Below are 115,343 nucleotides of genomic sequence, written 5' to 3' on the forward strand. Positions count from 1 at the left end.
TGTTACTGTCTCTTAAAAACTCACTATTAGTTGTAATATCTTGCCCGAAAACAGGTGATTCGGTAATAGCACCACTTATTAAGTTATCAGAATTAAAGCTATAATCGATATCCACAATGATTTCACCAAAAAAAGGTACACTTGTACTAGTGTCAAAAGTATAAGCTGATAGTGCAAGTGGGGCATCACTTGTATTGTTTCCCCCTCCATTACCACCTCCAGGATTCTGACCCGTTAAATCTGGATCTAAAGGTTCATTATCACAAGCTGTTACTAATGAAAGTGTTAATAGTATTAAAAGTAATTTTTTCATTTAATATAGTTTTTAATTAATTATTTTTTGAATATCCTACAGCCTCACCAATAAGGGTTGCACTGGTACAATCTGTTATTTTTACATTAACAAAATCACCAGGTTTATAATGCTCTTTAGGAAAAACAGCAACAACGTTTTGACTGTTTCTGCCTGCCCAGTGTGCATCAGATTTTTTTGAAGATTTTTCAATTAAAATTTCTTCAATTTTACCGATATGCTGTTGTGTTCTGTATAGACTATGCCGGCGTTGTAATGCTTGTATTTCGTTAAGGCGGCGTTGTTTAACATCTGCAGGAATATCATCTTCCATTTTACGACCAGCTAATGTTCCTGGTCTTTCGGAATAAGCAAACATAAAACCGTAATCGTATTTTACATATTCCATAAGGCTTAAAGTGTCTTGGTGATCTTCTTCGGTTTCTGTTGGGAAACCAGCAATCATATCTTGACTAATGCCAACATCTGGAATGATTCTTTTAATATTGTCAATGAGTTCAAAATATTCTTCTCTGGTGTGCAAGCGATTCATTTCCTTTAAAATGCGATTACTTCCACTTTGAACCGGTAAATGAATATAGTTGCAGATGTTTTCGTAAGTTACCATTGTTTCTATAACATCTAAAGTCATATCCTGCGGGTTAGAAGTAGAGAAACGAAAACGCATTTTTGGCTGTGCTTTTGCACAAAGCTCTAAGAGCTTTGCAAAGTTAACAGCAGTTGCTTTTTGTAATTCAGAAGCTTTTTCAAAATCTTTTTTTAAACCGCCGCCATACCACAAATAGCTATCTACATTCTGTCCTAAAAGGGTGATTTCTTTAAAGCCTTTAGACCACAAATCATTAACTTCTTCTATGATACTTTGCGGATCTCTACTGCGTTCTCTACCACGAGTAAAAGGCACAACGCAAAACGTACACATATTATCACATCCACGAGTTATAGATACAAAAGCACTAATGCCATTGCTATTTAATCGTACAGGAGAAATATCTCCATAAGTTTCTTCTTTAGAAAGAATCACATTGATGGCATCTCTACCTTCTTCAACTTCTGCTAAAAGGTTTGGCAAGTCTTTGTAAGCATCTGGCCCTACAACCAAATCTACAATCTTTTCTTCTTCCAAAAATTTGGTTTTCAAACGCTCAGCCATACAGCCTAGTACTCCTACTTTCATGTCTGGGTTACGCTTCTTAACTTTATTGTAGTAGGTTAAACGTTTTCTAACAGTTTGCTCTGCTTTATCTCTAATAGAGCAGGTATTGACCAAAACCAAATCTGCGTCTTCAATACTCTTAGTGGTGTTAAAACCTTGTTCAGACAAGATTGAAGCTACAATCTCACTGTCGCTAAAGTTCATTTGGCAACCATAACTCTCAATAAAGAGTTTTTTTTCATTACCTTTTTTCTGATCTAAAACTAAAGATTTACCTTGTTTATTTTCGTCTATTATTTTTTCCATAATATGTTCCATAAAGATGGAAGCTTCGTCTTTGTATAACTTTTTGTCAATAAGCATGCAAAGATAAGATTATTTTAGGTTTTATGACAAAGTGTCAGCATAATAATGATTTAAAGAGGTTTTAATAAAAAAGATTTATTTTTGATATACTAACCATTTATTGAAGTAAAAATGAATATTATAGAAATACAACGTCGTATACAAAATGCCAAAATTTTAGATTTTGGAGAATTATTTAACCAATCTATTGAACTGTTTAAGAAAACATGGGTTCAAGGTTTAGTAACTATTCTTTTAAATATGGTATTAGCAATACCACTAATAATGATTATTTATATACCACTTTTATTTATGGGGCTAGCAGATGCATATTCAGGTTCGTATGATTCCTATGGGTATTATGACCAACCAGAGATTAACCCTGTAACATTACTAATTATGTTTATTCTTTACTTGTTTGCAATTTTTGCTATGATGACTATAAGTGTTGGACTTAAATCTGCATTTTATAGGATTTGCAAGTTAAAAGACCTTGAACAAATGGGTAAAGAGGATTACTTCTATTTTTTTAAGAAACAGTATTTAGGTAAGACTATAAAACTTAGTGTAGCATACATGGGTATAACAATTATAGGTGCCTTATTATGTGTAATACCTTTAATTTATGCTATTGTACCACTGTCCTATATGTTTGTGGTTTATGCTTTTAATCCTGATAAATCAATTTCAGAAATCATTAAGTTAAGCTTTGAATTAGGAAACAAAAAATGGTTGATTACTTTTGGGTTAATGATTACTACAGGTTTTCTTGCTACTATAGTTGGAGCGCTAATGTGTGGGGTAGGTGTTTATCTTACTGCGTCATTTGCATTTTTGCCAATGTATCTTATTTACAAAGAAGTAGTTGGTTTTGATGATAAAAATGAAAACCTTGAATTAAAAGAAAGTTCAATGCTTTAATGCAACCTTTTGGTTTTTTCACGTCTTATAAGAAATAAAAGATGTGAAATCAAAAAACCAAGTTATGAAATTTAAAAAATTAATTGCACTATTATTATTTGCAGTCTTATTGCTAAATATGCAATGTGAAGATGATGATCAACCATTAACAGTATGTGATGCTACTACAATTATAGATAATGAACTATATGAAAATGCGCAAACTGCTTTTTATAATTTAGTTAATGTAGAAATCAATGAAAATTGTTTAAATATTGAAATTTCTTCAAGTGGCTGTAGTGGTGAAACATGGGTTTTAGAACTAGTAGATTCAGCGGATATATTTGAATCGAATCCTCCACAACGAAATTTAAAACTTGTTTTAACAAACAATGAAACATGTCTGGCTGTTTTTGAACAAAAGCAATCTTTTGATATAACATCTTTACAAGTTGAAGATGTGAATGAGGTCGTTTTAAATATTGAAGACTTTCTTGAGCCCATACTATATTCGTATTAATTTTTAAGAGCAGACAAAATATCTTTAAAGCCTTGCATAATGCGAGGCTTTTCTTGTTTTAGAAGTTGTTAAAACTACGATAAAATGTATGGTATTTAAGACCAAATTAGGATTGTAACTTAATTTTCATATACATTTGTAACCTCAAAAAAATAAATAATGCCGAAGAACCTAGTCATAGTTGAGTCACCTGCGAAGGCAAAAACCATAGAAAAATTTTTAGGTAAAGATTACAAAGTAGAATCTAGCTTTGGTCATATTGCAGACTTACCTTCTAAGGAGCTCGGAGTTGATGTCGAAGGGGATTTTAAACCCAAATACCAAGTTTCTAAAGACAAGAAAGAAGTTGTTAAAAAGTTAAAGGAACTAGCTAAAAAAGCTGAGTTAGTATGGTTGGCAAGTGATGAGGATCGAGAAGGAGAGGCGATTGCTTGGCATCTTGCAGAAACTTTGAAATTAGACAAGGAAAAGACTAAGCGTATTGTATTTCATGAGATTACAAAAAGCGCCATTAATAAAGCAATTGACAACCCCAGAAGTATAGATTATAATTTGGTTGATGCACAGCAGGCAAGACGTGTGTTAGATAGAATTGTAGGTTACGAATTATCGCCGGTTTTATGGAGAAAAGTTAAAGGAGGTTTGTCTGCAGGAAGAGTACAATCTGTTTCGGTAAGATTGATTGTTGAGCGCGAGCGCGAAATACAAGAATTTAATCCAATCGCATCCTATAGGGTGGATGCTGAATTTACGACTGCCGATGGCTCAGTTTTTAAAGCAAAGTTACCTAAAAACTTTAGCTCTAAGGAAGATGCAGAGGCGTTTTTAAATAAGAATATTCAGGCGACTTATCAAGTAGCAGATTTAGAGAAAAAACCTGTAAAAAAATCGCCGGCACCACCGTTTACAACATCCACTTTACAACAGGAAGCATCAAGAAAATTGGGTTTTTCAGTTAGTAGAACCATGAGTAATGCACAGCGCTTATATGAAGCAGGTCTAATTACTTACATGAGAACAGATAGTGTCAATTTATCTGATGAAGCAAAAAAAGGAGCTGAGAACGAAATTGTTTCAGCTTACGGGTCTGAATATAGTACTCCAAGAAATTACAAAGGTAAATCTAAAGGAGCACAAGAAGCTCATGAGGCCATTAGACCTACAAATTTTGCAAACCATTCTGTTGGTGCGGAGCGTGATCAGGCCAGATTATATGATCTAATATGGAAACGTGCCATCGCATCACAAATGAGTGAGGCAAAGTTAGAGCGTACCAACGTTAAGATTAGTATAAATGCCAATGCTAAAGGTATTGTAAAAGAACAATTTACTGCTAATGGAGAAATCATCACTTTTGATGGCTTTTTAAAAGTGTATTTAGAAGGCACTGATGATGAAGATGCAGAACAATCGGGCTTATTACCAGACTTAAAAGTATTTGATGATTTAGAAAACAATTTTATTACGGCGACCCAAAGATTTTCAAGACCACCAGCAAGATACACAGAAGCATCTTTGGTTAAGAAGTTAGAAGAACTTGGTATTGGTCGTCCGTCAACTTATGCACCAACTATTTCTACGATTCAAAACAGAAATTATGTAGAAAAAGGGAGTGTTGATGGTACAGAACGAAACTATACCCAGTTTGTTTTAGAAGCGAATAAAGTTGCAGAAAGAAGTCTAACTGAACGCGTTGGTTCAGATAAAGGTAAATTAGTACCTACAGATATTGGTATGATTGTTACCGATTTTTTGGTTAGTCATTTTGAGAACATTCTCGATTACAACTTTACAGCTAAAGTTGAGGAAAGCTTTGATGATATAGCTGAAGGTAAAGAAGATTGGCGTGAAATGATGAAAGATTTTTATAAAGGCTTTCACCCACAAGTAGAAGATGTGCAAGAAAATGCCGAGCGTGAATCTGGCGAACGTGTCTTAGGCACAGACCCAAAATCTGGTCGACAAGTAAGTGTGCGTTTGGGAAAATTTGGACCTATGGTACAGGTGGGGACTGCGGACGATGAAGAAAAACCTAAGTTTGCAAGTTTATCACCAGATCAACAATTAAGCTCTATTACTTTTGAAGAAGCGATGGACTTATTTAAACTACCTAAAGCCTTAGGACATTATAAAGATGATGAGGTTGAGGTTAATAACGGACGTTTTGGACCTTACGTGCGTTTTGGGAAAAAGTTTGTGTCTCTTCCTAAAGGAGTGGATCCTTTGAGCGTAGAGTTAGATGAAGCTATAATATATATTAAGGAGAAAGAGAAAGCAGATGCTCCTATATATAATTATCAAGGGTTGGAAGTTACAAAAGGAAAAGGACGTTTTGGGCCGTTTATTAAATGGAACAATATGTTTATAAATGTGAATAAAAAATATGATTGGGACAATTTATCTGAAGAAGACATCGTAACTTTGATCGAAGATAAAATTCAAAAAGAAAAAGATAAACTTATTCATGTTTGGGAAGATGAAGGTATACGTGTGGAAAAAGCAAGATGGGGAAGGCATAACGTTATAAAAGGTAAGCAAAAAGTTGAGCTGGCTAAGACTGTTGATGTCTCGGATATGACTTTAGAAGAAGCTAAAACGATACTGGAAAAAAGCGCTCCAAAAAAGAAAACCAAAAAGAAAGCAGCGACTAAAAAGAAATAATACTCTATGAATTTTAATTTTTTAACGCCTGTTTCAGATGCGGTTTTAGCTCATACAGAACTAATAGCGCAACAAGCGCTGGGCAAAAAGATTAAAATCCACTCACGCCAAAATGGTATTCCAGATTTAGAAAATGTACAATTGGCAATCATTGGTGTTCAAGAAACCCGAAATGATGTTAATTATATTGGGGCCAATGTTAACTTCGAATCCGTTAGAAAAACATTTTATACACTATTTCCAGGCAATTGGCATACAACAATTGCAGATTTAGGAGATATAGAACCAGGTGAAACGGTTGAAGATACTTACTTTGCTATTAGAACTGCAATTACTGTACTGGTAGAAAAAAAGATTACACCTATTATACTAGGAGGAAGTCAAGACTTAACTTATGCCAATTATCGCGCTTACGATTCTGTAATGCCGATGGTAAACATAGTTAATATTGATACCAATTTTGATTTGGGCGATGCAAATCTTCCGATAAAAAATAATAGTTATGTTGGTAAAATTATTGTTGAAGAGCCATACAATTTGTTTAACTATTCAACAATAGGATATCAAACCTATTTTAATTCGCAAGAAGAAATTGACCTTATGGAAAAGCTATATTTTGAAGCTTATCGCCTTGGTGAGATTTCTGGCGATATAAACAAGGTAGAACCTTTGCTTAGAGATGCTCATATTGTGTCAGTCGATTTAAAATCGGTAAGAGCTGCAGAAGTAAGTGATAATCAAAAATATTCGCCTAATGGGTTTTCTGGTAAAGAAATTTGTGCCATTACACGTTATGCAGGTATAAGCAATAAAGTATCCTCATTTGGTATATACGAATACCATAGATCCAAAAACGATAATGCCACATCTATGTTAATGGCACAAATGATCTGGTATTTTGTTGAGGGCGTCAATTGCCGCGTAGATGATGATGATTTCGCTAATGAAAACCATTATCAAAAGTATAATGTTTTGGTAGAAAGTGATGAGCTTATTTTTTATAAAAGTTTAAAAACGGGACGATGGTGGATAGAGATTCCTTTTTTGCCAGATGTTAATAATAAATTAAAAAAGCATACGTTATTACCTTGCATGCATTCCGATTATGTGTTAGCTACGCAAGGTGAAATACCAGAACGATGGTATAAAGCTTATAGGAAGAATAGCTTTTAAAATATACACTTAATCGATATTTAACATATTTTTTGTCGATGAAATGCATGTTTTTGGGACGAAGTGCAAAAAAAATAATAAAAAAGTTGTATTTTAAAAAATATATAAATATGTTTACGACCTTAAAATTAAGGACGACTAATTTAACCTCGAGTTACTATGAATATTAAGAAGTTTATTTTACTAACCACTGTATTGGTTTTGGTTGCCAGTTGTAATTCTGGAGACCGTGGACAATTAGTAGGTGTTAAAGGTAAAAAATGGCACCCAGAGAAGCCTTATGGTATGACTTTAGTACCTGGAGGAGCCTTTATTATGGGTAAATCCGATGATGATATTGCAGGTGTACAGGATGCTCCTACTAAAACGGCAACAGTTCGTGCTTTTTATATGGATGAAACTGAAATTACTAACAGCGAATACCGCCAGTTTGTATTTTGGGTACGCGATTCTATATTAAGAAAAAATCTAGCTGAGATGGCAGATTTAGAAGGTAAAACTCCTGGTAATGGTGACATAGGTGAATTTGCTTATTTAGATGCCAATCCCGATGAAATGAATGCTTACGAAAGTTATATGCTTAATACCTATGGTAATGAGCAAAGAAAAATTAACCGTGAGGCAGAGTTGTATTTTGATACAGACGATTACCCAGATGAATTATATGCTGAGGTAATGGATGGGATGTATTTGCCATTAGAGGAATCTTACAATGGGCAACGTACATGGGATGTAAAGCAATTTAAATTTCAATATACATACATGGACATTGCTAAAGCGGCAAGAGATAGAAGTTTAAAACGTTCTGAAGTCATTCAACAAGAAGAGGTTGAAGTTTATCCAGATACTACTGCATGGATTAGAGATTTTGCATATTCTTATAATGAGCCTATGCATAACGATTACTTTTGGCACGATGCTTATGGTGAATATCCAGTAGTTGGTGTATCATGGAAGCAAGCAAGAGCGTTCTGTCAATGGAGAACATTATATCATAACGGTTACCAAAGAAGCAAAGGAAGACAACCTGTAAACTCTTACAGGTTGCCATCTGAAGCTGAATGGGAATATGCAGCTCGTGGCGGACTTCAAGGAGCTTCTTATCCTTGGGGTGGTCCTTATACAAAAAATGATAGAGGATGTTTTATGGCTAACTTTAAGCCATTACGAGGAGATTATGCAGCAGATCAGGCATTATATACTGTAGAAGCAGATGCTTACGATCCAAATGATTTTAACTTGTACAATATGGCAGGTAATGTTTCAGAATGGGTTGCTGGCTCTTATGATCCTGCATCTTATGAATTTTCTTCAACTATCAATCCTAATGTAAATGATCCAGAGAATACACGTAAAGTTGTAAGAGGAGGATCTTGGAAAGACGTTGCCTACTTCTTACAAGTAAGTTCTAGGGATTACGAATATGCAGATTCTGCTAGAAGTTACATTGGCTTTAGAACAGTTCAGGACTATATGGGTACTGAAGTGACTAAAAATGCGGCTACGAACTAAAAATATTTAAACAACAAACCCAATTAAAATTAACCTACTTAAGTTATTTATCCATTAACTTAAACAACTAAAAAACTAAACAAATTATGGCACAGAAAGGTAAAATGACATTAACAAACATGATCTACGGATTAGGAGCAGCAATCGTAATCGTTGGAGCATTATTTAAAATACAACACTGGCCTTACGGTTCAGAGATCTTAACTATAGGTATGATTGTTGAAGCCTTAGTATTTACTTACTCTGCATTCGAAAAGCAGCAAAGTGAATTAGATTGGTCTTTAGTATATCCTGAATTAGCTGGCGGAAATTCTCTAGGAGGAAAAAAGAAAAAAGAAGAACCAAAAGATGCTGAGGGTCTTTTATCTAAAAAATTAGATAACCTATTAAAAGAAGCTAAAATTGATGGTGAGCTTATGGCTAGCCTTGGTGATAGCATTAAAAACTTCGAAGGTGCTGCTAAGAATATTAGTCCTACAGTAGATTCTATGACAGCTCAAAAGAAATACAGTGAAGAATTATCTTTAGCTGCTGCACAAATGGAGTCTTTAAATAGTCTTTACAAAGTACAGATGGAAAGCGCTAACCGTCAAGCTGCAATCAATGAAGAAGCAGTAGAAAATGCTACTAAGTTAAAAGAACAAATGCAATCTTTAGCATCTAACCTTTCATCATTAAATGGTGTATATGGTGGTATGTTATCTGCTATGAACAAAAACTAATTAGTTTTTATAGAGTAATCAATTTAATTAATTAACATTTAAAAACTAATTACAATGGCAGGAGGAAAATTATCTGCAAGGCAGAAAATGATTAACTTAATGTACTTGGTATTTATTGCTATGATGGCGATGAATATGTCTAAGGAAGTACTATCCGCTTTCGGATTGATGGAAGCTAAATTTGCTGATGCAAATGTTTCTACAGCTGATAGAAATGAGCTACTATTAGCTGATTTAAAAGAGAAAAGTAGTGAGAAACCGAAAGAATTTTCGGTTCCAGCAGCTAGAGCCCAACAAACAGAGATTGCGTCTGATAAGTTTTACAAATATTTAGAAAGCTTAAAACAAGATTTGCTTAGAGAAGGAAATTATAAAATAGATTCTGAAACAGGAAAATTGCCCTTTGAATCAATGGATAAGACCGATATTTTAGATGAAGCTTGGTTTACTGGTGATCGACTTACTAAAAAGGGTGATGAAGTGATGGCTAATATAGCTGAATACAAATCTTCTATATTAGAAGTATTATCTAAGGATGAATCTTACAGAGGTACTGCTGATGATTTCAAAAAGACATTTAATACTGATAAAGTTGAAAATAAGGATAAAAAGAAAATAGATTGGTTAAATTATCATTTCCAAGGCTTCCCAGCAATTGCATCATATACTAAGCTTACGGCTATGCAAAATGATGTAAGAGTAGCACAAGCAAATATGCTTAATTTATTCTTAGGTAAAGTTGTTACTGAAGCGACAACTTTGAATAATTATAAAGCTATAGTTTTACCTGAGAAGTCTGCATTTTTTGCAGGGGAAAAATTTCAAGGTAGAGTGGTTATAGGTAAATATGCCAATGTTCCACCAGTAAAACTAGTTGTTCAAGGTAAAGAAGTAGATTTAGCTACAGCAATAGACTCAAGTGGAGCAGCTACCTTAGATTTCAACGTCGGTAATGTTGGAGAACATGAAATAAAAGGTGAGTTTACCTTCATTGAAAACGGTAAAGAATTGCCTATTCCAATTGAAGCAAACTATGTAGTAGTACCAAGACCAAACTCTGCTACGATTTCAGCAGATAAGATGAATGTAGTTTATCGTGGTGTAGATAATCCAATGACTATTTCTTTTGCTGGTGTATCTGATAACAAAGTTGTAGCTAATGCACCAGGTTTAAACAAAGTTGGAAACGGTAAATATGTAATGAAAGCCGGAACAGGTAGAGATGTTACAATTAATGTAACTGCGACTTTAGATGATGGTACTAGAGTTACCGATTCAAAACAATTTAGAATTAAAGATATTCCTGCACCAACAGGTACTATATCTGGTCAATCTGGTGTTGTCAAATTACCTAAACGTAATGTTGAAGTAGGTACTGTAGGTGCTAAATTAGATGATTTTGTATTTGATTTACCAATACAAACTACATCATTTAAGATTAAAGTTCCTGGACAACCTACTGTAAATGTAGCTGGTACTAAAATGAATTCTCAAGCTAAAGCTGCTATTAAAAGAGCACGCAAAGGTGATAATATTACAATCTTTGACATTAAAGCTAAGATTCAAGGTAACAACACTTATAGGTTGAAAAATGTATCACCTGTAGTAGTTGAGGTAACCAACTAATAGAATAAGTTTATAGATTTAAACCCAAATTATTAATTAAGATGAAATTGAAGCGTATTATATATGTAGGATTAGCACTTTTTGCAACGCATACTATGTTTGCACAGTCTAATATCCTTAATGCCAAAATCCCAGAGGAAATTGGTATGAAAACTGAAGCAGAGCTCCTTCTAGACAATGATCAGCCTTTAGAGTATGGTTATGTAGGTGACAGAGACATCTTATTTTCTAAAATGATTTGGGAAAAAGTTGTTCTAGACGAACGTGTTAATTTTCCACTTTATTTTCCTGTAGAAGAGAACATTGGTGATGATAGAAAATCATTATATAAAGTTCTAAGAGAAAACATGGACAGTGGTATGATTTCTAAAGTATATGCAGATTCATATTTTACAGAAGAACGTACTTTAAAAGATCTTGAAGCGTCATTAACTATGACAAGAATTACAGATGCTGGTATTGATTATATGAACGAGAATGGTGTAGGAGAGGATGAATTACCTGAGGAATATGTCATTCGTAGAGAGATAGGACCTGCAGATATTAACTCGTACTTAATTAAAGGACTTTGGTATTTTGACAAACGTCAAGGTGAATTAAAGTATCGTGTTTTAGGGATTGCTCCCGCGGCACCAGATGTAAACTTTATTGATGATGAAAACTCTGAAAACAGTGAGCCTATCGCTATGTTTTGGATATTTTTCCCTGAAGTAAGAGATATTTTACACGAGGCTAAAGCGTTTAACAATAATAATAGTTCTTCACCAATATCGTTTGACCACTTATTAAATAGTCGCCGTTTTCACGGCTTAATATATAAGGAAGAGAATGTATACGGTGATAGAGAAGTTAAAGAATATATTGCTGAAAATGCATTAATGCAACTTTTAGAATCTGAACGTATCAAAGATAAAATTAGAAACTTTGAACAAGATATGTGGAGTTACTAATTAGCTCTTAAATTTATATAAACGCTCACTTTATTAAGTGGGCGTTTTTTATTTCCAGATATACACTGAGTAAAGTAGACACGTATTAAAAAACTAATACTATTTATAATTTAAAATTGTTTGGTTGCTTACTTTTGCGACAATGAAAGAAGTAGATTATATTATAGTTGGATGCGGGTTAGCAAGTATCGCTTTATGTGAACAATTAAGAAGCAATGAAAAGACTTTTGTGGTATTTGATGACAACTCCCAAAGGTCTTCTATAGTAGCTGCAGGCTTATATAACCCTGTAATTCTTAAGCGTTTTTCTGAAGTATGGAAAGCAAAAGAACAATTAAAAATAGCTTTACCACTTTACAACAAAATTGAATCGGATTTAAATATTAAGATAGACTATAAGCTTCAACTTTTAAGGCGATTTGCTTCTGTTGAAGAACAAAACCTTTGGTTTAATGCAGCGGAGAAGCCTAAGCTAGAAAACTATCTCTCAACGAATCTAGTTAAAAATACCAGTATATGTATTGATGCTCCCTATGGATATGGAGAAGTATTACATGCAGGTCGATTAGATACAACAACGTTAATAACAGCGTATAAGGACTTTTTAAAACTTAATAATAGTTTAGAGGAAAAACAATTCAACTACACAAAGCTTCAAATTGAAAAAACTTCAATTCAATATGAGAATATAAAGGCAAGGCATATTGTATTTGCCGAAGGTTTTGGCGTTAAAAGTAACCCTTACTTTTATCATATTCCACTTAATGGTACTAAAGGTGAAGTATTAACTATAAAAGCATCAGATTTACAAATAGACTTTGGTATTAAATCTTCTGTCTTTATTATTCCAATTGGTAACGCTATGTATTATGTAGGTGCTACCTATAATTGGAAAGATAAGACACACTTACCTACAGAAGAAGGGAGAATTGAACTAATAACCAAATTAAAAACCTTTATTAAGTGCGATTTTGAAGTTGTTAATCACAGAGCAAGTATAAGACCTACGGTTAAAGATAGAAGACCTTTAGTTGGTAGACACCATGAGCATCAAAATTTATATGTGCTAAATGGCTTAGGCACAAGAGGTGTAATGATTGCACCTTATGTTGCTGATAAACTCTTCAAATTAATAGAGAGAGAACAACCGTTAGATCCTGAAATAGATATTAAGCGATTTAAATACTAAGACTAAACTTTTGTTTAATCATATATGTGCCTCTAAAGAAACTTATGTCTTAGAGCTAATGTGATTAGGATACGTTTTTGACTTTGCGAGCCATTTCTTTGTCATAACTCATAAAAAGATTAATCCAGATATTACGAGACAAGCGCATTATAACTGGCATAAACCCAATTAAGGTTAGTATTATAGCAATAAAGGCTACAGTAAGCGAAGACTTAAGTATTACATAACTAATTATAAAAGCAGCAACAGCAAAGGCAATGCCTACAGCATAGCTCACATACATAGAACCGTAGAAAAAAGAAGGTTCCATACGGTATTTTGTATTACAATGCGAGCAATTATCATTAATCTTTAACGTATCAGAAAGCACATATGGATTTTTAACAGTGTACATCGATTCTTGGTGGCATTTTGGACATGCTCCAAAAAGAATACTATAAAGTTTCATTCCTTTTCTTATCATATTGAAAACCTTTACTTTTGCGTTTTAATAATAATACAAAGATAAATTTTTACAATTCTTATAGTGTAACAATTGTAACTTTATGACAATTGTATGATTCATAATAACTATGCTAAACATTCATAATCTATCCATTTCTTTTCAAGGAGAATATCTATTTGAAGACATTACTTTTAAGCTAGGTTTAGGTGATCGCATAGGGCTTATCGGAAAGAATGGTGCAGGTAAATCTACGATGCTCAGAATTTTATCTAAAGAACAAGAAGCTGACACTGGCCAAATCGCTGCAGATAAAGATTTAAAGATTGGTTTTTTAAAACAAGATATTGATTTTGACTTTGGAAAAACAGTTTTAGAAGAATCTTACGAAGCATTCAAAGACATTAAGACATGTGAAGCAAAGCTCGAAGAGATTAATACTCAACTCGCAGAGCGAACAGATTATGAAAGTGAGTCTTATAATCAATTGATGATAGACTTAAATGAGATTCAGCATCAATACGAAATCTTAGGTGGTTATAATTATCAAGGTGAAACCGAAAAAATCCTTCAAGGTTTAGGTTTTAAACGCGACGATTTTAATAAGTTAACTGATACCTTTTCTGGAGGTTGGAGAATGCGAATAGAATTAGCCAAACTTTTACTTCAAAATAACGATTTATTACTTTTAGATGAGCCTACCAACCACTTAGATATTGAATCAATTATTTGGTTAGAAAATTTTTTAAAAAATTATAGTGGAGCTGTTGTTATTGTATCTCATGATAAGATGTTTTTAGATAATGTAACTAATCGTACCATTGAGATTTCTTTAGGCCGTATCTACGATTATAACAAACCTTATACTAAGTTTTTAGAACTTAGAAAGGAGATGAAAATACAGCAGTTAGCAGCTCAAAAAAACCAGGAAAAACAAATACAACAGACAGAAAAATTAATTGAAAAGTTTAGAGCTAAAGCTTCTAAAGCCACAATGGCACAATCCTTAATTAAAAAGTTGGATCGTATTGATAGAATTGAAGTAGATGAAGATGATAATAGCGTTATGACCTTGAATTTTCCAGTTTCTATTACACCAGGAAAAATTGTTGTAGAAATGGAAAATGTCTCTAAAAATTATGGCGATTTGCAGGTTTTACAGCATGTAAATCTATCGATTCCCAGAGATACAAAAACAGCTTTTGTTGGCCAGAACGGGCAAGGTAAATCAACACTGGCCAAGATTATAGTAGGTGAGATAGAACACCTAGGGCAACTTACCATAGGCCATAATGTGCAAATAGGATATTTTGCACAGAACCAAGCAGAGTATTTAGACGGAAACAAAACAGTTTTAGATACCATGATTGATGCTGCAAATGAGACCAATAGAAGTAAGGTTAGAGATATTTTAGGCTCATTTTTGTTTAGAGGAGAAGAAGTGGAGAAGTATGTTAGGGTACTTTCTGGTGGTGAGCGTAATCGCTTAGCATTAGCAAAACTATTATTGCAACCGCTCAATGTTTTAATAATGGATGAACCTACAAATCATCTGGATATTAAGTCTAAAAATGTATTAAAAGAAGCTTTAAAAAAGTTTGAGGGCACCTTAATTCTGGTTTCGCATGATAGAGATTTTCTACAAGGATTGGCAAATATAATTTACGAGTTTAAAGACCAGAATATTAAAGAATATTTAGGTGATATAGATTACTATTTAGAACAACGTAACCTTGAAAATTTAAGAGAAGCAGAAAAGCGAACAATAGTTGCAAAGCAACCTAAAACCAATGGTAATAAAAAGAGCTATGAAGACCAGAAAAAGCTTAAATCTTTAAACAACAAATTGAGTAATGTGGAGTCTAAAATTAACCAGCTTGAAAAAGACATAAAAAATGATGATGTTGCGTTAGCAACTAATTATGACGAAACCGTTTCAAATCCTGTTTTTTTTGATTCCTATCAAGCTAAAAAGACAGATTTAGAAAAGCTTATGGAAGACTGGGAAACAATTCAAGAGCAAATAGAGCGTTTAAATTAATGGAGGAATATTTTTTTCAATGTCCTTATTGTTGGGAGCAAATTTCAATGCTTATCGATACGTCCCAAAATCATCAAAAATACATTGAAGATTGTGAGATTTGCTGTAATCCTATTCAAATTTCAGTAGTTATAGAGTATCATAAAATCGTAAGTTTTCAAGTAGAAAACATAGAACAGTGAAAAATTGTAAAGTATTGATTTTTAAATGTTTATATTTAGAGGCTATGTATTTCGTCGAAAAAATTTGCAGTTTATAGAAATAGATTCTATATTCGATACATTATTGTGCCCCTCCACAGAATCTAGCTATTATGAAAACTTTAAAATTAACCCTACTATGCTGCTTGCTTTCTGCATTTACATTTGCCGACGTATCCCAAAGCGAAAAAGACGCACTACTTGCACTTTACAATGCAACTAATGGAAAATCCTGGAATACATCTTGGGATATTGATCAACCAATTTCTAATTGGTATGGTGTAACCCTAGAAGACGATAAAGTTGTTGCAATAAATTTAAGCTTTAATAACTTAGATGGTAAGTTACCAAGTGAAATATCAGATTTTAAATCTTTGAGAGTTTTAAACCTTTCGTTTAATAAACTTAAGGGTGAATTGCCAATATCGTTGACTTCGCTATCTAATCTTGAAGAGTTAAAGTTATTTTCTAACAGCTTTAGTGGAGCGATTCCTTCTAATATTGGTAACCTAACTAATCTTAAAACATTAGAACTATATAATAACGATTTTTTTGGCGAAATACCTTCGTCAATTGGTAAGCTTTCTAAGTTAGAAAGTCTTATATTAAGCAGTAATCAGTTAATAGGAAAGTTACCTTCTAGTATCTCTGATCTTAAATCTTTAAAAGTTTTAAGTCTTTTTGATAATAGCCTTCTTGGTACCATTCCTTCATCGATTGTTGAGTTAAGCCAGTTAGAAGAGCTGGTATTATCTAACAATGCTTTTTACGGAAACTTACCAGGTGAGTTAGCACAATTATCTAATCTAAAAACATTGCTTCTAAGCAATAATGGTTTTAAAGGAAATTATGCAGCTCTTAAAGATAAGTTACCAAACATTGTAGATTTTGATTTAGATGAAGCTAACACTAAAGGTTCTTTGGCAACATTAGATGCAGAAGACGATGATGATGACAACTAAAAAATATTTCAGTTTTAATTAAATTGATATAATAGCGTTTAATAAATTTTATTAGACGCTATTTTTTTGCTTTAATACTTGTTAAAATTAAAAAGGGTTGTATATTTGCTGTCCAATATCGCGGGATAGAGCAGTAGGTAGCTCGTCGGGCTCATAACCCGAAGGTCACTGGTTCGAGTCCAGTTCCCGCTACTAGCAAAGATAAGCCTTTCAATTTCTTGAAAGGCTTTTTAATTTTACCTGTACAACATATGTACAACATATTTAAAAAAATTAAGCATAATTATGACAAGCCTAAAAAGTTAAAATTATGTATCTTAAGCTTCATATAAATAAATGACTCTTGGATAAAGTAATAAAGGCACTTTTCTTAATTATTATTACCTCTGTTTAATTTGACTGACTGTGAACTTTAACCTTTCTAATAAATCATCATAGGTAATAATATCAATTACATTCGTATATTTTCTCTTTACAATTTCAAAATCAGATTTTTGTTCATTAGTCAAATTATCTTCCCTACCCATTATAATAAATCCTTTAGGATTTGTAATTCTTATGTTTAACCCTTCAGGTAATTGATCTTTATATTTTTTAGATAATTCTCTTTCGCCTCTCTTTCCCCACCGATTCAAATGATATATATATTTCTCTAATTGCATAACAGTTCCTATTAGGTCTTTATGTGGAATATGGTTGTTACGATATAAGGAGCTTGTCATTATTGAATTCTTAAAGGGTTTTTTAATTTCAATAACATCAATATTACCGTTATAATCAACTAGCATAAAATCTAAAAATCTTCTTTTTTTTTCATCAATTTGTACGAATACACTTTTGAAAGAAGCAATATATTTCGGATATAGCAAGAGAATTATTTCTAGAATTTCATTTTGCCATTGATTCTCATTATATGAATTTTCAGAAACTAACATTCCTTCTAGTTTCTCAAGTATTGTTGAATACTTTTTCAGCTCATAGTTTTGAAATAGCTTGTTTAAGCTTTTGCCTGTTTTAGAAATTTTTTTGTTTAAATAATTATGATATAGACCTTCAGCGTCTTTAGTGGTCTCAAAATAATTCTTTATAATTGAAGCTATCCTAGCTTCAGCATATGTCTTTTTCTCATAGGTAGTTGGAAAATTATGTATGAGTTTATCAAAATCTTCAATAGGTATTGCCTTATCTGAATCTCCGCCTATAAAGATATCTTCTTCTACAAGATTGTCAATTTGACCAAAAATTGAGATTTTTGTCTCAGCAATAAAGTAATTTATGTTGAATTCTAAATCCTTATATAAATATACTTGATTTCTAGTATTAGTGATTCTTTTTCTTATCCTATAATAACCATCTTCTTTCAACTCAGCTAACACAAAGCTTATTGGGTCGAATTCAGCTATATTGTATATACTGATTTCATCAAATTCATCTTTTTCATTATTTTTTTTATTTATTTTGAATTCATCTTTTTCTTTAAAGGTCAAAGTCCTTTTAAAGGTAACTTCCTTATCTTCTCTAAGTTTTTCTCTTACCCAATCATTCTGTTGATACTCAGAATAATAATATGTAAATATTAATTTGCCTTCGATTAGTGTTAATTCCATCATCTAAATATTTACTACTTCCCATCTATCAGTATCAACATCTGAAAGGTGACTATCAAATCTGTCTTTGCTAACGGCAATGCATAATAAATCAGTTGGTCTTGAAAAGCCTACATATGCCATCTTGGTTGATTGTTTATGGTACTTCCTTGCATCGGAAAAATCATTATATTTTAATTGTGATGATAGTCTCTGGGTTTCGTAAGTGTCATTGCCATTCTGATAGGAAGTTTCTAAGTACAAGGTAGCTGTATGAGTTTGCCCTTTAACTGAATGAACGGTAGAAACTTCAATATCAAAGCCATTATAATTTACAATATTATCTTTTGCTAATTGTTCTGTAATATCTTCTTCAATTGTTTGAATAATCCCATTGTCTATAAAATCTTTTGACTGAATTACTTCTTTTTCAAATACACTTAACAAATTAGGTGTATATTCTTTTATTGAATTGTAAACCTCATCAGTTTTCCCTCTAATTGTGTCAATACTCCAATCAAATAGATTTCTTTTGAGATTGATGTATTCATCTTCATAAGATTCAGATAAATAGTATAATAGTTGTTTCTTTGAAAAATATCTGTTTTCAAAATTCTTTATATTCTCTATTCTAAGGATTTTGATTAAAGCATTTAAAATATTCTTCCTTATTGGCTCTAAGGTTCTTTTTTCCTTATTGAAATTATGCAGGTAGGTGTATAAATTATCGTAATCGACTTTTACGGATGTTGATTGAGGTTTAAATTCTTCTGAGTAATCTGTAATTCCTATTCTATCTCCTTCTTTTTCTTTGACCCAACCAATAACTTTAAATTTACCTTTATCGGAGATAGTTATATCTTCTGAATCAATATAACCTCTTATTACTTGTGAAAATTTTGGAATTACCTCTTTAATTTTCCCTACATCGTAAACTATAAGATGAGGTTTTAGATTGCTATTTTCATTTTTGCCTTCAACCTGAAACCCACCTTCGCTATTTAATGTAAAACAATTTACGAGTTCAGCAATATTTGCAGATAAGCGATGACTACCATTAATGGTTAATGGTGTTCCTCTAAATTCCCAAACTTCATCAGTATGAACTTCTCCGCTGTATATAGCTTGGTTAATGTCCCCGATTCTTTGATACACAGATTTACTGCTTCCATCATCATAAAATATAGTTTCAAGTAAATTGTATTGATGTGTGTCCATATCTTGCATTTCATCCACAAAAACAAATTTGAACCTTTCTTGTAGAATTAACTTCATTTTCGGATAAACAGAAATACAGTTCAATCCCATTTTATAGGCATACTCATAAGATATAAAGCCATTATTCAAAACATTTAAAACGCATTCTTTTATACCTATATATTTTTTGTTAGTTTTTGTTGCTAAAACAACAGAATCGTCTCTAAAGACTTTGATTTTCTCATCATTAAAATCAAAGTATAAATCTTTTATGTTTTTTTCAATCTTCAAATTGCATATTACACCTTCGGAAACTCCTGTTCTTGTTGATTCCTTTTTTGCTTCTGCAATATGTTTTCCCCAAAAAAAAGTAGTTGGTTTATCATATTCTTTCTTCCAACTAATTATTTGAAACTCTCGCCAAAGCTGTTCTTTAAATAAATCGGAATCTACTCTTTTAATATCAAAACCTAAATAATTATTGATGTATGGGATAGCTAAAAACTGGTCTACAAAACTCTGAATTGTACCAATGAAATTCGGGTAAGAAAATAATTTGGGACAATGTTTGCCAATTCGTTCTTTAATTTCATCAATTGCTTTATTGGTATGAGATAGTATTAAAATCCCTCTATTGTTTACCAAAGGTAATTTTGTTTCAAGGATTAAAAGCTTAGCAAGTAAAGCTGTGGTTTTACCACTTCCAGGAACGGCTTGTAAATCAATCGTGTCAAAATTATAAATAAAGTCCAATCTTTCGGAATCAAAATTTGCTCCTTCAGGCAGTAATATTTTTTCAGCATATTGAATATCCTCTATTGATATGTTAATTTCTTGTAGCATATCTTATGGCTTTGATGAGGTAGTTTATGCTATCTGTTTCCAATGCTCCATTTGATTTATTTATACAAAATGAATTTTCAGCCTTATCAGCTAATTTATAGGCAATATCAGATTTTTTAAGACCTTTATTTAAAAGTTTTTTTGCGAGTTCTTTTTCTGAATCTTCATCCCAATTTGTTCCAGAATGAACATTTTTTAAAACTTCGATGAGTGATGAATTTAAAAATTTAGATTTTAATAATGAATATTCTAATGTCCAATTAGGTGCAGGGAAATACTGAATATTATTTTCTGATTTACCATTTAAATCTGTTAGTTTTTGTTCATTCTCTAAACTTATAGTATCACTATTTCTTTTTTGAATTTCATCATTAATTATCTCATATTCCTTTACATCAGAATCGGTAATAACGGCAACAGGGATACTCATATCTGGAGTATTGTTTCTAAGGAATATTTTGGAATAATGGTCAAACCCTGTGTGTCCAATGTTGACTACAGAAACTCCTTTTACTGTTAAATCTATTCCTATTGATTTTGCTAAGCTTGGCAAAAGAATTTCTTCTGCCCACCCTTCAACCATAATAATTCCTTTTGCGAAAAATAAATTAGCTTTAGTTGTATCTAAGAACTTTTCAAGAAAAATATAATCGTTATTATCTAACTTCGTATATTCCCTACCTAAAGGAAATGCATTATTGCTTTCACAAAGGATAATATTTTCAAGTTCAACTTTAGAAGCTAAATTTGGACTATGAGTAGTTAGGATTAATTGAATATCTTTCTGTTTTTGGAGAGATTCTATAACTTGCATTTGAGCCTGTGGATGCAAATGTGCTTCTAATTCTTCTATCAAACCCAATCGTAATCCGTCATAATCTTTCTTATTAAGATGTAAAAGTTCTGATGCCATAAAAAGACGGTTTAATGTTCCTAAGCCAACATTAATCTCGTCTTTGACAAGCAATTCAAGTTTTTCTAGTATACTTTTTAATTTTCCTTCGGAAACTTTAATCTCGGTTTCCTTTGTTGCATCATAAAAAGACTGTAAATATCCATCTATTTCTTTTTTTAACTCTTTTCCTTTCTGGTCTTCAAATTCTCTTCCCTCAAAATAGTAGCCAATTCTTTCTTCAAATTCCTCAAAAATGGTTTTTAAAGGATGGCCTTTATCCCTTCCTTTAAATGCTTCGTGTTCTTGAAAAATTTGAGATAATCTCGAATTTTTCTTTGGAATTAACTCTGTTTTCGCATCTCTAAGAGGTTTTAGATAAGTTACTTTAAGATACTCTTTTGCTTCTGATGTTAATAAATATCCTTCTTCAGATAATCCTGCTTTCACATCTGACGGTATAATTCTTTCAGACCTAATATTTGCTTCATACACTAATTTTAATGTAGGAACAGCATCTTCTCCTTCACCTTCCCAGCTTAGCCATTCTGTGAAGTTTTTGGCTTCCTCAATAGACAAATCTTTAAATAATAACTCTATTCTAAATTTATCAGAATTTCCATAAAAATCGTCTTTGTCAATTCTCATCCATTCATAGGAATGCGTTTTAAGAACTAATTTAATGGCATCTATGATAGCTGTTTTTCCAGAATCGTTTTCTCCGATTAATACATTTACTCCTTTTGTGAAGTTTAGGTTTAAGTTAGAGCTAGTAAGGTCAAATGCTTCATTTGAGCCATACTTTCTAAAATTCCATAATTTTATGTTTTGTAAATACATCAATATATTTTTAAATAGCTATATCTCGAAAAGATTCTGTCTTGAATTTCTTAAATTAAAAATCATTAAATTATAATTTTAATCTATTTAGTCCAAATCAATATGACATCATAAATATATAGAAATCAACTGAAACAGGAATTTGAATACTAACAAGTACATTTGAATTATTATCTATCTACCTATGACAAGAATTAAACAAAAAGTCTCAGAATATAATGCTCTTATAAGATTTCTTAATATGATCAGTGAAACACCAAAAATTCAAGGCATTAATGAAGGTGAAGACCCTCCTGATTATGTAGTTACCTTTAAACATAAAGTTGTTTCTATTGAGCATACAAGATTTATGAATAAATCACAGAAGCAAATTGAAGAATTTAGGAAGTCTATCATTATAGACGCTCAAAATGAATTTGAAAAAATTTATGGGAAAACACTAAGTGTACAATTTAACTTTTCAAATGAACCGATGAGAACAACAAAAGATAAACCCAAAAGCTATTACACAAAAATACTGTTGGATTTGGTTTTAGAAATCTATGAAATCAATAAAGAAAGGAACTTTTCTATTTCTACAAAATTGAATAGTATAGAAAACAAGTTTATAAATTCTATAACAATTTCTAACCAGAGAGAAATTTTTCCTTGGGAAACTTGTGGCGCTTTTTTGGTTCAAAAGGCAGATTTTAAAGTTCTGCAAAATATCATTTATAAAAAGTCAGAGGACGTAAAGAAATATAAAACTCGATGTGATGAGAATTGGCTTTTGATTGAAGCAGGTATAGGTAATAAATCTACAGGATATTATTTTGATGATATATCTGACGAACTTCAAAAAGAAAATTTTGATAAAATCTTTCTCATGGATTACAGGGCAGAACAATTTTTAGAAGTATGAGTTAAAGAAAAGAGAATGTAACAATAGTCGAATTAAACTATTAAATCACAATCTCTTTTCCTTTTTGATAGTTTTATTGATTACTATTCTTGATCAGAACAATGATGAACATTAAATAAAATGTTATCATTGACTGCCTTTTCCATTTCATCAGAAACGGTAGGTGGGCTGTTGTCATTGGCAGTAATAGCAATCTTGCTTTCTAAAGCATCAGCCCAGCAATATAAATGAAATGATGTTGGGGTTCTTGTCCCGCATTCCCATTTACTTACCAATCTGTCTGCTACCCCTAGTGAATGATTCAGCGCATCTTGGGTAATTCCAAGTTCAAGCCTCCTCGCTATCAATAAGAGTACGACATCCTTTAGAAAGTCAGTCCTAGTTTTTTTGGGGTAATTAAACTTCATAGCCATAATAGACCTCCTTGTTGTAATTCCTTTTAAAAACTAATTGGGATGGAGATTACGCACTTAATAGTTAATTTTACATAAACAAAATGCTCTAAATGCGTTACAGTTGTAGTTTTTAGTGCGTATTCAAGACTTTCATTAAGTTTTAGACCTTCCTTTCATAGAAAAAACAGAAAGGAATTCCTATGGTAAAAACAATTACAAACAATGATGTAATTCTCATCGACCCTGACGAAGAGACTAAAGTTGTCACCCAACTTTTAATCGACATGAATGCCTTTATTTCCATTAAGACTACCGAGATAGCCACAACATTGGATAAAACGACACAATATAGAGAGCGTAAAGCAGGTAGATTTCCTAAGTTGCACTCGATAACGGCTTTAGGTCAAAGGAAAGCCTATAGGATACAGGACGTGAAGCAATGGCTTGAAAATCCTTGTTCATACTCTGCTCGTTAGACTCATAACCGTTGAACATTGTGTTTTTTGGCAATACCTTTTGTCTGAGAACATCAAATGTAGGAACGCTCTCAATATTTGGGCTGTCAATAATTAAACTAATAGCTTTATTGAGAGCGTTCATTGCATTCTTCTTTTCAACATCATAAGTGTATTGGTCATAGACATCCGTGATATCATTTCTGACGTGATTTAGGCACATCTTTACTAAATCTTGGCGACCAAATAAGCCCGCCACTATTGTAGCCCCTGTTCGTCTTAAATCGTGAGGTGTGAAAGGCTTATTAATTTTAAAGACATTAAAATGACGTTTTATGGGCTGGCAAAGAGTCCGATTATGCAACGGCTTAAGATTATTCTTTATGATGCCACATTTGGAAAATTGACCCGTTGAACCAAAGACCAAACCTTTTCCATCCGAATATTTCCTAACCTCTTGCAAAATATTTATGGCTTTATCATTAAGATATATTCGATGTAGATGCCCATTTTTTGTTTTTGGCAGTGTCCAAATACGTTCATTAAAATCAATATCGGACCATTTCATTTGCCTAACCTCGCCACCTCTGGCAAGGGTTAACAACATAAATTTTAAGGCATATCTAACAACCGAAGTCATTTTGATTTTATCGACGCCATACCAAAACAAATAAATTTCTTGTGGAGTGAGATGTCTGTTTCTTTTCTTTTTCTTAATATTAAGCTTGATATCCAAACAAGGGTTATCCCTGCGCCTCATCAATCCCATATCCGATGCAAAATTAAATATCCGTCTTATATAACTGTAAAGGTGGGTTGCACTACTAGGGGCTTCTCTTTTTGTAATAATTTCATTGAAGATTTTAGCCAAGTCCTTTGGCTCAATTGTGGTGATTTTTCTTTTACCCAAATGAGGAAGTAAATCTTTTTTCAAGCATTTTTCTTCTACCTTGTAGCTCTTTTTTCCTGACTTTTTTGAATGTTCTAAATATAGCTCTACAAGTTGGGTAACAGTCAGCTCTTCATCAAACTGCTTTTCTGCATTTTTTTGTTCTAAAAAAGGGTCTATATCTTGTTCTACTTTACTTCTTGCATCATTGTAAAGAACTAGGGCATCACTGAGAGATAATTGAGGGTACTTGCCTAAATTAAGTCTTCGTTGAGTTTTTCCTATTCTGTAATAATAAAACCAAGTTTTTGTCCCTTTTTTTGAAACCCTAATTCCAAAGCCAGATAGTCCTTTATACCAATAATCTATTCTTCTAGTTTTAGGTTTTAAATGACGTATCGATACATCGGTAAATTTTATTGAATTGTCTTTTTGGTTAGCAAATTGTACAGCAGATTTACTGTTTTTGTGTGAATTTTCATGTAGCATTATGCAATCTGTCCTTTCTTGAAAACAAATAGTTAATGCTTGAATACTTAAAATCGGGGAGTACTTATACGCACAGTAAAACCCTCTACGCCTTTATCATCAACACTTACAAATAATACTGGACAAAGCGAGGAAATATACTTATACACTCATAGTCCGTATTACACGGTGTGCCCTGATAGCTCAGTTGGTAGAGCAAACGACTGAAAAGCTTCCTTTTACATTCGATAATATTGCAATAACCTTTTGAACTTAAAGTATTTTACTTCACAAAAACTGTTTGTCATCCTTGTTTGGTTAGCAATTTGTAAAGCATTTAATCATTGATGCCTTATAAAGTCAAATGTTATTCAATTTATCCTTGTAAAAACTCTTATAACTACTGGAAAGTAGAACAATTAGTTTACTTGTTTTAATAATGTAATTAGAATCTTTTATTGGACTTAAAAATTATACTTCTTCAGGGGTAGATTCATCATTTTTTGAATTAATCTTAAAACCCTTAAGCTTTGTCTTTTGAATAATCAAATCTATATGAGGAGATTCCTTTTCTTTAGATTCATTGCTTAATAGTTCAAATAGTTCTTGAGAATAAGCATCTGATGATGAATTTATGATGTTAATGATTTCATGGGTAAAGGTTGCTGTTAAATCATTGATATCTTTAATGGGTAGAATCAATTTTCTTATAATCTCATCTGCTTTATGAGTCTCTTTGATATTAGATGCTTGGTTAAAAATACCGTTACTGAAAAACTTAATTTCCTCGATTTTAATTTCAGAATGACCTAGGAGTAAATCTAAGATATCATTGAAAATTCTATTTAACCTTCCGTTATCTAAATATTCATCTTCAATTAGCTTATCCCAAAAAGATTGGTTTTGAGGAATTGCAATTTCTCTTTTAGCAATTTTCTTTAGAAATGCCTCATAAGCTCCCATAAATGGAGCGGATTTTGTGACACTTTTATCCAGTAGGTCATTGATAACATAACTATCTAAGCAATAAAATTTAATAGTAGGTGTCTCAAAGTCATTTACCCAATCTTCTTCATTTATATCTTTAAGCATTTCATTCGAAACTTTATGGTAATGCTCTAACGACTTATAATCTTTATTCCCTAGTTCACAAGTTAAATCGACAATTGGTTTGCCAAATTCAAGTGCATTGTTTTTTGTAATTTTTTTAGAGAAATGTTTACTTGATTGATCAAAGGATTTTAAAAATATATCAATATTTTCATTAAAAATTTTACTTTTTAGCTTGTCGATGCTTAGAAACACCCACTCAGGGCTGAGTATTTGAGTAAATGAATATGAGTTTTCCGTAAGTTTTAAAGCTAGTTCTTTTAATAATGGATGATTTCTTTTATAATCAACTATTATAGCCAATAAATCCCCATAGGTCATATGATATTGAATAACTTTTGCAATTTCTTCTGAGTTTTCAGTTTTATTGAGCTCATCAAGTAGATAACTGTTTGAGTTTGGGTTAACCTTGTCTAAGATGCTTATATAGTTCGATATTATATCATAATAAGGCTCATCTGTTTTGTTTCCATTGGTATTTAGATATTGATCAAGAAATGAGTTATTGAAATATTCATATTTGTTTTTCCCTTTTAGAGATTTGACAATCTCTAAATACATCTTGATATCTTCTTTCTTATTGTAACCGATTTTGGATTTGTAGCCTTCTATTGCATTTTCAAGCTTTTCAAAATTATACTTTTTCGTTTCATTATCTTTTAAGTAATCTATACAATGAAGCCATTTGTGAGTCTCAAGTAATATACCTGATTCTGCATTAATAAAATAATCATTTAATTTTTCATTTTCGGTTACGATATTCATCTCTTTTAGAGAAATTGAATCAGAGAGATGAGAAAAATCATCAATGAAATCGACAAAATTTTCAGGCGAAAATTCAATTTCGGAAAGACTAGGTTTTATACCAAGAGAATTACTTTTTATAAATTCCAACAAGTCATGAATTATATAATAATATTTTCTATGGTTATCTTTAAAGACATCACGAGAAGAATAGGAAATTTTATTTGCGAATTTATTTGCCGATGATTTTGTAACATTTAAAAGAGTTTCTTTGTGCCAGTTATTTAGCACTGTGAATTCTTTTTCATCTCTCCTGTCTAAATTGTTGACAAACTTTTCCCAATAACCATTCATTGTAGAGGAGGATACTATGTCTTTAACTTCATGAAAGATTTGCACTGTATTTTCGGGATAAAAACTTGAAAATTCACATTTTCTGATAAAATTATCCAAGTATGTTTTAAAGTCACTATTAGCTTTAATACCATCAATAACTTCTTTATTTGGATTCCTGAATAGGTCCTCTATACTATTTCTAAGTAAAACTTCATTGGCTTTTTCCTTATCAACGTTATAGACTATTGAAGCCATACTTTCTTCAATTTCCTTATCGTCAGTAAAGAGATACTTTTCACCTTTCATAAAATCTTTACTTGATATGGCAATAAGAGAATTATCTAAAATCTCTTTTTTTCTCAAAAGAAATAATGCTAAATATTTCAGTTCAATAGCAGAATTGTGTTGCATATAAAGAGAAACAAGATGATTAACGAAAGTTATTATATCTCTTGGTCTGCGATTTTTTGAGTCTAGAATTATTTCATATAATGACGATATAAAATCTATTTCATCATCTTTAAATAAATTTCCAAAAGCTTCTTTAAACTTGATATTAAAGAACTTTTTCCAATCAGATAGAACAGGTGGTGAAATTCTGAAAATTGTAGAAAATGTTTTACCTATGAAATTTTCAGTTCTATTTTCATTTTCATCTTTCTCTTGACCAAAATGACTCGAAAGATGTTCTTTATCATAAGGTATTATTACCCAAACATTTGATTTTTTCTCTTCAGAGAAAAAAGTATAAATAGAAGACCAAAGAGAAAGCACTTTAGTACTGTCAGATAATCTGTCCATATTATCAAAAACGATAATAAGCCCTTCAGACTTAAGGTCATTAAGAATTTTTTCAAAATAGACTTTAAACTGTCTAACGGAAGGCTCTTCTTCAAGTACATTTTCTAATTCTGTGGATTCTATATCTGACCCACTAAAAACATAGAATAATCTCTTTAAACGTTCCTTCCATTTAATTTTCTTTGTTTCTTCATTTTTATCAAATTCCCTGTATTCCATGATCATTTCATAAATTCCATAAATGAACAATGATAATGGAGCCAAATACTTTGACAGAAAAAAGGTCATTCTGTTTTCATCAACTTTAGGAAAAAAATCTTCAAGTAATACTCCTAAAAAACTAAAAAGTAAAATTGATGCTGTAATTAATATCCAATAGAACTTAATTTTTGGAAACCTATAAGTGTTTTTTGTAGAAGTCTTTGAGAGTAGTTTTTTAAGCTCTTGTTCCCAATCAGTTTTACCTTTAAACTTTTTCCCATCCTTTAGTTGAAAAATTAATTCTTCTAAAAATGTTTTTCTTGTAAGATCCTCTTGATGTCCCCAGGCATCGTAAGTAAAGAAGTCATAATTCAGATCACATGTATCAAATTTGCTTCTAATATTTTCGATTACATTTGATTTACCTGAACCCCATTTGCCCTCAAGACCTATCACATTATTTGGAAGCGACTTATCTTTTATAAGATTAAAAATGGTATTTGATATTTTGTCTTGGGACTTACCTTCAAAAATATCATCACCTGTAGGTGAACTAGATAAGAACTTTGGGAATTGTTGGTTGGCTGAATCTGACATATTATTATTTTTAAACTCTTTCAATTATCTCAAAGACTATTCCTTTAATTAGAAAATGTAATAATAAGCCTATAACTTTATAAAAATCAAATATTTAAAAGCAATCGACTGTCATTGTGGCATTTTTATTCTTCTTTTTTCCACTTGATAATTACTTCTGTCACTAAAGTTTTATCATCTGATGGATTTTGATACCTGTTACTATTAGCTTTTATGTTTTTAAGCTTTTGGGATAATAGAGACTCATATAATTCATCCAAACAAAACCCTTTAACCGTAACCATATGAGTTGCATAAAAGATTTTAATAACTCTTTCCTCATTTTCAACACCCAGCCAAGAAGTAAGATAATGACTGTATGGGAAGTTCTGACGTGTTCCATCAAGCAACACAAAATCTATAGTCTTTGATTCACCGATTTCATATATCTTAAAATCGTCATTTTTAGTTTCATCTATTTCTTTCTTTTGACTAGCCTTGGCAATTTCTAAGCTTTTAAATTTATAGTTCTGGCTCATAATCGATGTCTTTAATTTGTGTTTTTAATACCTCTATTGTCTTTTCTGGGTTGATATCTATGGTTTTGGTCTTGAAATAATCGTGCTTTATCAGTTCGGTAGCCCCTTGCCGATCACCTGATTTTTGAATTTGTTCCAACAAATCATCCTTATCATCAGTGTAGATGGTTACATTTTCTCTTGCCCTTGATACAGATACATAGAATTGCTTTTGATTGGAAGCTGGAAAGGTTACGGCGGGTTGTGAAACGAACACTTTATCAACCGTTTTTCCTTGGGCGCTGTGAGAAGTAGAGGCATAGGCATAATCAAAATTACCGTGATTGGCTTCAAGTTTATAAATGGTCTTTTTTGACCTTGATTCCTTAACAGCTTCAATTTCACCTTTTCTGTTAACCTTTGTAATTCTTAACTGAGTACCATTATTCAATCGTTTACCATTGGCATCAAAACCGTTTTTGGTAATCTTTATCTCATCCTTTAAGCTCAATTGGATTTCTCTTGTTAAATACACATCATAATCCTTTGCCCTTTGGGTGGGCAGGATATGATGTTTTCCCTGCTCATCTTTAACATAGACTTTTTTGTTCTCAATCTTATCAACTCTTAAAGCAGACCCACGTTTCAATCCCTTAATATTCTGATTTAATTGAACCACTTGTCCTTTAGTGTAGTTTCGTAAATCCTTCTTTTCGGATTCGGTTAAATGTAAATTTTCATAAATACTGACGCTCTTTTCTGTCTTTCCTAAAAAGCCATTTTGCCTTAAACCGTTTCTAATTGCTTGATTAGTTTCCCGAACCTTACCTTTTGTAGGAGCAATGACCAAAGCGTTTTTTTTCTGTTTTTTTGACTCCAGAAAATCATTTACCAAAATGGTGTCTATATCAGATGGAGAGTATTCTTTTATACATCCTTGTCGTTCTAGTTTATCAAAACCTGTTTTGATATTTCCCTCGCTGATATCCTTGACTGCTGATTTATAATGCTCTTCTTTTTGCCTGTAGATGGTTTCCATTGAATCATAGGGGATATGGGCAACTGTTTGTAAAATGCGCATAGCATCACCACGGTTGACCGCTGAATGTTGTTTTGGGTCACCCGATAGAACAAGTCTGGCTTTTTGCTTTTCAACAACATCCATTAAAGCTACCATATCTTGCGAACCGAGCATCCCTGCCTCATCAACCCAAATTACTTGCCCTTTTGTTTGTTCTTGGAGTTTCTTGTCAATTAAGAGCCTTGCGACGGTATCAGCTTTCTTGAAGCCCTCTTTTTTGAGAACATCTCTTGAAGCCTCAGCCGTAGGTGCAAATAAAAACACGGCTTTACCTGTTCTTTCAATCTCAGGAACAACTGTTTTAAGTAAGGTCGTTTTTCCTGTCCCTGCACCACCTCTAATCATTGTCAACTTGTTTTGGGATTTCATGACGTGCTTTACAACATTCTGTTGCTCTGAATTTAAATCTCTAAACTTTGACGCATCAAATTCATAGGCTAAAGGATGGACTTTACCTATACCATTTCGAGCCATATTGACCATTTTTCGCTCTTCTTTATGGACTAAATCCGTTGTGCATAGGCGTTGACTTCCAACTTGAACTTTAAAAACTTTGTCATTCTTTTCCAAAGCCCTATCAATATCGTCCAATGACAAATGTTTGTTATCTATGGCATATTTATAACCTTCAGCTAAAATTTGCCTATCTCGTTTAACAGAGTTTCTTGTGAAAACGTGGTCTATAGAGTGTTCAATTGATTTCTCAGCCGTGAGACTCAAATCCATTGTAGATTTTTCCTCTTTTACTTTCTCATCTATACCTTCTTTTATGAGTTGTTTTTTCCAGTCTTCCCTAAGTTCTTCCATTGTTAAGCCTTTTTTCTTTCCCGAACGTGTTCTAGCCCCTAATTGGTCCAGTTCTTTTTGGGATTGAATGCCCTTTTCTTTGGCTACTTGGCCAATAAGATTGGTGCGTTTTGAAAAATGGTCGATTGCCTTTTGTGGAATCATAGCTAGTTCAAAACCGTTCTTCGTTTTTCTTATGTCATAACCAAGATTGGAAAGCTTATCAGCTAACCTTTTTTGAAATCGGGCTTGGTGATAGGGCATATCCCTTTTGATATTATGAAATTGCCCTGCCTTGAACTTGTCCTCAACTTGGTCATAGGTAGCATTGAAACAGAAAATATGGGCATGTAAGTGGCAATCTGGCGCATTGTTTCCAACAGGACGTGCGGTTTGATGGATAAAATCAGCCCAAAGTAATTCGCCTGTGTGCCTATCATCTTGCTGGTTTTGTACCCGAATACGAGCTTGGGCATCCTCTTGTATATCAAGCATTGTTTCTTGAACACTTTGCTCAAAAGCTTTCAACACCCTTTTGTCATTGCCTAAACCGTGAAGAATTGAAACAGATTTTGGGCAATGGAATGAAATATCATAACCGACACGTCTATCCTTAACCGTTCTTTGGGTAAGAGAGTCGCTATTTGAAGGATTGATATTATCGCATAACTTATCAAAGGTGTCTTTATCAACGGTTTTGCCCTCAATACCTAAACGCATGGCAATCTTGCCATTAAAGCATCCGTTCATTTCTTGATCTTCGATGTAGTAATCTGCCTTGGATAAGGCATCCTTAAAGTAATTCTTAGCTTGAGCCGAAGTCTGGCTTTGGAACATGCGTATCATACGTTATCAATCTTAAAAGTTAAATCTGTCTTTTATTACTGAATTTCGCGTGACAATACGCACAAGGTAAGAGAGTCACTAAAATACAAAAACTAATTTTAGTCAATTCTGCATTTTTTCATTTTGTGCGTACTCAATAAAACAACCTTTGCTCTATAAACCCTTCAGATGAAACAAAGCGATAACACCAACGCATTTATTTGCCTTTCACGTGCCCGCACCAAACCGTGTGGTTACAGGCAAATAAATTCTGCCTTGATGTTAATTCCGCCCCATCATCTGAATGTTAAACAAAGGAGTTATAAGATGAGTACTAAAACACAAAAAACAGATAAAGCTGGAGATAGACCAACACATGGTCTGTATGTAAAAAGTGAGCAATTTGGTGACCCTATTAATATGCGATTCTCAGCTATTTGGAATAATCCAGAAAAAGGCTATATGAGTTTAAGCCCTGAAAAGCTTCAGCTTAAAGAAAATCCAAATGCTAAAGAAAATGAACCTCGATTCCAGCTTTATCTAAAAACCAAAATTTACGGACAGGATGCTTGTGTACAAATTGGACAAGTAACCAAAGAAGAACAAGAAAACTGTTTTGAAGTTAACCTTGGCGACCTTGTGATTTTTGAAAATAAACCAAAAGAAGTCAAAACTTCTAAAAAAGTTGTCGCTCAGGCAACACCATAACCTTAAACATTCAAGGGAACTTTTTAGTTCCCTTGATTTCTTTAAAGGAGAAATCGAATGACTGATAAATCTGAAATTATTGCACAACAAAATGACTTTTTCCGAAAACATATAGGAATGATTGAATCTGAATTCCTAAAGGTTAAAGGCAAATACAATATGACTCAAGGTGTTGCAAGTCTTACAAATTTTCAAAAACTCGATACGCTCATTAAACTTTGGGAGTATAACGATTTTAACGAAGATAACGACCCCTATGGTGAACACGATTGTGGTCGCTTTACACTAGATGAGAATAAACAGGATATCCTTTGGAAAATAGACTATTATGACACCAAATATCTTTATGGAAGCGAAGACCCATCAAATCTAGAAAAGACAAGACGAGTTTTAACGGTAATGCTACCTTGTGAATACTAGAGGTTGAAATGATTGAATGACAATTCAAATTATTAATATCCCATAGACATTGCATAGTATTAGTTTTGGTAGTTTTGGGGCTTGCAGCGCTTTGCTCGCTTTTTATTACTTATCCAATGAATAGTATTCTGATTTAGACTTTGACCTAATCTTAAGGCTATGGCTTTTGTAAATTCACTTAATTTCTTAGGCTCTATTTGGAGATTAATGCACATACATTATAGGAATAAACTGAATTCGTGCAGTGCGTAATCTCTATCGAAAAACACAGCTTTTTAACATCAGACATCTCCCCTAAGCACAGCTTTAGGTAGTTTTAAATCCTTACCCTAAGAAATTTAGTTATTCTGGTTTTGGTTTTTTTGATGTTTCTTCTTTACCTTGAGATTTAATTTTATCCCATCTTTCAAAGGTGTTTTTAATAGACGTTTTAGTCCACTTTTTCCCCCTCATGGTTTTGATACCATAATTGTTAAGTTGTGTGGCTTTTGCTTGTAAAGTTTTATGACCTTGCTCATCTAGTTCATCTAGTTTAGGTCCAATTTTTTTTGCGAATACATCTGCGGTGTTTTTCATTCTTTTACCTACTTTTTTATCACCAGCTTTGCTATCAAGCTTATTAGAGATATAGCTCAAAGTTTCAGAATAAGCTTCTGCTAATTCTTTATCAACTATTGAGGTAAAAGGAATTTTATTATCAACAATTAAATCAACGAAATTTTTATTAGATAGAAGTGGCTCAGCATGATCAAAAACAATTACATCAGCTAAATTTTTATAGAATTCATTAAAAATTTCATCACAAAGTTTGGAAGAATCTGATTTGATAAGTCTAATCTCACCATATTTATTCCCTGTTAATATTTTGCCTTTGTAATCGAGACTAGTCTTATTGGAAATAAGCTTTTCGACACTCACTTTGGTATCTCCTTCAAAATATTCGTTTATTTTATCTTCACGAACTTTTTTTTCTAAACTAAGAAATAATTTTTCATTTTCTCCTGCTGATCTAACTGTATAGGCACCTAAATAATTTCTCTCACGTTGTTGATTGCTAGTCTTATCCTTTTTTTTAGGTAGTTTTTCAAACCGCAGCGGTGTCTTTTTATTATCGCTATTTAACTCTTCTCTTTTTGTCATAACATATAAATTATAAATATACAAGAAATAAGTTAAATACAATTAAGTATAAAATAATTATGTTTATACCAAAAAGTTTTATACTTTTGATAAAAATATTAATTCAAATCATATATTGATACTATGGAACCAAACAAAACTTACAAGAATATAAAAATCGCTAAGATTTAAGGTTGTGCTTCCTGCAAATCAATAAGTATGAATAAGTCAGAAACATATTATAAGGATGGAAATTCAAAAAATCCATTTGTAAAAAAGAGAGAACAGAATTGTCCTAATAACTTTATATGGATGGGCAAAGGAAATAACGATGATCGTCATCGGGGTAATTGTTTAACTAAAATATGAGAAATCATGGCTACAAAAAAGTACGTTGTAACTCATACATCAGGCAGTAGTATTGCTACTGTTCGTCAGTATGGGAACTCAACCACAAAAACAGTTCCAGTTTCTTCCTTACCAAGTTCGGTGAGAAGTAAACTGTAACAACTAAAAAACTGAATTTTGAAGGTAAGAGAGCAATTTCAGTAAGCATACCTTAAACTGCGCACATAAGGTATGATTAGAAAACCATCTCCAAGGCGCAGGAGATGGTTTTAAAACACATAAAGTACAACCTGAGACATAAGAAGTTATTGGGCAGTTCAAACTTAGTTTGACTACTGTATAGAATATCTATGTCTTATTTAATCAGAAAAATGGAACAATCATTAGCAAGGAAAGAGACCACTAAACAATCCGAGACTTTAAGTCGTGTGATTTTCGAGTGGGAATATGCGGATTTTTTTACTATAGGAAATTCTTTACAATCAGTTCTAATTTTGGGTGAGACAGGTTCTGCCAAAACAACATCATCTGGTGCTATGCTTGCAGGTCATTATCTACGTAACGGTTATGGAATGTTATTTACTACATGTAAAGAAGATGAAGTCGAACGAATAAAAAAATATTGCAAAGCATACGGAAGAGAAAAAGACCTTGTCATTTTCAGCCCAAATAGTGGTGAGTATTTTAATTGGTTAGAAGAGGAGATATCAAGACAAGATAAAGGAAAAGGAATTGCCCACAATATTGCGGATGTCTTAAAAACAATAATTAAAGCTGGAAATTCTGATGGTCAAGAGTCAGACAAAGCCTTTTGGGACTCATCTCTTTCACAGCTACTAGATAATGCAGTTGACCTCATGCTCTTAACTGGTAACAAAAAATTTGAGCATATCTATCAGATCATTCAGTCTGCACCTCGAAATAATGAGCAACTAAACAATGCTAAATGGCTTGAATCCTCTAAATGTTGTGTTCTCATGAAACATGTGGCTTCAAATTTAAAATCTCAAGATAAGACTCCAGAAACAGATAAATTGGCAAGACGACTAAGTCGTATCGAGGATTTCTTTTATGATAGTTGGGTAAATCTATCACCACGAACTCGAAGTATTGTTGAGCAGATGTTTTTCAGTTTTGGCTCTCGTTTCATGAGTGACCCTTTGTATAGTCTTTTCAGTGGCAAAACCACAGTAAAACCAGAGGACACTATAAAAGGAAAGATAATCGTCTTAGACCTACCTATAATGATTTATGATAAAATTGGTAGAGACTGTCAGTTACTTTGGAAATTTCTATGGATGCGAGCCATGCAACGCAGAGTTATTGATAATCTGAGCAGACCCTGTGTGATTTTCATAGATGAATTTCAATACTTCGTGGATATTGAAAAAGATGTGCAGTTTCAATCGACATGTAGAAGTTATCGAGCATGTTCAGTTTATATCACACAGAATCTGCCAAATTTTTACATCCAAGCTGGAGGCTCAGAAAAAGGCAAAATCAGGTTCAAAGCACTTGCAGGGAATATAAGTACGAAGTTTTTTCATACCAATTCAGACCCAGAAACTAATGAATTTGCCTCCGAACTTATAGGAAAGGACTGGCAATGGTCAGCCAATGAAGGAAAGACCCTCGGCGAAAATATATCCTTCAGTTCAGGGCAATCAGAAACCCTACAATATATAGTAGACCCTTCAGCATTTACAAAACTCAAAACTGGTGGTTCAGAGAATGATTTTTGTGCTGAAGCTATTGTACACAGGCAAGGTAAAATATTCAACACAACAGGAAGTAATTACAAAAAAGTAACATTAAAACAGATATTATTATGAGACGAGAAAGACAACAATTTCAGATGCGTACTGGAAAACAAACAATTTTTAGAACAATGACAGCAGGGCGTAAAAGTGCTGTTACAGAAATGGCAGGAGATTTAATCTTTATGCTAAGCTCTTATCCGAGCTATATAGTGGAAGCTTTTATGCGAAGAAATTTTGGTGAGCGTTACTTTACGTTTTCAATAGCAGTTGGTATTTCATTTGCGATGTTATATCCCTATTTATTTTTGGGCGATAAAGTGCGCGAGGTGCTAGGGTTTCCATGGATTGTTTTTACTCTCATATTTTTATATAAATCAATCCGTCATCGCTTGGAGTTTAGAAGATTTAGCATGACCTACAATTTTGACAGATACAGTTATACAGATGGCGAAATATTTGACTTTTGGTATGACCTTATAGGAACTAAAATAATGGGAATTAAGGTTACTAGATATCTCATATTAGTTTTATTTGAACCAGCTATTCCAATTCTAATAGGATTATTTTTGATGATAACCCCATTTACTAGAGCCACAGGTATCTTAATCTTCTTTAGCGGACTTTTCTTTTGCTACAGGAGTATCATGAAAGCATTTTTTGCAAGAGGTCATGTACTTGATACAATAGATGAGCAAATTGTGGCAAGATACAAGCATGATGTCATTATGGAAGGAAAGCCTAAATCACAAACTGGTGGTATTTCTTTTCCGATTGAGCTTCCAAAAAGTAAAGATTTGAGGCAAGATTTAGTCGATTCAATTGAAGACACTAACTCATTGGATATATGGGCAACTGAGTAACCCTAGCAATTGTACGAAGCAACTTCATCAAGCATCAACCGTTTAATGAAGTTCACATGAAAAAGAATATTACTATTAAGCTCTTTCTTGGTCTTTTGACCAAGCGCATGATTGCGAAAGGCAGTTCTTAAACTAATTTCAGACAAAATGGAAACTTGAAGTGGTGGTTCATATCCAAGCTGTTCAGTTAAAGTATTGCGGACTTGGTCTTTATAGTCCAAGTCCTTTTCTAAATAGTCTTTGAGCTTCTGTGGATTTAGCTGTTTGTCTAAATAATCAGTCATCATTTACCTCTAAAACAATGAGGAAATGATAGCACAATTATCAAAATATGTCAAAAAAACTGGATGATTTAGACTTAGAAGTCATAAGAGAACTAGCAAAGCAAAGTAAAACGGTTCAAGACTTAATTCAAGAAAAAAACAATACGCTGATCAATGTAGAACAGAGTCAAAATATTAAGTTTAAAACCCTCGATCCTACACCCAAACCTAAAGGCGATATTCGTATTAATAAAATGCAAACAAAGCAAACAATGTCGAATGAAGCCCTTGAACAGAAACTCGATACAATAAAGGAAGAATATAATGGTAAAATCAAAGAAGCACTTGAGGAAAAAGCGATTGAAGTAGACCAAGAAAATATTTACCCAATGGTTGAATCTTTGGATAAGCATGATACTTCCGTCCTTATAGAAAATGGCAGAGAAGCCTTTAAAGAAAGGCTACAAGAAAAAGAACAAAAACTCAAAGAAGAACTAGCGATTGATATGGATAGTCTTGACCAGAGAAATATGGATTATCCTATCTACTCTGATTTTGAAAAGAATTTAGAGGATTTGAATAAAATACCATCACCAGCTGATGATTTTGAATAACTAATATGCAAGTAGTCTGTTTACAAGAAGAAGCCTTTTACGCCCTTTTTGACAAGGTCGTCGAACACCTTAAGCAAAAATATGAAGATGAACCACACCAATGGATAGATGGTGAGGAAGCAATGTCCTTGCTTAATATATCTTCAAAAACCACACTTCAGAAATTAAGGGATGAGGGTAAAATTCGCTATTCCCAACCTCAAAAACGCATCATTCTCTATGACCGTTATTCCATCAATGACTACATAGAAAGCCATGTTCGCGAAATATTTTAGTTATGAAAGAAACCTCTCAAATAGACAAGGATTATATCGAAGCCTTTAACCAAGGGTATCTACTCTCAAAAGAGCTAAATCTTAAACCTGAAATCCTAGATGGTATCAATGCAGGTAATAATCGTATGCAGGCAATGAAAGATGGAATGCAACAATTTCAAAAGGACAATGCCCTTGAGAAAATAAAGACTCAAAGTAAAGAAATTATTCCTTCCCTTGATATAGATAATATTGCGGAAAGCTATATTGACTTAGACAAGAATCACAAGGACAGAGATAAAGGTTTAGATATAGAATATTAGTTCTAAATAAAACAGCCCTTTGTGGGCTGTTTTATTTTAGTTTAAATACTATCACTTTTTAATAAGTTTCTTTATTACGGTTTGATTGTTTTTATGCAATTTTAAAAGATATATTCCATCATCAAATAATCTAAAGTCAACATTATTGTTAACAGTCTTAATAGCTTTAATAAGTTTACCCTCCAAAGAATAGACCTCAATCAAATCAATTTCACCAAATGGATAATCAATATTTAATTGCTCTTCAACTGGATTTGGATAGATTCTCAAATCAGCTTGGTTAAAATCAGAGACACTCAATCCTGAACAGTCCAATCCGCCATCAGTTATTGTCCATCCAAAAGTATTGATAAGTGTATTACGTGCAGTTTCTGAATTACAATAATTACTATTACCACCGTGAAATTCTACATTGGATTGCAATGCTTGATTAGCCCAACTATTTAGAATTATATCATAGTTTTCTGTAGAAAGCACCAAACCTGTAAACATTCTTTCCATTGTTGTAACGTTCTCTACATTCCAATTATCTAAAGGCTGGTCAAAGACATCTGCAAAATCAAACATAAAGTCCATAAACGCTACACTACTCACATCCCATGAATTAAGAGGTTGGTTAAAACTTTCTGTGAGGGCAAACATTCCACCCATATCCGTAACATTGCTAACATCCCAATTATCTAGTGGCTGATTGAAGTTATCACTTGATAAAAACATTGAGGACATAAAAATTACACTTGAAACATCCCAATCATTAAGTGGCTGATCGAAGCTTTGCGAGTGCTGAAACATACCTCTCATATTGGTGACATTAGAAACATTCCATTGATTAATAGGGTGATTAAACGTATCAAAGCTCGAACCACCAAAAGGTGGAGGAGGAGTAAAGGCAAACATTTTTTCCATGTTCGTGACACTACTTACATCCCAACTATTTAAGGGCTGGTCAAAAGATTCTGCATCAAAAAATAACTCTTTCATGTTTCCAACATTACTCACATTCCAACTATCTATGTTTTGATTAAATGCTATTGCACCAGAGAACATTTCTTGCATATTATCAACATTGCCCACATTCCAATTATCTAACGGTTGGTTAAAAGAAGAAGCATTGTGAAATAGAAACTGCATTTTCTCTATATTACTAACATCCCAATTATTTATATTTTGATTAAAGGAAGTGGCATCTTCGAACATTGCAAACATAGTTGTGACATTGCTTAAATCGGGTGCATCAGTAGCGTTTATAACTAAATTAGTTGCGCCACGAAAGGCAGCAAGCATTGAGCCCCATTGAATATTACCCCATTGCTCAACTGAAATGATCTTCTCTTCTACATCAGTATCATTATTGATTGCTATACTAGGGAATTGACCTCTTATTCTGACTGTATAGGTTCCTGGTGTATCATATGAATGGGTGATTTCCCCAGTCACACCTAAATCATCAAAATTTCCATCATTATCCCAATCAACATCATATTCATAGGCAAAACTATTTGAAAGAACAGGGATTTTTATTGTTAAATTATCCAAAGTACTTGGATTATCAGTTTTCCAAGTTGTCACAAAGTCATTTTCAGAAATCTGGGCAAATAAATAGCTTTGACTAATCAATAAAATTATCACCAAAAATGCCTTACACTTAATCGTTCGCATAGTTTTAAAGTTGAAAAGATTAATAAAAATGTATACCTCGAAAAAGGGTTAAGTGTTTTTATCCTTTCTTTCATGATTTTCTCATCAAAGAAGCCTTTGGGCATACATATATAATTTGTCCGAAAATTAAATATATTGTGCCATCTTGTTTTTTTATTCCGAATAGTGTTTATCTCGTGGAATTGAGGTTTTTCACGCTCGGAAATTTTAGTGTTTTCGATAAGAATTAGGGTTCAGTACTAAAAGTGGACTGAAACTATAAGCAAATCTTTAGTCAATACGAATAAAATTAGTGAATCTAATAATTGAAAGTTAACAACATATCTAAAATGTACTTCTTAATATGTTATCTTTAAAAATAAGTAATCTATCGGCCTTTCTTAACAAAATAAAATACTTAAAAACAAACTTCATTAGAATATAAATTGCTGTCATTTATCAAAACATGAATAAATATTCATATTTTTACAAAATGATTGAAAAAACAGAATACAGACTAAATCAAATTTTCACAGCCACACTAAATCTTACAGGTAAAGTGGGTATTGCAGGTTTAAAAATGTCTGACATTGCTAAAGAAGCTAAAATAGCTAGCGGCACACTTTATATTTATTTCAAAAGTAAAGAAGAATTGCTAAATGCACTCTATTATAAGCTACAAAGAGAGAGCGCACCTGCAATCGTAGACACGATTAGCCATCTTCCTATCAATATTCAACTTTATAAAATGTGGCATATTGCTCTTAAACGCTTAGTAGAAGATAACATGAGAATTATTTTTTTAGAACAATTTTTAATTTCCCCATTAATTTCAGACACTAATAAAAATTTAGATATAAAATTCAAGAATTATTTAAAAGAATTACTTGATAAAGGTAAAAAAGAAAATTTAATAAAAGACATTGATAGCCAAATGCTCATTTCATTAATCATTGGTTTTATAAGGACTTATTCTACTTATTTAGTCAACGAAAAAGAAAGCATACTAACTGATGATTTAGTAGACAAATCTTTTGCCTTGTGCTGGCAAGCCATAGAAAAATAAAAAAATTTAAATCAAAAATGAATAAATATTCATTATAAATCTTTAGAAACTAATATTATTAATCTTTGAAATATGGAAACTAAAAAAATTAACATTAATGGAGAGCAACTTTCATATTACGACAATCAAAAAGGAAATATAGCACTCTTATTTATGCATGGAGCGTTTATTAATAAAACGTATTGGGAAAGACAATTGTCACATTTCTCTGAAAATTACAGAACATTGGCTATCGATTTACCTGGGCATGGAAAGTCTTCTTTCAATCAAAAAATATTAAATGGCCAAAGATTTGGTAAGGATATTAGTGAATTCATACAGAGATTATCTTTAAAGAATGTAATAATTATCGGACATTCTTTTGGTTCTGACGTTATGCTTGAGACTGTAGCTCAAAACAAAAATGAAATCATAGGTATAATTGAAATAGACCATATGAAAAACATTGGAATAGAACTTCCGAAAGAGGTAGTTAATCAGCTAATTAATGGTTTAAATACAAATTTTGAATATACCTGTGAACAGTTTGCAAAACAAGCCTTATTAACTAAGAAAACTAACCCAGAAATTGTATCTCAATTACTAAAAGATTACAGAAATATGAACCCTGAAATTGGAATTCCATTACTTGAATATGGTTTCAGTTATCCCAATCGTCAACTAAAACTGCTAAAAGAATTAAAAATGAAATTAAATTCAATTCATGTAAATTACTCGCCTACTAACGTAGAAAATCTAAATAAATATCTCGGTGATAATTACGAATTGTATAAAATAAATGGAACTTGTCATTACCCAATGCTTGAGAATCCAGATGAGCTGAATGCAACTATTGAGAAGGTTTTATCATTAATAATTGGCGTTTAAGGTTACTTTGCAAGTTAGTATTGTGCATCAGGAACAATTATTACAATAGCCAGAAATAAGACCATTAATGGATTTAGCCATATATCCTTTTGGCAACGGAATATCAATTTCATTTTCGAGACATTCTACAGTTCCACATTGCAGACATCTGAAATGAAAATGATTATGGTTATGCTCTCCTTTTTTCTCACCACAATTTAAGCACAAAGCAAAGTACTGTTTTCCATCATCGCCAACAATTCTGTGAACCCAACCATCATCACAAAAACGATTGAGAACACGATAAATAGTTGCCCTATCAATATTAGAATTCAATTTTTCCTGTAGCATTTCGTGACTTAAAGCAGAATTAGAGGACGATTTCAAAATTTCCAAAATTTCTGTTTTAGATTTTGTATTTCTTCTTTTCATTTGTTAATGCGACTTTGTTGCAATAAAGCAAATTTTTATTACTTTTACAAAAAAAATACTCTCATGTCTGAATGTCAAATTGATATAACCCAATTAAGCAACCTAAAGATAGAGCATCTAGATAGGGAATATATAATCACGTTAGTTGATGGTTCAAATACAGAGATATTGAAGGGTTACGGCATTTCTGTAGTATCAGCACTAAATGATTTGCACAACAATTTATTATAAATATAGATGGTATCAAGAAGAAAATTCATCAAAAAAAGTGCTTTGGCTGCAACTGCTATAATTACAACACCTTCATTGATGTCATTTGCTAAATACGATATTATGAAAGACAAAAAAGAATTTGAAGTTATCATTATTGGCGGAAGTTATGCAGGACTTTCGGCAGCAATGGCTTTAGGAAGATCATTGAGAAAAACATTAGTTATAGATAGTGGAAAACCTTGTAATAGACAAACACCACAGGCACATAATTTCATAACGCACGATGGAAAAGAGCCAAGTGTAATCTCTCAAATTGCTAGAAAACAAGTAGAAGAATATCCAACTGTGCGATTTTATTCGGGTTTAGCTACCAACGGAAGACAAATTGAAGATGGATTTGAAATCATAACACAAAACAGCGACAGCTTTAAAGCCAAAAAAATAATCTTGGCGACTGGAATTAAAGATATAATGCCAAGAATTAAAGGCTTTTCAGAAAGTTGGGGAATATCTATAATTCATTGTCCTTATTGCCACGGCTACGAATATCGAAATGAGAAAACAGGAATTTTTGGAAATGGCGATTATGGATTTGAGTTCTCTAAAATGATTAGTAATTGGACAGATGATTTAACGTTATTTACTAACGGAAAATCAGAATTAGATGACGAACAAACCAAAAAATTAGAACTAAATAACATCAAAATAATAGAAAAAGAAATCGCTAGCTTTGAAAACGTAGATGGCCATCTTAAAAACATCGTTTTTAATGATGGTAAAAAACATCCAATAAAAGCAGTCTATTCACAAGTGCCTTTTGTTCAACATAGTGACATATCAAATCAATTGGGTTGTGAATTAGATGAAAATGGTTACATCAAAGTAGATATGTTCCAAAAAACAAATGTTGAAGGACTATTTGCCTGTGGCGATAACACTACATTTATGCGTTCTATTGCCAATGCAGTCGCAACAGGAACTGTAGCAGGCTCAATGTCTAATAAAGAACTTATTGATGAATATTTTTGATAAAAAGCCAGTGGTTAACAATGCATATAAGTAAAAGCGGTTTGATTTTATAATCGAACTGTTTTATTTTTCATTAAATACATTTTATATAAAAGTATTAGGTTATAAATCCGCCATTACTCATCCACGTGGCCATGAGCATGATAAATTTTCAGGAATTGTAAGTCTATTATAAAGTAACTATTTTTAAAACTTAAAACTATATCACCTTAGTTAGAACTCTAAAGCAATAAAAGTCAGTAATGTATTAAAAAAGATATTTTGTTTTGATTTTTGTCCGAAAATATTTAATAATCGGACAGTTATGATTCGAAAGGTTTGACATGTACAAAACTGCCATGACGTTGCATACTAGAATAGGTCAACGTAAATACCTCAATCAAGAAGAGAGACTAAGGTTTTTTGAGATTACAAAAAAGAGAAACATTGATATTCAGCTCTTCAGTCAATTATTACTCTTTACTGGAGCAAGAATAGCAGAAGTGCATAATCTTAGTATTCACAATATAGACTTCTCAAATAAAACAGTAATATTAGAAACTTTAAAAAGAAGAAAAAAAGGCATATTTCGAGAAATACCACTACCCTTATTTCTCTTAAACATACTTGAAATATATATTCAAGATTTATATGGCAAATTTACCAAGAATGAACCTTTATTCTTGTTTTCGTTGCGAACGGCTTCCAGGCATATAAAGCGTATTATGATGGAAGCTAAAATCTTTGGTGTTAAAGGCTCGTCTAGAGGTCTTAGACATGGTTTTGCCGTTCACGCTGTTTCACATGTACCTTTGACTATGGTTAGAAAGTGGTTAGGACATTCTTCTTTAGAAACAACAGCCATTTATCTTGATGTAACCGGTAAGGAAGAGCGAGAAATCGCTAAAAAACTCTGGTAAAATTAGGGAAAAGTATGAATATTTTTCTATAATATTTCTATGGAGTAAAAGATGTTATATTATTATCTGCAAATGAATTATAATCACAATCAGACAAGATAAGATGATCAAGAATTTTTAAATCCAGATAACTTGCGCCCTGCACTAGCCTTTTAGTTAATGAAATGTCGGACTCACTTGGATTAAGATTGCCTGATGGGTGATTGTGGCCAAGAATAAGGCCACAAGCCCTCGTCTTTAATGCTGATGCAAAAACCAATTTTGCATCTACAAGTGTTCCTGAAACTCCACCTGAAGAAATGGGAACTATACCCATACAGCTATTATTCCTGTCAAGAAGTAGTATTTTGAACTCTTCAAATAAATTGATGGTTAAGTCGTTCCAATTTTCCCTAAAAAGCTTCTCGGCATCTTTGGAACAAGATACTTTTGGGCGGTCAGAAGCTTTGACCTTGCGCTTATAAGTTAGGGCAATTTCACTAATATTGGTTTTGAATTTTTCTGTCATATATAGATTTTGACAAATAATTCAAAACAAGATTACGCACAAAAGAGTAATTTCTCTTTATTAGAAAAATTAAGCTAGGTTAAAAATACGTAGTACTACGTATATTCTCGTGTTAAATAAATCACTTTATTTGTAAAACCTATTATAGGTTTTCATAGAGTTTAAAAAAAACAAGTTTTTGAGATTAACATAGTTTTACATGTTTTTTTTCTGACTTGGCATAGTTTTGGGTTCTGTTTACGCAAAGTGCCTAATGGTTATTTGGTGATGGTGAAAACATGGCTTTTTAGTAATGTTATGACTCTGTTACTGTCAAAAAGACAGATGTAAATATTTGATGTTCAACGATTAAAATATTGTGATTAAACAAAATATATTATATTCGTAAAGTTTTCCATTGAATTATTAGTAGCATTTTGGTAAAAAATAAATGGAATTTACGCTTGAGTTACGTGAAAATTTCATAATTTTAAAAGTAAGAGTATTTTTATGGCGAATTTGATTTATCCAGTATTAAGGAGAGCAGAATTTTCTCAACCAGAGGAGAATTTGAATAAAAAAGTTGCAAGACAAATTGCAACCGAAATTAAAAACTCATGGAAATCCTTATCTCAAAAACATATCGATGTTGTAAAAAAAATTCTTGATAGTGATTTAGTTGAAATAGATTATAAACAAAATAAGGAAAAAGATGCTAGATTGACAGAAGAAGGTTTAAGTGCATTTGTTGTTGATAATCCTGTCATAAATGCTCAATGGAAAAATTACTCTTTTCAAATAAGAACTACTATTGCTGTATGTCATCAGGAATCATCTACAAAAAATTGGACAAGGGTTTCTTTAAATAACCCTATTTCAAAAGAAAATAAAGACTTTAAAAAGTTAAAAGAATTCTATAAAAAAATAGCTTCAGATTGTTGTACCATTAGTCACAAAGAGTTTAGTGAAATAGTTTCCAAAAAACAACAATCACGACCTGACGCCATTGGTGATTTCACTATACTAACATTTGGAGTAGAGGACGAGAAGTTAGGGCAGTACTTAGAATTATTTGATGATACAGATTTGATGCTCAAGGATTTATTTCAAAACAAAGAAGCAAAGAATCTAATTGGTGACTATTATAAGAGATTATTTGGAAAAAACAAAAGTGATCTTTTAAAAAATCTGAGTCGAGAAAACTTCTGGATGACTGCAAATTCTAATTTAGTTAATAATGAAGGCTATTTTGAGAATAGTAATGTTCTTTACAAAATAATGCTTCAAAATAACGATAGTATTTTTGCTTATGGTTTGGGACATGAAAATTCAGAAGAAAAAGAATTAGCTAAGTTGTCATCTTTAAAAATAGGTAAACACTACGCAAAAAATATATAACCAACCACATTCCATTGAGTAAAAGCAATAAAGTAAAAAATGGGTTTTTTAAAACTCAAGTAGATCGTTTTGGACAAAACCCTTACATAAAAGCTTCAGAAGAAGTCGTTAAATTAGTGCCATTTAAAACAGACTTGTCAAAAGTAACTGTTGAGAATCTTAATTTAGTTAGTATTTCGCTACCCTATATTGAAAGTGAAGATTTTGATTTAAAATCTAATGATTTGGATTATCCTTTAAATCATGTAATCGTAAAATACAGTAATAGTTATAGAAAGAATCTTCTTAAACAATTCAAAAAAGCTTTGTTGTATGCGGTTGAAAAGTATAAGGCTAACGTTATATGTATTAATGAACTCGGCATGCCGACGAACATAAACGGAATAGAAAATAAAAATGCAATAAACTTTGCAAAGAAAATTGCAAATGAGCATAATTGCCTTATTATTGCAGGCTCAAATCATACTACTGAAGGTTATTTTAATGTTGGTTATGTGTTTTACCCAGGATTGGACAATGACGGTAATACACACAGGGCATTTTTAAAAAATATTGGAGCTTTCCAGATAGGTGAAAAACTTTTTACTCCTTCTGAGAGATTGATATTTCATACCAAGGCATTCGGTCTCGGTTTCTCATTTATGATTTGTCTAGAGATTGCAGATTTTTCAAGTTCTTCAACAATTGTTCATAACAAAGAAAATACAGATATATTAATTGTGCCTACATATTTAACGAGTTATGGTCCCATTGCGAAAGTTGCTAAAACCTTAAGTGAAGCTTGCGGAGGTGTGTTACTAAATAATTGCTACAAGTCAAATGATGTGCCTTATAGTATATTGTATGAAAATGGAAAGCTTCCGTCTTCTAGAAACTCTAAGATGAGAAAGGAAGTCGTTCTGGATGATAATACGAAAATAGTTTTAAGAAGGATTAATGTAGAGGATTTTGTAAATAGAAAAGAATATAAAATAGAAAACCTATCTAAAGAAACTCGTTTCCTTTTTGGGGTTGACTATAGTAGGCGTGATGATGTTTCTTGAAATTAAAAATTAACAACTGAATCCAAAGCCTCGTCAGTTTCCTTATGCATAAAATTTTGCTGATAGTTCACTGTGGTCGTAATAGAGGAGTGGCGATATAATTTCTGTAACATTTGTATTGGAATTTTATCACCTGATAGATTGCCAAAAGTGTGTCTGGCAATATGCATTGATAACTTTTTATCAATACCTAATTTGTTTGCAACCCTCTCCAACCGTCTATTGATGCTTCTTGTGATTGTATTTTTTCTCGTAGCTAATTTCATTGGATTTTTAATATCGGATTCCTGTAAAAATGGAAAAATTAAATCACTCTTTTCTTTTGTGCTTGTATAGATGTCTAATATAGCTTTTGCTTTTTCTGGTATGGATAAAGATACAAGCTTTTCATTTTTATCCATTCGATAATGAAGACGACCATCCCTAAAGTCAGATTTTCTGAGTTTTATAACATCCCCGACACGAATGCCAGCAAAGTAAAAACTCAAAAGCCAAATATGAACTGCGACTTGTTGGGAAGGAGTAAGGTTTTGGGCTTCCTCTAAAAGTTTAACTTCTTTTTTGTTCAATCCTATTTTTTCGCTCTCAGGAAGCTTAATTTGTACTTTATCCTTGCCAAAAGGATAGAATTTAGAATCAATATCAAATTCCTTAATCGCTAGGTTGTAAATCGTCCTAATCAATATGAGGTAGTTAATAGCAGTTCTGGCTGAAACATTTCTTTCGTATAAAAGATGATTTTGAAACTTTTTTAATAGGGTAACGTCCACATCGAAAAAGGGTAGATGGCTAGTTCCTAGAAAATCTTGAAAAATACCGAGTCTTCCTTCTTCGGTTCTCAGTTGCCCAATCTTTTTTCTTTTCCTTATGGCTGATAAATGAATTTTTGAAACCTCAAAAAAGTCCATTTTGTCCTTGCCGACAATCTTTTTCTTGATGCTGTTGGAAGAAGTGGAATTTTGATTTGTTTGGACATCAAGAGCTACGCTATGCGCTTCACTTAACTTCTTCAAAAGATAGTTGTTTAATCTCTTTGAGTTTGGATGTGATTTTTTAGCCAATCCCTCTTTGGAATTCCAATCACTTTCTTTGATATATTCACCTGTAAAGATAAATCTTGATTTACGATTTTGGGTAATACGAAGAGCTATGGGAAAAGTTCCCTCTTTTTTCTTGTAATTCTTTCTGAGTACTATCTTTACAGTCGCCATATTTGCTTTGATTTTGCTAACATAAAGATACGAATTTTATGTACAACATATGTACAACAAATGATGTTTTTAGATGTTAAATTTTGAATTTAAGAAATTAAATAATTTTGTAAAATACTGAAATACAGTAGTTTTAAATCCATTTGAATTCATTTAAAACCATATGTCATAGAACTCATAACCCGAAGGTCACTGGTTCGAGTCCAGTTCCCGCTACTAAATGAGACTCAAGTGCTTTTTGCGTTTGAGTCTTTTCTTTTTTGTTGTCGTATTGTTTTAAGAATGAATTAGTTAAGTCGAATAAAAGATTCAATTTACTGGTTCGACATTCCTTGTTTTTCATTGAAAACCGAAAACCTTCTGGAAATATGATATTTTGAAATACTCTCTTATTGTGATAGTCAAGAGATTTATAGAATTGACTAGGGTTATCAGCTATCTTTAAAAAGAATTTCATCACTTTTTTGTGGTTCGACATTTTTGATGGTAGATTCAGCAATAATTGTGTTTTCTTTTCAATGAGTTCTTTTAGTCTTAAACCATGCTTTTCAAAAATATCTTTTGATATTTCATCAGTTGCATATCTAAACTCCATTTTGTCATATTGTTCTTGAAGTTTGTGGATTTCAGAATTAAGTTGTCTTTTACGATCTCCACTTGATGATATTTCAGTTTGAATTATTTTTTCTAATTGCTTAGAAAAAAGATTTTGAAATGCTTTTGAGAATTTTAAGGATTCTAACTTTTTAGAAAATTGTTGATGCATTCCATCAGTAAGTGATTTAGCTCTTGTATTAGCATTAACCGTTTTATTGCACGAAGAACATTTGTAGTATAAGATTTGTTTTCTTTTGTTCTTATATGACGTCATATTAGTATCACAGTCGTCACAAATTAGAAACTTCGGTACTAAGGGTGTTTCTATTTTACCATTTATCTTGGGGATTCCAATTTGAGCAGAGTTATTTAACTTATGTTGGAGTAAATCAAATTCCTTTCTACTAATTATTGGTGTCCAATGACCTTTTATTTCTGTATCAGGAATCAAACTGTTGGTAAAGTAACCTGCATAAAATAAATTAGACCACATCTTGTTTAAACTCTGCTTAGGAATATATAGGCCTTCTAACTGTAAATAGTCTTGAATTTCTTTATCTCCATAATTTTTATAGAGCTTTAATTTAAAGGCTTCTTTAATCAATAATCCATCATCATTAAGCTTTATTTCCTGTTTTGCCTGTAATTTTATTGGGTCAGATACTCTGGGTAGTGTTCCAAACGGGAGCTTTTGCAAAATAGTAATCATTAACTGCTGATAGTTAATAACTTATAAAGTTAACAGGCTCTTTTTTAAGAGCCTGTTCTTGTTCATTGCTATGATAAACGTTTCTTAAACCTTATAAAATAAAGGTTTTAGATGCTGTGGTGTTTCAAACGGGCTCCTAAGATATACTTGTAGGATATTTCATATATTTACGATGCCACAGGTGTTAAACTAAAAAAGATTGTGAGTACAGGGACAACAACCGAATATGTAGGTAATTATATCTATGAGAACAATAGCTTAAAGATGTTTTCACACCCGGAAGGGTATTCTGAGCCTATCCCAAGTGGTAAAATACCAACGTACCGTTATATCTACCAGTTTAAGGATCATTTGGGGAATGTTAGACTCACCTATGCCGATAGTGATGGGAATGGTAGTATTAACTCAAGTACAGAAATCATTGAGGAAAACAACTACTATCCCTTTGGCTTAAAACATAAAGGGTATAATGACATCGTTTCTGCTAATGTGAATAGCGTAGCGAGCAAGTTTAAGTACAATGGTAAGGAATTAGATGAAGATTTAGGTTTAAATTTATATCATTATGGATTTAGGTTATATGATCCTGCCATTGGTAGATTTCCTAGTATTGATCCAATATCAGATAAATTTCCTCACGTATCAACTTATAACTATGCTGAAAATGAACCTGTAGGTAGCATTGATTTGTGGGGTCTTCAAAGATGGAAAGTAAATGGTAGAGAGAGAACAAAGGAATATACAACAGATCAAAAGCATAGTGCGCAAAGGTCTTTAGCTCTTCAAAACCCTACTTATGCTTATCGACTGGCTTTTGTAGTTGGAAATAAATCAAAAGTTGATAAAAATACTATAACAGCAACAAGTCATAGACTTAGTTATACAGCACGAGGAATAACAGAAACCAATGGAATAAGACATTCTTTGTGGTCAGCATTAATTACTAGCAAATATGATTCAGGTTTTGCTGAATCTGTAGGAAATGCACATGAAGGCTTATATATGATGGACTCATCAGAAATTGATTTTTCAAAGGACTTTGAAGGAGATTCTAATTTAGCAGATTCTGTTATTGATCTTTTAAATAATGAAATTGGAAGAAGGATCGGTGAAGAAAATGAAGGAGAAAGTAATAAAGATATTATGATGAAAGTTTTAGACAAAGCACTTGAAGATGGTTTATGGAGCTCTAAAAAAGACAAAAAAGGTAACATTACTATTTTTAGAAAAAAATTGAAAAAAAGTCAATATAATAGGATTGTGGAACGGTTAAATAACTTAGATGACAATGGAAGACCAAAGGACGAAGAGGATGAATAAACTGGCTTTGATAATAATAATTTTATTTTCAAATTGTCAAAATTATGAATCACCTAGCAGATTATTAATTGCTATAGAACAAATAAGTTTTTCAAAACATATTGAGAAAAATGAGATCAATTTGAAAGATGTTTATAATTTTGAATGGGAATTATTATATATTTTTAAAGAGCATGTTGAACCAAAAGATATAAGTGAAATTATAGGATTTGATTGTGAGTGCGAAATTGTTCCAGATGGTCTAGAAATGTATATATTTATATATAATGGTAGTATAGTAGAAAAAAATATAGTAGAGACAACAGGTTATGATTTTAATATCCAAAATTATTTGGATTTAGATAAGTCTATAGTTATTAATTCAAAAAACTCTAAATTCATAATTTTAGATAAAAAGAGTTATTATTTGCTAGAACCAATTAATAACATAGATAACAGTAAAGAGTAGTTAATCCTATAAGGTAGTGTCCCAAATTAGGATATGGTATGTAATTAGAGTTTAAGTAATTGAAAAACAGCAATTAACAGAAATGTTGATTGTTATTTTTCTTCATTCATTGGTATATTGGTAAAAGACTAAATCTCTTAGAAACCTTAAAATAAAGGTTGCTGTAGTGTTTCAAACGGGCTCTTGGAATAACTTATACGAATTAAGCTTGAAACAAGTGGTACAACGGTTTTGTTTACTAAATTAGTTGCGTGTTTGAGCAACTAATTTAGTAAACAAAAACGAACGCGAGAAAATTCCGAAGGAATTTTCCAAATAAGCAACGATCAAAGCAATTAATTATACACGTTGTTGCCAGTAGTTTTTATTCGGTTATATATTTTTCAAATTCAGTCTTTTCTACTTTCTCGATTTTGGTTGGTTTTTCTATTTTTAATTTTCCGGATTCTGTAAATGATGTGCTTTTATCATTCGGTTTTTCAATGAAATATTCGAAAGTTTCACTTCCAAAATCATATTTTGACCAAGCAAAGGTTCCTTTTAGATTTGGGTTGTGGTAATAATTTGTTTCGGTTTTTGCGTTTAAAATTCCGTATTCTATTACTTTTTTAAAATGTCCATTATGTGGTTCAGGTTTCCACCAGTAAGTAGTATATTTTCCAGATTGAGCTTTGTCCTTTTTCCAGTCAACTTTTAATTCAGGAATTCCGAGTATTTCTCGTTCAGAGTTAAATTCAATTCCGTGATTTTTATTTAGAGGAATGAAGAATTCTGTTATTATAAACGCTATAAAAATTCCAATATAGACTTTTCTCTTGTTCCAAAAATTTTTGAGCAATTCTTTGATCGATAACTCTCTATTTTTATTCCAATCCCAAATTATTAAAATCGGCATTGAAATCAGAAATATCATTAAAATTCCAAAAAAGAAGTAATGTCCGTTCATTTGGTCAAATTACTGGCAACGGTCTCGGCTATGAGTAGTTGCGTGGGTTAGCACTTAATTTTGCAAGTACACACCAAGTTAGAAATTCCGCAGGAATTTCTAAAGTAGGCGAGAACAAGCAATTACTTATAGCCAATGTTGGGTGTAGTTTTTATTCGGTTATCCTATTTTTCAAATCCATTCGCTCGTGTAAAATTCTTATGATTTCAATTCTATCACTAGATATTTGCTGATAAAATATTATATGCTTTCCAGATTTTAGTCCGAGTAAGTTTTTGCTTATTCCGTCATATTCTTTTCCAATATCAGGACTTTCTCCAATTCCATTACAAGCCATTTTAACTGTTGCATAATATTTGTCGGCTTGTTTTTCAGACCATTTTTCGAAAGTGTAGTCCCAAATTCTATTTAAGTCATTAATGGCTTCTTGTCTCAGTATAACTTTAGCCATTCTTTCTTTTTTCTGCTTTTAGTCTTTTCAGATTTTCATCAAAGTCAAAGTCTTCAACTAAAGGACTGTTCAATCCTTCTTGTATAGCATTTCTCAATGCGATTACTTTACTTTCTTCATTTTCCAGCATTCTAAGTCCAGCTCTTATAACTTCGCTAACGTTTTTGTATCGACCTGCAGAAACTTGAGTTTGTACAAACTGGTCAAAATAATTTCCGAGTGATATAGATGTATTTTTCATTATTTTACTTTTAATCAAATTTACCAAAAATTGGTAAAAACTCCAAATTTATCTCGATTTTCAAATTACACCCAACGTATTTGTGTATGGAAAGTAGCAGGTTAAATAGCCTTTACATTTCCGATATGTGAAAGATAATAAAAAAGCGCAAACCAAAAGGTTTACGCTAATCTTGCTATTTTTTATATACGTTGTTAGGCACTGCCTTTTATGAATCTTTAGCCATTTTATCTGTCATTTCCTCAATTGAACTTAGCATAAAGGCTTGAAATTGTTCTTCAGTCATTTGTGGGTTTTTCATAAACTCATCATAGTTCGACCACCAAACAAGTATGCACTTTCCATAGCCAAGGTCAACTACTTGCATGAAGTTAGTCATACCTTTTACAGGTGCTCCCTCAAGTACGGAATATGAAAAGCTACGTGATGATTCATCATAAGCAACAATTTTTTCTTTGAAGAATCCTTTCCCATCTGGTGTATGGCAAATTCTTTCTCCTCCAACTCCCATATTGCCACTCCAATCTACCTTGGCAATCGCAGAGGAATATTTATGTACTTGGTCTAGTTTCCTAACTGTCTTCCACATTTCATCTGCGGACTTATTTACTACCTTACTAAATTGAACTTTTGGCTCACCCATACTTTGGGCAGATGTCAAATTTGCACTTAATAGAAGAACTAACGTGCTTAATAATAGATTTTTAATTTTCATTGTTAATGATTTTTATAATTTACCTTTTGATACAGTATTAATTGATGTGTTACAGAATTAAGCTACTTTTTTTCTGTTTTTTGCCAATTCCTTTTGTTTATAAACGCTTGGGCTTCCCGTTTCAACGAATATTTTTAGGTCTTCAATAACGCCTGCTACTGTTTTGTTGAGTTGCATTTTCATCATTGGTCCCATAATGGCACCTTTTAAGCCTTTGGTTTGCATTTTTATGTACATGCTTACAAGCGTATTGCTTCCCTTTCTTTCCAAAGACCATGTGTTAACAGCGGATGTGATAAAACCAGGAAACCCTTTAACGACTTCATATTGCAGAACATAATTCTTTGAGTCAAATTTTTTGATGTCCTCCTGTATAGTTCCAAAGCCAGAAACTTCACAGGTTCTGTTGCTACATTCTGCCCCTTGAAACTTTGGTTTTCCAAACCCTTCTGAATGCGTTAGCCCTCTTGCCCATTTATAGGCGGTAGTAAATTGATTTCCCAACACTTCCCATACTTCTTGAATTGGACGATTAATTACGATTTCTTTTTTTATCTCCATTTTGTATAAATTTTTAATTCGTCATTTTGATACAGAAAATATACTGGTGTTACAAAACAGAAAACAAAAAGCCCATAATTTTCACAATCACGGGCTTTTTTATAAGTATTAGTCAATACTAGTTTAGCTCAAAAAAATCTAGTAATTCATTATTCCCAATAATTTCCTCGACTATGGTTTCTTTAGAAAAATCATCCTTCGCTGGAATATCTCGAAGTAACTCTAAATGCTTTTTATCTACAATATCAGCAACCAATTCACTGTTCTGAAAAGCATAGTCCGCTACTTTGGTTTTGTAACCTAAATTGAAAAATTGTTGGTCTTCAGTGAGATAACCATTTTTGTGCATAGTTTTTGCCTTTTTGCCACATCTGCAAGGATTTTTCGAGTTCATCAGTCCGCATTTTTGTTGCATAAAATTGATTAACTCCTTTCTTGCTCTGTGAAGCTTTACTCTATAATTAGCTTTTGTTATTCCGAATATTTCAGCGCCTAAATTGTGGTCGACTCCGAACGTTTCTCCTACAATAAATAAAAGTCTTTGCTCCCTAGTAAGACACATTATCATACCTGATAGACAACGATATCTAAGCTCCTTTGCCAATTCCTCGTATTCCTTTTCTTCACTTTCGTCTAGGATTGCATTTTCAATAGAGTCAAGTCGTTTTCCTTGATTTTCAAAATCCGTGAATTGTTTTTCTCCTTTTCGTCTTTTGGATAACAAAAATTCGTTAAATACAATGCGATAGAGCCAAGTTCTAAATTGGCTTTCGAATTTAAATTGTGATAGCTTGGTTATTACCTTGATAAGTGCCTCTTGAGTTAAGTCTTCTGCGTCTTGAGGGTCAAAGGCAAATTTCCATGCCACATTGAAAATATAAGGTCTGTGGATTTTTATGAGCTGATTCAATGCATCTTTGTTACCATCCAAAGAGGATTTCAATAGTTCTATATTTTTTTCCTCTGAATATTTATTTCCCAGTTGATTCATACGATTTTTTTCTTGTTAGATACAAGAATTGGATAGGTGTTACAAAGTTCGTTTTAAGGTTGTGCCTAACGTGTTCGTGTATGGTTTGTTGTGTTGGCAAGAACTAAGTTATCAAAAGAAATCGAACCAGTAGGAAAATCCGCAGGATTTTCTGAGTACACACAAACTAGCAATTGGTTATACACGTTGTTGTGGTTAGTACATTCTAATTGAATTTTATTTTAATTATTTCAAATGAATAAGAATGTTTTTTCAATCTCTATTTTCAATAAAAAATGGTCGTCATAAATTATTTTCTTGAAAAAGTAATGTTTTCTATACTTCCATTGGATACTGAAAACTCAACTACTTTTCCTGCGTTATTGCGTTTAAACCTTATATTAGAAAAGTTTCGATTATTGGAACTAAAGTAGGCTCTATTGATTTGCTCAATTTTTATATCATCCAATTTTTGGTGTGTTAAGTACAATTCATTTTCTTTTTTCACCAATTCATACTCTACATTTAATTCGTTATTATAATAACTTCCCAAATAGTCTGAAGTATTTACCTCTTTCACTCTTATAAGCCACAACCATATGATATCAGGAATTCTAAACTCAAGAATAGGTTCATTATAATCATTTTCCTTGAAATTGACTGAGATATCATAAGGGGTTCCCTTTATTTTAAAATTCTTTTTTCCAACGGGATGTAGTTTCATAGCTTCTGGTATTATGCCACCTTTGCAATAGAGTGTATCATTTTGGATTTGCACTTTCCAGTACTGTTTTTGTTCTCGATCAAAATAAGTACCCTCAAACTTTTCTATTTCAGCATTAGAAAGATTGACAAACAGGTTATCGTCATACTGAAATGATTTGCTAGATTGCCCGTCTTTTTCAGAACTTGGATATTGATCTTGTAAATAGTAGTCGATGAGCTTAAAAATTTCATCATATGCACTAATGTAGGAAGCATTGGCAAAAAGACTAAATTCATATCCAAGTTCTGGAAACCTTGCAAAATAACAACGGTATCCCGCATCTGATCCAGAATGATAAATCATTTTATAACCTTTATAGTTTTTTACAAACTGACCTTTTGCATAGCTAGAAATTGTACCATCATTTTTTTGTGCTTTCTGGTTCATGGACTGGAAAATACGTTCATTGCCAATTGTTCTAGTTTTAAAGTTTTGTGCCCATTTGTTCATGTCTAAAGTAGTAGTAAATAGACTCGTAGGGCCAACTGTTGCAAAATTTAAATTGCTCTTTTTAAGTTTGTCGTTGACTTTTTTATAGGAATATGCCCTATTAGGTACAATCACCTCATGATCATCATAAAAAAAACTATCGCTCATTTGTAAAGGTTTAAATATGATTTGTTTTGCATAATTGGCAAATGATGTTTTAGTTAGCCTTTCTACAATAATAGCCAATAAGGTATATCCTGAATTAGAATATTTAAAATTATCACCAGGTACAAAATTGAGTTCTTTTTGATTTGTTATAAGTTTAAAAACCTGTTCGGTCTTAATTACATCGTCCATTCGCCAACCTGCTAATTCTAATAGTCGCCATTGATCCCGTATTCCACTAGAATGAGTTAGCAAGTGATTGATTGTTATTGTGTTTCCATAATCGGGTAATTCTGGAATATATGTTCTTACATCATCATTTATAGATAACAAACCTTCATCTTCTAGCTTAAGGATTAAAAAGGCTGTAAATTGCTTCGATAAGGATGCTGCGTGAAATTTTGTTTTTTCTGTTATAGGAATCTCATATTCTAGGTTTGCCATCCCAAACTCTTTTTGATAAACTACTTCACCATCTTTGCTAACTGAAACTGCAATACCTGGTGTATTGTTATTATTATATTTTTCAAAAAGAATGTCAATATCAGTATTTGTTGTGTTATTTTGATTTTGAGAAAGAGTATTCTGTATTCCCAAAAAATAGCATATTACCAATGCCATAAGTTTAAGTTGTATAGTTTTCATGTTATTTAATTTAAGTTTAGGATATTCATGCCCTATAGAACCCAAGACTCAATTGATATAATTATTAAAAAATGATAAGTGCTGCTTATTTAAGTTTTCTCAAATAAATGTTTCCTTTAAGGTTTTGTATATTGATTTCAATACCTCCTTTGTTGATTATTCCTTTTACAGATCTGTTGTTTTTCCGAATTGTTTTTTCATCAATCACCTCAATGTCAAAGTCGGAATAAAAATCACCTCGAGGTGATTTAGCACTAATGGTCGCACATGCTTCAGAAGGCATTCTAATATCAATATCTCCATTGTCAGCAATTATAGACATTGGATAGGATTGATTAAGTGTAGAAAAAATTACTATCATATTACCGTTACCATTCTCTGCAACTATTGGCCCAGTTATATTAGATAGTACAGTATCCCCATGGTGATTTATGGCTTCAATCTCTGCACTAAATCCGTCTATATAAATCTCATTATTCGCTAAACTCTCAACGGATATATTCATGTCTTTTGGTAAATGAACTACTAAATTAGATTCTCGTCGTTCCCGAAGCCCTTTCACCATTAAAGATTTGCCTTCTTTTATTACTTCAACACCATAGTTTGTATTATCATCACCTCTTCCTGATATCTTCTTAAGTCCTTTTGGTTTTTTTATATTATCATTTTTGTAGTTCTCAGATGCTTTGATAAGGAAAGTAGCCGTATCGTGTGACTTTATAACAATAGTTGTTTCTGAACTTATAATAACTTTGTTAATTCCTTCTAAGGAGATTGAATAGTCTTGTGCAAATACTGTTGCGGTTGTTATTAGCAAAGCAACAATTGTAAATATTTTATTTTTCATTTTAAATTATTTGTTTTAATTCTGAATTAATTTGGTCTTTAATATAGCTTGGTGTTTCTCTATTTTGAAGTAATTTTTTCATGGTTGGAATAGCACGCTTCTCCTCAATATCGACTAAAATTTGAATTAGCTCAATTTGCATATTAGGATTTTCTTCTGTTTCAAGTGTTTTTATTAGTGCTTGCCTAACGTTAGTGTTTTCTGCAAATTTAGCTAGGGCATTAGCTGCTGCTAATCTCACATTAGTATGTCTATCTTTGTTCATTTTAGCAATAAGCACTCTGAGAATTTCATTGTTTGGTTGCGAAAAGTTTTTAGCGTAATTTACTGCTTGTAGACGCTTACTAGCCGATTCATTTTCCATAAGAGATAAGGTAGCTATAGTCTGCATTTCTGTTTTTTCTTGTTTTAAAGTAGCTATTTCATTTATTTGGGATGTATTGCTTTTGTGATTACCAAATAGGTAGCAAGAAATCATTATTAATATGACTGCAGCTGCTTGTAAGATTGACTTAATAACTTTGTTTTTTTGTTTTAACACTATTGATTTAGAAGTTTTTAAAGCCAATTTTTCTTTAGCTAACATGTCATTAAAACTTAATTCTAAGTCATTATCAGGAAGATCTTCTTTAACTTGATTTATAGTATCAATTAGATGAATAAATTCTTGGTGTATTTGCTTACAACTTAAACAACTATTAAGATGTTCTTCAACTAATGTTTTGATTGCTTGATCTAAATTATTATCCTGATAATCGGTAATAAGGTATTTTATCTCTTTACAATTCATAGTGTTTTGTTTTTAAAAAGTAAGCATCCTTTAATTTCTGCATAGCTCTATGCATTTTTGTTTTAACTGCTCCTAAAGTAGAGTCTGTTATTTCGGCTATTTCGTAATATTTTAAACCTTGATATTTACCCATAACAATCAGTTCTCGATCACTATTGCTCAACTGATTTAGTGCAAAGTTTAATTGTCTAATGTTACCTAAAGGCTCCGATTTAGTCTCATTTATTTTATAGATATCTTTTAAATCCTTTTCATTTAGCCGCTGTGTTTTATTTAGGATTTTGTAATAATCCTTACAAAGATTTCTTGCTATAGCATAGATCCATGATGAAAATTTGTTTTGTCTGTAGGTTTCTCTATGTCTTAAAGCTTTGTAGAAGACTTCTTGAGTTATATCTTTACTAAGATCCTTGTCTCTAGTCATTTGCAAACAAAAATTATAAATCTTAATATGATAGCGAAGAAACAAATAGCGCATCATGTCTAGATTCCCTCCTATAATGAATTCCATCAATTCTTCGTCAGTTAAATTTTCCAATAGCTGAATTTTTAATCGCTTATATATGTAATACTTAAAAAAACAAAAAGGTTACATAAAAATGATTTATAATTAAAGACTGAAGATTATTATAACAGTTGCACTCGAAATAATTTAAATAGAATATTTTCTACTTCAATTCTGGTCTAGAAGTTCAAATAGAAAAGTGAAAATTAAGTGAAGAATTGTTGGCGCTTAGTATTAACCACAACGTATTTGTGTATGGTTTCGTTGCGTTTACACTAAGATAACAAATAAAGAAGAACCCATTGTTCAGAAGCGACAGAAATTCCGATTAGGAATTTCCGAGCAATGAACTATATATGTTATTATGTGCTGTTTTGTTCCGATTTTATGGCTGACATACCGTCAAAGCAACTCTGTTTTCTCCTGTTAAAATTCTTTTGTTAAACATAGCGTGAACAATTATTTTCATTTCTTTATCAATAGAGAATTGTATTAATGTAAAAATTAATGTTCACCTCAAGATTATCGACTATCTATAGCGACGCTATTTTTTTGCGTTATAATTTAAACCATGTGCACCGACCATTATAGTCTGAATTATTTGTTAATCTAATTTGATTAGAGCCATCAGTTTTCATTATATAGGCCTCTCCATAATTATTGTGTCTTTGACTTTCAAAAACGACCCATTCACCATCTGGTGATACATCTGGATGTAAGTTTATACCTTCTGTGAGTTGCACTAATTCGCCATCAGATATATTTATACTGTATAGCTCGTAAGGCTTTTTACCTCGTATTTTAAGATTAGCAATAAGTGTTTTGTTATCATTTAGCCACTGAATACCTGAATTCATATATCCTCTATTTGTTATAACCGATACTTTATTATTTTCAACATCATAAAGTCTTATAAATTGATTGAACCAATCTGGTCCACTCATAAAAATCATGTACTTCCCATTTTTAGACCAACTAAACCCTACAGAAAGTGCTTTATATTCCTCTTTTGTCTTATCAGAAACTTTTATTTCTTTTTGAGAATGTGTGTCATAAATATAAAGTTCTCTGTCACTATAATCTTTGGACTTAACAAAAGCAATATATCTTCCATTTTTTGAAGACACTTCCCATTTTGCATTTTCAACAGTAGGAGGTTCAATAATTGGTTCTTCTTTTTTGGTTACAATATCTATTTTGAACTTTTGCATTGTTTTGGTTGCGTCAGTCCTTGTAAAGCCAATTGTCCTTTGGTCGATTTGATATGGAAAACTATTGTCTTCTTTAGAGCTTGTAATTTGCTCAACATCACTCCCATCTGTATTCATTAAATATATCTCAGCAGTGCCAGTTTTATAGGATACAAATGCTATTTTTAAACTATCAATGTTAGGCTTCTCTATTATTTTTTGACCCAGTGCTGTTTGAATGGAAAAGAAGCTTATTGTACAAGCAAGGAATAGTTTTTTCATAAGTTTTAGATTTGATGCCAATATAGTAACAGGAAGACTTAAAAATCAAAAAAGAAGACTCTCAGTATATCATTTGAGAGAACTAAGAATTGTTAGATAAATATTTTTTTGGGGTAGTTCCTGTAGTCTTTTTAAAAATTCTGTAAAACGATGATTCTGAATTAAAGCCTGCCTCTTCAGCAATACCAAGTAGCGTTTTCTTTTTTAATTCGCCAGCATTGAGTTGCTTTATAACATGTGCCACTCGAAGCTCATTAATATAATCATGAAAAGATTTTTGTAAGCCCTTATTTAAAACAAATGAAAATGTTTGAACGGTAATTTGGAGTTGATCTGCCACTTCTTTAGATCGTAAATCTGGTTTTAGAAACAACTCTTGCTCATCCATTAAAGCTATTAGTGCTTTTATAATTCCCTCTTGTTTTTCTGAAGAGACTAACGCTTTAGATGATTTTTTTTCGAACTCAACTAAGACTTTTTTCTTTTCGTTTGTTTTATAGGATAAGCCCACAAAATAGGCAATAAAAGCAACGAAAAAGTAATATGGGTAAAAGTAGAGATAGCTTAAGCTGTATTTCATGACAAATACATCTACTACAGTTAAAATTCCCCAGACTACGATGAAAATGAGTAGTAAGAAAAGTAATTTTTTCAACCATTCATAAGTTTCAATAGTTGAATCTGCATAATTTGTATTAATCAATTGCTGGTATTTTTTTAACTCTAGTATTCCATAAATAAAGTAAGTCGCAAAACTAACAAAAGCCAAAACCTCCAGAGAAGGTTCAATAAAATTCCAATGTGTCATATAGAACTTTTGGCGAAATGCTAAAGGCTTGCAGTATACAATTACAAAATAAAGCACCTCTAGAATTCCTGGTATTAAATGCAGCCATTGTTTTTTTGTGAACTGGAAATTTTTATCTGTACTTTTTTTAATAAATAACCAAATGAGAGGTCCGAAGAACAAATTGAAAGTAAGTGGTAAGAATAAGGTAAAAGATTGCCCTAAAAGCTGGTAAAGGTTTGAACTATTAATAATGATTTGAAAATTGGCCATAGCAAAAAGTAATAACCAAAGTCCAAGAATTAAGTGTGTTTTTTGAAAAGGCTTTTTTGAGATTAAATTCAGAGAAACAATCAACCCTTGGATCACTCCTGCAAAAAGGAATATATTAAGAATATTGATGATGTTTAAATCTAAAGACATAAAAAGTTAAGTTACACAATTAGACTTAAATGTTTGCTAAGCATTTCAAGTATGAATAGTTACTGGTCAAGCATTAAACTTAACAAGTACTTCTAGCCATTGTTGTAGCACGTTAGTTATTTTTCAGAATTCTTGGATCTCCATTAAACGATGAACTATACACATTGTTGTGAAGCACTATTATTAGTTGACTTTATATCTTCTCCCTTTTTTAAGCGTCTTGCCCATATGGCCTTTAAAATATACAGGAATGGCAATATCATTTTCTTTTCTAACTACAAAATGTAAATGAGGACCATTAGTGAACCCAGTTAAGCCAGAGACACCAATTTTATCACCTTCATTGACTCTTTGTCCTTCTTTTACTAGACTTCCTTTATAATCGAGATGAACATAAGAAGCCATCGTACCATCATTATGTAATATTATTATTCTATTTGCGGCATTTCTAAGTTCCTCACCTCCTTGTTTAGTAAACCAGTCTATGACTTTTATTACAATTCCGCTTCTAGCTGAATAGACAGGTTCTCCAACATCAAGTTGAAAATCAATTGCATATTTTGATTTTTCACTAAAATGCGAAGTTTTACCATTGAAACTTTGACTTACTTCGTATTTTTTTCCTTTTTTAAATGGAAATCTATATAGGTGATTCAGGTCTGGTTTAATCAATGATTTATGTCCAAAAAAATAACTAATTCTAATACTGTCGTTTACTTTGGTTTTAAAAATTGAATCTGATGGTGTCGCTTTATGTTTTATTAGTTCAATACTATCTTTGGGTTTTAATAAAAATGATTTCAATTCAGAGTCATCTTTTCTTGAATGAAAATATATCTGAACAGAAACTAATAATTTGCTATTTGCAATGAGTTTTAGAGTATCATTTTCTTTCTTCCAATCAATAGATAAATCATCCAAATAAGACGTTGGTTCATCATTTTTTTTCTGACTATAACTAAAATTCAGAATTGTAATAAAAATTAGAAGCGTTAAATAATTTCTCAAGTTATATGTTTTGTTAATACATTACAACGAGCTCGTGTATGGTTTGGTTACATTTGCACTAAGTTAGCAAATAAACAATGAACTATAAAGATTGTTACAACTTGTAGTGATAAAAGTCATATAAAATCAATACTACGTTGACTACCTTTATTAATAGTAGTTAAGATGATTAATTATTAAAAATCATTAATATGTGGAAATATATATTAGCATGGTTTCCAATGATTATCATTGCAATAGCTAACGGAGTATTTCGTGAGAAATTTTTAGCAAGCCGTTTAAATGAGCTTCAGGCTCATCAGATGTCTACTGTGAGTATAATTGTTTTATTTGGTATCTACGTTTGGATATTATTTAAGGTTTGGTCACCAAGCTCTGTCAATCAGGTAATATTTATTGGTTTAATTTGGTTATTGCTCACGGTAATTTTTGAATTCTTATTTGGACATTATATAGCAGGGCATTCTTGGAATAAACTTCTAAATGATTATAATATTTTACAAGGGCGTGTTTGGATTTTTGTTCTTATCTGGATATCCATTGCACCATACATCATTTATCAGATTCAGAAGTCGGCGAGAACCAGTAATTACTTATAGCCATTGTTGTAAAACGTTTAATATTTGTTTCGAATAAAAAAGTGTTCATTCAAAAATCACATGAATTACTAACTTTTATATTTTCGATTTCTAGCTCTTTTAAAATAGAGTTTATTTTTTTTACTTCCGCCTTATTGGTGCAAATCTGCCTTAATTCAGGAAAATCGTAAAAGTCTATATCTTTTGTGTAACCTTTTATATTTAAGTATTCTATTTGGTTATTCTGTAATTTTAGAGCACGTATATTCGGGCAATTAGAAATATCCAAAGAAATCAAATTATTATCATCACAATATAACTGTGTCAAGTAAAGTAAACCAGATGTGTTCAATGTTTTTAGATTATTCCCTCCACATCTTAACACTTCAATTTCTAGATTGTTAGAAAGATCTAACTCTGTTAACATATTTGATCCACATTTTAAAACATTTAGGCTCACTAAATCACCTAAGTTCATTGATTTTAGCTGATTTGTGTAACAAACTAAAGATTTTAATTGAGACAAATTAGATACGTTTAAATATTGTAATTCGTTAAAAGTACACTCTAGATTAATTAGCTTAGTACAATTCGAAAAATCTAAAGAAATTATGTTATTTGATTTACAGCTGAACTCTGTCAAGTCAGTCATTTTAGATACATCTAATGTTTTTAGTTCATTATGAACACAATTTAACTTTTCTACATTAATTAATTTTGATTCGTCTAAATCAGTTAATTTGTTTGCCGCACAATTTAATTCTACAATGCTATTAGATTTGGGTAAATTCAGAAATTCCAACTCATTATCTGTGCAATTTAGATACTTTAAGTTCTTTAAATTAGACACATCAAGTTTTTTCAATTTATTATATCCGCAATCTAAGTATTCAAGACTTGTTAAATGATTGAATTCTAATGAAGTTATTTTATTACCTAAACAGTGAAGAACTGATAAACTTACTAGTTTACTTACATCCAAAGATGTTAATTTATTTCTCATGCATTCCAAGTAAATCAGATTTTTAAAACTATTTATTCCTTCTAGTGATTTAATATTGGCTTCAAACAATTCTAAATATCCTACTTTTTCTGCTTCACTTATTTGGATTTCACCATCCTTGTTTTCATCCACATCTAATGGATTTCCATCTAAATCTTTGGCACTTGTATAACCAGTTTTTAGTAATTCTTCCTTAAAGTTTTTATCAGGAATGTAGACCGTTTGAGAGTATATAGAAGTCGTTAGTATAAGAAAAATTATAATTTTAAAGTACTTCATTATTATATCATCTGGTTATATTACAGTTATTTGATTAAAATGTTTTACAACGTGTTCGTGTATGGTTAGTTGCGTTGGCTAGCAACTAAATTAGTAAAAGAAAACGAACCATAGGAAATTCCGTAGGATTTTCAAAGTACACATAAACTAGCAATTGGCTTTACATGTTGTTGTAAAACGTTTTATAAATTTTTCAATTCATAAAATCATTTGTTCAATCGTTTTTTTGAAAGCCTTTCTATCTCTTCTTTCGCATACTGATAACTTGAATCGATTTTAAGTGCTTTTTTGTGCCATTGTATTGCCAAATCTATACTATCCAGTTCTTTGTAAGCATCAGCCGCACTCGAAACCCATCCAGCATAATCAGGTTCTACTTCTACAAGAAATAAAAATACATCTAAGGCTTCTTTTGGGTGTTTCCTATCAATCAACCAATAACCCAAATTATCTAAATAGTTCGCATCGACATAATAGTCCTGAGGATTTTTTTGCTGTTCAGCATAATAGATTTCTTTCACTTTTTCAATTCCGTCTTTAAGGATATAGTCTTTGAGTTTATAGTGAATAGGTGTTTTTGGTTTAATAGTATCATTGAAGAGCAAATTTTTTAAAATACTGGCTGAATTGTTTGAAGCCCAAAATCCGTCTATATTGGTCATCATAACAACAGCCGATTTATGCTCTGGCATAAAACCAAAGAAGGTAGCATACCCTATGTCTCCTCCGGAATGGTTATATATTTCTGAATTATTCATTTTCCCCAAGAACCAACTTAAACATACTTTTCTTTGGCCTTCTGGTGAATGAACACTCGTCAATAAATCATAGGACTCCTTGCTGAAGATTTGTTTGTCATTGATGCTTCCTTTATTTAAATAAACTCTCGCCCACAATAGCATATCCTCAACATTAGAGTGTAAGGTAGAACTTCCAGCGTGTCTTCTATTATAAGGATAAATTTTACTAACCACTATTTGCAAGCTATCTCCTAACACATGAGGTTGGGTTGCCAAGTCTTTAGGGGCTTCAGGCTTGAAAAAAGTACTGTTTTTCATACCAATTGGCTCAAAAATATTCTTTTTCATATACGCTTCAAAAGTTATGCCCGAGACCTTAGCAATCACATCACATAGTATATCAAATGCAGGATTACTGTAACTATATTTCTCACCTGGTGTAAAATCGAGTTTAAAGGCTTTTTGACTTCTTGCATAGCGTTCTACTGCACCATCATCATATTCTGGTTTATCCCATTCATAGTCATCTATATTTGGAATTCCAGAGGTATGTGTCAGCATATGCTTAATGGTAATATCTTTATAGCGCTCGTCTGCCATCTTGAAATAGGGTAGATAATGAGTTAGCTTTTCATCTAAATCAATTTTTCCTTGCTCCATTAATTGAACAATAGCTGTTGCTACAAAAGGTTTTGAAACAGATGCCATATGAAATAAGGAACTGGTAGTCAAAGGTTCTTTTGTATCTCGACTTTTAACACCATGTGCATCCGCATAAGCGATAGTGTCGTTTACAATCATACCAAACGCTATACCAGGTGCATCAAAAAGTTCTTTTTGTTTTAGTATGGTGTTTTTAATTTCAAGAGCTTCAGGCGAGAGTGTTTGTTGTTTTTCTTGTTTACAGCTAACCAATAAACATAATAGCGTTGAGAAATACAATAATTTTTTCATTTTTTGAATTTAATATTTGTTACAAATGGACTGGTTGGTCAAAGTGTGAGAATGATTATTTTAATTGATTTTTTTCAAGTTTATTAATAATGTATTGAACACCTTGTATCCAATTGTCTTCAACAAGAGTTACCGCAGAAGTAATGTCATTAGAAACTAAAAGGCTAATGATCTTTTCATGCATCGTTATAGATGTCATTTTTTGATCTTCATTCCAAAAGGCATAATCATACAAACTAATTCTTACTCTTAAGTTTTCAATTATTTTAATAGCCGATTCGTTCGTATAAGTTTCAATAAGTTTTTGATGAAATTGTCTATCATAATCCAACATTTCTATGGCACTTTTAGCCTTTACAAAGGCTGAATTGATGATTCTCAGTTCTTTTATTTGTTGATTATTGTAAAGTGATTTTTTTACAGCATTGCCTTCTAGAACAGCCATCAAATCATAAATCTCTTTAGCTTCTTTTATAGACAGTTCAATAACAAAAAAACCTCTGTTGGCGATGTAAGTAATGATTCCAGTTTCAGATAGTTGGGTTAAGGCTTCACGAATTGGTGTCACACTTAACTCTAGTTCTTTAGCTATTGTAGGAAGTGAAATGCGTTCACCTGGTTTTATACTACCAGTCAGGATATACTCTAAGAGGATTTTTTTGACCTCATCTTTAAAAATTATTTTCTTCAACATAATTACAAATATAATATATCGTATATGATTTTAACCGTATTTTAATTAAAAATATTATAAATGAAAAAGTTTTGATTTATTTATGACAAGTAGAAATATAAATATTCTTGAAAATGTTTTACAACGGTCTCGTATAACCGTCAGTTACGGGTTTATATGCGTTAATTTTCGATTTAGCACAGACTTTAGCAATTCCGAGTGGATTCGGACGTAGTCGAATCCGCCGTAATTGCGGTTATACATTGTTGTAGTGCGTTTTTATTTCATTCATTAATTCATTGTAAGAATAGTTAGTGTTCGCTTTAATCACTTTTTCAATTCTATTCGGTTCTACGTTTTTGAATAAAAGCACTTCATAATCTTCGAAAACAAATTCCATAAAGTCAGAATTGTCAAAAAACTCCTTTTCTGCTTTTTTAGGATTGGATTTTATTAATCTTAATCCAGATGCAATTATTTTTTCGTCATCCGATTTATAAATTCCGTCTTTATCTAGATAATTAGAATCGTCTACGGTATTTCCGATTCGCCAAATAATGGTTTTTCTATAACCTTCTTTTAAATCGGAAAAATTATTGAAAACTGAATGAGGATTATCTCTCAATATTTCAGCTAAAGAATATCTGATTTTTTCAATTATATTCAGTTCGTCATCTTGTTTTTGATAAGTGTCAATACACCAATGAGAATGAACCAAAGGAAAGTCAGATTCTGTTAGTTCAAAGATGATTCCGATATATTCTTTGTCATTTAATAGAAAATCAAGCCACCAACGATTCAGATTTTTAAAAGGTGTAAGAATCGAGCAGGAAATCCAAGTGTCAGTAATTAGAATTCCATTTTCTAAAATCTGACTTTTATTCTCTTTTGGTGTCCAATGTATTACTTTCATTCGTTTGTTCTCAAATGCACTACGGTATTGTATATGAAAAGTAGCGGATTTTACGCACTAATTTTTCAGTTTTACAATGACCTCTAATTTATTCATTTTGTTTCGATTAAGCGATTAAACCGCTATTTTTTATATACGGTGTTAGCTACAGTTTTTTAATCATTTTTTTTAATATCATGTTTTTTCTTAAGTATTTCCAATTGTCGTAATGAATTGTCAATATCACTTTCAATTTTGTTTTCACTTCTATAATCCAAAGGGAATGGCATATATGTAGGTAGTTGATAAGTTACCATGTTTAGAGATGTCTTTAAATTATGGTCGAAATTTTTAAAATCTGTTATTTCATTCAGATAACTAATCTTGCCTTTATAATCGAAAGTCATAACATAACCATAAGGTGGAAATGCAATTTCAGAGCAAACAGTAGTTGTTCCAGTTTTAAAATTCCCATGAGCACTATAATGCATGTATCTAAATCTTTCAGCACGAGTTAGATACATAAATATTCGAAATTTATCAGGTAATTCATTTGATTCAGGTGAATTTAAGAATGAAGCTAATTCAGGAAATGATTCTAAAAACCAATCTCGATTTATCGCTAAAAACATTGATACGATATGCTTAATTACTTTTAGAGGTTCAATTTCTTTTATAGTGTAGCCATGAAGTCCATATTCTTCTTTTTTATTTAACAATTGCATTCCGCCAATTGCCCAATTTTTATAAGCAGGAACATATTTTGAACCTAAAAAACTATTACAATTGACACAAAATGAATTATATCCAATTCCACCTTGTTTTGTTTTTCCTTTTGGTGGATTTTTCAAAGCATTTTCAGCTCCAATATATTCCTCAAAATCTACTGATACAAATTTTGTATTCTTATTAAATGCAACTTTTGGTGGAACGTGTTCGTATGAAAGAGATGTTTTTTTTCCACATAATCGACAAATTCCAAATTCCATTTTATGTCTTGCCATATTAGAGGTCTTTATCTTTTATCTAACCATTGGTGGCTAAAGGTTTTTCATTTCGTTATTTATCTCATCAATAAATTTTGTTGACTCTTCATTTTGAGTCAAAACTAATCTCTATTTGTCTATTCCATTAGCTTTTAGTTCCTCAAATATTACTTTTTTTGCTTCAGCTTTTACTCTAACTCTAACAATCATATTTTTCCAAAACTCTTTTTTGTTTAAAGGAACTTCTAAATCAGAGTTGCTAGAAGCAAATAGTCTACCGTGTTGTCTGAATAATCTAAACTGATAAGTTCTCTGGTCAATATCATTAATGTAAGTAGGAACGTTGCAAACAAAAGATGAGTCTAAATCAAATGGATTGAAATTAGGGTAAAGTAATTTTCCGTAATCTGAAGTTTCATTGAGTATGAAATCGTGTGGAACTAGTAAACCCCAAAATTGGCCATCCGAATGTTCGTGTTTATCCGAAGGTTCACACATAAAGTATGATGAACTAACACTTGAGGTAGAAAGGTCAATTAAGTTTGTTTTAATTCCAGCGTGTTGTGCTTGAAACATTAAGTCCCAATCTTCTCCATAAGGTTTTTTACTATGTTTGAATAATTGGTCTTCGCCATAATTTTCAATCACTTTTCTCTTAAAGATTTCCGCACCATTTTTTTCAATTTCCCGCGCCATACTTAAATCAATTTCAGTAGAGAAAGGTGGTCGGAAAATCCCAGGCAAAATGTCCCAACCATAATTTTGTTCACCTCTATAATGTGGCATTACAGGAAATCCGACTTTAGTGATTAGGTCAACATTTATTTTAATCAATTCATCGTGAAAACTGCTAACATCTTGTAAATTATTAATCTCAAAACTTTCTAAAGGTTTAAGATATTTTTCTTGAATATGCTCTGCAATTTGATAGTAATTCATTCGTTGATATAAAATGTAGCTAACCGTTATAAGCTACAGTTTTTAATTGTGTTTATTTGATGTATTTTTTATAGCTTTATATAATTGTGATGATATACAATAAAGATTAGAATCATTTAGTTCTTGTTTCATTTCAATAACAGCTTCATTTACATTTTTGTTATTAAGTAGCTTTGAATAAAACAATTCATTTATTTTTTTTCCTTGACTTACTTCTAAATCTTTTGAATAACCAACAAGCCCAAAAAATGGATAATCTGTAGAATTCTCATCAACAATTTTAATACCGTGTAGCCCTAAACAACTAGTCATATTTATTGTTAAAGTACCACCAAGTAAATTATTAATCTCATTAAAATGTTGTCTAATTTCTGACCAAAGAATATCTTCCTGAGTTTCTTTAATCCACAACCCATCTTTGCTACCGTGAGAAATAAAATGAATACAAAACTTGTCTCCGTTTTTGGCTAGTTTTTTCAAATAGCTAAAAACCTCTAATACTTGAACTTTATTTGAACAAATAGAAGTGAATTGGTTAACTCCTTCTTTTGCTAAAAAATTCATCAAATCTTGAGAGATATTAAATTTCACTCTTTCTTTTTCAGGTAAGCAATTTATGATGAATACAAAGTCGTATTCAATGTCAAGTTTTTTGATTTTATCTGTCATTTTTTTAATTGTAGCTAACGGAGGGCTAAAAACATTGTTTTTAGCCCTACTATGTTTTAGTTTACTAAAATTACATTTTTATTACGAAATCTAAAGCGCTTTTAATAGAAATAAAGTGCTTAGAATTAACTTCACCTCTAGAAAGTTGACGTAACATATAGATACTGTCGATAGGTGTATAATTTTGCAGTACATTGAAATATCACAGACTAAAAAATGTAATGCTTATGTGAAAACAGCAATTAGTAACATAAGTTTATTGTTTTATAAATCGGAATGTTGCCAGAGTACTTAAAGTGCTAACTTTTACAAAATAAATGCCACTAGCTAGGTCAGTTACATCAATAGCAGTGTTAGTTGATGTTAACACTAATTGTCCGTTGACTGTGTAAAATGCAATACTTTTAATTGTAATGGGTTCAACAGTTTTTAAAAAAACCATCGAAGTACCCGGATTGGGATACAAGAGAATTTTCTCTTGAGAAAGATCAGCGGTTGATAAAGCCGATAGGTTTTCATATGCACCTATATCTAAAGTATTTACTACTTGTTTGGCTATGCTATTAGTGTGCATAACATATTCATTTAATACATCATAATCTGGAAGATGAATGGATGGGATTGTACTGCCCGCATCAATTAATAGAGAGGTGTCAAGTAAGTTGAAATCTTGATTATCAAAATCTACAAACAACGGATCTGAGCCATTTAGGTTATTACCTTGATTGTTCACTGTGCCTAATCCTGAACCACTGTGAGAATCTACCCAATTTGTTTTGATCCAATTATGATGAATATTTAAAGTACCATCACCATTGATCATTGCCATACTACTCCCATTATTTGAAGTATATATTATATTGTTGAAACCATGCATGGTTTCATCTTGAGTAGAAAGACGAACTAGTGTTGTATTAGAGTTTCTTGTAGATATAACCGTATTATTATAAAAATAGAAATCTCCTTTTCTATACTGCGAGGTTGTTCCGTTATCTCCTCCATAATGGGTTATTTGAGAATTTCCTGCACCATCAGGTTCTATAAGAATATTGCCATAAACATAGGTTGTAGAATAAGAAGGATCGTTATACAATGCAGATGAACCAGATTCTACAAGATCTAGTTGACGATTTCCACTTTCAATCCAATTGTATCTAACCACAAGTCCGGCTGATCGGTCTTTAAGATTGTTACCAGTGGCACCTGCTCTTAAAGGACCAAATCTATTATATTCATAAGTAATTCCCAGAGCTTCAGTATAGGTATTGTGCTCAAAAATACTGCCAACAATTCCATTATCATAGATGTGATTATTGGTAATAAGAATATCTTTTGTTTGTCCACCATTAGCACCAATAAAAATACCATTTCCGGAATCGTGAATAATACAGTCTCTAATAATGATATGTTCACCTTTTTCTATATAAATGGAAGCAGCATTACTAGCATAGGTATCTATTTGACCGTTATCTGTTGTAAAGTTATAGGCAGGTCTTGCAGATCTTAGCTCTAAATTCTCAATGGTAATATAGCTTGGCAACGCATCCGTAGGTACACTAGAACCCCCTATTTTAATAAGACCTCTTACCTCATTCCAATAATTTAAATACGTAGGAGTGACGGCTCCATTTCCATCAATGATTGGTTTTTGTCCACCAGGTCCATTGACGCCAATAATTTCAATTCTATTTTGCGCTGTTCCCTGAGCATTTATTACCCATTTTTCATAATAGGGAGTACTTTTCCAGTGGATGTATATTTTGTCCCCAGCTTGTAATGCATCCCAGGGAACTTCAGAAATGTTAACCAAAGGTTGTCCAGGACCAACGTGATAGTCTGTTGCAGAAATAGTATTAAGCGACAATAGAGAGATTAAGACAATAGTGTAATAGGTTTTCATAAGACATAGATTTGGGTTTAATAAAGTTAAATAGCTGTAGGTCAATTACTTTATTAGTCTAAATATAAAGAATTTAAAGAGGTTGACAAAATTCTATTATAGCTAAAATCCTTCTGGAATATCAATAATTTACATATGATGTACATTGTAAACCATAGCTTTTCATTCATAAAACAACAAAAACCGAGGATAGTTTTGGCTATATACTACCCTCGGGTAATTTTGGCTAGTTAGATGGGATTACAACGTTATTCCATACTCCTTTAGAGGCTGTTTTTTGTGCATATTCTTTAAAACTAATAGGTTTTCTATTGAGCACTTTTTCAATATCGTTTGTTACCTCAGAATTACTTGGGTTTCCGAGTACTTCGGTGAACAAGTATTCAATCAGCCAAATGAAATCTTCTGGGACTTGTTGTTGCTTCATTGCTTCTACATAAGATTCAATACTTATTCCTGTGAATTGGATGTCTCTTCCGCTGGCACTGGCAATTATAGAAACAGCTTCTTCAAAGGTTAAGCCTTCATAGCCAGTGAGTTCATATATCTTACCATTGTGTTTCTCTTCCGTTAATGCTTTAACAGCAACTTCAGCAATATCATTAGCATCAACAAATGGAATCTTCATTTGGGCAAATGGTAAAGCGACATGCCCTTGTAATATACCTTCAACCAAAAAGTTCTCGCTAAAATTTTGATTGAACCAATTGGCTCTTACTATGGTATAATCCAAACCAGAGTGAATCACAACCTGCTCACATAATTGTGCCTCTCTCTCGCCTTTACCTGAAAGTAATACGAGTTTTTTTACATGGTTTCTTTTGGCAATTTTTACCAGTCTTTCAATAGCTTCTAAGGCGCCAGGAACGGCCAAGTCTGGTTGATAGGTAATATATATTGCGTCCATGCCTTGTATGGCTTCTGACCATCCCTCTGGGTTATGCCAGTCGAATGCTGGACTTCCACCTCTAGATCCAATTCTAACATTGTGATCTAATTTGTGTAATAAATTTACAATTCGCTTTCCGGTTTTTCCGGTTCCTCCGATGACTAAAATGTTTTGTTTCATGATTTATAATTTTAAATATTTAATAATTATGACGATTGATTGGTTAATAACAACCCAATGAGTAACAAGGCAAATGATGCAATAGAGCTGATTGATCTTACTAAATGCCATTGCTTCCATGGAGTTTCAAATTTTTGACGTAGCTCATTAAGTTCTTCTACAGAAGCAGTTGTCAAATCTGTTTTATCAAGGATTTCGTTTAAGGGTACATTTCTTAAGGCCGTTACGAAAACCACACCAAGAATAAATATTGAAGCTGCCGCTACGAAAACCCAAAACGACTTGTCTGGGTTTTGATATTTGAGATAAACAATGATTATATTACTTATGAAAGGACCAAAGAACACGAGTATAAATGTTGGGTTAATAATCGTCCTGTTCATTTGTTTAAATGCTTGCAAGAATCCCATATGATCTAGTTGTCCAACTCCTGGGGTTACTGCATTTGTCCAGGTAAAGCACAAACCTGCAGTGAGTCCTGTTAAAATGATAGATATGTATATCATTATTGTTTCTAAATTGAATTCCATTTTGCTTATGCTTTAAGAGTTTTTGTTTTCGGATACACCATGATGTAGTAGTATAATACCGTTACACTAATTAGTTCTAGAGCGATGATCCAAAATCCTAAATCAGTAAAAAAAGTGTAATGATTTCCACCATTTGGAACAATGAAAAGAGGAACGGTAATTACAGCATCTAAAAATGCTGCTACTAATAAAAATACCTGTCCTACGAAATAACCATGAATTGTACGGCTTTTTTTATAGTAGAAATAGGATCCTAGCCATACTAATGGTATAACTATGGTAAACAATACTATATTGGCTTGTTGATCTGGGTCTTCCAGAATTTGTAACTGATACGAAAGGGTATAGAAACTTACAGCCAAGAACCAAATCCCTATACCGATTAAAATTGCTTTGATCGTTTTCATGTCTTATAATTTTTTTGATTACAAGGCAAAACTAGACCAGATATGTGCGGATTATTTATTCAAAAAGAAGTATAATTTGTTTGAAAAGACGAACTATTTGAGTTGACTGGGTCTGTACCCAAACTTTTTGGCAAAGGCATTAGAGAAAGAGCTCAAACTATCATAGCCTACATGCCATGCCGCTTCTTGTACTGTTGCTTTGTTTTTGCTGATTAGGCTATGAGCTGTGGTTAATCTTTCGTTCTGTAGATATTTAAATACAGGGAGTCCAAAAACGTCCTTAAATTCTTTTTTAAGTTTGGTGGTATTTAGCCCTAATGTTTTGGAAAGCTCAGTCAAAGAAGGTGGGTTATCCAGATTATTGGACAGGATGTCTTTGGCCATTTCTAGACGTTCTTTGTCAACCGATTTCATGTCTTGAGCATGATTCATAGCCAATTGCCCAAAAAAGTGTGATAATAATGCGGTGATTTGACTTCTGAAAAACATCATTTTGGTTTTACCTTCATATTCTATATTAAAAAGGCTATCAACGATATGATACATTTCGGGAGTCATATAAAAGCTAGGACCTTCAACATAATGATCTTTTGGGTTTACAAGATTTTTGAGTAACTCTGAGAACAACTCGCCTTCTTGATTAGGAAGGTTCTGTAAATTTCTTGTAGCAGTAGCGATGACTATGCATTCTAATGGATTGTTTTTTGAAACTGTATGAATGCAGTCGACCTGTTCATCTGCATAAAAAGAAAGTGCCAGTCCTTTGGTATAATTTAACTTACGAGTCCCAGTGGGATAACTCATTTCTAAATCAACATTTCCAGAACCGTAAAAAGCCACTGCTATTACAGGTTCATCAAATCGGCATGAATCTTTAATAACGTCTTTAGAGAATGCCGTCTCTACCAAAATGGTAAAATCATTGATATCGATGATGTCTCGAGTCATTAGAATAAGTTAACGGTTTTGTGTATGGCTCGTTGCGGAAAATCAGCTATGATTTTCCGCCGTAACCGAAAGATAGCAAATTGCAATGAATTCCGTTTAAGGAATTCAGCCGTAATGAGCTATACACGTTGTTGTACTTTCGTTATTTTCCATTTTGGGTCAATTCTACTTTAATTTTCATCTGAACTATTTCATTCTCTCTTATTCCATTTCTATAATTCCGATTCATCCATCGATAAAACGAAATAGCTCGTTTTAATGCTTCTTGGAAATAGATATCATTCTGGGCATTTGAAAGATTCACAGGCTCCGCTAATCCTCTATTATCAATGGCTTCATAAGTCGTTTTTACATTCTTATATATTTCACTCATATGGAAATCCTTTATGGGCTCATAATCCATTCTTAAATCTTCAGTGACGTAGAAATACTTGAAATCGTACAATTCTGAAATGGAAATTCTAAGCGAGTCATTTCGAATTATGTCTATTCCCTTGGATTTTAGATTTTCATAAGCAACAGTTATTGGTTCAAATGTGCCTCGACCTGTCAATCTTGCATAAGAAAATCTTAATGTATCTGTCAATGGGGTTTTTAGAATTAAATGTTCCAATACAGCCGAATTATGTTTTATTCTGTTTTCGTTATAATTAATCTTTGAGTTAAGGTTAAAAACGTCCTTTTCAAGATTAACTAGAATTTCACTTAACATATTCGATTCAAGTTCGTATTCTATCCTATCACTATTCCAATTATTAATTTGAAGAGCAATTAATATCCCAATAACTACAAGAACTATTTCTCCTACTGCGTAAATCAGATACTTACTGAATTTATTTTCAGAGAGTAATCGTTGTCGTATTTTTCTAAAGAATTTTATCATTGGTTAACGGTTGGTTATAATGAAGTACAACGGTCTCGTATAAGAATATTAGCGGGTTTTCATGCACTTGATTTTTCATTTGACTCTGTTGTCTTATAAATATCATTTTTTTTAACGATTAAAATGCTATTATTTCTTATACAATATGCTGTAAGGTTTAATTAATCCAAAATCAATTCTCTGAAAACACTACGCTCGTTCAATTTAGGATTAATATAGACATGAAGCCGATTAATAAAATTTTCAAAAGCACCTTTTTCTGGCCAATGTTTACTTATTAACTCTTGATTTATTTCATTAGTGTTTCGAATATTGTTCAATTTGTACTTATAGAGCACCATTAAATCAATCGTATCCTTTTTTGTGTCTGAAATTAGTAACTGAATGTTTTCGAAATTTTCGTTTTTTCGAAGTACCTTCTCTGTCCATTCTTGAGTCAAATCAAGTGCTTCTTTAAGAGTACCATTTTCGGGGATAATAATCTTGTGTACAATTATTTGAACAGTTTGATTTTCTTTATACTCTTGACCTCTACATATGATCGATAACAAAAGTAAAAACAGAGATAAAATTGTTCTTTTCATAAGTTTTGTTTTTAATACCTACAACGTGTTTGTGTATGGTTAGCAGTGTTTACTGCAGTAAGTTAGTAAAAAAGAACGAAGAGTTCGGAGGTTCAGTAGAATTTCCTGAATCACTTTTAGATGTCATTAATTATACACGTTTTTAGCAGTTGTTATTATTCAATTTCGTATTTCTCGAAAATTTCTTCTATTCTTAAGTAATATATATTTGGTAGACCATCTGTATATGCTTTGTGATCAATGGGACTAATTCTTTTTCCCTTAAGTTTTTCGAACATAACTTCTGGGATTTCACGTATTCTTTTCAAATCCGAATCAATAAGTGTCCTGTCTGCTGATTTATCGTAATTCTCTCTTAATTCAATATTTTTTGGATCACATTCAAGTTCATTCGTTTTATAAAAGCCATTGCAGTATCGTTTTTCGATTTCTTCAGTGAAATCAAAATCATCACTATACCAACTTTCTTTTTCTTCAACTTCCTCGCCATCTTTGAATTGTTTGGCAAAATAAGGTTCTGACATCCAATAGGCTGCCAAAATAATAGCTTTATCTATTCTTGGGTTTTCTTTTATCCAATTTAGAAGATGTTCATTATCATACAATTTGAACTCATTAATGAATGATACAATTCTTCTTGTGAAGCTGTATTTAAAAATTCGTTCCAAATTGAATATTCTAATTCAAAATATTTTTCACCATCTATTTTTTCTTTCATTAGCGTACTGTTTTAATAGTTGTTAACGTGATCGTGTATAAAAAATAGTAGATTTAATTACTATACTTTTCAGATATACGGAAGATAATAAAAAAGCACATACCAATTGGTATGCGTTTAAACTACTATTTTTTATACACGTTGTTAGCAACTGACATTTATTACAAGTCGGTTTTTAATTTCTCCCAGCCATTACACCGCCATCAGTATCCCAAATCGCTCCAGTAACCCATGATGCCTTCTCTGAAAGTAGAAATAATATACTATTCGAAACATCAGAAGGAACTCCATTTCTTCCAATAGGATGGAATCCATTAAAACCTTCTAATGCCTTTTCTGCTTCTTCTTTTCCACCAAAAACTCCATGATATACAGGTGTATTTACTACAGCTGGAGATACAGCGTTAACTCTGATGTTATCATCTGCTAATTCCATAGCTAAGTGTTGAGTTAAAGAATGTAGACCTGCTTTCTGCATTGAATATGCAGAAGATGGTGTAGATTTCACTGCTTGTTTTGCCCACATTGATCCTACATTTACGATGGATCCTCCATTTGTGTTTTTCATTTTGTTTGCAGCACTTTGAGTTATAAAAAAGAAGCCTCTATTTAAATCTAAATACGAATTGTAATCCTCAATTGTATGCTCAAGAAATGATTTTGGTTTAAAAATACCAGAAGCATTTACTAAATAATCTAGGTTATCTAATGATTCAATTTCCGTTATCAAAGATTTTACTTCGTCAGTGTTAGAAATATTTACTGTGTGTTTAATAAGATTTGGAGTATCGACTACTTTGCTTACATTTCTACCAACAATATGAACTGTTGCACCATTTTCTAATAAAGCATTAGCTGTTGCATTTCCAATACCGCTTGTGCCTCCAATTACTAAGGCTACTTTTTTTTCAAATTCTTTCATTTTTTATTTATTTTAGTTACTATAAAAATTATAGTTGCAAAACTAATTATAGTTTTATAGCTTTGCAATAACGGTCAAAAAGGATAGTTTAATTTTTTATATGAGCTATGTATAAATTTAAAGGAAGAGAATACCCTTGTTGTACAAGTCTAACAATGGGAATAATTGGAGGAAAATGGAAGACAGTAATTTTGTTCTATTTGTCAGAAGGAAAATTGCGCTACAATGAGTTAAGAAAAGAGATGCCTACAGTTACCGAAAGAACGCTAAGTTTACAATTAAAAACTTTAGAAAATGATGGTATTATTAAAAGAAAAGTTTATACTTCTAAACCGCCTTTAAAAGTCGAATATTCATTAACAGATTTTGGTAAAACTTTAATTCCGTTGGTTAATTCGCTTGCAGATTGGGGTAATTTAGTGGTTGAAAAATACTCTTAGAAGGTTTTCAACAGCTTGTTGCCAACGGTAATATGTATGGTTCGTTACGGAAAATCAGATATGATGTTCTGTAGTAACTCAAATATAGTTAATGAATGCTGAATTCCGATTAGGAATTCGACCGAAATTAATTATACACGTTGTTGTAAAACGTTTTTTCTTTAAGAGTTATATTTAATTCTTTAGCTAGCTCAGTTTTTTGTCCATTTTTTAAAAAAATCAAATCCATTCCCCAACCATTATCCAAATTCAAAATTCCATATTCAGGGTTAAAAAACATAGGTCCATTTCCATCATCAATTGGTTCAGCTAGAACATATAGGTCAAAACCTTGTTCAGATAAGGTTTTGTCAGAATAATGGTTCTCTTTTATTAACTCAAATTCAGTTCCGATAAAGAATAGTTGATTAGTTTTTTTAAGAAACTTAAAACCTATATTCTTTTCACTGTCAGATAGATTTTTATAATTATAAATTATTGAGCTATCATTAATTTTTTTAGTTAATTCATATGCCATTTCTCTTTTTAGAGAGTCAACGTAAAATTCGTAGGTAAATCTATTCTCAATTACTTTTTCAATTTGACTTATTGGTAGCTGGTTCTTTTCAGATTTTTTAGAGTTAGAACAACTCAAAATTGAAAATATTAATGCTATGTAGATTGCTTGTCTCAAATGCTTTACAACGTGTTTGTGTATGATTTCGTTACGAATTTCAGCAACTAATTTAGTAAATACAAACCGAATAGAAAATCCGCAAGGATTTTCGTAAGTAAGCGAGTACTAGCAATGAATTATACACGGTGTTGTAACCAGTTATTATTCTATTATCTTTTCAGTACTTGCTCCAAGCCAGTATTCAATGAATGAATCAAAACTGAAAATTAATACAATAAATAGAATAGTAATTCCTAAAGTGATTAATCTTTTTTTAATAGGAATACTAGTTTTTGATTGAAAGCTAGTAAGCTTAATGACAATATCTTTTAATATTTCTCTATTGAAAAATAGAACTAATAATAACATTAAAAGAACTATTATGGCATTTGCTAAAGCGGGATATACATCAAGAAAAATAATATCGAATACAATTATGTTTACCATTATAGGTAATAATATCAATACTCCTATCAATTTTGTTTTATTCCATAATAGAAGCCAAGCCCCTAAAAGTTGAAAAGTACCAACGAACAAAATATAAATATATGAATGTCCCATAAATGTCCAGGCCAATGAAAATCCACTTGCCTCACCTAAAGTTGTATTCGCAATTTCAGAAGGTAATTTTCCTTTCATATAAAATTGTCCACCTAATAATTTAGATAGTCCATAAATATTTATGATAATAAAAACACACTGGCGTAAGACAAGTTCTAATGTCGCTTTATAATTAAATTTATTCATAGTTGCTTTTTAAAGAAGAGAAATTCAGTTGAGATTAACTTAAGAACTGAAACACTGATGGATACTTTATGGATTTCCCATTATGATATCTGAAAGTACTAGATATTACCACCAGAAAATTTAGAAAATACATTGCGCTGATAGTTATTATTATTCCGGCAAAAGAAATGTTTGTTAGTTCAAGCTTTGAGGTAATAAAAAGACCAATAACCAATAAAAATAAAACTAATGTCCAAGATATTTGAAAATTTAAAATGGATTTTCCGACATAGTCTATGTCTTTTATCTTATCTTTTTTAGAAGTCCAAATAATTAATGGAATTAGTATACCAAGCAATGGAAATGCTATAAAACCTAGTTGGGATAAATTCAATAGTAATAAAGCTTTACTATCTTCGATAATTTGCCAATCTATTAATTCGTTAGGTGTAACATTTAAGGCACTAGATAATCTTTTTATAGAATCTCCAGTAGGTTGGGTTTCTCCATTTTCAATTCTTTGAATTGTCCGTAAACTTAAACCAGAATTTTCCGCCAAGAGTTCTTGTGACATACCGTTTCGCTTTCTTAATTCTTTTACTCTTTTTGCTAAATCTTTATTCTTCAATTGAGTGATGTTTAATTGTTGAAAGCAAAGCTAAATAAAAGCATTGGCATTGGTGTCGTCATCTATATGACATCTTTACGTCATCTGTGTTTTAATTGGTTACAACAGAGTAATAAAAACATTGTTTTTAGCCCCACTATATTTTAGCTAACTAAAATTACATTTTTTTCTATACAACCTAGAATGTAGCTAGTACTCAAAAGGAAGGTTGAGTGCACTCTAAATTGTTTTTATGAATACTATTTGTATGCTTATTGTACATTTAACATATAATTATGTAATAGTAGCATACAAAAGGAGTCTTATAATACAAGAGCTTTAAGACAACAAATAAAATGAACAGTTTGTACAAGGAATTTAAAGTTAATAATGGCTTAGAAGCCTTTATAGATTGTGTTTGGAAAGATAACCATAGTTCATACCTTGAAGCTGGTGAAAATAGCTTTTTAGTGGTTCCTGATAATACGGTAGAATTAGTGTTTACATCAAATCCTATAAAAAGACAAGCTAAGAGCGATAACAAAAGTAGTTGTACTGTTAGATCACATTTGTGCGGACTTAAAACAAAACCTCAGATCGTCACATTAGAAGGAGATGTGCTATTATCTGTAAGAATTAAACCCTATGGTTTGCATCCTTTTACAGATGTTAGTCTTAATGAAACGATTGATCAGTCTTTAAACCCTGAAGATATTTTTGGAAAAGAAATTTTGAACTTAGAGGCCTCTCTTTTTAACTGCAAAGACGAATTAATGCAAATAAAATTGATCGAAAGTTTTTTTAGTAAAAAACTGATTAAGCATAGTAATGATGAGGTTTTCGATTTTTTTATAGCAAACATATTAATGCATAAAGGCAACATTAATATTAAAGAATTATCAGAGTCTGTCAATATTTCAAAAAAAACAATAGAGAGAATATTTTTAAGAAAATTAGGTTTAACACCTAAGAAGTATTGTAGAATAGTCAGACTATTCTATGCTTTAAAAATACCAAAGCCTCAAAACAATTTTAAATTTTCTTCTATAGCCTTTGATAATGGGTTTTATGATCAGGCACATTTTATTAAAGAAATAAAGCACTACACAGGAATGACACCAAAAGCCTATTTTAAGTTAGATAGAACCATACAAAAACATATTTTTTCACATTAACATAGTTTAACTTTTACTGTCCCTTTTTTACTATTCTACACTTGCTTAATTTCTTAGTTTTAGATGAGGAATATTCATAAATCTAAAATATTTGAAAACAAGACTATACACTTTAATTATTGTAATGTTTGTAAGTTGCTCATCTGAAGAAGAGCGGTTAAACAAATTCTTATATGATATTTCAACTCAAACCGAATTTAATGGGTTAGTCTATGTCGAAAACAATAATCAAGTACTATATAATGGTAATATATTAAGTTATTCAGTGTCTTCAAAACCACTTGAATATGACTCTAAAGTATATCTGGCCTCTTTAACAAAGCTTTTTACTGAAATCACAATTCTGGCATTGATTGAGGAGGGTAAGTTAACCTTAGATAATACTATCGACCAATATAGACCTAACTTTCAACCAGCTTACGGAAGCATCATAAGCATTGCGAATTTACTTAATATGTCTACGGGTTTGCCACGCGAATTAGATAGCGAAAATCTTATGAATAGTTTAAAGTTTGATGAATACGGATTTGCCGGGCCGTTTTTAGATTCCACCCCAAACATAGAGCTCGCATTTAGACCTGGTGCAAAATTTGAATACAGCAATTTAAACTATTGGTTATTAGGAGCTATTATAGAAAAAGTGACAGGATTAAATCTCGACCAAGCCTTTTCTAAGTATATATTTAATCCACTAGAAATGAAAAATAGTGGCTATTCTTTAAAGAACCCAAGTCTTGTTATTGGCTATAAAAAAGCCAATGATAAATGGATAGCCGATCAAACAAATTATATAGGGCGTTATGCTTCTGGTGGTGCTTATTCTTCATTGCAGGACCTTATTAAACTTTCTGATGCTTTAAAGGCCGATCAGTTTTTAAACGAGAAAAGTTTAGACTATTTATTTGGAGAGAACCAATCTATTGAAGTGTATGGTTCTCTTCCGGGTTTTACAAATATGATTTATATCGAAAGAGAAGAAAATACAACCATTATTGTTTTAAACAATATTGGTGTCCCAGATTTGAGAAAAGTCTCAGAATTAAAACTAGGTGTATTAAAAATACTTGGTGTAGACACTCAAAAAAACACACAATCGGCAAAGCATAAAATAACACTAATAAACGTATCTAATTTAAGCGACAGTATTCCAATAGAAAAAGGCATGAAAAATTGGATAGAAGCTATATTAAATAGCGATAAGGATAAAATGAATGATGTGTTTAATGATAATGCGACTACAAATGGTAAGATGGATATCACCGACCCTACATGGGATGAATTAATTAGATTAAAAAACGAATGGCCAAATTTTAGAGTTTATGGCTACAGATGGATTGAAAAAGAAAACCCTAAGGGAATCGAAGTATGGTTCTATTGTGATGGGGAACAGCGTATTGCACTTCAATGGATTATAGAAAATGAAGGAGGTAAAACTGTAGCACTTTTTGTGAAGCCAGATAATATGACTTGGTTAGGTCAAGAATTTCAATGAATCAATCAAAAGATAATATGCTAACACTAATAAATTTTTTAAATGAGAACCATTAAAACCATAATCGTTTTTTTCACAATGATTATTGTTCACTTTGCTAATGCGCATCCTAATGGTAATATCATTGTAACGCAGAATGGTTGTGTACTTTGGTCCTATGTTTCTCCTGTTGGAGATATTGATCACCATGCCAGTATAATGCTTTGGGACCAGAACTCGTCTCCACGACTATTTTTAAAATCGGAGTATGAATCAAGCGACTTCTTTTTATATACCAAAGACAATGATGTGTTTATCATTGAAACAAGATATATCAACAGTAAAGATATTTTTGAATACAGAGTTTTAAAAACATCTACTGCTTTTGAAAAACCCAGAGTCCTTTGGCCTTGGTTTAAAGACAATTGGGATATAGGAGTCGGAGGGTTTAAAATCTTATCAGACGACCAGTTGGTTTTTGTAAGACATCCAAATATATACATACTCAATAAGGGTAAAACACCCATAATCTATTTTGATTTTCCGTCAGCAATAAATAAAATGAGGCCTGTAGCTAAAGATAAACTACTCCTTTTAGGAGAAAGTGAAGCGTGGTTAGTTAGTACAGATGGAAATGTTTTAAAGCAATGGAATAACTTAATTGAAGAAGTGCATGATGATATTCCTTTAAATAGAAATGCTATTCATGATATAGATTACTCAAATGGTAATTTATTAATTGCTTATTGGGGTAAACGTTCATTTGAAATAATAGATTCTAACAATAATCGAAAAATCGTATTGAAGAAAGAAAAACCATGGGTACCACATTGGGTTGCTTATTTAGATGAAACACCATTACTTTTTTCATCTTTTTTGGATTTTAAAAATGGCTTTACAGCGGACATGAAAAAATCTACAATCACTCCAAATTTTTTAATGTATAGCAAGAATAAAACGATTAACATTTGGGAGTAATAAATCATTAATTTTTAGATTTAATACCCAGAGAATTATTTAAATTAAATGAATTATGAAAACTAAATGGTACACATTACTTATTATTTTATGTTTTTTGGTTACAGGGACAACTGATGCTCAAAGTACTCAAGCTAAAGAAGAAGTCATTAATACTGTAAAGACATATTTTGAAGGTTACAAAGCAGGAAATCCAGAATTGTTAAAAGAAGTTTTTCACGAGAATTTTCACTTAAGTTGGTCAGATCCATGGAGAGACAATGCTTTTTTTCAGGTGAATAGGGAAGGTATGTTTAAATTTTTTAACGCTGATTGGTCTAAATTAGATATCAGCTCTGAAATATTGGAGACCAAAGTATATACTAATTCAGCATATTGTTTAGCGAAGGTAACTTTAAAAGGTATAGTTGTATGGACCGATCATATTAACTTGCTAAAACTAGATGATGGTAAGTGGTGGATTGTTTCTAAAACTTCTGAAGGGAAAATAATCCATTAAGATATGTTAAAGCTATCGGGCTTTTGCATTTCAAGTTTTAGGGAGTGTGAGGTATTACTTTCTGTGCTAAAAAGTAAATATTTATTAACTACGATTAAAAAGCTAAGTTAACTAGCTTGAATTGCTTTAATTCTTGTGTTAATGCTTAGATATTTTTTTCAACACGTTCCCGAAGAAAAAGTCTTTTAATTATTAAAAGTCTTTTTTAGTTTTATCATATGAATGACAACTTAACGAACGAATTCTTTGGAATTGGTATTCAAAATGGAAAGACTCCCGAAAATCTTGGTGTACTTTGGCGCTCTGCTCAAAATCTTGGCGCTAGTTTTATCTTTACTATAGGTAATCGTTATGCTAAGCAAGCTTGCGATACACATAATGCTGTAAAGTCGATGCCCTATTTTCATTACGATACTTTCACGGATTTTTTCAATAATTTACCAAAAGGGGCAAGATTAGTAGGTGTGGAATTGAACGAAAAAGCTGAGAATTTAGAAAGTTTTCATCATCCTCGACGTTGTGTGTATTTATTAGGTGCTGAGGATCATGGTTTATCTAAACAAGCCATAGAAAAGAGTCACTTTTTAGTGAGGTTTACATCGCAATTAAGTCTCAATGTCTCTGTTGCTGGTAGTATTGTGATGTACGATAGAGGCCTTGCTAAGCCTAGATCGTGATTTTGCTCTATTGCTTATAAAGAAGTATAAAGCTAAAAGAACAATAAGAACAAGTACAGACCATATCCACCATAGATTAGTTGGTGATAAGTTGATGGGATTAGTGTCTCCTATTAATACTAATCCTGCCCAATATTGTGGGGAAAGTGTTCTTCCTTCTGCATTAGAAATGTAATCTAACTTTGCTTTTTGAAGCGCTTCATCCTTTGGTAAACCACTTTTAAGATGACCATAAAAATAATCAATAATTGTTGCGCTGGATTGTTCATCTATTTTCCATAAACTTGTAAGTATACTTTCACTACCAGCATAATTAAAGGCATGCGCCAAAGAAATCATACCTTCACCAGATTGGTACGTAGGCTTACCCGTTTCACAGGCCGTTAAAATAGCCAGGTTAGAAGAAAGGTTTTGGTTATAAATTTCGTAGCTGTATAAAGAGTTGTCATCAGTTGCGTACGTGCTGTCATTTAAATTCTTAGCGAAAATGAGGCGAGACAATTCTGGCGATACATTATTAGACTCAGCATGTGTACCAATGTGTATAATCTTATGCTCTTTAGCATTTTGGGTGAAAATTTGTTTTGAAGCATTTTCGTTTATAAAAGAATTTCCATTAAATAATCTCGAATATTCTTTAGCAATATTTACTGTAAATGGCTGCGGGAGCAATTTTAAATACGCCTTGTCCATTGTTAAAGAATCTTCAATTTTAATTGAATAATCAGCTTTCATTTTATCATTAAACTCTGGTGCAAATGCAATAAAGTATTTTTCGTATTCTATAACTTTTTTAGAACTATCTAATAACAATAAGCTATAGTTATAGGAAATAGTATGTGAGGTAAGTAAACTATTTGCAGCTAAATCTTTAAAGCTATTTGTTTTATGTGATGTTAAGGTTTCAAAACTTAAATTAAACAACTCACCATCTGGTATTATGATAACTTTTTCTGTATTTATTTTTGCTTCAAAAGGTTTCCATAGCTGTTTGTATAATTGAAAATACACATCATTTACTTTAGAAAAATCATATTGATTTTCGGCTAGTAGATTAATATTGTTTGTTATGTCTTTTGTATCAATCTTAAAAATGTGTTTTTCACCTTTAGAAACTACAAAAGCATACAAATCATCATTAATAAATAAGTAACGTACTATAGTTGTTAGATTAGGAATGTTATCTTGTAATTTGTCCAGAGGCTCTTCAATAGTCTCATAACGCATTTTATAATATTTAGGGTAGTCATTTTTTAACAGGTTTAAAAACTTACTCCAGTCTTCATTTGCTTTATTGAATGATTCAATTGATGAATCGGTTGAGTTTAATGAGGTAGACATTGCTTCTTTAAGCGCTTTTTCTTTGCTGATGATCTCTTGAGGAACATCAGAAAAGCTAACTTTTTTAAGATTAAGTCTCGCTCTAATTCTATTATATAAACTAGACTCATGCAACCCAACTAAATCTATCAGATAATTCTCGTCTTTTGTTTTATTATAGAGATCTAGGAATAGTCGTTTTCTGAAATTTATGAGGTCATTATTATCAATAAGAAGAGTTTCAAAATCAAAAGGCGTTTTAATATTGTTTCTTTTCTTTTCGAGAACTTTGAGCGCTTTTTCAGTTTGTGATAGTAGCTGTTTAATATCTTTTTTAGATCTATTATAGTTTAAAAAGTATTCAGACTTAGATTTTATATAAATCGATCTGGGCTTTCTGGTTTCATTTTGAATAGAGTCTAAAAGTGTGTTTAGTGCTCTGTTATCAAAGAAAGAAAGTGCCTCATTACTATATTTCAATGCGTTTTTATAATCTTTAAGTTGAAAGTAAACCTGAGAGAGGTTTTGGGTTTGGAAAAAGCTAAATAATTCATTTTGATAAGCATCACTATGGGTATAATCATAGCCTTCTTTAGCAAGTGCTATCGCTTTATCATTCATGTCTAACTTTGTGTAAAAATTAGACATCTCTATTATTGCATCTAAGAAGGCACCTGAATAATTACCATTAAAATTTTCTCGGTACACTGCTTCACACATTTCATATAATCGTTTTGCATTTTTTAAATCATCGACATTTTCGTAAATAGAGGCTCTTACCAAATAAGCATAACTTTTTGCAAAAGGAATCTTGTCTATATGTTCTATGCCTTTATCTACTAATTGACCAGCTTTATTATGGTTTCTGGCAATAAGATGTAAATGACCTAAAATAAGTCTGGAAATGATAAGACCGTTATCATTTTCTGGCAATATTTTTTGCTTTTGCTCATAAGAATACGTGGCTAAATTTATTGCACGTTCATTTTCACCTAAACCTCTATAAAAGCCAGCTAAGTTATCTATACAGGCCAGTCGTTTTTTTATCGTAGAAAATTTCTTGTCTTCATCTTTACTTTGGGAAATGTATTTATGTAAATCTGCAATCGCTTCATTTAAAGTTAAAATTGAGCTTTCTGTTTTTCCAGTATTAAATAGGTTTAAGCCAATAGTATTTTTAATATATCCTGAAATATGATTTTTATCCAAGTCCGATTCTGATGAATATTTTAAATAATCTAAAGATTTATTAAGGTAATAAGTTGAGCTGTCGAGTTTTTGTTTTGAAAAATTAATATTACCTAAAAGCTTGAATGATTTATATAATGCGTTGGCTTGAGTTGTATCGTTAACTGAATTAACAATGGTGTGCAATTTTTTTTCTGCAATATCAGTCTTCTTATTATTATACAAACTATCAGCAATTGCATACGCTTTTGTATAACGATTTTCAATTTGCTGTGTAGAATTCGTTTGAGCAAAAAGCGTACAGCAACAATTGATTAGGATGAACAATGTTACGCGTTTAAAAAACCTGAAATAATTTTTCATTTCTTAAAAAATTAGTCAGCTAGTTCAGATAGTAGGGCTTTGCTATTTTTGTTAGCACTTTTATTAAAGTTCTTTTTTGCAAGTTCTATATGGTCTGTTTTTAAATAGGCCAAGCCTAAATAGTAATACGCATCCATTAAAAAGGTAAAACTTTTATTAGTCGTTGATTTTTCTAAGAAAGGGATAGCCTTGGTTTCATTTTTACTGGCCATATAAGCTACACCGATAAAGTAATTTAAACTGTCATTATTAGGTTTAGCGATTTGTAAAGTTTCCCATTTAGAAATTGCACTTTTATAGTCACCTTGCTTATAATAAACCATAGCTTCATAGAACTCATAATTATCCGAAGTACTCATCGTCGTTGGTAAGCCTGGGTCTGGAGTAAAGTATTTGGCATACAAACGCTCGTTTGGGTTGCCATTAAAAATCCAAAAACCACCTAAGCTCATCATTAAGATAGCTGCTACAGCGATGCGCTTCCAATGGAGTATTTTAACTTTAGGTTGATGGACAACCGTTTCATTTTTATGATGCGATAGATTATTATGAAACTCATCTAACTGTTCCTTCATCACTTGAGTTTCTATACCTGTTAAAATGGTTTTTATGTTTTCAACCTTGAGTGCAAGAAGCTTTTCATTTTTGAGCCTGCCTTCAAAAGCTAACAAATCTTCATTTGACAGCTGACCATTGATGTAGGCTTCTATCATTTCAAACTCTTCTTGTGAGATGTCATTTATGTCCATTGCTATTAATTATTTTTTAGGGCTATTTGTCTTAATTTCTGCATACAACGGTATTTTTTATTCCGAGTAGAAGCTGAATCTAATGCTAACTCTTCAGCAATAAGATTCATAGACTTTTTTTCAAAATAAAACTTACGCAGTAAGCTTTTACATGCATTACCTAAATTTTTAAAGGCTAACATTACATCTTCTAATCGTTTGTCTTTTAATATGTCATCATTAATACCATTGTTTTCTTCATCTTTTATTTCAAAATGGTGTAATTGGGAAACTACAATAGTTTTTTTAAAGCCTTGAGAGCGAAGCACATCCATCCATTTATTTTTGGCAATAGTATACAGATAACCGTTTATTGACGATTCGTTATTTGGTATAAACTTGTTTTGTTTAATATTCTGCCAAACGGCTAAAAACGCTTCTTGATAAATATCCTTAGCATGTTCTATAGTACCGTTATTTTTTAAAATTAATGCTTCAATTTTTGGGTAGTTAGTGTTATAGATACTATTTAAAGTATCCGAATCATTAGCCTTAATTGCACTAATTACTTGTAATTTATAATCCGTTTGGTATGCTTCCCTCATGTTAATAGCTAGACACAAGAAAGATACGATTAATTCATTTTATTACAAATGCAAGACTATTAAGTGAGTTTTTAAACGACAAATTACTTTTTTTCTATTTATCTAGCATGTTTTTGCTAGCCCAACCACCTCCAACTATAAAAAGTAATATACCAGCCCAACGTATAAAATTGAAACCAGAGGAAGGTGCATCCATATCAAACTCAAATACAGTTTTTCCAAATGCATTTTTATCAGTTTTTATATTTTTGGCGTCTTCAGGTAGTTCTATAATATAAGTTTGTTGCAAATTTCCACCATATTCAGGTGGGCTACTGACTAACATGTATTTTGTTTCTGATAGTTCTGTGAGTTGGGCATCCTTCTGTTCCGTGTCAACAATCCATTTACCACGCTTGTTAATTTCACAAACACCATAAGCATTGAGACTTAAGTTAAACGAACGATTCATATCGTCTTTTTCTAGTTTAAAGTCGTCGAGAAAGTAAGCAGGCATGCTACGTTCTATATCGCGTTTTAGTGCCGAGGGATTATTACCATAGTTACTATTCCATATTTGCCACTCCTGGGCTTTCATGGTCATTGATATATTGAGTTTTGCATTACCCACTTCATTAATTTTCATTTCTATTTTTTGCTGACTTTGGCTGTATGCTCCTATACTAGATAATAAAGCAATACACACTATTAAATTTATTATTGATTTCATAATTTTACTTAATACTATTATACACTTGATTTATAATTCCAGAATTTTGATTATACATATAATCTTGTGTGCCTACAGCGACAATTCTAATACCTCCTTGCCGTCTAAGGACCTTACCGATCCAGCTAAAATTTCCATTAGCAGAATAGGTTTGTCCTGCCAAAGTATTGCCATTGATTTGATAGTCGACTTGCATACCATAACTAGAGAAATATTGATTTATAGTTGCCATACCTTGTTGTGCGTTAGAAACAGCAATATCATAAATAGTTACTGTTGTCATTTGGTCTGGTGCAATGACTTGTGCTGTTACTATAGGCATTTGTGGTAAAGGATGCATCATAGTTTGCCAACCGTTAGGAATAGAAAAAGATAATGCATTGTTATTAGTGCGAATGCCAGGTTCTGGAACTCTGATTTTCGGATCTCTAGGGCTATTGGGTTGTACTAGACTATTTCCAGACCATGATGCAACAATGTTATCTACTTTTTTGCGCATAAAGTCGTTATCTTTTAAATCCATTGAAGTGACACCTTGCGCATTTACATTATGTATATCTACAATGGTATATCTAGGGTCTCCTGCTTGTGATTTTTGTATAAACTCATTGAGTTGTTTTTGCCCTTGATTAAATGCCTCTTCCGCAGTCATAATGTTACCTAAACCTTCACCACCAATTCCAGTAGCCTCAATTGCATAGTATTGACCATTCATCCTAAAACCAGGATACGCATGGCCAGGTACCATGTAAACAATTGGATCAATACCAGCTGCGGAAAGTACACTGGCATAAAGCACACTCAATTCTATACAAAGACCTGTATTACCAGTAATTACCTCTCTTGGTAAACGTACTTGTTGTACAATACTTTGTACATCTTCTGTAGATTTAGGAATTCCTTTAGTACCGCTATATACCATGTGCGACTTTCGGGTGGCTTCATATATACCTGCCAAAAAACGAACAGCATCTTCAGGTTTTTGAGTTACTGAAGCTGCTTCACCTTTTAATAATTTTTCCTGAAGATTTTGTGTGTAATATTTTACTATCGGGTCATTTGGAGTTACAAAACATGCTATAAGGGCGTCGTTATCGTACATGTCTGCCCACGAGCTAATCTCTTCAGATTTAATACCAGTATAGACATACTCATTTCTGTTGGTAAGTTTAAAAGTAAAATCCTCTTCGATGATATCATCATCTTCAGCACCATCCCACGATATTTCAATTTCGGTTTTTTCAACAGATTCTGTTGTTTTTTCTGTGATGTCGTTCTTAAGTTTAGGATAACATGGTACTACTAAAGTTTGCCCTGGGAACATCTCACCAGAAACTGTGAGCTCTGTCCAGTCTACATAATTAGGAATACGATACTTAACTGTAACATCCTCCAAAGTTTCTGAAGTATTATTGGTAATTTTTGCTTTAAATAGATAGTACTTTCCGTCCATGGCATCAGGATTTGCATATACTCTGTGCGCAGCTGGCATTATAAATGAAGCTTTATCAATGCTAATGTCTATATCATCAACATTAACTTGTTTTGAGCGCATAAAACTCAATGCAATTAAGACAAGACCTATTAGACCTATAACTAAAGGAATGGCAAGTTTTTTCATAATTAGATGGTTTTTGAATTTATTGTTATTAAGGTACATTAGGATTGTTGTCATCTGGGTCTCTTAGAATGTCAAAGCCGTCCATATCGTTGTCTACGATACCACCACTTTCATTAACATATAACTGATAATTTATTGGTAAAAACGTATTGGCAACTTGGGTGTCATATTCTGCCTCAGGAGCTGTTGTAACTGAAGTAGTTATATAAGTAGAACCTGCGGCATAAGTGGTAATTACCCATACTTGTGCTATTCTTCCATTAAAGCGAAGCATTCTTGCATTAAATTCCATAGGAATGGTTGCAAAAATTTGCTGTTTAAACTCAGAACATAAAACTTCGGGTGTACCGTTGAATTCATAAAACGCAAAAAGATTATTTATTTCATTGGCAATAAAATTTTGTGAAGGTATTTGTTGACCAATAACAGAACTAGAAGGAATCCATCGAAATAAAACAGCATTGTCATTTCTAAAAACATTGACACCAATAGTTTGAGTTTGTGGGTCTGTAAGCTCAAAAGCGGTAAATCCTTGTGGTATTGTAAACCCCAATAAAGGTTGCAGGCTATGAATAAATTGTTGTCCAGGATTTTGTATTACAGGTACCTGAGATAAACCAGTAGGTTTTGCATTAGCAAAATCCCAATATAGACCAGTGTAGCCTATAGCATTATCACAGCTAGATTGTCTATTATCTATATTTTGGTCATTATTGTCGTCTTCGGAAGAGCACGATAGCAATGTTGCAGAAAAAAATAAAAACACTAAAATTATATGTAGTCTCATAAATAAAATAAGTTTTGGTTATTTCCTTTATATCGAAAAGGTTTTATAATGTCATCATTTAAACCACTACCTTTGTCAAAAAAACATTTAATGCATAAAGCAGGTTTTGTAAATATTATTGGTAACCCTAATGTTGGTAAATCCACATTGATGAATGCGTTTATTGGCGAAAAGCTATCTATAATAACATCTAAAGCGCAAACAACGAGACATCGAATTTTGGGTATTGTTAACGGTGATGACTTTCAAGTGGTTTTATCTGATACGCCTGGGATTATAAAACCAGCATATGAGCTTCAAACTTCGATGATGGATTTTGTGAAATCTGCCTTTGAAGATGCTGATGTTTTAATTTATATGGTAGAGATAGGAGAGAAGGAATTAAAGGATGAGGCATTTTTCAAAAAAATTACAAGCTCTAAAATTCCTGTACTGTTATTATTAAATAAAATAGATAATTCTAACCAAGAGCAGCTTGAAATGCAAGCAGAACTATGGCAGCAAAAAGTACCAAATGCTGAGTTTTATCCTATTTCTGCACTTAATGGATTTAATGTTCATAATGTGTTTAACAGAATTATAGAGTTACTCCCAGAATCACCTCCTTTTTACCCTAAAGATCAGTTAACCGATAAACCCGAACGTTTTTTTGTTAATGAAGCGATTAGAGAAAAAATCTTAATGCATTACAAAAAAGAAATTCCTTATGCTGTTGAGGTTGATACAGAAGAGTTTTTTGAAGAGCAAAATATTATTAGAATGCGCTCTGTAATTATGGTAGAGCGCGAAACCCAGAAAGGTATTATTATTGGTCATAAAGGTTCTGCGTTAAAACGTGTAGGTGTTGAAGCTCGAAAAGATTTAGAGAAATTTTTTGGTAAACAAGTGCACTTAGAGCTTTATGTAAAAGTTAATAAAAATTGGAGAAGTGATCAAAGACAACTGAAACGTTTTGGTTACAATCAGAAGTAAGAGATAATCTTACCTTATAGTTTCAATAACGTTTAATTAAGCTTTGGTTTAGATTTTTGTGGCTAATCAAATATCTAAACCAATGAAATTTTTTAAAAAATTAGTATTACTAGCTATTTTAAGTATAGCTTTTTCTTGTCAGGATGATGACGATTCTCAACAAAACCCAATTAATACTGAAGTTAATTTTCAATTTAAGACTACAATTAATGTTGGTGGTGAAGGTGCTTCAGAGATTAGTGCTTTTGACCCATTAACATCCAGACTATATACGGTTAATGTTGAGTCTAATGAAATAACAGTTAACAACATTAATAATCTTGATGCGGTAACTTCAGAAAATTCAATAAATCTCGATGCTTATGGCGCACCAAATAGTATTTCTATTAATAATGGAAGGTTAGCTGTAGCTGTTGAGGCAAACCCAAAACAAAACCCTGGATCTGTTTTGCTTTTTGATACGGCTGACAATACTTTAGTAAACCAATATACAGTTGGAGCACTCCCAGATATGGTGACGTTTTCAGCAGATGGAAAACTTTTGTTAGTCGCAAATGAAGGTGAACCAAATGATGATTATACTAATGATCCATTAGGAAGCATAAGCATTATAGAGGTCGCTTCTGATGTAGTAACTACTTTAGACTTTATGTCATTTAATGGACAAGAAAGCATTCTGAAAAACCAAGGCTTTAGAGTATTTGGGCCTAACGCAAGTTTGGCTCAAGACGTAGAGCCAGAATATATTGCAGTATCTGATGATAATACTACAGCTTGGGTGTCCTTGCAAGAAAATAATGGAATAGCAAGAATAGATCTTGTATCAAAAACCATTATAGCTATTTACCCATTAGGACATAAAGATTATAGCTTAGCAGGTAATGAAATAGATGCAAGCGATGAAGATAATATAACACAACTTAGAAATTGGCCAGTCTATGGAATGTACCAACCAGATGGTATTACTCATGTTTCAATCAATGGTATAGATTATGTTATCTCTGCCAATGAAGGAGATAGTAGAGAGTATGAAGGTAATCCTGGGTATGTAGGTGAAGATAGGGTAAAAGATATAAATTTAGATACGGCTATTTTTTCTGAATCAGAAGATTATCAGAATGATGCAAATTTAGGACGCCTAAAAATTGCTTTAAGTGAGGGAGATATAGATAATGATGGAGATTATGAGGCTTTGTATTCTTATGGAGCTCGATCATTTTCAATATGGTCAGCTAATGGTGATTTAGTTTATGATAGTGGTAATAATATTTCGCAAAACATATTGAATATAACACCAGATGCTTTTGCCGATAATAGAAGTGATGACAAAGCAGCAGAACCCGAAGCAGTAGAGGTGCTAAATATAGGTAACGAACGGTATATCTTGTTTGTTGGTTTAGAACGTACAGACCAAGTTATGGTTTATGACATTACCAATCCTTCTTCACCTAGCTTTTTATCTATTCTTTCAAGGAATGGGGATGAAGCACCAGAAGGATTATTAGTAATACCAAGAACAGAAAGCCCAAACGGTAAAGATTTATTAGTGGTTTCTAATGAAGATAGCGGAACAGTAACTATTTATGAGAATAATCAATAGGGAATAAATCAAAATCATACAAAGGCTTTAAGAAATTAAAGCCTTTCTTATTACGTTATCTATATAGATGAAATACTTTTACTACGTAAAGTATCTCTCATAAAATGGTGCAACTCGTGCATTTGTTCCATACCAGCTTTTTTACCTATGCGACCACTAAAATAAAGCACAAACCAAATAACAATCATTAACATTGCCAAAAATAACTGAATAGCATAATTGCTTTTCAGTGACCAATTTACATATGCCCAAATAGAAAACCCTATAAAAAGACCTGCGACTATAAAATGAAAGAACATAAACATAGTCCATACAGTTGGGTTGGGACCAAATAGACCGTAAATCATACTCGTATTTTTGTCATCGTAATCTTCATTGATTTCAAGATGTAGTTGTGGTGACCAGAAGTGTTGTTTAACTTTTGGGATTTTAATAAAAACATGATCGTCTACCCGAGTTACTATAAAATCTGATTGCTTTTTACCTTTATTTTCAAATAGAGACAATAAAGATTTGTTATCGTCATTTACACTAAACCTAAACCTAGGTCTTAATACAACCTCATTAGAAAGTTTCATATCTATCTATAATAGACTTCAATTTACATATTTTCTTTTAATCTTATTCTAGGATTATATACTACCTTTGCATCAATATTTAAATTATGGGAAATATAGTTGCTGTAGTTGGGAGACCTAATGTTGGGAAATCCACGTTTTTTAACCGCTTAATTAAAAGACGTGAAGCTATTGTTGATGCCGTAAGTGGTGTTACCAGAGATCGTCATTATGGTAAGACAGATTGGAATGGAAGAGAATTTTCCTTAATTGATACTGGTGGTTATGTTGTTGGTAGTGATGATGTGTTTGAGGCAGAAATCGATAAGCAAGTCGAGTTAGCTATAGACGAAGCTGATGCTATAATATTTATGGTAGATGTCGAAACTGGTATTACAGGTATGGATCAAGATGTGGCTAATTTACTTCGTAAGGTGAAAAAGCCTGTTTTTTTGGTTGTTAATAAGGTGGATAATAATAAACGTGCAGAAGACGCTGTAGAATTTTATTCTCTTGGATTGGGTGATTATTTTACCATTGCAAGTATCAATGGAAGTGGTACAGGCGATTTGTTAGATGCTGTTGTTGAAGCCTTACCAGAAAAAGAAGAGGTAGAAGAAGAACAACTCCCGCGTTTTGCTGTAGTAGGACGACCAAATGCTGGAAAATCATCTTTTATTAATGCACTTATAGGCGAAGAGCGCTACATTGTAACAGATATTGCTGGTACAACAAGAGATTCTATAGATACAAAATACAACCGTTTTGGTTTTGAATTTAATTTGGTAGACACAGCAGGTATTCGTCGTAAATCTAAAGTAAAGGAAGATCTGGAGTTTTACTCTGTAATGCGAAGCGTTAGAGCCATAGAACATAGTGATGTCTGTCTTTTGGTACTTGATGCTACGCGAGGTTTCGATGGACAGGTGCAAAATATATTTTGGCTGGCAGAGCGCAACAGAAAAGGCATTGTCATTTTAGTCAATAAATGGGACTTGGTAGAAAAAGAAACCAAAACAGCAAAGGAATTTGAGAAACACATCAGACAAGAAATAGCACCCTTTACAGATGTGCCAATTATCTTTATTTCGGTATTAAACAAACAACGTATCTTCAAAGCTATTGAAACCGCTGTCGAAGTATATAAAAATAGAACAAAACGTATTAAAACTAGTGTGCTTAATGATGTGTTATTGCCTATAATAGAACATAACCCGCCACCAGCATATAAAGGTAAATATGTAAAGATTAAGTATATTATGCAATTGCCAACACCGCAACCGCAATTTGCATTTTTTTGTAACCTACCACAGTATATCAAAGAACCTTATAAACGCTTTTTAGAAAATCAGTTAAGAGATCATTTTGATTTTCATGGTGTACCAGTTAGTGTTTACATGCGCAAAAAATAGTATTTTTACATAGCTATGTTAAGAAGATTAAGGCTACATATTCTTTATTTGGTCTGTGCTTTTGTAGGCTATATAGGTTTTGCTCAAAACCCACCTAATATATCTGCAATAGGAAATCAGCTCTATTGTGGTGCGTCACCGATGCCAATTGTTACAGATGTATCTATATCAAATTCTTCTAACAATAATATGTTAGACGAAGTTTTTGTGCAGATAGCAACAGGTTATACTATTGGAAATGACGTCTTGTCATTGAGTGGTAGTCACCCTAATATTTCTGCATCTTGGTCTATCGGTGAAGGCTTACTAACACTTACCGGACCTGCAAGTACTGATGCTTTTGAAAATGCTATAAGAGATATTAGATTTCAAACCACAGCTAATAATTTCACACAAGACAAGTTTTTTTCGATAAACCTTGGTGAAGCTAACTTTCTTCCTGCTACAGGTCATTATTATATTTATGTTGCTAATGAAGGTATAACATGGACTGAAGCTCGTCAGGAAGCATCTCAACAAACCTATTTTGGTCTGCAAGGCTATTTAGCAACAATCACTACAGAAGAAGAAGTGCAGTTGACAGGCGAACAAGCTCAAGGGACTGGCTGGATAGGTGGGTCTGATCAAGCTACCGAAGGTATATGGAGATGGGAAACAGGCCCTGAAGCAGGACAAGTATTTTGGGAGGGACAAGTAAACGGAAGTGCTCCTGATGGGATGTTTGCATTTTGGAATACAGGTGAACCTAATAGTTTTGGTGATGAAGATTATGCACATATAACTGCGCCTAATGTGGGCATTCTGGGTTCTTGGAATGATTTACCAGTTCAAGGTGAAGAAGATCCTGATAGTGCTTATCATCCTCAAGGCTATGTAGTAGAATTTGGAGGCATGACCAATGACCCTAATATCAATGTGTCAGCTAGTGTAGTTATTGTAATGCCAAAAACTACTATTACTACAAATAGTTTGTGTGATGAAGGTGCTGCACAAATCAATTTAACAACCAATACAGATGAGGTATTGTGGTATGCATCATCAACTTCGACTGAAGTTATTAATACAGGGCTTTCTTATGAAAGCTTTATAAATGCCACTACCACTTATTATATTTTATCTTTATTTTCAGGTTGTACAGAAGGAAATAGAATTCCTGTGACGGTAGATGTGTTTGAGTTACCAGTGGCCAATGCTATTACAATTATACAATGTGATGATGAAGAGACTGATGGTATTTCAAATTTTAACCTCAATAATTATAGAAATGATATTATCAGAGATGAACAAGGACTAATAAACCCTAATTGGAGCATTACTTTTTTTGAGGATGAAAACCTTACAACTCCAATTGATGGTGATAATTATACAAATACAACTAATTTTCAGATTGTTTATGCTCAAGTTTTAGATGAACTTACAGGTTGTTTAAGTATGTCTGAAATCACCTTACAAGTTAATACTTCTGATGGTGTAGTTGTTAATCTTGAAGTATGTGATGATTTTATTGTAGATGGATTTGCTTTTTTTGATTTAACAGAGGCAGATAGTCAAATATTGGACACCGCTCCTGTCAATGCTACGATTAGCTATTACGTAACCTATAACGAGGCTTTATTAAGAATTAATGAGATTACGGATGACTATTTCAATGAAGTTGCTTATAACCAAACCGTATATGCAAGAGTAGATATAGATAATGCATGTTACTCTATAAATGAGGTTAACTTAACGGTAAAGCCATTGCCAAATGTAACTCAGTATGAAGAAGTATACTATTGCTTAAACAACTTTCCTGAGTTCATTACTTTAGACGGTGGAATTGTTGATGATATTCCCAATAACTATGCATACGATTGGTCAACAGGAGATACAACAATACAAATAGATGTTAATCAAATAGGAACTTATGAGGTCTTTGTAACCAGACCAGCTGGTTGTACCAACAGGAGAACTATTGTTGTTTTACCATCAAATACAGCCATTATTGAAACGATTGAAATTACAGATATATCCGATAATAATACAATTACGGTATTGGTTTCAGGAGAAGGGGAATACGTTTATGCACTCGATGATGAAAACGGAATCTATCAAGAGTCTAATACATTTGAAAATGTTTTGCCTGGTATTTACACTGTGTATGTAAAAGATATAAAGGCAAATTGTGGTATTGCTGCTGAAGCGGTTTCGGTATTAGGATTTCCTAAGTTTTTTACACCTAATAGTGATAACGTGAATGATACCTGGCAAATTCTAGGGTTTTCTGAACAGTTTCCAGTAACTGAGAGTGTCGAGATTTTTAATCGTTATGGTAAAATTATTACAGTACTAAACGAAAACAATCAAAAATGGGATGGTAAATATAATGGTAAATTGTTACCTACCGACGACTATTGGTTTGTAGCCAAACTTGTTGACGGTAGAACAATTAAAGGTCATTTTACGTTAAAACGTTAGTTTTTAATTAGATTCTCTGCAATAAAGCTTGTCTCTAGATGAAATTTCACTCTAAAGCTTTTTGTTTTAGCCTGGCTCCTTTAATTTTAGATACTACTATCCACGTACTGTTTTGCAATATTTTATAGTTCCAGTCAAAACTATTTGCATTAATATTAAAAAAAGTGATTTTCCAGTTTAAGGACTGATCATGCATTACTATTTCTTGTAAAGAGCTATTATAATTGGCTTGCCAAATAGGTGACATAGTGTTTTTTCTATTATCTAACCATACACATTGCCACTGACTTTGCTGAGGATTATACAACCTCATATTAATTCCGTTAAAATCTCTACCGAGAATAGTTGTGTTATTGGTGCTATCAATAGCTTTTTCTGTCCATGTATCTTCAATAGCATAGCCATCTAATGTATATTTAAATACCCATTTGGCCTTACTTTTATGCCAAGTTGAGTCTGGTAATAAATCGTAGGATGTGCAATCCCATTGTCCTACTAATTGACCAAATTGAAGCGTTTCAGGTGGAGCATTTGGGTTGAGTTCACCGAAAGTGATTTCGTTATTCGTTTTTTCTAAATGAGGAGGTTTATTATAAATAAATAATGTATAGTATAAGGCTAGTAGCGTTAGGAGGAATAATATAAAAAAAACGTTTTTAGATTTCATCGCCAAAATTTTAAAGCAAGTAACTTATAAAACCAAAAACAAGAGTAAATATTTACAAGTATTAACTTAAATAAACGAAAGTAAAATATTGTAGAAAAGTAAAATTGAAATAGACAACTAGGAAGACTTGTATTTATCCTCTACCAACCACCAGAGGCACCTCCACCACCAAAACTTCCGCCGCCAAAGCCACCACTAAAACCACCACCACTAGAGCTTCCGCCAAAACCGCCAAACCCACCAGAAGATGATCCTCTGGAATAACTTCCGCGTCCCATATTGCTTAGAATTATTGCCTCAAGAATGCTTTTGGTGTCATCAGAACGATTACCACGATTTCCGCCTTTACCACCTCCTCTTCGACTTTTAGAAATGGCAATAATGATAATGATGAAAATGATGAATAAGAAGATAAAGATACCAAAAGGAAAGTCAGTGTCATTACTTTGCTGCGAGCTTTTGTATTCTCCTGCCATCACTTCGAATATAGCATCGGTTGCACGGTTCAACCCACCATAATAATCATTGCGTTTAAAGTAAGGAATAATATCTCTATTAATAATGCGTTTACTTATAGCATCAGTAAGTAAATGCTCAATACCTTTACCAGTATTAATGCCTATTTTACGGTCGTCCTTAGCTAAAAGAATTAAAATACCATTGTCTTCATTTTCTTGACCAATTCCCCATTTTTCACCCCATTGAGCACCAAGATAATTGATGTACTCACCTTCTGTTGAACTAATAATTGCTATGACTATTTGTGTTGAGGTTGTGTCTGCATAGTGTATTAGTTTTTGTCTTAGGTATTCTTTTTCTGAAGCGTTTAATAATTTAATCTTATCATAAACTATATAGTTCTTCTCTACTTCCTCTGGGTTAGTAGGCTTTGGTGGAATTTTATATTGTGCAAAGCCATTAAAAGAATAGGCTAAACAAATAAGAAGAATTATGTATTTGAGTCTTTGCATCAGCCTTTAGATATTGAGTTATCTAATTCATTTCTATCACCATGATCCCAGGGAAAATATTTAGAAAGCACCTTACCAGCTTCTTTTACTCCATCAATGATTCCTTGCTTAAAATTACCAGACTTAAATTGTATGGAGATTTTATCGCGTGTAGAATTCCAAAAATCTGTATCAACGACATTGTTAATGCCTTGGTCACCAAAAATAACAAAGGCTTTATTATCAACTGCCACATAGATGAGTACACCATTTTGCTGTTTAGTATTATCCATTTTAAGAATATGAAACACATCTAGTGTACGTTCGTATACATCGATATCGCATTGTTGCTCTATATGCACACGAATCTCACCAGAAGTCTCACGTTCAGCAAGTCGTATAGTCTCAACGATTTCCTGTTCTTCTTTTGCGGTAAGGAAATCTTCAATGTATGGCATGATGTAATTTTATTAAAAATCGAATTCTACGTCAGGTGCATTTTTACTTCCTGGGTCAGCTTTATAACGCGGCATCTCTTCAAAACCAAACCATCCGGCAAATAGTTTTCCAGGAAACTTAGTAGTATGTTTGTCATAGATATTCACTTTTTCATTATATCTATCTCTGGCAACATTAATGCGATTTTCGGTTCCTTCTAACTGACTTTGCAATTCTAAGAAGTTTCGATTCGCTTTTAGTTCTGGATAGCGCTCTACCGAGACTAATAATCTAGATAATGCACCAGTCAATCCAGTTTGTGCTTGTTGAAATTGTGCTAGATTTTCAGCGGTTATGTTACTGGCGTCTATAGTTGTCGATGTTGCTTTTGCTCTGGCTTCTATAACTTCTTTCAATGTCGTTCTTTCAAAATCAGCAGCACCTTGAACGGTTTTTACTAAGTTGCCAATAAGGTCGTTTCTACGTTGGTAAGAACTCTCTACATTAGACCAGGCCGTTTTTGCATCAGCTTCATATTCAACAGCTGTATTATTAAAGTTATAAGCAAAAGAACCAACAATTAGGGCTAATACAATTAATACTACAACTACTATTCCTGTACAGCCTAATCCTGCTAAATATCTTTTTTTCATAATGATAGAGTTTAAAGTTGCGTTTTTATTTTAATGAGTTGCGCTTTAATGCTTTCGAGCTTTTCTATAATTTCAAACTTTTCTAAGGATTGTTTTTTTTCTTCTTTTAAATGGGTTTTTGCCCCTTCTAAGGTAAAGCCACGCTCCTTTACCAAATGATAGATAAACTTAAGGTTTTTTATGTCTTCAGGAGTGAACTTTCGGTTGCCTTTGGCATTTTTCTTAGGCTTAATAACATCAAATTCTTTCTCCCAAAAACGAATCAATGAGGTATTAACATTAAAGGCTTTGGCGACTTCACCAATACCATAATAGCGTTTTTCTGGTAATTCTATTTGCATCTTAATCGAGAGATTGGTTTTCTAATGACGCTTTTTTGAGTAATATGTCAAATTCTAGAGGTGATAAATTACCATAGTAGAAATTAATTGGGTTGATACGATCACCATCTTTAAAAATCTCATAATGTAAATGTGGAGCTTCTGAGCGCCCGGTACTACCAACATAACCAATTAAATCACCGCGTTTTACACGTTGATTAACACGCACGTTATATTTGTATAAATGTGCATATAGAGACATATAACCATAATCGTGATCGATACGTATATGCTTACCATAACCCGACGAACTATTATCAGCACGTTTTACAATACCATCTCCTGTGGCATAAACAGGTGTGCCACGTGGTGCCGTAAAATCCATACCAAAATGAAATTTTCGGGCTTTTGTAAATGGATCAGTTCTATAACCATAACCCGATGCCATTCGTGTTAAATTTTCATTGTTTACGGGTTGTATGGCTGGTATGGCTTCTAAGAATTTTTCTTTGTCTTCTGCTAACTTTGCAATTTCATCTAAGGATTTAGATTGCACAACAATGGCTTTTTCGAGTATGTCTAAACGTTTATTACTTTCTGCTATCAATTGTGAATTATCAAAACCTTCAAATTTTTTGTAACGGTTAATACCGCCAAAACCTGCACGTCGTTGTTCTTCAGGTATAGGGTTGGCTTCAAAATACAATCTGTATATGGCATTGTCACGTTCTTCAACATTCTCTAAAGCAGCAATAGCATCATCCATACGTTTGTTTAACAATTCGTATTGTAGTTCCATATTCTGCAATTCTCTGGCTAACTGACGTTCTTTTGGCGATTCAATATAACTGCTTGCAATCGCAAAGCACAAAAAACCAAACAACGCTGCAGCTAAAAGAAAAACGGTAGCATACTTAAATGTCGTCCTTTTTTTTCGCTTTATTTTACGGTAAGAAAGCGTTTCTGAATCGTAATAATATTTTACCTTAGCCATGTTTTAATTTATGCTATTTTTGCAGCTTAGGACTCGATATGAGCCTCGATTTTATTCGCAAAACAACCAAAGATAAAAATTGTTTTGCAATTGTGGTAATTAAAACGAAACAAGCTATAATTTCAGTATATGAAGTCTCAAGATATTCGTACAAAGTTTTTAAACTTCTTTGAAGGGAAGCAACATCTCATTGTACCATCTGCACCTATGGTATTAAAAGATGATCCAACTTTAATGTTTGTAAACTCAGGTATGGCACCATTTAAAGAGTATTTTCTTGGTAATGCAGATCCTAAGAAAAATAGAATTGCAGATTCTCAGAAATGCCTTAGAGTTTCTGGTAAGCATAATGATCTGGAAGAGGTGGGTTATGATACTTATCATCATACCTTATTTGAGATGTTAGGGAACTGGAGTTTTGGTGATTATTTTAAAAAAGAAGCCATTGCTTGGGCCTGGGAATTATTGACAGAGGTATATGGTATTAATAAAGATATTTTGTATGTCACTGTTTTTGAGGGTAGTGACGATGCTGATAATTTAAAAATGGATCAAGAGGCCTATGATTTATGGAAAGAATTCATTCCAGAAGATCGTATCCTCATGGGAGATAAAAAGGATAATTTTTGGGAAATGGGAGATCAGGGTCCTTGTGGACCATGTAGCGAAATACATGTCGATATCCGTTCTGCTGAAGAAAAAGCTAAAATCGATGGGAAGTCTTTAGTAAATATGGATCATCCTCAGGTTGTAGAAATCTGGAATTTGGTCTTTATGCAATACAATCGTAAAGCTAATGGTACTCTAGAGAGTTTGCCTAATAAGCATATTGATACAGGGATGGGTTTTGAACGTTTGTGTATGGTGCTTCAAGGCGTACAATCTAACTATGATACAGATGTTTTTACACCTATTATTAGGGAGATTGAAACCATTACAAATAAGGATTATGGTGAAGATGAAAAGGTAGATGTTGCAATTCGTGTAATTTCTGACCATGTTAGAGCTGTAGCATTTTCTATTGCTGATGGACAGTTACCGAGCAATACAGGTGCTGGGTATGTGATTCGAAGGATTTTACGTCGTGCTGTACGATATGGTTTTACGTTCTTAGATAAAAAAGAGCCCTTCATATATCGTTTGGTTGATATCTTGAGTAAGAAAATGGGACCAGCTTTTCCTGAAGTTAAGTCTCAAAAACAGCTTATTGAAAATGTGATTAAAGAAGAAGAAACGTCTTTTTTAAGAACTTTAGAACAAGGTTTAGTTTTATTAAATAAAATAGTTAAAGAGACTAAAGGAGATATAGTTGATGGAGAAAAAGCCTTTGAATTATACGACACCTATGGATTTCCAATAGATTTAACCGCTTTAATCTTATCAGAAAAGAATTTAAAATTAGATGAAAAGGGTTTCAATGAGCATTTAGAAAAACAAAAGAGCAGATCTAGAGCAGCTAGTGAAATGTCAACAGACGATTGGACCATTTTGCATCAAGATGAAGTTGAAGAATTTATTGGTTATGATACTTTAGAAGCACATGTAAAGATTACACGTTATCGTAAAGTTGTTTCTAAAAAAGATGGTGAAATGTACCAACTTGTTTTTAACGTCACACCATTTTATCCTGAAGGTGGTGGTCAGGTAGGTGATAAAGGTTACTTAGAAGATGATCACGGAGATGTTGTTTATATTTTAGATACTAAAAAAGAGAATAATGTAATTATTCACTTTTCTAAAAATTTACCAAAGCATAAAGATGAGGTTTTAAAAGCAGTTGTTGATGTCAAACAGCGTTACAGAACAGAGTGCAATCATACAGCTACACATTTATTACATCAGGCATTGCGTGAAGTTTTAGGAACTCATGTAGAACAAAAAGGCTCTGCAGTAAACTCTAAATATTTACGGTTTGATTTTTCACATTTCTCTAAGTTAACTGTTGAAGAATTAAGAGATGTAGAAAACTTTGTAAATGCCAGAATTGAGGGTAAATTAAAATTACAAGAAAACAGAAGCATAGCTAAAGAAGAGGCTATTGCAGAAGGAGCTATGTCTTTATTTGGTGAAAAGTATGGAGATACTGTACGTACAATTAGATTTGGACAATCCATTGAGCTATGTGGCGGAACTCATGTGAAAAATACTGGAGATATTTGGCATTTTAAGATCACTTCAGAAGGTGCTGTAGCTGCTGGTATTCGTAGAATTGAGGCTATAACCAATGATGCTGTTAAGGATTTTTATTTTGAAAATAACAGAGCTTATTTTGAAATGAGAGATTTGCTTAATAATTCAAAAGAACCTGTAAAAGCATTGCAAAATTTGCAAGCTGAAAATGCTGATTTAAAGAAGCAAATAGAACAGCTTCTTAAGGATAAAGCCAAGAATGTTAAAGGAGAGCTCAAAAACCAAATTACAGAGCTCAATGGTGTAAACTTTATTGCCACGAAAGTAGAATTAGATGCTTCTGGTATCAAAGACTTGAGTTTTGAATTAGGTGGCGAAGTGGATAACCTTTTTGCTTTATTTGGTGCAGATACTAATGGAAAGGCCATTTTATCGTGTTACATTTCAAAAAATCTGGTTACTGAAAAAGGCTTAAATGCTGGGCAAATTGTAAGAGAACTTGGTAAATATATCCAAGGAGGAGGAGGTGGTCAACCATTTTTTGCTACGGCAGGAGGGAAGCATCCAGCTGGAATTGAAGAAGCCTTAAAAGCTGCTAAAGGTTATATAGAATAAGCTTTGTTATTCTGAACATGTTTTTTCAGGATCTCGATCTCATATAGAAGAAATGAAACTTCAAACTCAAATACCACTCAAGCCACAGAGTCATAATCAAATAGATTATAACTCTAAAGTTTTACTATTAGGTTCATGTTTTTCAGAGAATATTGGCAGTAAGTTTGAATATTTAAAGTTTCAATCTCAAACTAATCCTTTCGGAATTTTATTTCACCCTTTAGCTATTGAAAATCTCATTACCAGAGCAATTAATGAAGATTATTATTCAGAGGATGAGCTGATTTTTCATAATGAACAATGGAGTTGTTTAGATGCACATTCAAAGTTAAATTCTACTTCAAGAGATGATTTACTAAAACGCTTAAATAAGCAAATCGATGTAACAAATCAACAGATCAAAGACTCAACTCATATCATTATTACTTTAGGCACAGCATGGGTTTACAGATATCTTGCATCAGATAGAGTAGTTGCTAATTGTCACAAATTACCTCAAAAACAGTTTTTAAAAGAGTTATTATCTGTAGAGCAAATAACAGAAGCGCTAGAGGCAATTATTGCTTTAGTAAGACGTATAAATTCTGACACGAGTTTTGTATTTACAGTTTCACCTGTGCGTCATCTCAAAAATGGTTTTGTTGAGAATACGCAAAGTAAGTCGCATTTAGTAACAACTATTCATAACATTGTTGAGCCGAGAAAAAGGCAGTATTATTTTCCGTCCTATGAGATTGTAATGGATGAACTACGAGATTATCGTTTTTATAATACAGACATGGTTCACCCAAATAATGTAGCAATTGATTATATCTGGGAAAAATTTAAAATGGTATGGTTGACTGAAGAAGCTCAGAAAATCAGTGAACATGTTGCTTCAATTCAAACTAAAAAATCACATCGACCATTCAATCCCAATTCTGAAGCACATCAGCAATTTTTAGAAAAGCTTCAAATAGAAACGGATGCACTATGCGCTAGGTTTCCACATTTTAAATTTGAATAAAGTTAAGCTTAGCGAATGGGCCTTTTTAAGCGTTCCTTAACCATTTCAAAACTTTTTTTACTTGAACGTTTTAGGAGATTTGTTTTTTTGCTTTTCTTCTTTAGTTCTTATTTTTTTAACCCAATTAAAGCGTTTACGAGTAATTGAAATCATTAACTCATTAGAGCATCCTAAACTTTCTAAGGCGTTTAACGCTGTAATAGATACATTCTGAATTTTATTATGCATTGCTACTAATAAAATTGGTATGGATGATGCTTGCCCGACTTGCTCTAATGCTTTTGCAGTTAGTAATCGTGTTTTATAATTACCATGTTTTAGGGCATATTCTAATTTGGTAACAGCATAAGTGCTACACCAATGCATAATAGTATCTTCTGAAGGTTGAATTAACTTTAGTTTAAAGAACATGTATGTAAATTGATGTAACATGAGTTTTTATGACTTATTAATTATATGTAAGAACTTATAAAGTTTTGTTACATAGGAAATGTTAATGCTTATTACATTTAATCCTTTAAAATGTCAATTAATCGAGAAAAAGCACAGTTTTTGTTAAATAGCTTTATATTCAATATGCTATTAATCAATTTTCAAGAAAGCATCGGTTATTTTTTCTGTAAAGTATACAGAATTTATCTGATGCTTTTTTTTGTTTCTTATAGGAAAATAATTATCTAATGAGAATTATAATGGTACTATTTTTCAATACATCTTCTTGAGGCAGCTTTTATAGAGGTTTTAAATACTGAGTAGGTTAAGAATTTATCCTCACGCTATCAGGGACTAACTTAGTATAATCTCCATGATTTCTAATAACATCCCTAACAATTGAAGACGAAATATATGATGTGCTCGCAGCAGTTAAAAGGAATACAGTTTCAATTGGTGCTAAATCTCTGTTGGTATGGGCTATAGCTTTTTCAAACTCAAAATCAGCAGGATTTCTTAGCCCCCTTAAAATAAATTCAACATTGTTTTTTTTACAAAAATCTACGGTAAGCCCTTTATAAGTAACTACTTTTACTTTTGGCTCGTCTTTAAAAGCATCCTTAATAAATTGCTGACGTTCGTCTAACGAAAACATATATTTTTTATCAGCATTGATGCCAATGGCAACAATAACCTCGTCAAAAAGTTTAACACTACGTTTTATAATATCATAGTGTCCTAAAGTAATGGGATCAAAAGACCCTGGAAATATAGCACGTTTCATTAGTCTGATTTATTTAATAAAGATACAAAACCGTGAATGGATACGCCAGCTAAAATTAGATATAAACTGAATCTTGATATCTGTCGCTCTATTTGGTCAGTGGGCAATTCAGAAAAGAATGAATAAATAATAAGTGTTGAAGCTACAATAATTAAGACCGAACCTAATACTTGTAATTTTTTTAATAGGGTTCTGCTACTGAGCTTAAAATAAGCACCAAGAGCTAGATTAATAAGTCCAAAAAGAAGAATGTATAAGTGCCCTGCTCTAAAAAGTGCCCTACTCATTAATTCCATATCTTTTAAATGGTTAAACTTATGGTGCATATATTGTCCGGTAAGTAAAAAAATGACGATGATTAATATACCACCAAAGAGATGTGTTTTTTTTAAAATTGACATCTACTAATTATTGTTTTTAAGCGCTTCCTCAATGGCATTTTCAAACAAATCCTGCATGGTAATATCAGCTTCAGCTGCTTGTTGCGGTAAAATACTTTCTTTAGTTAAACCCGGAACGGTATTCATTTCTAGCAAGTAAGGTTCGTCATCTTTAAAGATAAATTCGCTTCGCGAAAAACCAGTCATGCTGAGAATTTCATATATTTTTTGAGCTTCTTTTTTGACTTTATTTGCATAATTTTCAGAAATACGAGCGGGTGTGATTTCTTGTGATTTACCTTCATATTTAGCAGCATAATCAAAGAAATCATTTTCAGAAATAATTTCAGTAATAGGTAAAACCTTAGTTTCACCTTTATAAGAAATGACACCAACGGAAACTTCTACACCATCTAAAAATTGTTCAATAATAATTTCATTATCTTCCTTAAATGAATTCTCAATAGCAACTTTTAAATCTTCTTTTACATACACTTTAGATATACCAAAGCTGCTTCCAGCTTTATTGGCTTTAACAAAACAAGGTAAGCCAACTTTTGCTACTATAGCATTTTCATCAATAGCATCACCAAGATTTAGATAATAACTTTCGGCAGTTTTTATACCATAAGGTTTTAAGGTAGATAGTAAATCTCGTTTATTAAATGTTAAAGCCGCCTGATACATGTTACAACTTGTTTGCGGCATATTTAATAATTTCAAATAAGCTTGCATATAACCGTCTTCACCTGGTGAACCGTGTATAGCATTAAAAACACAGTCGAAAGTAATTTTAGTTCCATTTACTAAAACAGAAAAATCATTTTTATCTATAGGAAACTCTTCATTTTCAGCGTTAACAAATACCCATTTATCTTTAAAGATATGGATACGATATGCGTTGTATTTATGTTTGTCTAAGGCATTGTATACTACATTACCACTTTTTAGCGAAATTTCATATTCACTAGAATAACCTCCCATGATGATAGCAATATTTTTTTTCATCTTAAGTGCCCACACATGTGGGTAATTTTTATTTTAATGCTGTAATGTAAAAGTATCATTTATTTTGATAAACCAAATCTCTAATTGATACGTATTTTAAATGTGCCACGTTATAATAACATTATAATAACGTTATAATTTATTAGTTTTGTCTACCAATTATTGATTTATGAGTTTAGTAAAGTTTTTGACCAGTAAAGTATTTTTAAAGCAATTAGGATTAGCTATTGTGGCGACTATTGTTCTTAGTTTTATAATGCTAAAGTGGTTAAATATCACTACCAACCATGGCGAATTTGTAGAGGTGCCAGATCTAAAAGGAAAATCTATTGAAACGGCAAAAATAGAATTGGACGATAATGATTTGGCTATGGAAATACAGGATTCTGCAAATTTTAATCCTAATTATCCAAAGTATTCTGTTATAGAGCAAAGCCCTTTGGCTGGTTCTAAAGTCAAAGAGAACCGAAAGATTTACCTCATTTTAAACCCTTCGGGTTACCGAAAAGTTGAAGTGCCCAATATTTTAAAGCGTACATTTAGACAAGCTAAACCACAATTACAAGCTTTAGAATTTAAGATTGGTAACATTACCTACATTGATAATATTGGTAAAGATGTAGTTTTAGGGATGAAACATAAAGGCGAAACTTTAAAGCCAGGAGCCATGCTGCCATTAACATCTACCATAGATTTAGTTCTAGGTAACGGTAAACGTTAGTTATATGCCAGTAATCACTGATGCTTCTCAGCAAGGAGACGAACTTTATGAGCATTATGCTTTTAAAGTTGAAAAAGGCCAGCAACCATTACGGATTGATAAATACTTAATGAATTTTGTTGAAAACGCTACGCGGAATAAAATTCAGCAAGCTGCTAAAGATGGGTGCATTTTTGTCAATGGATCTACAGTGAAATCTAATTATAAGGTTAAGCCTAATGACCAGATTACTGTAAAATTTGAACATCCACCACACGAGCATTTATTGGTAGCAGAAGATATTCCTGTCGATATCGTATATGAAGATGATGAACTATTGGTTGTCAATAAACCAGCAGGGATGGTAGTACATCCAGGTCATGGTAATTATTCTGGGACTTTAATAAATGGTTTAATATTTCATTTTGAAAATTTACCAAATAATTCTAGTGATAGGCCAGGTTTGGTGCATCGTATTGATAAAGATACCAGTGGTTTGTTAGTAGTTGCTAAAACTGAACAAGCTATGGCACATTTATCTAATCAGTTTGCTGAAAAAACCAGTGAGCGCGAATATGTTGCTTTGGTTTGGGGAAATTTAACTGAAGATGAAGGTACAGTTGAAGGCAATATAGGTCGCCATCCTAAAAACAGATTGCAAAATACTGTTTATGAAGGAGATGAAGCTTATAAAGGAAAACCTGCTGTGACACATTATAAAGTTATTGAACGTTTAGGTTATGTCACTCTGGTAAGTTGTAAGCTAGAAACTGGACGTACACATCAAATCCGTGTACATATGAAACATATCGGACATACGCTTTTTAATGATGAGCGTTATGGTGGCGAAAAAATCTTAAAAGGCACCACATTTACCAAATACAAACAGTTTGTTGAGAATTGCTTTAAAGTTTTGCCACGCCAAGCCTTACATGCAAAAACTCTTGGTTTTGAGCATCCTACAACAGGTAAATGGTTGAGCTTTTCTACAGAAATTCCAGAAGATATGCAGCAATGTATTGAGAAATGGAGAGCTTATGCTAAACACCAAAGCTAATTACTACACAGGCATGAATCTCTCAGCGATAATGAAATAGAATAATATTATGCGAAACCTGTTTAATGTATTTCAGAATAGACATTCATTATATAACTATCAAGATTAGTTGTTGATATTACTTGAAACTCTTCAATTAACATCGTATTTTTACCTAATAGTAAAATATTGTTTAACCTAAATGAGATTCCTGCCTGTGCAGGAAATGCATATGAAACTTGTATTATCACCAGCCAAATCTTTAAATTTTGAAAGTAAAATACCTACTACTAAAACTTCAGAAGGTTGTTTTTTAACTGAAGCTGAACGCTTAAATAAATTACTTAAGAAGAAGTCGGCAAAAAGCTTATCTAAGCTCATGAAGATTTCTGATAATCTTGGTCAACTTAATTATGAGCGTAATCAAGAATGGCAATTACCTTTTACAAAAGACAATGCCAGACAAGCTCTATATGCATTTAGTGGTGATGTGTATAGAGGTATTGACGCGTATACAATAGATGTTAAAAAGCTAGATAAGGTACAAGACACAGTTCGTATAATTTCTGGATTATATGGCATTTTAAAACCATTAGATTTAATACAACCTTATCGTTTGGAGATGGGAACTAGAATGCCAGTAGGCAAGAATAAAAATCTCTATGAGTTCTGGAAGAAAAAAGTGACTCAAGCGTTAAATGATGAGTTAGGTGATGATGAACTCTTTTTGAATTTAGCGAGTAACGAATATTTTAAAGCTATAGATACAAAAGCTCTAAAAGTACCAGCTATTACTGCCAATTTTAAAGACTTAAAAAACGGAGAATATAAAACTATAATGACCTTTGCCAAATTGGCGAGAGGCTATATGACGCGCTATATTATAGATACTGATGCAAATACTATTGATGATGTTAAAGGATTTAACTACGAAGGTTATGGATTTAGTGAGGAGTTGTCTTCTGAAAAAGAGTTGGTTTTTATACGATAGTTTTTATCTTTAAAGGATTAACTATCATTAATGCGGTATTATTTAATTATTGCCATTCAAGGCTATTGTCTTTATCATATTTACAAAAACCGAAAACCTTATTATTGGTATTTTGTTGTGTTTTTTGTTCCTGTACTTGGACCAATAATATATTTTCTCATCAATATATATAATAAGCGTGATGCGGAGAAAATTCAAAGTGAGTTAACATCTATTATATATCCTACAAAGAAGATTCGTGATTTAGAAAAGAAACTCGAATTTTCTGATACATATTCAAATAGAATTGAATTGGCTGATGCCTATGTAGAAAATGGTGATATGCCTAATGCTATAGTAAACTATAAGCATACTTTAAGCGATATTGATCAAAATGATTTGTATGCAAGACAACAATTGATACTGTGCTATTTTCAACTTAAAGATTATGTTGGTGTTGTTGAGCATGCTGAAAAGATTAGGAATAAATCTAAGTTTAGAGGATCTAAACAGCAGTTTTGTTATGGTTTAGCACTAAAAGAATTAGGGAAAGTTGAAGCTGCAGAAATACAACTAAAACAAATAGACAGACCTTATTCTAATTATAATGAACGTTTAGAATTAGCTAAGTTTTATCTTGAAAATAATAGAAATTTCGAAGGTGTTGAGCTATTAAAAGAAATATCTTCTGAGTCTCAGCATATGACCAAACCAAACAGACGCGTCTATAGAAGTACTATTAATGAGGTAGAGCGTTTATTGAAGTCTATGTGAGATATTATGATGTCATGCTGAGCGTAGTCGAAGCACTAATTTATTTTTAGATTAATATGTTTCTCCATAAACATCCATACCAACCTTTTATACAAAAGGATACCAAGAAACTCATTGTTGGCACCTTGCCACCACCACGCTTTTCTACAGGAGAACTACTAGAAAAAGATGTTGACTTTTGCTATGGAAGTTATTACAATTCTTTGTGGTTGTTTATAGATAAGATTCATAGCCTTAATTTGCGTTATGACAATTCTTATGAAGCTATTGAAGAACGAAAGCAGTTTTTAATAAAACATCAAATTGGTGTTTGTGATATTGTAGAAAGTGCTGAACGCAAAAAGATAGATGCTTCAGATTTGGGAATGAAAAATATTAAATTA

113 protein-coding genes and 1 tRNA gene (2 of these 114 only partly in view) are annotated in these 115,343 nt (G+C 32.2%); 47 read left to right on the forward strand and 67 right to left on the reverse strand.

Annotated elements, in window-relative coordinates:
* A protein-coding gene (locus Q0912_RS01805; RefSeq protein ID WP_299111381.1) for a hypothetical protein crosses the window boundary here: on the reverse strand, nt 1-313 show its 5' portion. The gene continues 614 nt to the left of window position 1, outside the view; the window shows 313 of its 927 coding nt (coding positions 1-313); its start codon is at nt 311-313; the stop codon falls past the left edge of the window.
* 16 nt (nt 314-329) lie between these two features.
* Entirely contained in the window at nt 330-1,775 is a 1,446-nt protein-coding gene (miaB, locus tag Q0912_RS01810; protein WP_299111893.1) for a tRNA (N6-isopentenyl adenosine(37)-C2)-methylthiotransferase MiaB, read from the reverse strand.
* A 171-nt stretch (nt 1,776-1,946) separates the two neighbouring features.
* Between miaB and Q0912_RS01815 the strand changes: the two genes are divergently transcribed.
* The 9 genes from Q0912_RS01815 to Q0912_RS01855 all read left to right on the forward strand — a co-directional run bounded on the left by Q0912_RS01815 (nt 1,947) and on the right by Q0912_RS01855 (nt 13,067).
* On the forward strand, nt 1,947-2,735 hold the full coding sequence (locus Q0912_RS01815) for a hypothetical protein (protein ID WP_299111383.1): 789 nt from the start codon (nt 1,947-1,949) through the stop codon (nt 2,733-2,735).
* Between the two features lie 64 nt (nt 2,736-2,799).
* Nucleotides 2,800-3,234 carry a hypothetical protein gene (locus Q0912_RS01820; protein ID WP_299111385.1) on the forward strand — a complete coding sequence of 145 codons (435 nt, stop codon included), beginning with the start codon at nt 2,800-2,802 and terminating at the stop codon, nt 3,232-3,234.
* A 159-nt stretch (nt 3,235-3,393) separates the two neighbouring features.
* Complete coding sequence (gene topA / locus Q0912_RS01825; protein ID WP_299111387.1) at nt 3,394-5,895, forward strand: type I DNA topoisomerase; 2,502 nt, start codon at nt 3,394-3,396, stop codon at nt 5,893-5,895.
* Nucleotides 5,896-5,901: 6 nt separating this feature from the next.
* On the forward strand, nt 5,902-7,068 hold the full coding sequence (locus Q0912_RS01830) for a formimidoylglutamase (protein WP_299111389.1): 1,167 nt from the start codon (nt 5,902-5,904) through the stop codon (nt 7,066-7,068).
* Between the two features lie 159 nt (nt 7,069-7,227).
* On the forward strand, nt 7,228-8,580 hold the full coding sequence (gldK, locus tag Q0912_RS01835) for a gliding motility lipoprotein GldK (RefSeq protein ID WP_299111391.1): 1,353 nt from the start codon (nt 7,228-7,230) through the stop codon (nt 8,578-8,580).
* An 86-nt stretch (nt 8,581-8,666) separates the two neighbouring features.
* On the forward strand, nt 8,667-9,302 hold the full coding sequence (gene gldL, locus Q0912_RS01840; protein ID WP_299111393.1) for a gliding motility protein GldL: 636 nt from the start codon (nt 8,667-8,669) through the stop codon (nt 9,300-9,302).
* 54 nt (nt 9,303-9,356) lie between these two features.
* Entirely contained in the window at nt 9,357-10,928 is a 1,572-nt protein-coding gene (gene gldM / locus Q0912_RS01845) for a gliding motility protein GldM (RefSeq protein WP_299111395.1), read from the forward strand.
* Between the two features lie 41 nt (nt 10,929-10,969).
* Nucleotides 10,970-11,878: a gliding motility protein GldN gene (gene gldN, locus Q0912_RS01850; protein WP_299111397.1), complete on the forward strand. Its 909-nt coding sequence runs from the start codon at nt 10,970-10,972 to the stop codon at nt 11,876-11,878.
* A 142-nt stretch (nt 11,879-12,020) separates the two neighbouring features.
* On the forward strand, nt 12,021-13,067 hold the full coding sequence (locus Q0912_RS01855) for an FAD-binding oxidoreductase (protein WP_299111399.1): 1,047 nt from the start codon (nt 12,021-12,023) through the stop codon (nt 13,065-13,067).
* 64 nt (nt 13,068-13,131) lie between these two features.
* Here the strand turns inward: Q0912_RS01855 and Q0912_RS01860 are convergent, their stop codons facing one another.
* Complete coding sequence (locus tag Q0912_RS01860) at nt 13,132-13,530, reverse strand: DUF983 domain-containing protein (protein ID WP_299111401.1); 399 nt, start codon at nt 13,528-13,530, stop codon at nt 13,132-13,134.
* 109 nt (nt 13,531-13,639) lie between these two features.
* Between Q0912_RS01860 and Q0912_RS01865 the strand changes: the two genes are divergently transcribed.
* The 4 genes from Q0912_RS01865 to Q0912_RS01880 all read left to right on the forward strand — a co-directional run bounded on the left by Q0912_RS01865 (nt 13,640) and on the right by Q0912_RS01880 (nt 16,904).
* On the forward strand, nt 13,640-15,550 hold the full coding sequence (locus Q0912_RS01865) for an ABC-F family ATP-binding cassette domain-containing protein (RefSeq protein ID WP_299111403.1): 1,911 nt from the start codon (nt 13,640-13,642) through the stop codon (nt 15,548-15,550).
* A complete protein-coding gene (locus tag Q0912_RS01870; RefSeq protein ID WP_299111405.1) occupies nt 15,550-15,732 on the forward strand; it encodes a CPXCG motif-containing cysteine-rich protein in 183 nt (60 codons plus the stop codon). The genes Q0912_RS01865 and Q0912_RS01870 overlap by 1 nt, the downstream gene beginning before the upstream one ends.
* Before the next feature lie 131 nt (nt 15,733-15,863).
* Nucleotides 15,864-16,712, forward strand: a complete 849-nt coding sequence (locus Q0912_RS01875) for a Two component regulator three Y domain protein (protein WP_299111407.1) — start codon at nt 15,864-15,866, stop codon at nt 16,710-16,712.
* Between the two features lie 119 nt (nt 16,713-16,831).
* Nucleotides 16,832-16,904 (forward strand) — tRNA-Met (locus Q0912_RS01880).
* A gap of 188 nt (nt 16,905-17,092) precedes the next feature.
* Here Q0912_RS01880 and Q0912_RS01885 read toward each other — a convergent pair.
* The 3 genes from Q0912_RS01885 to Q0912_RS01895 are packed head-to-tail and all read right to left on the reverse strand — an operon-like array spanning nt 17,093 to nt 22,070.
* Entirely contained in the window at nt 17,093-18,319 is a 1,227-nt protein-coding gene (locus Q0912_RS01885; RefSeq protein WP_299111409.1) for a Shedu immune nuclease family protein, read from the reverse strand.
* A 3-nt stretch (nt 18,320-18,322) separates the two neighbouring features.
* On the reverse strand, nt 18,323-20,338 hold the full coding sequence (locus tag Q0912_RS01890; RefSeq protein ID WP_299111411.1) for a UvrD-helicase domain-containing protein: 2,016 nt from the start codon (nt 20,336-20,338) through the stop codon (nt 18,323-18,325).
* On the reverse strand, nt 20,322-22,070 hold the full coding sequence (locus Q0912_RS01895; protein WP_299111413.1) for an AAA family ATPase: 1,749 nt from the start codon (nt 22,068-22,070) through the stop codon (nt 20,322-20,324). Before Q0912_RS01895 ends, Q0912_RS01890 begins: the two co-directional genes overlap by 17 nt.
* Nucleotides 22,071-22,254: 184 nt before the next feature.
* On the opposite strand from Q0912_RS01895, the gene Q0912_RS01900 reads away from it, so the two are divergent.
* Entirely contained in the window at nt 22,255-22,971 is a 717-nt protein-coding gene (locus tag Q0912_RS01900; RefSeq protein WP_299111416.1) for a hypothetical protein, read from the forward strand.
* An 83-nt stretch (nt 22,972-23,054) separates the two neighbouring features.
* Here the strand turns inward: Q0912_RS01900 and Q0912_RS01905 are convergent, their stop codons facing one another.
* From Q0912_RS01905 to mobF, 5 genes are all read right to left on the reverse strand, one after another.
* Complete coding sequence (locus tag Q0912_RS01905) at nt 23,055-23,318, reverse strand: helix-turn-helix domain-containing protein (RefSeq protein ID WP_299111418.1); 264 nt, start codon at nt 23,316-23,318, stop codon at nt 23,055-23,057.
* Nucleotides 23,319-23,741: 423 nt separating this feature from the next.
* Nucleotides 23,742-25,199 carry a site-specific integrase gene (locus Q0912_RS01910; RefSeq protein ID WP_299111420.1) on the reverse strand — a complete coding sequence of 486 codons (1,458 nt, stop codon included), beginning with the start codon at nt 25,197-25,199 and terminating at the stop codon, nt 23,742-23,744.
* A gap of 450 nt (nt 25,200-25,649) precedes the next feature.
* Nucleotides 25,650-28,967 carry a P-loop NTPase fold protein gene (locus Q0912_RS01915; RefSeq protein ID WP_299111422.1) on the reverse strand — a complete coding sequence of 1,106 codons (3,318 nt, stop codon included), beginning with the start codon at nt 28,965-28,967 and terminating at the stop codon, nt 25,650-25,652.
* 125 nt (nt 28,968-29,092) lie between these two features.
* Nucleotides 29,093-29,485 carry a hypothetical protein gene (locus Q0912_RS01920; protein WP_299111424.1) on the reverse strand — a complete coding sequence of 131 codons (393 nt, stop codon included), beginning with the start codon at nt 29,483-29,485 and terminating at the stop codon, nt 29,093-29,095.
* Nucleotides 29,469-32,177 carry a MobF family relaxase gene (gene mobF / locus Q0912_RS01925; RefSeq protein ID WP_299111426.1) on the reverse strand — a complete coding sequence of 903 codons (2,709 nt, stop codon included), beginning with the start codon at nt 32,175-32,177 and terminating at the stop codon, nt 29,469-29,471. The genes Q0912_RS01920 and mobF overlap by 17 nt, the downstream gene beginning before the upstream one ends.
* 168 nt (nt 32,178-32,345) lie before the next feature.
* Between mobF and Q0912_RS01930 the strand changes: the two genes are divergently transcribed.
* Both Q0912_RS01930 and Q0912_RS01935 read left to right on the forward strand, forming a co-directional pair.
* Entirely contained in the window at nt 32,346-32,864 is a 519-nt protein-coding gene (locus Q0912_RS01930; protein ID WP_299111429.1) for a hypothetical protein, read from the forward strand.
* A 57-nt stretch (nt 32,865-32,921) separates the two neighbouring features.
* Nucleotides 32,922-33,284, forward strand: a complete 363-nt coding sequence (locus Q0912_RS01935; RefSeq protein ID WP_299111431.1) for a DUF3768 domain-containing protein — start codon at nt 32,922-32,924, stop codon at nt 33,282-33,284.
* A 342-nt stretch (nt 33,285-33,626) separates the two neighbouring features.
* On the opposite strand, the gene Q0912_RS01940 is transcribed toward Q0912_RS01935, so the two are convergent.
* Nucleotides 33,627-34,424: a hypothetical protein gene (locus Q0912_RS01940; RefSeq protein WP_299111433.1), complete on the reverse strand. Its 798-nt coding sequence runs from the start codon at nt 34,422-34,424 to the stop codon at nt 33,627-33,629.
* Between the two features lie 698 nt (nt 34,425-35,122).
* Between Q0912_RS01940 and Q0912_RS01945 the strand changes: the two genes are divergently transcribed.
* Nucleotides 35,123-36,583 (forward strand): TraM recognition domain-containing protein, encoded by a 1,461-nt coding sequence (locus Q0912_RS01945; RefSeq protein ID WP_299111435.1) that lies wholly within the window; start codon nt 35,123-35,125, stop codon nt 36,581-36,583.
* Nucleotides 36,580-37,371, forward strand: a complete 792-nt coding sequence (locus Q0912_RS01950) for a hypothetical protein (protein WP_299111437.1) — start codon at nt 36,580-36,582, stop codon at nt 37,369-37,371. Before Q0912_RS01945 ends, Q0912_RS01950 begins: the two co-directional genes overlap by 4 nt.
* A gap of 2 nt (nt 37,372-37,373) precedes the next feature.
* Here Q0912_RS01950 and Q0912_RS01955 read toward each other — a convergent pair whose 3' ends face one another.
* Nucleotides 37,374-37,655: a hypothetical protein gene (locus Q0912_RS01955; protein WP_299111439.1), complete on the reverse strand. Its 282-nt coding sequence runs from the start codon at nt 37,653-37,655 to the stop codon at nt 37,374-37,376.
* A 47-nt stretch (nt 37,656-37,702) separates the two neighbouring features.
* Here Q0912_RS01955 and Q0912_RS01960 point away from each other — a divergent pair, with 47 nt between their 5' ends.
* The 3 genes from Q0912_RS01960 to Q0912_RS01970 are packed head-to-tail and all read left to right on the forward strand — an operon-like array spanning nt 37,703 to nt 38,825.
* Nucleotides 37,703-38,248, forward strand: coding sequence for a hypothetical protein (locus tag Q0912_RS01960; RefSeq protein WP_299111441.1), 546 nt, complete (start codon nt 37,703-37,705; stop codon nt 38,246-38,248).
* A gap of 5 nt (nt 38,249-38,253) precedes the next feature.
* Nucleotides 38,254-38,523 carry a helix-turn-helix domain-containing protein gene (locus Q0912_RS01965; RefSeq protein ID WP_299111443.1) on the forward strand — a complete coding sequence of 90 codons (270 nt, stop codon included), beginning with the start codon at nt 38,254-38,256 and terminating at the stop codon, nt 38,521-38,523.
* Nucleotides 38,524-38,525: 2 nt separating this feature from the next.
* Complete coding sequence (locus tag Q0912_RS01970) at nt 38,526-38,825, forward strand: hypothetical protein (protein WP_299111445.1); 300 nt, start codon at nt 38,526-38,528, stop codon at nt 38,823-38,825.
* A 51-nt stretch (nt 38,826-38,876) separates the two neighbouring features.
* Here Q0912_RS01970 and Q0912_RS01975 read toward each other — a convergent pair whose 3' ends face one another.
* Nucleotides 38,877-40,484: a BspA family leucine-rich repeat surface protein gene (locus Q0912_RS01975; protein WP_299111447.1), complete on the reverse strand. Its 1,608-nt coding sequence runs from the start codon at nt 40,482-40,484 to the stop codon at nt 38,877-38,879.
* A 445-nt stretch (nt 40,485-40,929) separates the two neighbouring features.
* Between Q0912_RS01975 and Q0912_RS01980 the strand changes: the two genes are divergently transcribed.
* A complete protein-coding gene (locus Q0912_RS01980; protein WP_299111449.1) occupies nt 40,930-41,529 on the forward strand; it encodes a TetR/AcrR family transcriptional regulator in 600 nt (199 codons plus the stop codon).
* Between the two features lie 72 nt (nt 41,530-41,601).
* Nucleotides 41,602-42,396: an alpha/beta hydrolase gene (locus tag Q0912_RS01985; protein ID WP_299111451.1), complete on the forward strand. Its 795-nt coding sequence runs from the start codon at nt 41,602-41,604 to the stop codon at nt 42,394-42,396.
* A gap of 27 nt (nt 42,397-42,423) precedes the next feature.
* On the opposite strand, the gene Q0912_RS01990 is transcribed toward Q0912_RS01985, so the two are convergent.
* On the reverse strand, nt 42,424-42,807 hold the full coding sequence (locus Q0912_RS01990) for a transcriptional repressor (protein ID WP_299111453.1): 384 nt from the start codon (nt 42,805-42,807) through the stop codon (nt 42,424-42,426).
* A gap of 237 nt (nt 42,808-43,044) precedes the next feature.
* On the opposite strand from Q0912_RS01990, the gene Q0912_RS01995 reads away from it, so the two are divergent.
* Nucleotides 43,045-44,049 (forward strand): NAD(P)/FAD-dependent oxidoreductase, encoded by a 1,005-nt coding sequence (locus Q0912_RS01995; protein WP_366125116.1) that lies wholly within the window; start codon nt 43,045-43,047, stop codon nt 44,047-44,049.
* Between the two features lie 338 nt (nt 44,050-44,387).
* The gene (locus tag Q0912_RS02000; RefSeq protein WP_299111455.1) at nt 44,388-44,948 is read left to right on the forward strand and encodes a tyrosine-type recombinase/integrase; all 561 of its coding nucleotides are present in this window, start codon (nt 44,388-44,390) and stop codon (nt 44,946-44,948) included.
* A gap of 37 nt (nt 44,949-44,985) precedes the next feature.
* Here the strand turns inward: Q0912_RS02000 and Q0912_RS02005 are convergent, their stop codons facing one another.
* Nucleotides 44,986-45,456, reverse strand: a complete 471-nt coding sequence (locus tag Q0912_RS02005; RefSeq protein WP_299111457.1) for a JAB domain-containing protein — start codon at nt 45,454-45,456, stop codon at nt 44,986-44,988.
* A gap of 489 nt (nt 45,457-45,945) precedes the next feature.
* On the opposite strand from Q0912_RS02005, the gene Q0912_RS02010 reads away from it, so the two are divergent.
* On the forward strand, nt 45,946-46,833 hold the full coding sequence (locus tag Q0912_RS02010; protein ID WP_299111459.1) for a hypothetical protein: 888 nt from the start codon (nt 45,946-45,948) through the stop codon (nt 46,831-46,833).
* Nucleotides 46,834-46,847: 14 nt separating this feature from the next.
* Entirely contained in the window at nt 46,848-47,876 is a 1,029-nt protein-coding gene (locus Q0912_RS02015) for a hypothetical protein (protein WP_299111461.1), read from the forward strand.
* Nucleotides 47,877-47,878: 2 nt separating this feature from the next.
* Here the strand turns inward: Q0912_RS02015 and Q0912_RS02020 are convergent, their stop codons facing one another.
* Together Q0912_RS02020 and Q0912_RS02025 are read right to left on the reverse strand one after the other, a co-directional pair.
* Complete coding sequence (locus tag Q0912_RS02020) at nt 47,879-49,087, reverse strand: site-specific integrase (RefSeq protein ID WP_299111463.1); 1,209 nt, start codon at nt 49,085-49,087, stop codon at nt 47,879-47,881.
* Nucleotides 49,088-49,262: 175 nt separating this feature from the next.
* Complete coding sequence (locus Q0912_RS02025; RefSeq protein WP_299111465.1) at nt 49,263-50,393, reverse strand: recombinase family protein; 1,131 nt, start codon at nt 50,391-50,393, stop codon at nt 49,263-49,265.
* Nucleotides 50,394-50,594: 201 nt separating this feature from the next.
* Here Q0912_RS02025 and Q0912_RS02030 point away from each other — a divergent pair, with 201 nt between their 5' ends.
* Together Q0912_RS02030 and Q0912_RS02035 are read left to right on the forward strand one after the other, a co-directional pair.
* Complete coding sequence (locus Q0912_RS02030) at nt 50,595-51,713, forward strand: RHS repeat-associated core domain-containing protein (protein WP_299111467.1); 1,119 nt, start codon at nt 50,595-50,597, stop codon at nt 51,711-51,713.
* Nucleotides 51,706-52,161, forward strand: a complete 456-nt coding sequence (locus tag Q0912_RS02035; protein ID WP_299111469.1) for a hypothetical protein — start codon at nt 51,706-51,708, stop codon at nt 52,159-52,161. Before Q0912_RS02030 ends, Q0912_RS02035 begins: the two co-directional genes overlap by 8 nt.
* A 364-nt stretch (nt 52,162-52,525) precedes the next feature.
* On the opposite strand, the gene Q0912_RS02040 is transcribed toward Q0912_RS02035, so the two are convergent.
* The 13 genes from Q0912_RS02040 to Q0912_RS02100 all read right to left on the reverse strand — a co-directional run bounded on the left by Q0912_RS02040 (nt 52,526) and on the right by Q0912_RS02100 (nt 63,882).
* Nucleotides 52,526-53,107 (reverse strand): hypothetical protein, encoded by a 582-nt coding sequence (locus tag Q0912_RS02040; RefSeq protein WP_299111471.1) that lies wholly within the window; start codon nt 53,105-53,107, stop codon nt 52,526-52,528.
* 151 nt (nt 53,108-53,258) lie between these two features.
* A complete protein-coding gene (locus tag Q0912_RS02045) occupies nt 53,259-53,558 on the reverse strand; it encodes a type II toxin-antitoxin system RelE/ParE family toxin (RefSeq protein ID WP_299111473.1) in 300 nt (99 codons plus the stop codon).
* On the reverse strand, nt 53,551-53,799 hold the full coding sequence (locus Q0912_RS02050; RefSeq protein WP_034041375.1) for a type II toxin-antitoxin system ParD family antitoxin: 249 nt from the start codon (nt 53,797-53,799) through the stop codon (nt 53,551-53,553). Before Q0912_RS02050 ends, Q0912_RS02045 begins: the two co-directional genes overlap by 8 nt.
* A gap of 208 nt (nt 53,800-54,007) precedes the next feature.
* Nucleotides 54,008-54,514 carry an SRPBCC family protein gene (locus Q0912_RS02055; RefSeq protein WP_299111477.1) on the reverse strand — a complete coding sequence of 169 codons (507 nt, stop codon included), beginning with the start codon at nt 54,512-54,514 and terminating at the stop codon, nt 54,008-54,010.
* A 57-nt stretch (nt 54,515-54,571) separates the two neighbouring features.
* Nucleotides 54,572-55,075, reverse strand: a complete 504-nt coding sequence (locus tag Q0912_RS02060) for an SRPBCC family protein (RefSeq protein ID WP_299111479.1) — start codon at nt 55,073-55,075, stop codon at nt 54,572-54,574.
* Between the two features lie 118 nt (nt 55,076-55,193).
* Nucleotides 55,194-56,066 carry an RNA polymerase sigma factor gene (locus Q0912_RS02065; protein ID WP_299111481.1) on the reverse strand — a complete coding sequence of 291 codons (873 nt, stop codon included), beginning with the start codon at nt 56,064-56,066 and terminating at the stop codon, nt 55,194-55,196.
* A gap of 289 nt (nt 56,067-56,355) precedes the next feature.
* On the reverse strand, nt 56,356-58,050 hold the full coding sequence (locus tag Q0912_RS02070; protein WP_299111484.1) for a serine hydrolase domain-containing protein: 1,695 nt from the start codon (nt 58,048-58,050) through the stop codon (nt 56,356-56,358).
* An 85-nt stretch (nt 58,051-58,135) separates the two neighbouring features.
* Nucleotides 58,136-58,897 (reverse strand): DUF4097 family beta strand repeat-containing protein, encoded by a 762-nt coding sequence (locus Q0912_RS02075; protein WP_299111486.1) that lies wholly within the window; start codon nt 58,895-58,897, stop codon nt 58,136-58,138.
* A gap of 1 nt (nt 58,898) precedes the next feature.
* Nucleotides 58,899-59,687 (reverse strand): zf-HC2 domain-containing protein, encoded by a 789-nt coding sequence (locus tag Q0912_RS02080; RefSeq protein ID WP_299111488.1) that lies wholly within the window; start codon nt 59,685-59,687, stop codon nt 58,899-58,901.
* Nucleotides 59,677-60,225 carry an RNA polymerase sigma factor gene (locus Q0912_RS02085; RefSeq protein ID WP_299111490.1) on the reverse strand — a complete coding sequence of 183 codons (549 nt, stop codon included), beginning with the start codon at nt 60,223-60,225 and terminating at the stop codon, nt 59,677-59,679. The genes Q0912_RS02080 and Q0912_RS02085 overlap by 11 nt, the downstream gene beginning before the upstream one ends.
* Before the next feature lie 524 nt (nt 60,226-60,749).
* The gene (locus tag Q0912_RS02090) at nt 60,750-61,664 is read right to left on the reverse strand and encodes a hypothetical protein (RefSeq protein WP_299111493.1); all 915 of its coding nucleotides are present in this window, start codon (nt 61,662-61,664) and stop codon (nt 60,750-60,752) included.
* An 82-nt stretch (nt 61,665-61,746) separates the two neighbouring features.
* Nucleotides 61,747-62,874 carry an AraC family transcriptional regulator gene (locus Q0912_RS02095; protein ID WP_299111494.1) on the reverse strand — a complete coding sequence of 376 codons (1,128 nt, stop codon included), beginning with the start codon at nt 62,872-62,874 and terminating at the stop codon, nt 61,747-61,749.
* A 183-nt stretch (nt 62,875-63,057) separates the two neighbouring features.
* Nucleotides 63,058-63,882 carry a M23 family metallopeptidase gene (locus Q0912_RS02100; protein WP_299111497.1) on the reverse strand — a complete coding sequence of 275 codons (825 nt, stop codon included), beginning with the start codon at nt 63,880-63,882 and terminating at the stop codon, nt 63,058-63,060.
* A 191-nt stretch (nt 63,883-64,073) separates the two neighbouring features.
* Between Q0912_RS02100 and Q0912_RS02105 the strand changes: the two genes are divergently transcribed.
* Nucleotides 64,074-64,481 (forward strand): hypothetical protein, encoded by a 408-nt coding sequence (locus tag Q0912_RS02105; RefSeq protein ID WP_299111499.1) that lies wholly within the window; start codon nt 64,074-64,076, stop codon nt 64,479-64,481.
* Nucleotides 64,482-64,530: 49 nt separating this feature from the next.
* Here Q0912_RS02105 and Q0912_RS02110 read toward each other — a convergent pair whose 3' ends face one another.
* The 16 genes from Q0912_RS02110 to Q0912_RS02185 form a co-directional block, all read right to left on the reverse strand.
* On the reverse strand, nt 64,531-65,742 hold the full coding sequence (locus tag Q0912_RS02110; RefSeq protein WP_299111502.1) for a leucine-rich repeat domain-containing protein: 1,212 nt from the start codon (nt 65,740-65,742) through the stop codon (nt 64,531-64,533).
* A gap of 206 nt (nt 65,743-65,948) precedes the next feature.
* Nucleotides 65,949-67,436, reverse strand: a complete 1,488-nt coding sequence (locus tag Q0912_RS02115; protein WP_299111504.1) for a serine hydrolase — start codon at nt 67,434-67,436, stop codon at nt 65,949-65,951.
* Between the two features lie 55 nt (nt 67,437-67,491).
* The gene (locus tag Q0912_RS02120; protein ID WP_299111506.1) at nt 67,492-68,130 is read right to left on the reverse strand and encodes a GntR family transcriptional regulator; all 639 of its coding nucleotides are present in this window, start codon (nt 68,128-68,130) and stop codon (nt 67,492-67,494) included.
* Nucleotides 68,131-68,365: 235 nt separating this feature from the next.
* On the reverse strand, nt 68,366-69,022 hold the full coding sequence (locus Q0912_RS02125) for a hypothetical protein (protein WP_299111508.1): 657 nt from the start codon (nt 69,020-69,022) through the stop codon (nt 68,366-68,368).
* Nucleotides 69,023-69,177: 155 nt separating this feature from the next.
* Nucleotides 69,178-70,005 (reverse strand): hypothetical protein, encoded by an 828-nt coding sequence (locus tag Q0912_RS02130; protein ID WP_299111510.1) that lies wholly within the window; start codon nt 70,003-70,005, stop codon nt 69,178-69,180.
* Nucleotides 70,006-70,116: 111 nt separating this feature from the next.
* On the reverse strand, nt 70,117-70,926 hold the full coding sequence (locus Q0912_RS02135; protein WP_299111511.1) for an FRG domain-containing protein: 810 nt from the start codon (nt 70,924-70,926) through the stop codon (nt 70,117-70,119).
* A 42-nt stretch (nt 70,927-70,968) separates the two neighbouring features.
* The gene (locus Q0912_RS02140; RefSeq protein ID WP_299111513.1) at nt 70,969-71,595 is read right to left on the reverse strand and encodes a hypothetical protein; all 627 of its coding nucleotides are present in this window, start codon (nt 71,593-71,595) and stop codon (nt 70,969-70,971) included.
* A gap of 256 nt (nt 71,596-71,851) precedes the next feature.
* Nucleotides 71,852-73,495, reverse strand: a complete 1,644-nt coding sequence (locus Q0912_RS02145) for a T9SS type A sorting domain-containing protein (RefSeq protein WP_299111515.1) — start codon at nt 73,493-73,495, stop codon at nt 71,852-71,854.
* A 226-nt stretch (nt 73,496-73,721) separates the two neighbouring features.
* Nucleotides 73,722-74,564 carry an NAD(P)H-binding protein gene (locus tag Q0912_RS02150; protein ID WP_299111518.1) on the reverse strand — a complete coding sequence of 281 codons (843 nt, stop codon included), beginning with the start codon at nt 74,562-74,564 and terminating at the stop codon, nt 73,722-73,724.
* A 26-nt stretch (nt 74,565-74,590) separates the two neighbouring features.
* Nucleotides 74,591-75,094: a DUF1772 domain-containing protein gene (locus Q0912_RS02155; RefSeq protein WP_299111519.1), complete on the reverse strand. Its 504-nt coding sequence runs from the start codon at nt 75,092-75,094 to the stop codon at nt 74,591-74,593.
* Between the two features lie 5 nt (nt 75,095-75,099).
* Nucleotides 75,100-75,501 carry a DUF5367 family protein gene (locus Q0912_RS02160; protein ID WP_299111521.1) on the reverse strand — a complete coding sequence of 134 codons (402 nt, stop codon included), beginning with the start codon at nt 75,499-75,501 and terminating at the stop codon, nt 75,100-75,102.
* Between the two features lie 93 nt (nt 75,502-75,594).
* Nucleotides 75,595-76,449, reverse strand: coding sequence for an AraC family transcriptional regulator (locus Q0912_RS02165; RefSeq protein WP_299111522.1), 855 nt, complete (start codon nt 76,447-76,449; stop codon nt 75,595-75,597).
* 142 nt (nt 76,450-76,591) lie between these two features.
* Nucleotides 76,592-77,332 (reverse strand): DUF6090 family protein, encoded by a 741-nt coding sequence (locus Q0912_RS02170; protein ID WP_299111525.1) that lies wholly within the window; start codon nt 77,330-77,332, stop codon nt 76,592-76,594.
* 161 nt (nt 77,333-77,493) lie between these two features.
* The gene (locus Q0912_RS02175; protein WP_299111527.1) at nt 77,494-77,916 is read right to left on the reverse strand and encodes a hypothetical protein; all 423 of its coding nucleotides are present in this window, start codon (nt 77,914-77,916) and stop codon (nt 77,494-77,496) included.
* 155 nt (nt 77,917-78,071) lie between these two features.
* Nucleotides 78,072-78,584, reverse strand: coding sequence for a DUF4274 domain-containing protein (locus Q0912_RS02180; protein ID WP_299111528.1), 513 nt, complete (start codon nt 78,582-78,584; stop codon nt 78,072-78,074).
* A gap of 225 nt (nt 78,585-78,809) precedes the next feature.
* A complete protein-coding gene (locus Q0912_RS02185) occupies nt 78,810-79,556 on the reverse strand; it encodes an SDR family oxidoreductase (protein WP_299111530.1) in 747 nt (248 codons plus the stop codon).
* Nucleotides 79,557-79,663: 107 nt separating this feature from the next.
* On the opposite strand from Q0912_RS02185, the gene Q0912_RS02190 reads away from it, so the two are divergent.
* Nucleotides 79,664-79,996, forward strand: a complete 333-nt coding sequence (locus tag Q0912_RS02190; RefSeq protein ID WP_299111532.1) for a helix-turn-helix domain-containing protein — start codon at nt 79,664-79,666, stop codon at nt 79,994-79,996.
* Between the two features lie 127 nt (nt 79,997-80,123).
* Here Q0912_RS02190 and Q0912_RS02195 read toward each other — a convergent pair whose 3' ends face one another.
* The 3 genes from Q0912_RS02195 to Q0912_RS02205 all read right to left on the reverse strand — a co-directional run bounded on the left by Q0912_RS02195 (nt 80,124) and on the right by Q0912_RS02205 (nt 82,005).
* A complete protein-coding gene (locus Q0912_RS02195; protein ID WP_299111534.1) occupies nt 80,124-80,513 on the reverse strand; it encodes a hypothetical protein in 390 nt (129 codons plus the stop codon).
* Between the two features lie 300 nt (nt 80,514-80,813).
* Nucleotides 80,814-81,398 carry a hypothetical protein gene (locus Q0912_RS02200; protein ID WP_299111535.1) on the reverse strand — a complete coding sequence of 195 codons (585 nt, stop codon included), beginning with the start codon at nt 81,396-81,398 and terminating at the stop codon, nt 80,814-80,816.
* A 34-nt stretch (nt 81,399-81,432) separates the two neighbouring features.
* Nucleotides 81,433-82,005 (reverse strand): helix-turn-helix domain-containing protein, encoded by a 573-nt coding sequence (locus Q0912_RS02205; protein ID WP_299111537.1) that lies wholly within the window; start codon nt 82,003-82,005, stop codon nt 81,433-81,435.
* 335 nt (nt 82,006-82,340) lie between these two features.
* Between Q0912_RS02205 and Q0912_RS02210 the strand changes: the two genes are divergently transcribed.
* From Q0912_RS02210 to Q0912_RS02230, 5 genes are all read left to right on the forward strand, one after another.
* Entirely contained in the window at nt 82,341-83,159 is an 819-nt protein-coding gene (locus Q0912_RS02210; protein WP_299111539.1) for an AraC family transcriptional regulator, read from the forward strand.
* A 91-nt stretch (nt 83,160-83,250) separates the two neighbouring features.
* On the forward strand, nt 83,251-84,651 hold the full coding sequence (locus tag Q0912_RS02215; protein WP_299111542.1) for a serine hydrolase domain-containing protein: 1,401 nt from the start codon (nt 83,251-83,253) through the stop codon (nt 84,649-84,651).
* Between the two features lie 42 nt (nt 84,652-84,693).
* Nucleotides 84,694-85,608, forward strand: a complete 915-nt coding sequence (locus Q0912_RS02220) for a hypothetical protein (RefSeq protein WP_299111544.1) — start codon at nt 84,694-84,696, stop codon at nt 85,606-85,608.
* A gap of 55 nt (nt 85,609-85,663) precedes the next feature.
* Nucleotides 85,664-86,107 carry a nuclear transport factor 2 family protein gene (locus Q0912_RS02225; protein WP_299111546.1) on the forward strand — a complete coding sequence of 148 codons (444 nt, stop codon included), beginning with the start codon at nt 85,664-85,666 and terminating at the stop codon, nt 86,105-86,107.
* Nucleotides 86,108-86,325: 218 nt separating this feature from the next.
* On the forward strand, nt 86,326-86,784 hold the full coding sequence (locus Q0912_RS02230; RefSeq protein WP_299111548.1) for an RNA methyltransferase: 459 nt from the start codon (nt 86,326-86,328) through the stop codon (nt 86,782-86,784).
* On the opposite strand, the gene Q0912_RS02235 is transcribed toward Q0912_RS02230, so the two are convergent.
* The 6 genes from Q0912_RS02235 to Q0912_RS02260 form a co-directional block, all read right to left on the reverse strand.
* Nucleotides 86,713-89,655, reverse strand: a complete 2,943-nt coding sequence (locus Q0912_RS02235) for a CHAT domain-containing protein (RefSeq protein ID WP_299111549.1) — start codon at nt 89,653-89,655, stop codon at nt 86,713-86,715. The genes Q0912_RS02230 and Q0912_RS02235 overlap by 72 nt on opposite strands.
* Before the next feature lie 11 nt (nt 89,656-89,666).
* Nucleotides 89,667-90,404 (reverse strand): tetratricopeptide repeat protein, encoded by a 738-nt coding sequence (locus Q0912_RS02240; RefSeq protein ID WP_299111551.1) that lies wholly within the window; start codon nt 90,402-90,404, stop codon nt 89,667-89,669.
* 5 nt (nt 90,405-90,409) lie between these two features.
* Complete coding sequence (locus tag Q0912_RS02245) at nt 90,410-90,988, reverse strand: sigma-70 family RNA polymerase sigma factor (RefSeq protein WP_299111553.1); 579 nt, start codon at nt 90,986-90,988, stop codon at nt 90,410-90,412.
* A gap of 94 nt (nt 90,989-91,082) precedes the next feature.
* Nucleotides 91,083-91,697, reverse strand: coding sequence for a hypothetical protein (locus Q0912_RS02250; protein ID WP_299111555.1), 615 nt, complete (start codon nt 91,695-91,697; stop codon nt 91,083-91,085).
* Nucleotides 91,698-91,701: 4 nt separating this feature from the next.
* Complete coding sequence (locus Q0912_RS02255) at nt 91,702-93,318, reverse strand: hypothetical protein (protein WP_299111557.1); 1,617 nt, start codon at nt 93,316-93,318, stop codon at nt 91,702-91,704.
* Between the two features lie 28 nt (nt 93,319-93,346).
* Nucleotides 93,347-94,105 (reverse strand): hypothetical protein, encoded by a 759-nt coding sequence (locus tag Q0912_RS02260; RefSeq protein WP_299111559.1) that lies wholly within the window; start codon nt 94,103-94,105, stop codon nt 93,347-93,349.
* 90 nt (nt 94,106-94,195) lie between these two features.
* Here Q0912_RS02260 and era point away from each other — a divergent pair, with 90 nt between their 5' ends.
* Both era and Q0912_RS02270 read left to right on the forward strand, forming a co-directional pair.
* Nucleotides 94,196-95,077, forward strand: coding sequence for a GTPase Era (gene era, locus Q0912_RS02265; RefSeq protein WP_299111897.1), 882 nt, complete (start codon nt 94,196-94,198; stop codon nt 95,075-95,077).
* An 82-nt stretch (nt 95,078-95,159) separates the two neighbouring features.
* The gene (locus Q0912_RS02270; protein WP_299111561.1) at nt 95,160-96,677 is read left to right on the forward strand and encodes a choice-of-anchor I family protein; all 1,518 of its coding nucleotides are present in this window, start codon (nt 95,160-95,162) and stop codon (nt 96,675-96,677) included.
* A 59-nt stretch (nt 96,678-96,736) separates the two neighbouring features.
* On the opposite strand, the gene Q0912_RS02275 is transcribed toward Q0912_RS02270, so the two are convergent.
* A complete protein-coding gene (locus Q0912_RS02275; RefSeq protein WP_299111563.1) occupies nt 96,737-97,255 on the reverse strand; it encodes a GTP-binding protein in 519 nt (172 codons plus the stop codon).
* 86 nt (nt 97,256-97,341) lie between these two features.
* Between Q0912_RS02275 and der the strand changes: the two genes are divergently transcribed.
* Both der and Q0912_RS02285 read left to right on the forward strand, forming a co-directional pair.
* Nucleotides 97,342-98,646 (forward strand): ribosome biogenesis GTPase Der, encoded by a 1,305-nt coding sequence (gene der / locus Q0912_RS02280; RefSeq protein WP_299111565.1) that lies wholly within the window; start codon nt 97,342-97,344, stop codon nt 98,644-98,646.
* Between the two features lie 15 nt (nt 98,647-98,661).
* Nucleotides 98,662-101,103: a T9SS type B sorting domain-containing protein gene (locus Q0912_RS02285; protein WP_299111567.1), complete on the forward strand. Its 2,442-nt coding sequence runs from the start codon at nt 98,662-98,664 to the stop codon at nt 101,101-101,103.
* A 46-nt stretch (nt 101,104-101,149) separates the two neighbouring features.
* On the opposite strand, the gene Q0912_RS02290 is transcribed toward Q0912_RS02285, so the two are convergent.
* The 6 genes from Q0912_RS02290 to Q0912_RS02315 all read right to left on the reverse strand — a co-directional run bounded on the left by Q0912_RS02290 (nt 101,150) and on the right by Q0912_RS02315 (nt 105,125).
* Entirely contained in the window at nt 101,150-101,770 is a 621-nt protein-coding gene (locus Q0912_RS02290; protein ID WP_299111569.1) for a hypothetical protein, read from the reverse strand.
* 140 nt (nt 101,771-101,910) lie between these two features.
* Nucleotides 101,911-102,741 carry a TPM domain-containing protein gene (locus tag Q0912_RS02295; RefSeq protein ID WP_299111571.1) on the reverse strand — a complete coding sequence of 277 codons (831 nt, stop codon included), beginning with the start codon at nt 102,739-102,741 and terminating at the stop codon, nt 101,911-101,913.
* On the reverse strand, nt 102,741-103,178 hold the full coding sequence (locus Q0912_RS02300; protein ID WP_299111573.1) for a TPM domain-containing protein: 438 nt from the start codon (nt 103,176-103,178) through the stop codon (nt 102,741-102,743). The genes Q0912_RS02295 and Q0912_RS02300 overlap by 1 nt, the downstream gene beginning before the upstream one ends.
* Before the next feature lie 12 nt (nt 103,179-103,190).
* The gene (locus Q0912_RS02305) at nt 103,191-103,811 is read right to left on the reverse strand and encodes a LemA family protein (protein WP_299111575.1); all 621 of its coding nucleotides are present in this window, start codon (nt 103,809-103,811) and stop codon (nt 103,191-103,193) included.
* Between the two features lie 11 nt (nt 103,812-103,822).
* Entirely contained in the window at nt 103,823-104,152 is a 330-nt protein-coding gene (locus Q0912_RS02310; RefSeq protein WP_299111576.1) for a MerR family transcriptional regulator, read from the reverse strand.
* 1 nt (nt 104,153) lies between these two features.
* Entirely contained in the window at nt 104,154-105,125 is a 972-nt protein-coding gene (locus Q0912_RS02315) for a M23 family metallopeptidase (RefSeq protein ID WP_299111578.1), read from the reverse strand.
* 129 nt (nt 105,126-105,254) lie between these two features.
* Here Q0912_RS02315 and alaS point away from each other — a divergent pair, with 129 nt between their 5' ends.
* A complete protein-coding gene (gene alaS / locus Q0912_RS02320; RefSeq protein WP_299111579.1) occupies nt 105,255-107,870 on the forward strand; it encodes an alanine--tRNA ligase in 2,616 nt (871 codons plus the stop codon).
* Between the two features lie 52 nt (nt 107,871-107,922).
* Nucleotides 107,923-108,876 carry a GSCFA domain-containing protein gene (locus Q0912_RS02325; protein ID WP_299111582.1) on the forward strand — a complete coding sequence of 318 codons (954 nt, stop codon included), beginning with the start codon at nt 107,923-107,925 and terminating at the stop codon, nt 108,874-108,876.
* A 57-nt stretch (nt 108,877-108,933) separates the two neighbouring features.
* Here Q0912_RS02325 and Q0912_RS02330 read toward each other — a convergent pair whose 3' ends face one another.
* The 4 genes from Q0912_RS02330 to Q0912_RS02345 form a co-directional block, all read right to left on the reverse strand.
* A complete protein-coding gene (locus Q0912_RS02330) occupies nt 108,934-109,308 on the reverse strand; it encodes a HEAT repeat domain-containing protein (RefSeq protein ID WP_299111583.1) in 375 nt (124 codons plus the stop codon).
* Nucleotides 109,309-109,633: 325 nt separating this feature from the next.
* A complete protein-coding gene (gene coaD, locus Q0912_RS02335) occupies nt 109,634-110,092 on the reverse strand; it encodes a pantetheine-phosphate adenylyltransferase (protein ID WP_299111584.1) in 459 nt (152 codons plus the stop codon).
* Nucleotides 110,092-110,493, reverse strand: a complete 402-nt coding sequence (locus Q0912_RS02340) for a hypothetical protein (protein WP_299111587.1) — start codon at nt 110,491-110,493, stop codon at nt 110,092-110,094. Before Q0912_RS02340 ends, coaD begins: the two co-directional genes overlap by 1 nt.
* Nucleotides 110,494-110,496: 3 nt before the next feature.
* Entirely contained in the window at nt 110,497-111,480 is a 984-nt protein-coding gene (locus tag Q0912_RS02345) for a D-alanine--D-alanine ligase (protein WP_299111590.1), read from the reverse strand.
* A gap of 169 nt (nt 111,481-111,649) precedes the next feature.
* On the opposite strand from Q0912_RS02345, the gene Q0912_RS02350 reads away from it, so the two are divergent.
* From Q0912_RS02350 to Q0912_RS02370, 5 genes are all read left to right on the forward strand, one after another.
* Nucleotides 111,650-112,201, forward strand: a complete 552-nt coding sequence (locus Q0912_RS02350; protein WP_299111592.1) for a PASTA domain-containing protein — start codon at nt 111,650-111,652, stop codon at nt 112,199-112,201.
* Between the two features lie 4 nt (nt 112,202-112,205).
* Nucleotides 112,206-113,237 carry an RluA family pseudouridine synthase gene (locus Q0912_RS02355; protein WP_299111594.1) on the forward strand — a complete coding sequence of 344 codons (1,032 nt, stop codon included), beginning with the start codon at nt 112,206-112,208 and terminating at the stop codon, nt 113,235-113,237.
* Between the two features lie 211 nt (nt 113,238-113,448).
* Nucleotides 113,449-114,207 (forward strand): peroxide stress protein YaaA, encoded by a 759-nt coding sequence (gene yaaA, locus Q0912_RS02360; RefSeq protein ID WP_299111898.1) that lies wholly within the window; start codon nt 113,449-113,451, stop codon nt 114,205-114,207.
* A 30-nt stretch (nt 114,208-114,237) separates the two neighbouring features.
* A complete protein-coding gene (locus Q0912_RS02365; RefSeq protein WP_299111596.1) occupies nt 114,238-114,960 on the forward strand; it encodes a hypothetical protein in 723 nt (240 codons plus the stop codon).
* Between the two features lie 56 nt (nt 114,961-115,016).
* On the forward strand, nt 115,017-115,343 hold the beginning of the coding sequence (locus Q0912_RS02370; protein WP_299111598.1) for a uracil-DNA glycosylase family protein. 354 nt of this gene lie beyond the right edge of the window; the window shows 327 of its 681 coding nt (coding positions 1-327); it begins with the start codon at nt 115,017-115,019; its stop codon lies beyond the right edge, outside the window.

Source organism: uncultured Winogradskyella sp. (genome assembly GCF_947498345.1).
Lineage (GTDB): Bacteria > Bacteroidota > Bacteroidia > Flavobacteriales > Flavobacteriaceae > Winogradskyella.

Coding starts and splice junctions, on each gene's coding strand:
- Q0912_RS02040 (WP_299111471.1), bottom strand. CDS start 53,107: ATGAACGGACATTACTTCTTTTTTGGAATTTTAATGATATTTCTGATT.
- Q0912_RS02005 (WP_299111457.1), bottom strand. CDS start 45,456: ATGACAGAAAAATTCAAAACCAATATTAGTGAAATTGCCCTAACTTAT.
- Q0912_RS02365 (WP_299111596.1), top strand. CDS start 114,238: ATGCGGTATTATTTAATTATTGCCATTCAAGGCTATTGTCTTTATCAT.
- Q0912_RS02260 (WP_299111559.1), bottom strand. CDS start 94,105: ATGAGACTACATATAATTTTAGTGTTTTTATTTTTTTCTGCAACATTG.
- Q0912_RS02220 (WP_299111544.1), top strand. CDS start 84,694: ATGAGAACCATTAAAACCATAATCGTTTTTTTCACAATGATTATTGTT.
- Q0912_RS02340 (WP_299111587.1), bottom strand. CDS start 110,493: ATGTCAATTTTAAAAAAAACACATCTCTTTGGTGGTATATTAATCATC.
- mobF (WP_299111426.1), bottom strand. CDS start 32,177: ATGATACGCATGTTCCAAAGCCAGACTTCGGCTCAAGCTAAGAATTAC.
- Q0912_RS02075 (WP_299111486.1), bottom strand. CDS start 58,897: ATGAAAAATAAAATATTTACAATTGTTGCTTTGCTAATAACAACCGCA.
- Q0912_RS02295 (WP_299111571.1), bottom strand. CDS start 102,741: ATGCAAAGACTCAAATACATAATTCTTCTTATTTGTTTAGCCTATTCT.
- Q0912_RS02025 (WP_299111465.1), bottom strand. CDS start 50,393: ATGATTACTATTTTGCAAAAGCTCCCGTTTGGAACACTACCCAGAGTA.
- Q0912_RS02230 (WP_299111548.1), top strand. CDS start 86,326: ATGAATGACAACTTAACGAACGAATTCTTTGGAATTGGTATTCAAAAT.
- Q0912_RS01965 (WP_299111443.1), top strand. CDS start 38,254: ATGCAAGTAGTCTGTTTACAAGAAGAAGCCTTTTACGCCCTTTTTGAC.
- Q0912_RS01915 (WP_299111422.1), bottom strand. CDS start 28,967: ATGTCAGATTCAGCCAACCAACAATTCCCAAAGTTCTTATCTAGTTCA.
- Q0912_RS02350 (WP_299111592.1), top strand. CDS start 111,650: ATGAGTTTAGTAAAGTTTTTGACCAGTAAAGTATTTTTAAAGCAATTA.
- Q0912_RS02285 (WP_299111567.1), top strand. CDS start 98,662: ATGTTAAGAAGATTAAGGCTACATATTCTTTATTTGGTCTGTGCTTTT.
- Q0912_RS02190 (WP_299111532.1), top strand. CDS start 79,664: ATGTATAAATTTAAAGGAAGAGAATACCCTTGTTGTACAAGTCTAACA.
- Q0912_RS01945 (WP_299111435.1), top strand. CDS start 35,123: ATGGAACAATCATTAGCAAGGAAAGAGACCACTAAACAATCCGAGACT.
- Q0912_RS01855 (WP_299111399.1), top strand. CDS start 12,021: ATGAAAGAAGTAGATTATATTATAGTTGGATGCGGGTTAGCAAGTATC.
- Q0912_RS02170 (WP_299111525.1), bottom strand. CDS start 77,332: ATGATAAAATTCTTTAGAAAAATACGACAACGATTACTCTCTGAAAAT.
- Q0912_RS02065 (WP_299111481.1), bottom strand. CDS start 56,066: ATGAATCAACTGGGAAATAAATATTCAGAGGAAAAAAATATAGAACTA.
- Q0912_RS02000 (WP_299111455.1), top strand. CDS start 44,388: ATGACGTTGCATACTAGAATAGGTCAACGTAAATACCTCAATCAAGAA.
- Q0912_RS01895 (WP_299111413.1), bottom strand. CDS start 22,070: ATGTATTTACAAAACATAAAATTATGGAATTTTAGAAAGTATGGCTCA.
- gldL (WP_299111393.1), top strand. CDS start 8,667: ATGGCACAGAAAGGTAAAATGACATTAACAAACATGATCTACGGATTA.
- Q0912_RS02135 (WP_299111511.1), bottom strand. CDS start 70,926: ATGAATTACTATCAAATTGCAGAGCATATTCAAGAAAAATATCTTAAA.
- Q0912_RS02055 (WP_299111477.1), bottom strand. CDS start 54,514: ATGAAAATTAAAAATCTATTATTAAGCACGTTAGTTCTTCTATTAAGT.
- topA (WP_299111387.1), top strand. CDS start 3,394: ATGCCGAAGAACCTAGTCATAGTTGAGTCACCTGCGAAGGCAAAAACC.
- Q0912_RS02315 (WP_299111578.1), bottom strand. CDS start 105,125: ATGGCTAAGGTAAAATATTATTACGATTCAGAAACGCTTTCTTACCGT.
- Q0912_RS01860 (WP_299111401.1), bottom strand. CDS start 13,530: ATGATAAGAAAAGGAATGAAACTTTATAGTATTCTTTTTGGAGCATGT.
- Q0912_RS01960 (WP_299111441.1), top strand. CDS start 37,703: ATGTCAAAAAAACTGGATGATTTAGACTTAGAAGTCATAAGAGAACTA.
- Q0912_RS02090 (WP_299111493.1), bottom strand. CDS start 61,664: ATGAAAAAACTATTCCTTGCTTGTACAATAAGCTTCTTTTCCATTCAA.
- Q0912_RS01875 (WP_299111407.1), top strand. CDS start 15,864: ATGAAAACTTTAAAATTAACCCTACTATGCTGCTTGCTTTCTGCATTT.
- Q0912_RS01815 (WP_299111383.1), top strand. CDS start 1,947: ATGAATATTATAGAAATACAACGTCGTATACAAAATGCCAAAATTTTA.
- gldN (WP_299111397.1), top strand. CDS start 10,970: ATGAAATTGAAGCGTATTATATATGTAGGATTAGCACTTTTTGCAACG.
- Q0912_RS02130 (WP_299111510.1), bottom strand. CDS start 70,005: ATGGCAAGACATAAAATGGAATTTGGAATTTGTCGATTATGTGGAAAA.
- Q0912_RS02080 (WP_299111488.1), bottom strand. CDS start 59,687: ATGAATTGTAAAGAGATAAAATACCTTATTACCGATTATCAGGATAAT.
- Q0912_RS02175 (WP_299111527.1), bottom strand. CDS start 77,916: ATGAAAAGAACAATTTTATCTCTGTTTTTACTTTTGTTATCGATCATA.
- Q0912_RS02150 (WP_299111518.1), bottom strand. CDS start 74,564: ATGAAACAAAACATTTTAGTCATCGGAGGAACCGGAAAAACCGGAAAG.
- yaaA (WP_299111898.1), top strand. CDS start 113,449: ATGAAACTTGTATTATCACCAGCCAAATCTTTAAATTTTGAAAGTAAA.
- Q0912_RS02240 (WP_299111551.1), bottom strand. CDS start 90,404: ATGGACATAAATGACATCTCACAAGAAGAGTTTGAAATGATAGAAGCC.
- Q0912_RS02255 (WP_299111557.1), bottom strand. CDS start 93,318: ATGAAAAAACTTGCCATTCCTTTAGTTATAGGTCTAATAGGTCTTGTC.
- Q0912_RS01930 (WP_299111429.1), top strand. CDS start 32,346: ATGAAACAAAGCGATAACACCAACGCATTTATTTGCCTTTCACGTGCC.
- coaD (WP_299111584.1), bottom strand. CDS start 110,092: ATGAAACGTGCTATATTTCCAGGGTCTTTTGATCCCATTACTTTAGGA.
- Q0912_RS02010 (WP_299111459.1), top strand. CDS start 45,946: ATGGCGAATTTGATTTATCCAGTATTAAGGAGAGCAGAATTTTCTCAA.
- Q0912_RS02235 (WP_299111549.1), bottom strand. CDS start 89,655: ATGAAAAATTATTTCAGGTTTTTTAAACGCGTAACATTGTTCATCCTA.
- Q0912_RS02050 (WP_034041375.1), bottom strand. CDS start 53,799: ATGAAAAATACATCTATATCACTCGGAAATTATTTTGACCAGTTTGTA.
- der (WP_299111565.1), top strand. CDS start 97,342: ATGGGAAATATAGTTGCTGTAGTTGGGAGACCTAATGTTGGGAAATCC.
- Q0912_RS02330 (WP_299111583.1), bottom strand. CDS start 109,308: ATGTTACATCAATTTACATACATGTTCTTTAAACTAAAGTTAATTCAA.
- Q0912_RS02195 (WP_299111534.1), bottom strand. CDS start 80,513: ATGGCATATGAATTAACTAAAAAAATTAATGATAGCTCAATAATTTAT.
- Q0912_RS02225 (WP_299111546.1), top strand. CDS start 85,664: ATGAAAACTAAATGGTACACATTACTTATTATTTTATGTTTTTTGGTT.
- era (WP_299111897.1), top strand. CDS start 94,196: ATGCATAAAGCAGGTTTTGTAAATATTATTGGTAACCCTAATGTTGGT.
- Q0912_RS02275 (WP_299111563.1), bottom strand. CDS start 97,255: ATGAAACTTTCTAATGAGGTTGTATTAAGACCTAGGTTTAGGTTTAGT.
- Q0912_RS02290 (WP_299111569.1), bottom strand. CDS start 101,770: ATGAAATCTAAAAACGTTTTTTTTATATTATTCCTCCTAACGCTACTA.
- Q0912_RS02200 (WP_299111535.1), bottom strand. CDS start 81,398: ATGAATAAATTTAATTATAAAGCGACATTAGAACTTGTCTTACGCCAG.
- Q0912_RS01950 (WP_299111437.1), top strand. CDS start 36,580: ATGAGACGAGAAAGACAACAATTTCAGATGCGTACTGGAAAACAAACA.
- Q0912_RS02070 (WP_299111484.1), bottom strand. CDS start 58,050: ATGAAAACTATACAACTTAAACTTATGGCATTGGTAATATGCTATTTT.
- Q0912_RS02045 (WP_299111473.1), bottom strand. CDS start 53,558: ATGGCTAAAGTTATACTGAGACAAGAAGCCATTAATGACTTAAATAGA.
- Q0912_RS01865 (WP_299111403.1), top strand. CDS start 13,640: ATGCTAAACATTCATAATCTATCCATTTCTTTTCAAGGAGAATATCTA.
- Q0912_RS01885 (WP_299111409.1), bottom strand. CDS start 18,319: ATGGAATTAACACTAATCGAAGGCAAATTAATATTTACATATTATTAT.
- Q0912_RS02110 (WP_299111502.1), bottom strand. CDS start 65,742: ATGAAGTACTTTAAAATTATAATTTTTCTTATACTAACGACTTCTATA.
- Q0912_RS02245 (WP_299111553.1), bottom strand. CDS start 90,988: ATGAGGGAAGCATACCAAACGGATTATAAATTACAAGTAATTAGTGCA.
- Q0912_RS01830 (WP_299111389.1), top strand. CDS start 5,902: ATGAATTTTAATTTTTTAACGCCTGTTTCAGATGCGGTTTTAGCTCAT.
- Q0912_RS02305 (WP_299111575.1), bottom strand. CDS start 103,811: ATGAAAAAAAGATATTTAGCAGGATTAGGCTGTACAGGAATAGTAGTT.
- Q0912_RS02105 (WP_299111499.1), top strand. CDS start 64,074: ATGTGGAAATATATATTAGCATGGTTTCCAATGATTATCATTGCAATA.
- Q0912_RS01990 (WP_299111453.1), bottom strand. CDS start 42,807: ATGAAAAGAAGAAATACAAAATCTAAAACAGAAATTTTGGAAATTTTG.
- Q0912_RS02270 (WP_299111561.1), top strand. CDS start 95,160: ATGAAATTTTTTAAAAAATTAGTATTACTAGCTATTTTAAGTATAGCT.
- Q0912_RS02035 (WP_299111469.1), top strand. CDS start 51,706: ATGAATAAACTGGCTTTGATAATAATAATTTTATTTTCAAATTGTCAA.
- Q0912_RS01890 (WP_299111411.1), bottom strand. CDS start 20,338: ATGCTACAAGAAATTAACATATCAATAGAGGATATTCAATATGCTGAA.
- Q0912_RS02095 (WP_299111494.1), bottom strand. CDS start 62,874: ATGTCTTTAGATTTAAACATCATCAATATTCTTAATATATTCCTTTTT.
- Q0912_RS01870 (WP_299111405.1), top strand. CDS start 15,550: ATGGAGGAATATTTTTTTCAATGTCCTTATTGTTGGGAGCAAATTTCA.
- Q0912_RS02300 (WP_299111573.1), bottom strand. CDS start 103,178: ATGCCATACATTGAAGATTTCCTTACCGCAAAAGAAGAACAGGAAATC.
- Q0912_RS02125 (WP_299111508.1), bottom strand. CDS start 69,022: ATGAAAGTAATACATTGGACACCAAAAGAGAATAAAAGTCAGATTTTA.
- Q0912_RS02325 (WP_299111582.1), top strand. CDS start 107,923: ATGAAACTTCAAACTCAAATACCACTCAAGCCACAGAGTCATAATCAA.
- Q0912_RS02155 (WP_299111519.1), bottom strand. CDS start 75,094: ATGGAATTCAATTTAGAAACAATAATGATATACATATCTATCATTTTA.
- gldK (WP_299111391.1), top strand. CDS start 7,228: ATGAATATTAAGAAGTTTATTTTACTAACCACTGTATTGGTTTTGGTT.
- Q0912_RS02210 (WP_299111539.1), top strand. CDS start 82,341: ATGAACAGTTTGTACAAGGAATTTAAAGTTAATAATGGCTTAGAAGCC.
- Q0912_RS01955 (WP_299111439.1), bottom strand. CDS start 37,655: ATGACTGATTATTTAGACAAACAGCTAAATCCACAGAAGCTCAAAGAC.
- gldM (WP_299111395.1), top strand. CDS start 9,357: ATGGCAGGAGGAAAATTATCTGCAAGGCAGAAAATGATTAACTTAATG.
- Q0912_RS02060 (WP_299111479.1), bottom strand. CDS start 55,075: ATGGAGATAAAAAAAGAAATCGTAATTAATCGTCCAATTCAAGAAGTA.
- Q0912_RS02185 (WP_299111530.1), bottom strand. CDS start 79,556: ATGAAAGAATTTGAAAAAAAAGTAGCCTTAGTAATTGGAGGCACAAGC.
- alaS (WP_299111579.1), top strand. CDS start 105,255: ATGAAGTCTCAAGATATTCGTACAAAGTTTTTAAACTTCTTTGAAGGG.
- Q0912_RS02115 (WP_299111504.1), bottom strand. CDS start 67,436: ATGAAAAAATTATTGTATTTCTCAACGCTATTATGTTTATTGGTTAGC.
- Q0912_RS01820 (WP_299111385.1), top strand. CDS start 2,800: ATGAAATTTAAAAAATTAATTGCACTATTATTATTTGCAGTCTTATTG.
- Q0912_RS01910 (WP_299111420.1), bottom strand. CDS start 25,199: ATGCTACATGAAAATTCACACAAAAACAGTAAATCTGCTGTACAATTT.
- Q0912_RS01935 (WP_299111431.1), top strand. CDS start 32,922: ATGACTGATAAATCTGAAATTATTGCACAACAAAATGACTTTTTCCGA.
- miaB (WP_299111893.1), bottom strand. CDS start 1,775: ATGGAAAAAATAATAGACGAAAATAAACAAGGTAAATCTTTAGTTTTA.
- Q0912_RS02120 (WP_299111506.1), bottom strand. CDS start 68,130: ATGTTGAAGAAAATAATTTTTAAAGATGAGGTCAAAAAAATCCTCTTA.
- Q0912_RS01900 (WP_299111416.1), top strand. CDS start 22,255: ATGACAAGAATTAAACAAAAAGTCTCAGAATATAATGCTCTTATAAGA.
- Q0912_RS02310 (WP_299111576.1), bottom strand. CDS start 104,152: ATGCAAATAGAATTACCAGAAAAACGCTATTATGGTATTGGTGAAGTC.
- Q0912_RS01995 (WP_366125116.1), top strand. CDS start 43,045: ATGGTATCAAGAAGAAAATTCATCAAAAAAAGTGCTTTGGCTGCAACT.
- Q0912_RS02345 (WP_299111590.1), bottom strand. CDS start 111,480: ATGAAAAAAAATATTGCTATCATCATGGGAGGTTATTCTAGTGAATAT.
- Q0912_RS02165 (WP_299111522.1), bottom strand. CDS start 76,449: ATGACTCGAGACATCATCGATATCAATGATTTTACCATTTTGGTAGAG.
- Q0912_RS01940 (WP_299111433.1), bottom strand. CDS start 34,424: ATGACAAAAAGAGAAGAGTTAAATAGCGATAATAAAAAGACACCGCTG.
- Q0912_RS01980 (WP_299111449.1), top strand. CDS start 40,930: ATGAATAAATATTCATATTTTTACAAAATGATTGAAAAAACAGAATAC.
- Q0912_RS01985 (WP_299111451.1), top strand. CDS start 41,602: ATGGAAACTAAAAAAATTAACATTAATGGAGAGCAACTTTCATATTAC.
- Q0912_RS02355 (WP_299111594.1), top strand. CDS start 112,206: ATGCCAGTAATCACTGATGCTTCTCAGCAAGGAGACGAACTTTATGAG.
- Q0912_RS01970 (WP_299111445.1), top strand. CDS start 38,526: ATGAAAGAAACCTCTCAAATAGACAAGGATTATATCGAAGCCTTTAAC.
- Q0912_RS01975 (WP_299111447.1), bottom strand. CDS start 40,484: ATGCGAACGATTAAGTGTAAGGCATTTTTGGTGATAATTTTATTGATT.
- Q0912_RS02145 (WP_299111515.1), bottom strand. CDS start 73,495: ATGAAAACCTATTACACTATTGTCTTAATCTCTCTATTGTCGCTTAAT.
- Q0912_RS01920 (WP_299111424.1), bottom strand. CDS start 29,485: ATGAGCCAGAACTATAAATTTAAAAGCTTAGAAATTGCCAAGGCTAGT.
- Q0912_RS02160 (WP_299111521.1), bottom strand. CDS start 75,501: ATGAAAACGATCAAAGCAATTTTAATCGGTATAGGGATTTGGTTCTTG.
- Q0912_RS02140 (WP_299111513.1), bottom strand. CDS start 71,595: ATGACAGATAAAATCAAAAAACTTGACATTGAATACGACTTTGTATTC.
- Q0912_RS02250 (WP_299111555.1), bottom strand. CDS start 91,697: ATGAAATCAATAATAAATTTAATAGTGTGTATTGCTTTATTATCTAGT.
- Q0912_RS02020 (WP_299111463.1), bottom strand. CDS start 49,087: ATGGCGACTGTAAAGATAGTACTCAGAAAGAATTACAAGAAAAAAGAG.